The organism is Agarivorans sp. D1326, from assembly GCF_056958115.1.
Genome location: NZ_JBTWEN010000004.1, coordinates 65,172 through 179,022, shown reverse-complemented (window position 1 = coordinate 179,022; position 113,851 = coordinate 65,172). Strand labels below are relative to the sequence as shown.

The 113,851-nt window shown below is 45.0% G+C and carries 114 protein-coding genes (2 of these 114 only partly in view); 62 read left to right on the top strand and 52 right to left on the bottom strand.

Annotation, left to right across the window (positions count from 1 at the left end; genetic code table 11):
* Positions 1–631 carry the 5' portion of a hypothetical protein gene (locus ACYFDN_RS09570; RefSeq protein WP_483510875.1) on the bottom strand. 479 nt of this gene lie to the left of the window's left edge, so 631 of the gene's 1,110 nt are visible here — the first part of the coding sequence; its start codon is at positions 629–631; the stop codon falls past the left edge of the window.
* A gap of 190 nt (positions 632–821) precedes the next feature.
* On the opposite strand from ACYFDN_RS09570, the gene ACYFDN_RS09565 reads away from it, so the two are divergent.
* On the top strand, positions 822–2,594 hold the full coding sequence (locus ACYFDN_RS09565) for an IucA/IucC family protein (RefSeq protein ID WP_483510874.1): 1,773 nt from the start codon (positions 822–824) through the stop codon (positions 2,592–2,594).
* 158 nt (positions 2,595–2,752) lie between these two features.
* Here the strand turns inward: ACYFDN_RS09565 and ACYFDN_RS09560 are convergent, their stop codons facing one another.
* Together ACYFDN_RS09560 and ACYFDN_RS09555 are read right to left on the bottom strand one after the other, a co-directional pair.
* Positions 2,753–3,130, bottom strand: a complete 378-nt coding sequence (locus ACYFDN_RS09560) for a VOC family protein (RefSeq protein WP_483510873.1) — start codon at positions 3,128–3,130, stop codon at positions 2,753–2,755.
* 44 nt (positions 3,131–3,174) lie between these two features.
* Positions 3,175–3,855 carry a Crp/Fnr family transcriptional regulator gene (locus tag ACYFDN_RS09555; protein ID WP_483510872.1) on the bottom strand — a complete coding sequence of 227 codons (681 nt, stop codon included), beginning with the start codon at positions 3,853–3,855 and terminating at the stop codon, positions 3,175–3,177.
* A 392-nt stretch (positions 3,856–4,247) separates the two neighbouring features.
* Here ACYFDN_RS09555 and ACYFDN_RS09550 point away from each other — a divergent pair, with 392 nt between their 5' ends.
* The 8 genes from ACYFDN_RS09550 to rimI all read left to right on the top strand — a co-directional run bounded on the left by ACYFDN_RS09550 (position 4,248) and on the right by rimI (position 8,582).
* Positions 4,248–4,676, top strand: coding sequence for a hypothetical protein (locus tag ACYFDN_RS09550; RefSeq protein ID WP_215426388.1), 429 nt, complete (start codon positions 4,248–4,250; stop codon positions 4,674–4,676).
* A 22-nt stretch (positions 4,677–4,698) separates the two neighbouring features.
* The gene (locus ACYFDN_RS09545; protein WP_483510870.1) at positions 4,699–4,887 is read left to right on the top strand and encodes a hypothetical protein; all 189 of its coding nucleotides are present in this window, start codon (positions 4,699–4,701) and stop codon (positions 4,885–4,887) included.
* Positions 4,888–4,897: 10 nt separating this feature from the next.
* Positions 4,898–5,401, top strand: a complete 504-nt coding sequence (gene sodN / locus ACYFDN_RS09540; RefSeq protein ID WP_483510868.1) for a superoxide dismutase, Ni — start codon at positions 4,898–4,900, stop codon at positions 5,399–5,401.
* Complete coding sequence (locus ACYFDN_RS09535; RefSeq protein WP_483510866.1) at positions 5,350–5,703, top strand: S24 family peptidase; 354 nt, start codon at positions 5,350–5,352, stop codon at positions 5,701–5,703. The genes sodN and ACYFDN_RS09535 overlap by 52 nt, the downstream gene beginning before the upstream one ends.
* 255 nt (positions 5,704–5,958) lie before the next feature.
* A complete protein-coding gene (locus ACYFDN_RS09530) occupies positions 5,959–6,786 on the top strand; it encodes an HDOD domain-containing protein (RefSeq protein ID WP_221077405.1) in 828 nt (275 codons plus the stop codon).
* A 72-nt stretch (positions 6,787–6,858) separates the two neighbouring features.
* Positions 6,859–7,725 carry a 23S rRNA pseudouridine(2604) synthase RluF gene (gene rluF / locus ACYFDN_RS09525; protein ID WP_483510864.1) on the top strand — a complete coding sequence of 289 codons (867 nt, stop codon included), beginning with the start codon at positions 6,859–6,861 and terminating at the stop codon, positions 7,723–7,725.
* Between the two features lie 39 nt (positions 7,726–7,764).
* On the top strand, positions 7,765–8,151 hold the full coding sequence (locus ACYFDN_RS09520) for a DNA polymerase III subunit psi (RefSeq protein ID WP_221074676.1): 387 nt from the start codon (positions 7,765–7,767) through the stop codon (positions 8,149–8,151).
* Complete coding sequence (rimI, locus tag ACYFDN_RS09515) at positions 8,112–8,582, top strand: ribosomal protein S18-alanine N-acetyltransferase (protein WP_227981518.1); 471 nt, start codon at positions 8,112–8,114, stop codon at positions 8,580–8,582. The genes ACYFDN_RS09520 and rimI overlap by 40 nt, the downstream gene beginning before the upstream one ends.
* A gap of 37 nt (positions 8,583–8,619) precedes the next feature.
* On the opposite strand, the gene ACYFDN_RS09510 is transcribed toward rimI, so the two are convergent.
* From ACYFDN_RS09510 to ACYFDN_RS09480, 7 genes are all read right to left on the bottom strand, one after another.
* Positions 8,620–9,888, bottom strand: a complete 1,269-nt coding sequence (locus ACYFDN_RS09510) for a MipA/OmpV family protein (protein ID WP_483510862.1) — start codon at positions 9,886–9,888, stop codon at positions 8,620–8,622.
* Between the two features lie 31 nt (positions 9,889–9,919).
* Positions 9,920–10,492 carry a thioredoxin family protein gene (locus ACYFDN_RS09505; protein ID WP_152784344.1) on the bottom strand — a complete coding sequence of 191 codons (573 nt, stop codon included), beginning with the start codon at positions 10,490–10,492 and terminating at the stop codon, positions 9,920–9,922.
* Positions 10,493–10,662: 170 nt separating this feature from the next.
* Positions 10,663–12,900 carry an endo-1,4-beta-xylanase gene (locus ACYFDN_RS09500; RefSeq protein WP_483510860.1) on the bottom strand — a complete coding sequence of 746 codons (2,238 nt, stop codon included), beginning with the start codon at positions 12,898–12,900 and terminating at the stop codon, positions 10,663–10,665.
* A 224-nt stretch (positions 12,901–13,124) separates the two neighbouring features.
* Positions 13,125–13,310 (bottom strand): DUF2986 domain-containing protein, encoded by a 186-nt coding sequence (locus ACYFDN_RS09495; RefSeq protein WP_016401584.1) that lies wholly within the window; start codon positions 13,308–13,310, stop codon positions 13,125–13,127.
* A gap of 121 nt (positions 13,311–13,431) precedes the next feature.
* Positions 13,432–14,124 carry a tellurite resistance TerB family protein gene (locus ACYFDN_RS09490; protein ID WP_483510859.1) on the bottom strand — a complete coding sequence of 231 codons (693 nt, stop codon included), beginning with the start codon at positions 14,122–14,124 and terminating at the stop codon, positions 13,432–13,434.
* A 22-nt stretch (positions 14,125–14,146) separates the two neighbouring features.
* Positions 14,147–14,821, bottom strand: a complete 675-nt coding sequence (locus ACYFDN_RS09485) for a Bax inhibitor-1/YccA family protein (protein WP_483510858.1) — start codon at positions 14,819–14,821, stop codon at positions 14,147–14,149.
* Entirely contained in the window at positions 14,818–15,273 is a 456-nt protein-coding gene (locus ACYFDN_RS09480) for an HPF/RaiA family ribosome-associated protein (protein WP_338624223.1), read from the bottom strand. Before ACYFDN_RS09480 ends, ACYFDN_RS09485 begins: the two co-directional genes overlap by 4 nt.
* Before the next feature lie 119 nt (positions 15,274–15,392).
* On the opposite strand from ACYFDN_RS09480, the gene nhaR reads away from it, so the two are divergent.
* From nhaR to ACYFDN_RS09455, 5 genes are all read left to right on the top strand, one after another.
* Complete coding sequence (gene nhaR / locus ACYFDN_RS09475; protein ID WP_040307123.1) at positions 15,393–16,283, top strand: transcriptional activator NhaR; 891 nt, start codon at positions 15,393–15,395, stop codon at positions 16,281–16,283.
* Positions 16,284–16,429: 146 nt separating this feature from the next.
* Complete coding sequence (locus ACYFDN_RS09470) at positions 16,430–19,147, top strand: TIM-barrel domain-containing protein (protein WP_483510857.1); 2,718 nt, start codon at positions 16,430–16,432, stop codon at positions 19,145–19,147.
* A 267-nt stretch (positions 19,148–19,414) separates the two neighbouring features.
* Positions 19,415–20,488 (top strand): AI-2E family transporter, encoded by a 1,074-nt coding sequence (locus tag ACYFDN_RS09465; RefSeq protein ID WP_483510856.1) that lies wholly within the window; start codon positions 19,415–19,417, stop codon positions 20,486–20,488.
* A 56-nt stretch (positions 20,489–20,544) separates the two neighbouring features.
* Positions 20,545–21,639, top strand: coding sequence for an HlyD family secretion protein (locus ACYFDN_RS09460; RefSeq protein ID WP_483510855.1), 1,095 nt, complete (start codon positions 20,545–20,547; stop codon positions 21,637–21,639).
* Positions 21,629–22,663 carry a DUF2955 domain-containing protein gene (locus ACYFDN_RS09455; RefSeq protein WP_483510854.1) on the top strand — a complete coding sequence of 345 codons (1,035 nt, stop codon included), beginning with the start codon at positions 21,629–21,631 and terminating at the stop codon, positions 22,661–22,663. Before ACYFDN_RS09460 ends, ACYFDN_RS09455 begins: the two co-directional genes overlap by 11 nt.
* A gap of 44 nt (positions 22,664–22,707) precedes the next feature.
* Here ACYFDN_RS09455 and ACYFDN_RS09450 read toward each other — a convergent pair whose 3' ends face one another.
* The gene (locus ACYFDN_RS09450) at positions 22,708–23,409 is read right to left on the bottom strand and encodes a PEP-CTERM sorting domain-containing protein (RefSeq protein ID WP_483510853.1); all 702 of its coding nucleotides are present in this window, start codon (positions 23,407–23,409) and stop codon (positions 22,708–22,710) included.
* A 440-nt stretch (positions 23,410–23,849) separates the two neighbouring features.
* Between ACYFDN_RS09450 and prfC the strand changes: the two genes are divergently transcribed.
* Positions 23,850–25,439 (top strand): peptide chain release factor 3, encoded by a 1,590-nt coding sequence (prfC, locus tag ACYFDN_RS09445; protein WP_016401428.1) that lies wholly within the window; start codon positions 23,850–23,852, stop codon positions 25,437–25,439.
* Positions 25,440–25,515: 76 nt separating this feature from the next.
* On the opposite strand, the gene ACYFDN_RS09440 is transcribed toward prfC, so the two are convergent.
* From ACYFDN_RS09440 to ACYFDN_RS09425, 4 genes are all read right to left on the bottom strand, one after another.
* Complete coding sequence (locus tag ACYFDN_RS09440) at positions 25,516–26,481, bottom strand: ABC transporter permease (RefSeq protein WP_483510852.1); 966 nt, start codon at positions 26,479–26,481, stop codon at positions 25,516–25,518.
* A 1-nt stretch (position 26,482) separates the two neighbouring features.
* The gene (locus ACYFDN_RS09435) at positions 26,483–27,604 is read right to left on the bottom strand and encodes an ABC transporter permease (RefSeq protein WP_016401426.1); all 1,122 of its coding nucleotides are present in this window, start codon (positions 27,602–27,604) and stop codon (positions 26,483–26,485) included.
* On the bottom strand, positions 27,601–29,166 hold the full coding sequence (locus tag ACYFDN_RS09430) for an ABC transporter ATP-binding protein (protein ID WP_483510851.1): 1,566 nt from the start codon (positions 29,164–29,166) through the stop codon (positions 27,601–27,603). The genes ACYFDN_RS09435 and ACYFDN_RS09430 overlap by 4 nt, the downstream gene beginning before the upstream one ends.
* 64 nt (positions 29,167–29,230) lie before the next feature.
* The gene (locus ACYFDN_RS09425) at positions 29,231–30,226 is read right to left on the bottom strand and encodes a BMP family lipoprotein (RefSeq protein ID WP_016401424.1); all 996 of its coding nucleotides are present in this window, start codon (positions 30,224–30,226) and stop codon (positions 29,231–29,233) included.
* 564 nt (positions 30,227–30,790) lie between these two features.
* Here ACYFDN_RS09425 and ACYFDN_RS09420 point away from each other — a divergent pair.
* Positions 30,791–31,585, top strand: coding sequence for a TatD family hydrolase (locus ACYFDN_RS09420; protein ID WP_483510850.1), 795 nt, complete (start codon positions 30,791–30,793; stop codon positions 31,583–31,585).
* 58 nt (positions 31,586–31,643) lie between these two features.
* On the opposite strand, the gene ACYFDN_RS09415 is transcribed toward ACYFDN_RS09420, so the two are convergent.
* Complete coding sequence (locus ACYFDN_RS09415) at positions 31,644–33,065, bottom strand: hypothetical protein (protein WP_483510849.1); 1,422 nt, start codon at positions 33,063–33,065, stop codon at positions 31,644–31,646.
* Positions 33,066–33,252: 187 nt separating this feature from the next.
* Between ACYFDN_RS09415 and ACYFDN_RS09410 the strand changes: the two genes are divergently transcribed.
* The 6 genes from ACYFDN_RS09410 to deoD all read left to right on the top strand — a co-directional run bounded on the left by ACYFDN_RS09410 (position 33,253) and on the right by deoD (position 39,269).
* Positions 33,253–33,423, top strand: a complete 171-nt coding sequence (locus tag ACYFDN_RS09410) for a XapX domain-containing protein (RefSeq protein ID WP_016401421.1) — start codon at positions 33,253–33,255, stop codon at positions 33,421–33,423.
* Positions 33,424–33,799: 376 nt separating this feature from the next.
* Positions 33,800–35,038 carry a NupC/NupG family nucleoside CNT transporter gene (locus ACYFDN_RS09405; protein ID WP_016401420.1) on the top strand — a complete coding sequence of 413 codons (1,239 nt, stop codon included), beginning with the start codon at positions 33,800–33,802 and terminating at the stop codon, positions 35,036–35,038.
* A gap of 100 nt (positions 35,039–35,138) precedes the next feature.
* Positions 35,139–35,912, top strand: a complete 774-nt coding sequence (deoC, locus tag ACYFDN_RS09400; protein ID WP_483510848.1) for a deoxyribose-phosphate aldolase — start codon at positions 35,139–35,141, stop codon at positions 35,910–35,912.
* 31 nt (positions 35,913–35,943) lie between these two features.
* Positions 35,944–37,275, top strand: a complete 1,332-nt coding sequence (deoA, locus tag ACYFDN_RS09395; RefSeq protein WP_483510847.1) for a thymidine phosphorylase — start codon at positions 35,944–35,946, stop codon at positions 37,273–37,275.
* A gap of 10 nt (positions 37,276–37,285) precedes the next feature.
* Entirely contained in the window at positions 37,286–38,506 is a 1,221-nt protein-coding gene (locus ACYFDN_RS09390) for a phosphopentomutase (RefSeq protein ID WP_483510846.1), read from the top strand.
* 58 nt (positions 38,507–38,564) lie between these two features.
* The gene (gene deoD, locus ACYFDN_RS09385) at positions 38,565–39,269 is read left to right on the top strand and encodes a purine-nucleoside phosphorylase (RefSeq protein ID WP_016401416.1); all 705 of its coding nucleotides are present in this window, start codon (positions 38,565–38,567) and stop codon (positions 39,267–39,269) included.
* Here deoD and ACYFDN_RS09380 read toward each other — a convergent pair.
* The gene (locus tag ACYFDN_RS09380; protein WP_016401415.1) at positions 39,266–40,054 is read right to left on the bottom strand and encodes a YtjB family periplasmic protein; all 789 of its coding nucleotides are present in this window, start codon (positions 40,052–40,054) and stop codon (positions 39,266–39,268) included. The two genes, deoD and ACYFDN_RS09380, sit on opposite strands and share 4 nt — an antisense overlap.
* Positions 40,055–40,064: 10 nt before the next feature.
* Between ACYFDN_RS09380 and serB the strand changes: the two genes are divergently transcribed.
* Positions 40,065–41,063 (top strand): phosphoserine phosphatase SerB, encoded by a 999-nt coding sequence (serB, locus tag ACYFDN_RS09375; RefSeq protein ID WP_016401414.1) that lies wholly within the window; start codon positions 40,065–40,067, stop codon positions 41,061–41,063.
* Here the strand turns inward: serB and ACYFDN_RS09370 are convergent.
* A complete protein-coding gene (locus tag ACYFDN_RS09370; protein ID WP_483510845.1) occupies positions 41,052–43,451 on the bottom strand; it encodes a PilZ domain-containing protein in 2,400 nt (799 codons plus the stop codon). The genes serB and ACYFDN_RS09370 overlap by 12 nt on opposite strands.
* A 157-nt stretch (positions 43,452–43,608) precedes the next feature.
* Between ACYFDN_RS09370 and radA the strand changes: the two genes are divergently transcribed.
* Entirely contained in the window at positions 43,609–44,970 is a 1,362-nt protein-coding gene (radA, locus tag ACYFDN_RS09365) for a DNA repair protein RadA (RefSeq protein WP_483510843.1), read from the top strand.
* Here the strand turns inward: radA and ACYFDN_RS09360 are convergent.
* On the bottom strand, positions 44,967–45,347 hold the full coding sequence (locus tag ACYFDN_RS09360; RefSeq protein ID WP_016401411.1) for a PilZ domain-containing protein: 381 nt from the start codon (positions 45,345–45,347) through the stop codon (positions 44,967–44,969). The genes radA and ACYFDN_RS09360 overlap by 4 nt on opposite strands.
* Positions 45,348–45,412: 65 nt before the next feature.
* Entirely contained in the window at positions 45,413–46,150 is a 738-nt protein-coding gene (locus ACYFDN_RS09355) for a lysophospholipid acyltransferase family protein (RefSeq protein WP_483510841.1), read from the bottom strand.
* 72 nt (positions 46,151–46,222) lie between these two features.
* Here ACYFDN_RS09355 and ACYFDN_RS09350 point away from each other — a divergent pair, with 72 nt between their 5' ends.
* Positions 46,223–46,960 carry a type 1 glutamine amidotransferase gene (locus ACYFDN_RS09350; protein WP_483510840.1) on the top strand — a complete coding sequence of 246 codons (738 nt, stop codon included), beginning with the start codon at positions 46,223–46,225 and terminating at the stop codon, positions 46,958–46,960.
* A 146-nt stretch (positions 46,961–47,106) separates the two neighbouring features.
* Here the strand turns inward: ACYFDN_RS09350 and ACYFDN_RS09345 are convergent, their stop codons facing one another.
* Together ACYFDN_RS09345 and ACYFDN_RS09340 are read right to left on the bottom strand one after the other, a co-directional pair.
* On the bottom strand, positions 47,107–48,762 hold the full coding sequence (locus ACYFDN_RS09345) for a hypothetical protein (RefSeq protein WP_483510839.1): 1,656 nt from the start codon (positions 48,760–48,762) through the stop codon (positions 47,107–47,109).
* A gap of 56 nt (positions 48,763–48,818) precedes the next feature.
* A complete protein-coding gene (locus tag ACYFDN_RS09340; RefSeq protein WP_483510838.1) occupies positions 48,819–49,046 on the bottom strand; it encodes a hypothetical protein in 228 nt (75 codons plus the stop codon).
* A 235-nt stretch (positions 49,047–49,281) separates the two neighbouring features.
* On the opposite strand from ACYFDN_RS09340, the gene ACYFDN_RS09335 reads away from it, so the two are divergent.
* The 5 genes from ACYFDN_RS09335 (at position 49,282) to rarD (ending at position 53,668) form a co-directional block, all read left to right on the top strand.
* A complete protein-coding gene (locus ACYFDN_RS09335; protein ID WP_483510837.1) occupies positions 49,282–49,668 on the top strand; it encodes a hypothetical protein in 387 nt (128 codons plus the stop codon).
* A gap of 243 nt (positions 49,669–49,911) precedes the next feature.
* Complete coding sequence (locus tag ACYFDN_RS09330) at positions 49,912–51,273, top strand: YjiH family protein (protein WP_040307058.1); 1,362 nt, start codon at positions 49,912–49,914, stop codon at positions 51,271–51,273.
* A gap of 53 nt (positions 51,274–51,326) precedes the next feature.
* The gene (locus ACYFDN_RS09325; protein ID WP_406610552.1) at positions 51,327–51,974 is read left to right on the top strand and encodes an HAD family hydrolase; all 648 of its coding nucleotides are present in this window, start codon (positions 51,327–51,329) and stop codon (positions 51,972–51,974) included.
* Positions 51,975–52,064: 90 nt separating this feature from the next.
* The gene (locus ACYFDN_RS09320) at positions 52,065–52,643 is read left to right on the top strand and encodes a DUF6933 domain-containing protein (protein WP_152784385.1); all 579 of its coding nucleotides are present in this window, start codon (positions 52,065–52,067) and stop codon (positions 52,641–52,643) included.
* 71 nt (positions 52,644–52,714) lie between these two features.
* Positions 52,715–53,668: an EamA family transporter RarD gene (gene rarD, locus ACYFDN_RS09315; RefSeq protein ID WP_483510836.1), complete on the top strand. Its 954-nt coding sequence runs from the start codon at positions 52,715–52,717 to the stop codon at positions 53,666–53,668.
* On the opposite strand, the gene ACYFDN_RS09310 is transcribed toward rarD, so the two are convergent.
* Complete coding sequence (locus tag ACYFDN_RS09310; RefSeq protein ID WP_483510835.1) at positions 53,665–54,624, bottom strand: endonuclease/exonuclease/phosphatase family protein; 960 nt, start codon at positions 54,622–54,624, stop codon at positions 53,665–53,667. The two genes, rarD and ACYFDN_RS09310, sit on opposite strands and share 4 nt — an antisense overlap.
* Positions 54,625–54,827: 203 nt before the next feature.
* Between ACYFDN_RS09310 and ACYFDN_RS09305 the strand changes: the two genes are divergently transcribed.
* Positions 54,828–55,193 (top strand): hypothetical protein, encoded by a 366-nt coding sequence (locus ACYFDN_RS09305; protein WP_016401402.1) that lies wholly within the window; start codon positions 54,828–54,830, stop codon positions 55,191–55,193.
* A 15-nt stretch (positions 55,194–55,208) separates the two neighbouring features.
* Here the strand turns inward: ACYFDN_RS09305 and ACYFDN_RS09300 are convergent, their stop codons facing one another.
* Both ACYFDN_RS09300 and ACYFDN_RS09295 read right to left on the bottom strand, forming a co-directional pair.
* Positions 55,209–55,883: a hypothetical protein gene (locus tag ACYFDN_RS09300; RefSeq protein WP_483510834.1), complete on the bottom strand. Its 675-nt coding sequence runs from the start codon at positions 55,881–55,883 to the stop codon at positions 55,209–55,211.
* Entirely contained in the window at positions 55,880–56,149 is a 270-nt protein-coding gene (locus ACYFDN_RS09295) for a hypothetical protein (protein WP_483510833.1), read from the bottom strand. The genes ACYFDN_RS09300 and ACYFDN_RS09295 overlap by 4 nt, the downstream gene beginning before the upstream one ends.
* 174 nt (positions 56,150–56,323) lie before the next feature.
* Between ACYFDN_RS09295 and ACYFDN_RS09290 the strand changes: the two genes are divergently transcribed.
* Positions 56,324–57,097 carry a YMGG-like glycine zipper-containing protein gene (locus ACYFDN_RS09290; protein ID WP_483510832.1) on the top strand — a complete coding sequence of 258 codons (774 nt, stop codon included), beginning with the start codon at positions 56,324–56,326 and terminating at the stop codon, positions 57,095–57,097.
* Between the two features lie 56 nt (positions 57,098–57,153).
* Here the strand turns inward: ACYFDN_RS09290 and ACYFDN_RS09285 are convergent, their stop codons facing one another.
* Positions 57,154–58,140: a GGDEF domain-containing protein gene (locus tag ACYFDN_RS09285; RefSeq protein WP_483510831.1), complete on the bottom strand. Its 987-nt coding sequence runs from the start codon at positions 58,138–58,140 to the stop codon at positions 57,154–57,156.
* A gap of 143 nt (positions 58,141–58,283) precedes the next feature.
* Positions 58,284–59,207, bottom strand: coding sequence for a LysR substrate-binding domain-containing protein (locus ACYFDN_RS09280; protein ID WP_472589102.1), 924 nt, complete (start codon positions 59,205–59,207; stop codon positions 58,284–58,286).
* A 269-nt stretch (positions 59,208–59,476) separates the two neighbouring features.
* Here ACYFDN_RS09280 and metE point away from each other — a divergent pair, with 269 nt between their 5' ends.
* Both metE and ACYFDN_RS09270 read left to right on the top strand, forming a co-directional pair.
* Positions 59,477–61,744 carry a 5-methyltetrahydropteroyltriglutamate--homocysteine S-methyltransferase gene (gene metE, locus ACYFDN_RS09275; RefSeq protein WP_483510830.1) on the top strand — a complete coding sequence of 756 codons (2,268 nt, stop codon included), beginning with the start codon at positions 59,477–59,479 and terminating at the stop codon, positions 61,742–61,744.
* 103 nt (positions 61,745–61,847) lie between these two features.
* Entirely contained in the window at positions 61,848–63,317 is a 1,470-nt protein-coding gene (locus ACYFDN_RS09270; protein ID WP_016401396.1) for an MATE family efflux transporter, read from the top strand.
* Here ACYFDN_RS09270 and ACYFDN_RS09265 read toward each other — a convergent pair.
* Entirely contained in the window at positions 63,314–63,550 is a 237-nt protein-coding gene (locus ACYFDN_RS09265; protein ID WP_016401395.1) for a DUF2375 family protein, read from the bottom strand. The genes ACYFDN_RS09270 and ACYFDN_RS09265 overlap by 4 nt on opposite strands.
* Before the next feature lie 155 nt (positions 63,551–63,705).
* Here ACYFDN_RS09265 and ACYFDN_RS09260 point away from each other — a divergent pair, with 155 nt between their 5' ends.
* Both ACYFDN_RS09260 and ACYFDN_RS09255 read left to right on the top strand, forming a co-directional pair.
* Positions 63,706–64,419, top strand: coding sequence for an HAD family hydrolase (locus ACYFDN_RS09260; RefSeq protein WP_483510829.1), 714 nt, complete (start codon positions 63,706–63,708; stop codon positions 64,417–64,419).
* A gap of 40 nt (positions 64,420–64,459) precedes the next feature.
* Positions 64,460–65,134, top strand: coding sequence for a YciC family protein (locus ACYFDN_RS09255; protein ID WP_406610563.1), 675 nt, complete (start codon positions 64,460–64,462; stop codon positions 65,132–65,134).
* Positions 65,135–65,219: 85 nt separating this feature from the next.
* On the opposite strand, the gene ACYFDN_RS09250 is transcribed toward ACYFDN_RS09255, so the two are convergent.
* Entirely contained in the window at positions 65,220–65,417 is a 198-nt protein-coding gene (locus ACYFDN_RS09250) for a DUF4250 domain-containing protein (RefSeq protein ID WP_016401392.1), read from the bottom strand.
* Positions 65,411–65,614: a DUF2061 domain-containing protein gene (locus ACYFDN_RS09245; RefSeq protein ID WP_016401391.1), complete on the bottom strand. Its 204-nt coding sequence runs from the start codon at positions 65,612–65,614 to the stop codon at positions 65,411–65,413. Before ACYFDN_RS09245 ends, ACYFDN_RS09250 begins: the two co-directional genes overlap by 7 nt.
* A gap of 362 nt (positions 65,615–65,976) precedes the next feature.
* On the opposite strand from ACYFDN_RS09245, the gene ACYFDN_RS09240 reads away from it, so the two are divergent.
* The gene (locus ACYFDN_RS09240) at positions 65,977–68,346 is read left to right on the top strand and encodes a fatty acid cis/trans isomerase (RefSeq protein ID WP_483510828.1); all 2,370 of its coding nucleotides are present in this window, start codon (positions 65,977–65,979) and stop codon (positions 68,344–68,346) included.
* Positions 68,347–68,402: 56 nt separating this feature from the next.
* Here ACYFDN_RS09240 and ACYFDN_RS09235 read toward each other — a convergent pair whose 3' ends face one another.
* Together ACYFDN_RS09235 and ACYFDN_RS09230 are read right to left on the bottom strand one after the other, a co-directional pair.
* Positions 68,403–70,352, bottom strand: coding sequence for a methyl-accepting chemotaxis protein (locus ACYFDN_RS09235; protein ID WP_483510827.1), 1,950 nt, complete (start codon positions 70,350–70,352; stop codon positions 68,403–68,405).
* A gap of 120 nt (positions 70,353–70,472) precedes the next feature.
* A complete protein-coding gene (locus ACYFDN_RS09230; RefSeq protein ID WP_483510826.1) occupies positions 70,473–71,354 on the bottom strand; it encodes an AEC family transporter in 882 nt (293 codons plus the stop codon).
* 134 nt (positions 71,355–71,488) lie between these two features.
* Here ACYFDN_RS09230 and ACYFDN_RS09225 point away from each other — a divergent pair, with 134 nt between their 5' ends.
* Positions 71,489–72,070: a DUF4115 domain-containing protein gene (locus tag ACYFDN_RS09225; RefSeq protein ID WP_483510825.1), complete on the top strand. Its 582-nt coding sequence runs from the start codon at positions 71,489–71,491 to the stop codon at positions 72,068–72,070.
* 329 nt (positions 72,071–72,399) lie between these two features.
* Here ACYFDN_RS09225 and ACYFDN_RS09220 read toward each other — a convergent pair whose 3' ends face one another.
* The 6 genes from ACYFDN_RS09220 to ACYFDN_RS09195 form a co-directional block, all read right to left on the bottom strand.
* On the bottom strand, positions 72,400–72,672 hold the full coding sequence (locus tag ACYFDN_RS09220; RefSeq protein WP_016401386.1) for an oxidative damage protection protein: 273 nt from the start codon (positions 72,670–72,672) through the stop codon (positions 72,400–72,402).
* Between the two features lie 46 nt (positions 72,673–72,718).
* Positions 72,719–73,777: an A/G-specific adenine glycosylase gene (mutY, locus tag ACYFDN_RS09215; protein ID WP_483510824.1), complete on the bottom strand. Its 1,059-nt coding sequence runs from the start codon at positions 73,775–73,777 to the stop codon at positions 72,719–72,721.
* A gap of 9 nt (positions 73,778–73,786) precedes the next feature.
* Complete coding sequence (locus tag ACYFDN_RS09210) at positions 73,787–74,254, bottom strand: Lrp/AsnC family transcriptional regulator (RefSeq protein WP_016401384.1); 468 nt, start codon at positions 74,252–74,254, stop codon at positions 73,787–73,789.
* An 82-nt stretch (positions 74,255–74,336) separates the two neighbouring features.
* A complete protein-coding gene (locus ACYFDN_RS09205; protein WP_483510823.1) occupies positions 74,337–75,269 on the bottom strand; it encodes a Gfo/Idh/MocA family oxidoreductase in 933 nt (310 codons plus the stop codon).
* 11 nt (positions 75,270–75,280) lie between these two features.
* Positions 75,281–75,772: a cupin domain-containing protein gene (locus ACYFDN_RS09200; protein WP_483510822.1), complete on the bottom strand. Its 492-nt coding sequence runs from the start codon at positions 75,770–75,772 to the stop codon at positions 75,281–75,283.
* A gap of 50 nt (positions 75,773–75,822) precedes the next feature.
* Complete coding sequence (locus ACYFDN_RS09195) at positions 75,823–76,356, bottom strand: type II secretion system protein (protein WP_483510821.1); 534 nt, start codon at positions 76,354–76,356, stop codon at positions 75,823–75,825.
* A 78-nt stretch (positions 76,357–76,434) separates the two neighbouring features.
* Here ACYFDN_RS09195 and ACYFDN_RS09190 point away from each other — a divergent pair, with 78 nt between their 5' ends.
* Positions 76,435–76,743, top strand: a complete 309-nt coding sequence (locus ACYFDN_RS09190; protein WP_483510820.1) for a DUF1272 domain-containing protein — start codon at positions 76,435–76,437, stop codon at positions 76,741–76,743.
* 144 nt (positions 76,744–76,887) lie between these two features.
* Positions 76,888–77,622, top strand: coding sequence for a tRNA (guanosine(46)-N7)-methyltransferase TrmB (gene trmB / locus ACYFDN_RS09185; RefSeq protein ID WP_016401379.1), 735 nt, complete (start codon positions 76,888–76,890; stop codon positions 77,620–77,622).
* Between the two features lie 8 nt (positions 77,623–77,630).
* Here the strand turns inward: trmB and hemW are convergent, their stop codons facing one another.
* The 7 genes from hemW to ACYFDN_RS09150 all read right to left on the bottom strand — a co-directional run bounded on the left by hemW (position 77,631) and on the right by ACYFDN_RS09150 (position 82,794).
* On the bottom strand, positions 77,631–78,785 hold the full coding sequence (hemW, locus tag ACYFDN_RS09180) for a radical SAM family heme chaperone HemW (protein ID WP_483510819.1): 1,155 nt from the start codon (positions 78,783–78,785) through the stop codon (positions 77,631–77,633).
* Positions 78,779–79,378, bottom strand: coding sequence for an RdgB/HAM1 family non-canonical purine NTP pyrophosphatase (gene rdgB, locus ACYFDN_RS09175; RefSeq protein WP_472589085.1), 600 nt, complete (start codon positions 79,376–79,378; stop codon positions 78,779–78,781). The genes hemW and rdgB overlap by 7 nt, the downstream gene beginning before the upstream one ends.
* A gap of 361 nt (positions 79,379–79,739) precedes the next feature.
* A complete protein-coding gene (locus ACYFDN_RS09170; protein WP_483510818.1) occupies positions 79,740–80,174 on the bottom strand; it encodes a DUF4426 domain-containing protein in 435 nt (144 codons plus the stop codon).
* Positions 80,175–80,232: 58 nt separating this feature from the next.
* Positions 80,233–80,523, bottom strand: a complete 291-nt coding sequence (yggU, locus tag ACYFDN_RS09165; RefSeq protein WP_016401375.1) for a DUF167 family protein YggU — start codon at positions 80,521–80,523, stop codon at positions 80,233–80,235.
* On the bottom strand, positions 80,524–81,069 hold the full coding sequence (locus ACYFDN_RS09160; protein WP_016401374.1) for a YggT family protein: 546 nt from the start codon (positions 81,067–81,069) through the stop codon (positions 80,524–80,526).
* Positions 81,070–81,086: 17 nt separating this feature from the next.
* The gene (proC, locus tag ACYFDN_RS09155; protein WP_483510817.1) at positions 81,087–81,908 is read right to left on the bottom strand and encodes a pyrroline-5-carboxylate reductase; all 822 of its coding nucleotides are present in this window, start codon (positions 81,906–81,908) and stop codon (positions 81,087–81,089) included.
* 187 nt (positions 81,909–82,095) lie between these two features.
* Positions 82,096–82,794 carry a YggS family pyridoxal phosphate-dependent enzyme gene (locus ACYFDN_RS09150; protein WP_152784429.1) on the bottom strand — a complete coding sequence of 233 codons (699 nt, stop codon included), beginning with the start codon at positions 82,792–82,794 and terminating at the stop codon, positions 82,096–82,098.
* 25 nt (positions 82,795–82,819) lie between these two features.
* Between ACYFDN_RS09150 and ACYFDN_RS09145 the strand changes: the two genes are divergently transcribed.
* The 5 genes from ACYFDN_RS09145 (at position 82,820) to ACYFDN_RS09125 (ending at position 87,354) form a co-directional block, all read left to right on the top strand.
* Complete coding sequence (locus tag ACYFDN_RS09145) at positions 82,820–83,854, top strand: type IV pilus twitching motility protein PilT (protein ID WP_016401371.1); 1,035 nt, start codon at positions 82,820–82,822, stop codon at positions 83,852–83,854.
* Positions 83,855–83,862: 8 nt separating this feature from the next.
* A complete protein-coding gene (locus tag ACYFDN_RS09140) occupies positions 83,863–84,981 on the top strand; it encodes a PilT/PilU family type 4a pilus ATPase (protein WP_472589082.1) in 1,119 nt (372 codons plus the stop codon).
* Positions 84,982–84,998: 17 nt separating this feature from the next.
* On the top strand, positions 84,999–85,772 hold the full coding sequence (gene yaaA, locus ACYFDN_RS09135; protein ID WP_483510816.1) for a peroxide stress protein YaaA: 774 nt from the start codon (positions 84,999–85,001) through the stop codon (positions 85,770–85,772).
* A 162-nt stretch (positions 85,773–85,934) separates the two neighbouring features.
* Entirely contained in the window at positions 85,935–86,402 is a 468-nt protein-coding gene (locus ACYFDN_RS09130) for a hypothetical protein (protein WP_472589080.1), read from the top strand.
* 208 nt (positions 86,403–86,610) lie between these two features.
* On the top strand, positions 86,611–87,354 hold the full coding sequence (locus tag ACYFDN_RS09125; RefSeq protein ID WP_483510815.1) for an OmpA family protein: 744 nt from the start codon (positions 86,611–86,613) through the stop codon (positions 87,352–87,354).
* A gap of 62 nt (positions 87,355–87,416) precedes the next feature.
* Here ACYFDN_RS09125 and srmB read toward each other — a convergent pair whose 3' ends face one another.
* A complete protein-coding gene (gene srmB / locus ACYFDN_RS09120) occupies positions 87,417–88,673 on the bottom strand; it encodes an ATP-dependent RNA helicase SrmB (RefSeq protein WP_483510814.1) in 1,257 nt (418 codons plus the stop codon).
* A gap of 97 nt (positions 88,674–88,770) precedes the next feature.
* Between srmB and ACYFDN_RS09115 the strand changes: the two genes are divergently transcribed.
* From ACYFDN_RS09115 to ACYFDN_RS09105, 3 genes are all read left to right on the top strand, one after another.
* The gene (locus ACYFDN_RS09115; RefSeq protein WP_483510813.1) at positions 88,771–89,493 is read left to right on the top strand and encodes a tRNA1(Val) (adenine(37)-N6)-methyltransferase; all 723 of its coding nucleotides are present in this window, start codon (positions 88,771–88,773) and stop codon (positions 89,491–89,493) included.
* 131 nt (positions 89,494–89,624) lie between these two features.
* Positions 89,625–90,932: a branched-chain amino acid transport system II carrier protein gene (gene brnQ / locus ACYFDN_RS09110; RefSeq protein WP_215426377.1), complete on the top strand. Its 1,308-nt coding sequence runs from the start codon at positions 89,625–89,627 to the stop codon at positions 90,930–90,932.
* A gap of 186 nt (positions 90,933–91,118) precedes the next feature.
* Positions 91,119–92,480 carry a methyl-accepting chemotaxis protein gene (locus tag ACYFDN_RS09105; RefSeq protein ID WP_472589076.1) on the top strand — a complete coding sequence of 454 codons (1,362 nt, stop codon included), beginning with the start codon at positions 91,119–91,121 and terminating at the stop codon, positions 92,478–92,480.
* Positions 92,481–92,548: 68 nt separating this feature from the next.
* Here the strand turns inward: ACYFDN_RS09105 and fldB are convergent, their stop codons facing one another.
* Positions 92,549–93,073 (bottom strand): flavodoxin FldB, encoded by a 525-nt coding sequence (gene fldB, locus ACYFDN_RS09100; RefSeq protein WP_152784442.1) that lies wholly within the window; start codon positions 93,071–93,073, stop codon positions 92,549–92,551.
* A gap of 100 nt (positions 93,074–93,173) precedes the next feature.
* Between fldB and xerD the strand changes: the two genes are divergently transcribed.
* From xerD to ACYFDN_RS09075, 5 genes are all read left to right on the top strand, one after another.
* Positions 93,174–94,094, top strand: coding sequence for a site-specific tyrosine recombinase XerD (gene xerD, locus ACYFDN_RS09095; protein WP_472589075.1), 921 nt, complete (start codon positions 93,174–93,176; stop codon positions 94,092–94,094).
* 112 nt (positions 94,095–94,206) lie between these two features.
* Positions 94,207–95,022, top strand: a complete 816-nt coding sequence (dsbC, locus tag ACYFDN_RS09090) for a bifunctional protein-disulfide isomerase/oxidoreductase DsbC (protein ID WP_483510812.1) — start codon at positions 94,207–94,209, stop codon at positions 95,020–95,022.
* An 80-nt stretch (positions 95,023–95,102) separates the two neighbouring features.
* A complete protein-coding gene (gene recJ, locus ACYFDN_RS09085) occupies positions 95,103–96,824 on the top strand; it encodes a single-stranded-DNA-specific exonuclease RecJ (RefSeq protein ID WP_483510811.1) in 1,722 nt (573 codons plus the stop codon).
* A 19-nt stretch (positions 96,825–96,843) separates the two neighbouring features.
* Positions 96,844–97,275, top strand: coding sequence for a thioredoxin TrxC (gene trxC, locus ACYFDN_RS09080; protein WP_016401358.1), 432 nt, complete (start codon positions 96,844–96,846; stop codon positions 97,273–97,275).
* Positions 97,276–97,508: 233 nt separating this feature from the next.
* The gene (locus ACYFDN_RS09075) at positions 97,509–99,086 is read left to right on the top strand and encodes a methyl-accepting chemotaxis protein (protein ID WP_483510810.1); all 1,578 of its coding nucleotides are present in this window, start codon (positions 97,509–97,511) and stop codon (positions 99,084–99,086) included.
* Positions 99,087–99,119: 33 nt separating this feature from the next.
* Here the strand turns inward: ACYFDN_RS09075 and ACYFDN_RS09070 are convergent, their stop codons facing one another.
* The 3 genes from ACYFDN_RS09070 to ACYFDN_RS09060 all read right to left on the bottom strand — a co-directional run bounded on the left by ACYFDN_RS09070 (position 99,120) and on the right by ACYFDN_RS09060 (position 100,595).
* Positions 99,120–99,344 carry a hypothetical protein gene (locus tag ACYFDN_RS09070; protein WP_016401356.1) on the bottom strand — a complete coding sequence of 75 codons (225 nt, stop codon included), beginning with the start codon at positions 99,342–99,344 and terminating at the stop codon, positions 99,120–99,122.
* A gap of 74 nt (positions 99,345–99,418) precedes the next feature.
* Positions 99,419–99,802, bottom strand: coding sequence for a hypothetical protein (locus ACYFDN_RS09065; RefSeq protein ID WP_483510809.1), 384 nt, complete (start codon positions 99,800–99,802; stop codon positions 99,419–99,421).
* Between the two features lie 46 nt (positions 99,803–99,848).
* Positions 99,849–100,595 carry an SDR family oxidoreductase gene (locus tag ACYFDN_RS09060; protein ID WP_483510808.1) on the bottom strand — a complete coding sequence of 249 codons (747 nt, stop codon included), beginning with the start codon at positions 100,593–100,595 and terminating at the stop codon, positions 99,849–99,851.
* 187 nt (positions 100,596–100,782) lie between these two features.
* On the opposite strand from ACYFDN_RS09060, the gene ACYFDN_RS09055 reads away from it, so the two are divergent.
* Positions 100,783–101,178 (top strand): GlcG/HbpS family heme-binding protein, encoded by a 396-nt coding sequence (locus tag ACYFDN_RS09055; RefSeq protein WP_220718815.1) that lies wholly within the window; start codon positions 100,783–100,785, stop codon positions 101,176–101,178.
* 358 nt (positions 101,179–101,536) lie between these two features.
* Positions 101,537–104,092, top strand: a complete 2,556-nt coding sequence (locus tag ACYFDN_RS09050; RefSeq protein ID WP_483510807.1) for a hypothetical protein — start codon at positions 101,537–101,539, stop codon at positions 104,090–104,092.
* A 48-nt stretch (positions 104,093–104,140) separates the two neighbouring features.
* Here ACYFDN_RS09050 and ACYFDN_RS09045 read toward each other — a convergent pair whose 3' ends face one another.
* Both ACYFDN_RS09045 and ACYFDN_RS09040 read right to left on the bottom strand, forming a co-directional pair.
* Positions 104,141–104,500, bottom strand: coding sequence for a DUF4870 family protein (locus ACYFDN_RS09045; protein WP_016401351.1), 360 nt, complete (start codon positions 104,498–104,500; stop codon positions 104,141–104,143).
* A gap of 248 nt (positions 104,501–104,748) precedes the next feature.
* Positions 104,749–106,647, bottom strand: a complete 1,899-nt coding sequence (locus ACYFDN_RS09040; protein ID WP_483510806.1) for a sigma-54-dependent Fis family transcriptional regulator — start codon at positions 106,645–106,647, stop codon at positions 104,749–104,751.
* A gap of 294 nt (positions 106,648–106,941) precedes the next feature.
* On the opposite strand from ACYFDN_RS09040, the gene ACYFDN_RS09035 reads away from it, so the two are divergent.
* From ACYFDN_RS09035 to ACYFDN_RS09005, 7 genes are all read left to right on the top strand, one after another.
* Complete coding sequence (locus ACYFDN_RS09035; protein WP_152784455.1) at positions 106,942–108,042, top strand: ABC transporter ATP-binding protein; 1,101 nt, start codon at positions 106,942–106,944, stop codon at positions 108,040–108,042.
* On the top strand, positions 108,035–109,138 hold the full coding sequence (locus ACYFDN_RS09030; RefSeq protein WP_483510805.1) for an ABC transporter ATP-binding protein: 1,104 nt from the start codon (positions 108,035–108,037) through the stop codon (positions 109,136–109,138). Before ACYFDN_RS09035 ends, ACYFDN_RS09030 begins: the two co-directional genes overlap by 8 nt.
* Positions 109,131–109,994, top strand: coding sequence for a carbohydrate ABC transporter permease (locus tag ACYFDN_RS09025; RefSeq protein WP_016401347.1), 864 nt, complete (start codon positions 109,131–109,133; stop codon positions 109,992–109,994). The genes ACYFDN_RS09030 and ACYFDN_RS09025 overlap by 8 nt, the downstream gene beginning before the upstream one ends.
* A 21-nt stretch (positions 109,995–110,015) precedes the next feature.
* Positions 110,016–110,816 (top strand): carbohydrate ABC transporter permease, encoded by an 801-nt coding sequence (locus ACYFDN_RS09020; RefSeq protein WP_016401346.1) that lies wholly within the window; start codon positions 110,016–110,018, stop codon positions 110,814–110,816.
* A gap of 10 nt (positions 110,817–110,826) precedes the next feature.
* Positions 110,827–111,099, top strand: a complete 273-nt coding sequence (locus ACYFDN_RS09015) for a DUF2160 domain-containing protein (protein ID WP_016401345.1) — start codon at positions 110,827–110,829, stop codon at positions 111,097–111,099.
* Between the two features lie 97 nt (positions 111,100–111,196).
* Complete coding sequence (locus ACYFDN_RS09010) at positions 111,197–112,921, top strand: ABC transporter substrate-binding protein (RefSeq protein WP_016401344.1); 1,725 nt, start codon at positions 111,197–111,199, stop codon at positions 112,919–112,921.
* A gap of 523 nt (positions 112,922–113,444) precedes the next feature.
* Positions 113,445–113,851 carry the beginning of a hypothetical protein gene (locus tag ACYFDN_RS09005; protein WP_483510804.1) on the top strand. Its footprint extends 3,880 nt past the window's final position, so only the first 407 of its 4,287 coding nucleotides appear in the window; the start codon lies at positions 113,445–113,447; the stop codon falls past the right edge of the window.

Genomic DNA, 113,851 nt, shown 5'->3' with positions numbered 1-113,851 from the left:
AGTTAAATAGCTGAGGAAGAATATAATATTGAACAATGCTAACTAGTGAAGTGGTTAGCACTGCCAAGCTTAAAATGCATTTAAAATGCCAAAAATTTGATGAGGTTATAGCGTGATTTTGGGTTTGCTGTTGCTTAGCGCTAGACCATGGCGGGGTGGTGCTAAGGCAATACAACAAGGCAGGTAAAACCAGCAAAATAGGGCTAAACATAAGCCAATTTGTGGCCAGAGGAAGTAAGGCCAAACTTGGCCCTAATAACCTGCCAATGGTGATGGCCCCGCTGGTTTTGGCCAGTTGCCCAAGGTTAGTTTTGTTTACCACGCTAAGGTGGCAATGAGCCAAAATAACAAAAGCGCTGCTAAATGCACCCAATAACAAACGGCTTGCGCCAACCACCAGTAGCGAAGTTTGCTCGCAGGCAAAAAGGCTTAGCCAAAATAATACATTGGCTGCCAAGAAGCCGCCCACAGCAATGCGGGTGCTAGTCCAAAGGCCTAATTGGCTAAGTCTATTTCCCCAAAATTTCACGCCAAACCAATAAGTGATTAGGTTCAGGTTTAAGATCAGGGTGACTAATCCTAAGTCTTTTTCGCTTTGGCTAAACCCGAGTAAGTTCGATAGTTCTGGCAAAAAAGCCAGCACTAAAGTTTGGTTTAAGCCCAAAAGAATGAGTAAGCAGCGATACAACAAAACTACAACTTAAATACAAATGATAATAATTTGCATTATCATTGTTTATTTTTGTGGCTCATGTCAATATATTGCTAACAAAAATAGCAACAAAAAATAAACTTAGTTTTACAAGGGGTTAGGAGAAGTAATGTTCAATCAAGCTCAGTGGCAGTTGGCTAATACTCATTTGGTCGCAAAAATTTTGAGTGAATTACAGTTTGAAGAACGGCTTCAATTTAGCCTAGCGGACGTTAGTAAACTCCAAGCTAAATCCTCGGATACTTTGCAATATGTTCTGGCTACGGCAAGTCGTAACTGGCGCTTTAACGCCAAGCAGACTATCTGGGGCATGTTCATTATTGAGCCATCAAGTATTGAATTAAGTGATGCAAGTGTCCCGCTTGCTAGTGAATTACTGTTGGATATTCAAAGCCAAATTCAGATTAGTGATATTAATTTGGCCGGGCTGTTAGAGGAGATACAACAAACCTTATACAGTGATGTGCTACGTTGGGAGCAGCAACAAAACATCAATGCGACCGATTTAGTATTGCTTAACGAAACCCAGCGACAAGCATATTTAGACGCTCATCCTAAGGCCATTGCTAACAAAGGGCGTTTAGGCTGGGGTAGCCAAGAGCTTGCGAGCTATGCGCCAGAATCGGCAAGCGCAATTAAGCTGCATTACCTAGTCGTAGATAAAACACTCTGCCAGGTAGGTTTTAAACCCGGCTTAAGCCAAGCAGACCTACTTGAACAAACCTTGAGTGAGCAAGCATTTAGCTCTATGAAATCCAAACTGCCTAATGATTGGCAGAATACCCATTATGTTTTGGCGGTTCATCCATGGCAGTTTGAGCGCTTTATTCAGGTGCAATATGCGCAATACTTAGCCGAAGGCTCGATGATTTACTTGGGCGAAGTGGCCGATTGCTGGCTAGCACAGCAATCTATTCGCACCCTAAGCAGTGACAACCCAGCCTTGGCTTTTGATATGAAAACCGCCTTAACCATTCTTAATACTTCTTGTTATCGAGGGATCCCAGGGCAGTTTATTGCTCAGGGGCCACAGTTGTCTGAATGGTTAGCGAGCTTGAGCCAGCAAGACGCTTTGTTTGTAGAGCGCGGTTTGTATGTTCAACAAGAGGTGGCAGGCGTATTTTGCCCTCATCCTCAGCAGCAACGGCTGCAGGCGGGGGCTTATCGCTATAAAGAAATGCTGGGCTGTATATGGCGAGAGCGCGCAGAAGCGGTAATTCCACAGCAGACGCGGCCGATGTCTATGGCTACGCTAATGCAACAAGACAATGGCGGAGAAGCAGCGATTGTTGCGCTGATCAGCTTAGCTGAGATTAGTGCTGAAACGTGGCTGCGTAAGCTGTTTAAGCACGTGGTAGTGCCTTTATATCACTTAATGTGTCGCTATGGCGTAGCCTTGGTCGCCCACGGGCAAAACATTACCTTGGTACTTGATAAACACCAACCTGCTGGTTGCATTATTAAAGACTTTCATGGTGATTTGCGCTTAATCGATCAAGCATTTCCCGAGCTTGAAAGCTTAGATAGCGAAGTGAGAGCTAACTTAACTCGCTTGCCTGCTAACTATTTGATCCATGATTTGATTACTGGCCACTTTGTTACGGTGCTGCGCTTTGTTTCGCCTAAGTTGGTCAGTTTAGGTGTGAGTGAACAACAGTTTTATAGCTGGCTTGCCCAAGAGCTTGCTAGTTATCAAGCTAGTCACCCAGAGCTAAAACAACGCTTTGAGCTGTTTGATATATTTAAACCAGAAATAGAAAAGATTTGTGTAAATCGGGTGCGATTTAAGATTGGGTATGGCGATAGTGATCAGCGGCCATTACCGGAAATTGGCGAGCCGATAGCAAATCCTCTGTGTTGCTCTATTAGCCCTGAGAATTGATTCTCAAGCTTTACTGGCATAATGCTTAAGGGCGAAGCTCGCTCTTAAGTGTTTGTTGATCTGAGGCTGGCTAAGCTGCAGAGACGTAATAGCCGCAAACCTTCCAATGACTATTCTTCAAAACCTGGAATACTGTTTCTACTCTTGGCAACGCTAGCTTAATTCATGTTCTCTTGGTTTTCCCCAATACGCCACAGCACTCCACTGGGATCGGTGAGGCAAAAATCACGCATCCCCCATGGTTGCTCACTGATTGGCGTGATGCTAAATGCTAATCCCGAGCCAGAGAGTTTGTCGCTAATAGTTTGATGCCAATGATCTAGGTCTTTAACCAGCCAATGCAGCATCAAGTTGTCGCATAACTGTTTTTGGTAAAAGTTTTGCAGTAGAAAAGAACAATTTTGGTGGTGGAAATAGGCAACACCTTGCTCGTTTGAAGCCAAGGTAAAACCAATGGTTTGGTAAAACTGGATGGAGGTTTCAAAATCCTTACTAGGTATAAATGCTTTTATTTCAATGGACTGTAGCGGCTTCATGGTTTTCCTTACTGCTAAGTAGGTCTAGCAGTTGTGGTATTTAGTTAAGCTGCACTAAACATCTCTTGTGTTAAGTTTACCGAGCGACATAGTGATGGGATATCGGGCAGCAACAGGTTTGAGCCTACTTCTTCAATTAGGCCCTCGGTTTTAAGTTTTTTCATGGTTCTGGATAAGGTTTCTGGCGTCATGCCTAATTGAGATGCTAGCAGCTTTTTACTGCAAGGCAGGGCTATTCGGTTCTCTTTTACATACTGCTTCTTGTAGATCTCTGCCAGTTTCATCACTAGGCGCTGATTAGCGTTCACGTGGGTTAAAATGTCGATAGTATTCATCAAATCGCCTATGCGGTTGCCCATAAAACCCAATATTCGTAGCGACAGCTCTGGGCATTGGTGAAGCGTACTAAAGACATGCTCATAGGAGAAAGAGGAGAGAATGGAGTCTTGCTCTATACGAGCACTCATTGGGTATTTTCTTGGGCTTAAAAATAACGCTACTTCGGCAAAAATATCGCCGGCCATGAATACTTTAAACAGTTTTTCATCGCCATTGGGCATTAGCCGAAACAGTGACACTTTGCCTTTTTCTATGCGATACATGTGGTTGGCTGACTGTCCTTGGCTAAATAGCAGGTCGCCAGCTTTGCAATAAAGCTCAGTTCTTCCTTCAAGAAATAGCTGTTTTTCTTTGGTTTTTAATATGGATATCATCGACGCTGACATAACTAAACCTCACGCTTGATAATTATCAAGAAGATAAAACATTCACTTGAATTATATTGGGAATGATAATCAATATCATTTGAAAGGCAAGTGGTTTTGGAGGATATATGTTTGGTATTAGTCGAGAGTTTCAATGGATTGTCTTAGTTGCAATGGCTGTATTACTAAGTCTGTTGATGTTCTCAGTCGCTGCTGTTTAGCAGCAGTTTGTCTCTTCTGTATAGTGATGTTGCTAAGTAATAGCCATGTTTGGCGTTTGCCTATTCGATAAACATAGCCTGTGGCATTTCACCCTAAAAATAATCACTTTCTTATTAACAAAGTATTTGCAAAGCTAAAAGATCTTAATGATAATGATAATGATTTTCATTTGTATTTGTTGGCGGTGAAATGTGAATACTTGGCAAGGAATGATGAATATCGGCAATCAGTTTTTTAACCAACAAAATTGGCCTGAAGCTGAACGTTATTACGAAGACGCAATTTTTCTGCTTGAAGAGCGATTGGTTAAAAATCCACGTTGCGTTGAATCCATTCAAGGGTGGATTTGTGCTTATCACAACCTTGCCGAAATGTTTAACCGTGCCGGCAAGTTTGAAGATGCTCAACGCTGTTTGTTTATTCCGCATCAGTCGATGTTACGCATTTATCAAGATCAGCAAAGTGATGAGGACCTGCAGCTGATTGCGCTTAAGGCAATCAAACTTACGCTTAATCCTTTGCTTGAGTTTGCCAAAGAACATCCACCCTGTGAGGCCTGTTTAGCCGAGCTTGAATCTCAACTTGAGCTAGCTTATGGCGACCAAAGAACCTACCACTAACCCTAAATGTAAAAGGACTTTTATGAAAGATCTTGCCGTAAAAACACTGGCAATAAGTGCAGCCTTGTTGCCTTGTATGGTGTTTGCCCATGCTGGTCACGATCATCAATCTAGTTGGTCAAACTTAGTTCACTTTCTATGGTTAGCCCCGATTATTGTTGCGGCTGGCCTGTTGTTTATTACACGTAAAAAAGCAGCATCAAAAAAATAAGGAGATAAGCATGTTATACAATGCTTTCGCAAGATTGGATGAAGTGTTTAGCTTTAACAAGGTGTCTGCACATTGCGATATTCCGTGCAAAATCTACGATCCTATTTCGGCTCAGTTAGCGGTATTAACCATGATCCGTATGGTTGATTTGCTTGAAGAGCTACAAGATAAGTCTGAACTGAGTACTAACGAACAAGCTCAGTTTGGCAGACTAATCGCGCAAAAAGAGGAACACGGTTTAAAAGTAAAAGAAGAGATCAGGGTGATTTGGGGAGATTACATCAAGCCGCCTCAGCTTGATGCTTACCCGCAGCTACATGAGCTTAGCCACAGTATTATGCTGGCTGCATCTAAGGCTAAGCAAAATATCGATAAAAGTGCTTGCCTAGAGCTACTTGATAAAGTGAATCAATTTGCCGATATCTTTCGGCAAAGCAAAGGTGTAGCTACCTTTAAGGCAACTTGCCCTTATCCGCCAGCGCAGCAGATCGTATACCCGGATTTGAAGGCGTAATTGTCTTGTTTGGATTAAGCATTAACAAGATTAGAGGAGATAGCATGTCTCCTCTTTTGCCTAAAAACAGCTATGTAATGTTTCACCGCTATTACCTGAGTAAGCATTTTAAAGCGGGTGATGTAGTTAAAGTATTGCACCCCAAGTTTGGGTTAATTGTGAAACGAATAGGTTGTATCGACAAGTATGGCTTTATTTGGTTACGCGGCGAAAACCCTAGCAGTGTATCTACTGTTGATATGGGCCCTGTGCGTGCTTCGCGCATTAAGGGCAAAGTGTTATTCTGGATTAAACCGAGCTAAGTAAGTTAGCGGTTTATATTATCGATAAATACTGTAGTTTCTGTTTACTAACAAGGTTCTAAGGCAGGCACTATTTGGCGAGTTTGCTGACAATTCATTTCTTTACCCCTATAAATCATACTGATATTGTTGTTATTTATTTGTTTAGCTTGAACTATGTATTAAGCTTGGCTTAACTAAGCGTGTAAACAAGCAAAAGGCATTGCTTTGATGCGGTATGAGCGTAGTGACGGTATTTTCTAGCAGGAGGGTTGGATGACCGAACAAGAATTACTATCCCGTGTGAATGAATTACCCAAAGTCTCCAGTGTGGTTCAAGAGCTTGTTAGCATGCTTAACGACCCTGATTGTGATTTTGCCATGCTGGCAAAAAAGATATCCATGGACCAAGTGATTAGTGCGCGAGTATTGCGTTTATCCAACTCTGCTCATTTTGGTCGCAGCCGCACCATTGCCTCGATTAATGAGGCGGTGATTCGTTTAGGCATTGCGCCGCTTAAAACTATGGTGGTGGTATCTTGGCTTACTAGTGCGTTTCCCCGAGTACCTAAGCTGGATATGCAAACCTATTGGAGTGATACCTTCGAGATTGCTAGCATTGCCAGCAAAATAGCCGAAAAAGTGCGTATCGATGCCAATGAAATGTTCACCGCGGGGATCTTGCATAACATTGGCGATTTAATGGTGTTTACTTTAGCGCCCGATGTTGCCGAACAGGTGGCCGCTCGAGTGGCAGAAGGTGAAGACCGACAAGCTGTGCAGCAAGAGCTCCTTGGCACTACCACCGCAAAACTGGGCGCCGAACTAGCACGCGCTTGGAAATTTGCCCCGCGCTTGGTTGATACCATCGAGTTTCATGTAAATCCCGATGCCGCTAAAATTGAACCGCTGCGTGCCTTGGTGCTTAATTTTGCTTGTCGCTTGCATCAAGATTGGGATCATTTGGAAAGCAAAGCTGCAAAAATTGATTACTTTGCCAGCCATGCAAATTCTGGCGCGCTGGTATTGCCATCCTCTTTTTATGTGTCTATCGACAAAATCCGCGGCCAAGGCCGAGAAATGGCGCTGCAAATGGCTAGCTAGCACTAAAAGCGCTTATTGAGCTTGCTATTCTATGGTTTAATAGGCGCGTTAATTAGCTAGTGGATCCTTGTAGTGAGCGCATCAAACGAAAAACGTCTAAATAAATTTATCAGTGACTCGGGATTTTGTTCCCGTCGTGAAGCCGATAAATTGATTGAACAGCAGCGAGTAACCATTAATGGTCAAAAGCCTGAGTTAGGGACTAAAGTTCAACCGGGCGATAAAGTTGCAGTAGACGGTAAACTGATAAAAGCTATCGCTAGCAATAAATCTGATCGTGTTTACATTGCCTACAACAAGCCCATTGGTATCACCAGTACTACAGAGCGCCATGTTAAAGGCAACATTATTGATGCCATTGGCCACAAGCAGCGCATTTTCCCTATAGGCCGTTTAGATAAACCCTCTGAAGGGCTTATTTTTCTAACTAGTGACGGCGACATCGTGAATAAGATTTTACGTGCCGAGAATGCTCACGATAAAGAATACGTGGTGACGGTAGATAAACCCCTAAGCGAGCGCTTTGTTGAGCGGATGCAACGTGGCGTACCTATTTTAGATACCGTGACTAAGCCCTGTAAGGTGAAGGTAAACAGCAAGTTTGTCTTTACCATTGTGCTTACTCAAGGCTTAAACCGCCAAATTCGTCGTATGTGTGAGTACTTGGGTTATGAAGTTACCAAGCTTAAGCGCACCCGTATTATGAATGTGCACTTAGATAAACTTCGCCCTGGCCAATGGCGCAACTTAACAGGTGCAGAAATGGCCGAGATTAATCAAGCTGTAGCCCATTCAAGTAAAACCGCACCAGAAACCACAGCAGCCACCGAGAAAAAGGTGTTTGTGAATAAAGCGGTAAGCAACAAGGCGCGTGATAAGTTTAAAAAAGCGCGTAGCCAAGGGGCAAATAAAGCTACTTTAAGCCTAAAGAAAAAGTAATCTTAAGCGGATTAATATTCAGCAACTTAGAAGCTCATTATGATAGATAAACAAGCGCGGCAATACCTGCAAGAGATGGATATCGATGTATGGCTCAAGCGGGCCACTCCGGTAAGCAAAACTCTGCGAGCGTCGCCGTCTTGGCCGCTAGTGCTAATTATAGAGCCTGCAGTTTTAGAGCTGCATTTAGCGCTGTTTAAAGGCATTGTTGCAGCGATGAAGCTAGAGTGGGCCGATATTCATATTTGTAGTGCTGCGCATTTTCCTGAAGCTATCGATACTTGGGTGTTATGGGCCGACCCTTTGAGCACTGCGCCTAAGCATTCTAAAATCTTGTTTTGCGACCCACAGCAGTTAGCTAGCGATAAACAAGCTAAGCGTATTTTATGGCAGCAGATATGTGCTCAGATCTTAAAACAAGCTTAAGCCCTCTATCGGTGATGGATGTGCCGATGATGCTAAACATAGAGCAACAAGCACATTCGCACCCATGGAGCCGTGCTTTACTCACCAGTAACTTTGGTGGTTTGTATCGAAACCTTGGCCTTTGGCAAGACGACTGCTTATTGGCTTACATTATTTTGCGGGTGGTGGCCGGCGAGGCTGAATTAATCAATATTGCGGTAACGCCCGAACAGCAAGGCAAGGGCTTAGGCACCCAGCTTATGCGGGCAATGTTAGAAATGGCAGACGAGCAGCAATGGCAACAGATTTTGCTGGAAGTTAGAGAAAGCAATGTGAGTGCTCAAAAGCTCTATCTGCGTTTTGAGTTTGAGCAAATAGATCGCCGCAAGGGTTATTACCCCTGCGATAAAAAAGGACGTGAAGACGCCCTTATTATGCAACGTTTTTGTTAGGCTTTTTTAGCCGCAACCGATGTTGCGGCTCTCTTCATTACCAGTGCCACTGAAAGTGAATACCCTGATAATTACTACCACCTTTAATTCTGCCAAACAGTGATGAATTCTCGAAAATACCCGAGCGGTGATGAATGTTATAACCCAGCCACATTTTTTCCATTTCCGGCTTCTTAAACAAGTCACCTAAGTTTACATCTAAAGAAAAGTCCAAATAGTTGAGCAACTTGCTTGGATTATAACCTTTACCTTCTTCGGCTAAGTCTACTTCTTCGATATAAGTAATGTTGGTGACATAAGAGAGGCCCTCTGCTACACCAAAACGCCAACGAATTGGCCAAGTGAAGGTGTAATACGCTTTAAAGGCAATCACATACTCAAGGATCGGGTCTTGTACCTCAGAGCTATGGTGATAAGCCAGGCCTGGCGTTAGGTAAACGTCTATCGGGAAGCCGAGCAAGGTTTCACTGAGTAAGTGACCATAAAACACCGAGCTTAACTGGTTGTTATATTCATCTTTTTCGGCTTTAAAGTGGATGATATCGCCTAAGTTAGAAGGGGTTGCCCAAGCATGAGATACCCTCAAGTAACCTTTTGGCCAGTCGCCTTCAGTGGTTTGATACTGCTGGTTGAAAAAGCTAATGCCCAAAAAGCTTTCGAATTGAAAATCTTTGTCGATGATATCTACGTTTTGTACTTCTTTACCGTAATAAGTACCCCCTAAGCGACCCACTAGATAGAAGTCTCGCCATACGTGGTAGCGCATATCAATACCGGCTTTTAAATCCACATCAGCTTGGGTTTTAAAAAGCTCTAGGCCGTAGTAGCGGGTATTGTACTCGCTGCTTTTAAGGTGAGCGGTGGCATAGGGCGCTAGATACCAGCGATTGTAGTGCTTCTGCCAAGTAAGGCCTAAGTTGCCGTGAAAATTACCGGAATCATCACTTAATAACTCGGTGTTAAAAGAATAATTGGGTTTGAAGCGCCATTGGCTGCGAACACCGTAATCAATGCCGTCGCCGCGAATTTGGTTTTGATACTCTGAAGGAATGTCGAAGAAGCGATATCGGCCCATAACAGAGATATCAAAGTCGTCTTCTTTCCATATTTTGTAGCCGGCTTCTAAGCCGTCTAGATATACTCGGTCGCCTCGGTAATATAGCAGCGGCATAACATCAGCAACGGTATTGGTTTCTGAGCGAAAGGGGATAGTGGCATTTCTAAATCCAAAAGCGATGCCCCAATCGTCATCCATTAAACCGTCAACCATTTCACTGGCTTGGCTACTAAGGCTAAAACACCACATTGTTAAGACAAGAGAATATGAGAGTAGCGAGTTAAGGTGGCGTTTCACCGCTTGATTCTTCCATGTTGGCTGCTTTTCGAGCCAATATTGTCGCACGGGTCACAGATAAACTAAAGCTCGCTTCAGAAAGTGGCATGAAATTTCCTTTCTGCAAGGTATCTTGCGCCACCCAAATTTGATTCATTTCTAAAACCAAATAGCTAGAAACGTGGTGCTCAGGATCAAACATTACAAACAAAGATGGGTAGGTATTAAGGTTGAACTGGTCGGCAAAACGCTCGTGGGTGCGGTCGGTATCAATGTTCACCTGTACTTTCACATAGTCTTCAAGCATCCGTTTGATCTGAGGATTGTTTAAATAGTCATATTCAAAAGCGATACAGCGTTGGCAGGCTTGCCTGCGCAAATACAAAAACAGCGGTTTTTCAGTGAGTTTTGATTCTCTAATGCCTTGATGGTAGCCCTGAATATCAAATAGCCAGCCATCTTTGGCGCTCACTCCGCGGCCATGAACGTGGTAGATAAAAATGTAACTAAGAGCAGCGCCACCTAAGGCTATCAATATCAAAGTAAAGAAGACTTTTTTGAATAGCTCAAAGCTCATCGCTTGCCCCTTGGTGAATTAACTAAGCATTTGTTTATAAACGTACTTAGTTAGCTATCGGCCTAATAATAGTAAGCTTTAGTTTGTTGATAAATCAAGCTAGGGCTAGCTTGCAAGATTTGCTTAAAAAAAAGCCTCGCAAATGCGAGGCTTTTTGCAGGAGAGCGTAGCTATTTAACAAATTCTAGAATTGTTAGTTGCTCACCTAGGTATGCAGTATTGTTACCAGGAACTGGATACAGCTGCGAACTACGAGATTGTCCATCGTCGTTGTCTGCTAGGGCAATGTTCCAGTCAATGGTTTTACCCGCTAAGCTGTCTACCGGCAGTTCAATAGAGAATTGCATGATAGTGCCATCTTCATTCCATTTGGCAACACGCTTACCAGGGAAGGTGTTTTTCTGGAAGTCTTGACCCACGATGCTGCGCAGTTGCACAAATTCTTCACCAACTTTAATGAAAATTTCAATGTTGTCGGTTTGCCAATCATCGCCACTAGTCACCGTTTTGTTGTCATGGCGGTGAACAACACCATGCAAGGTGTTACCAGAGTAAGCTACGCGCCAGCTACCATGAATAATATCTTGGCTTGGCGGCGTTTGGTCTTGGGGATTTAACTGGTTAAAGGCAAACGGATAATGGTAAACATTTTCCCATTTTGATAGGTCAAAGGCGCTAGTGGCGTCAAAGCCTTCAATTGGCTCAGCTTTAAAGCTAACGACTTGGCCTTTTAGTTTATCGCTAATTTCAGTGTTTTGAGCAGTAAAGAATACTTCACCAAAATCATGACCTTGCCAGCCGTTGTTAGTACCAGGTACTGGGTAAAGTTGAGCATGACGACCAGCTTCTGGGCCTGCATCGTTATCGGCTAAGGCAATGTTAAAGCCTAAAGTTGTACCCGACAGTGTTTTGGTTTTCTTCGGCGTAATTGAGAACTCTAGAACAGTTCCATCTTCGCTCCAGTAGTTTTTGATATCTGCTTCGAAGGCGGTTGGAGCAAACTCTTCGCCAACTAACGCACGAATTTGCGCAAACTCTTCACCAAAACCTAGGAATACCTCTACAGAGTCATTTTCCCAAACCTGCGCTTTGTTACCGGTAACAGTTTTGTCGTCTCTACGCTCTACACGCCCATAAAGGGTGTTGTCATCATAAAGCAAAGCAAAGCGACCAGAGATGTTGCTCTCTGCTGGTAAGGTTAAGTCTTTTCCACCTAACTGGTTGTAGGCGAAGGGGTAGAATACCGCGTCATTCCACTTGGCAATGTCACCATCTAGAGGCATTGCTTGTTTCGCTTCGTTACTAATAAAGGCTTCGAAGCGGCGTCCTGTATCAGCTAGTGGTGCTGGTGGCTCCCAATCAAATTTACCGGCGGCTTTATCGGCAAATACTTTATTAACCGCCGTGTAAGCTGGTTTTTCTTTGTATTGCTTATCAAACATTAAGCCGTGGTCGTAACCTTTAAACCAATGCGGGATCCAGCTGTATTTATCGCTAATCCCCCAAGTAGTGAAGAAGTTAACTTCATCGTAGTAAGCTGTTAGCTTAGCTAAGTCTTCATACATGTTGGCTTGTTGTTGCAACATCCGGTCAGTAGCGGGATCTTGCATACGAATATCAATTTCGGTGAAGTGGAACTCCAAACCAAGTTCTTGAATTCGCTCAATGTTGGCAGCTATGTCGGCAACCCGAGGTTGTACGCCAACTACCAAGTGAGCTTGCGTACCGATGCCGTGAATTGGCACACCTTGCTCTTTCAGTTTTTTCACTAAGCGGTAAGCTGCGTTCGCTTTTGGTGTTTTACCTTCGGTAGAATAATCGTTGTAAACCAAAATCGCATCAGGGTCGGCTTTGTGGGCAAACTCAAAGGCTTTTGCAATATAGTCTTCACCTAGCGCTTTGTACCATATTGTTGGACGCCAGCCGCCGTTATCATCTAAGGCTTCGTTTACTACGTCCCAGTATTTCACTTTACCTTTGTAGTGACTCACTACAGCGGTAATGTGCTCTTCCATGATTTTTAGCATTTCTTCTTTAGAGAAGTCGCCATTGTCTAACCAATCAGGGTTTTGAATGTGCCATACCAAGGCGTGGCCACGAACCATCATGTTATTTTTTTGAGCGAAATCTACCAGCTTGTCAGCTTTATCGAAGGTGAACTTGCCACGCTCTGGCTGCAAGTAGCTCCACTTCATTTCGTTTTCTGGGGTAAGTTGATTGAATTCACGAGCCAGTGTCTCGGCGAATTGCTTATCTTGAAGGTGGCGTGTTTCTAAGGCCGCACCGATGAAGGTGTCTTGACCTTTTACTACATCTCTTAACGGAGCAGCATTTACTTGTAAGCTGCAAATTGCAGCAGCAAGCGCCGCCACTTTAAAAAATCCTGTCTTAATCGCATGCTGGCGCATGTTTCTCACTCCTTAAACCGTTCTTAGCTTAAGGCTACCTTAGCCCTCCTTTTATCTAGGGAGCACTGCGAAACTTGATAAATTCGTTGCGAAAAATCACTAATGTGAGCTCTCTCATGCTTGTATGATAATTAATGAATTTCTCAGTTGCAGATGAAACTTGCTAATGTTTGTTCCGCGCTGTCATCACTATTTGCTTGTTTAGTAACGATATTTAGATTGAACTAAGGCTTGGCGTTGTTTTCTTCTGAGAGGGGAGTTGCAGCCTGTTCATTGTTTGCTTGCTCAGCTTCTAAAGCGGCGCGCTCAGCTTTTGAAACATAGCGCGGTTTGTTGCTATTTTGCTTTTTAGCGTTGGCTTTTTTAGCTTTTTTCTTCAGCGTTTCGTTGATTTTCTTTTTGCGGTTCACGAGTTTGTGCCTGTACTAAATGAATGGCGCAAGTTTAACAAATTGTAGCAATAAGTTCTTTAGCTTATGCCTGAGGAATAAGTTAGCACCAGCATCCATGCCGGTTTGCTAAATTGAATGCTTAGGCTGCCTCATGTATGGCTTGATGGGCTTGTTTTTGAAGCTGCTCGGCTAAATCGAAGGGCAGGCGCAGTGCGTAGGCTAGGCCATCTAAGTGCGCTTGTTCAGCAGCGTTGTCTAAGTTGATAGCAAAGCAAGAGGCCAAATAGAGCTCAGATTTTTGCTCGATGGTCTCTACTTCACTGGCCAGCTCGCCAATGGAAATGGGCTGACGCATTAGTTGATACAAGGTTGATTTTACTTGCTCGCTCAGTTCTATTTGTTCTAGCGCTTCGAAAATCCGTTGCTGTTCTTGTTCGTCAATGTGCCCATCTGCCTTGGCAGATGCGATCATCGCTTTAAGTATCGTGAGCTGAAAATCGTTGTTATCAGCGGTACTGGTAAAGCTGGATTGATCAATTTGCTCCAATTTTTGGCTAGTATGGTGGTTTTGCGAAGAGCTAGATTGCTTTTTCCAGTTACTAAAAGCGCTATAAGCTAAGCCGCCCAGTACCGCTGCACCGCCATAGGTTGCCGCTTTGCCAGCAAATTTTCGTGCGGATTTGTTACTTACTAATAAGGCCATTATGCCACCTGCAGCAGCGCCTCCGGCTAATCCGCCTGGAATTGCCCCCAATACTCCACCACCTTGCTGTGCGGTTTTGGGAGCATCGCCAGAAGCACCTAAAAACTGGTTAAGTAAATTGTTAATCATGCTAGTTTCTCCTCTTGCTTAGCTAGTCTTCTCCGTTAAGGAAACCAAGAATATGCAGCAAGCTGGTGAACAAATTGAAGATAGCAACAAACAACGAGGTTGTAGCCATAATGTAGTTGGTTTCTCCGCCATGAATGATGTTGCTGGTTTCATACAAAATTAGCCCCGACATCAACAGAACGAACATGGCCGATACACCTAAGGATAACGCCGGAATGGCAAAGAAAATTGCGCCTAAACCGGCAAGAAAAGCCACAATAATGCCTACCATTAAAAAACCGCCCATAAAGCTAAAGTCTTTTTTGCTGGTAATGGCATAAGCAGATAGCGACAGGAAGATCACCGCGGTAGCTACCATGGCTTGGCTAACAATCAGGCCACCATTTGGCAGGCTTAAGTATGCGGTAAGGATTGGCCCAAGGGTTAAACCCATAAAGCCCGTTAGGGCAAAAATACAAACTATACCCCAAGCACTATTACGCAGTTTCATGGTGGCAAACAGCAAGCCGAAGTAGCCCACCAAGGTGATAATGATACCAGGGTGGGGCAGGTTCATTGCCATAGAAAATGCCGCGCTAGCACCACTAAACATAAGTGTCATAGAGAGCAAGGCATAAGTATTTCGAATAACTTTATTGGTGGCTAATACGCTCTCGTTAACTTGGCTAGGGGTATTGCTAATAGGGTGATTGTTCATCTTGTCACTCCTTCCTCAGCAGTGTTTGTTGGGTATTCGGTGAACTCTACAAATTCGCTATTTAGTGGATCGTTATCGTCTTCATCGCTCAAGTTGTAATAGTCGGCAACACTAATGTCGGGAGCCCGAAGTGCCTTATTGCGCACCCGTGCTATACGCCGAGTTACCGAGCGACTAGCCCGGCTAGCTGCGCGGTCTATAGCAACATATATTTGAGCTTGAATGTCTTCAATCACTACATCGGCTTGGCCAGCTAACTTAACCAAAATTTGGCAGCGCTTGCCGTTTGCCCCGCTGCTCTCTTTGCTATCTGACAGCTTGACCGCAATGCGCATAATGTTGTTGTACTGCGACCCAAGTGCAAAGTTAATCCGTCTTTTGATGTAGGCTTGCAGTGGTTCATTCAGTGGAAAGTGTTGTGAATGCATATCAATTTTCATACTACCTGGCATGGTCTGCTCCTAAGCTGAATCAATACTTTGAATCACGAGTCACTACCTTAATGGGCTTTTATACTTAGGTATACTCGAATATACTTTCCTTATAGCTCGAAAAATACGAAGTGTTTGCTGTGATAAATTATAAACATCTGCATTATTTTTGGGTGGCTGCCAAGCAAGGCGGTATTGCTCGAGCCAGTGAATTGCTGCATATCACGCCACAAACTATTAGCGGCCAGATAAGCTTGTTAGAGCAGCATTTTGGCAGCGCCTTATTTAGTAAAGTGGGTCGAAATTTAGAACTAACCGAAACCGGCCGTTTGGCTCTTAGTTACGCCGACGAAATATTCACTTTAGGTGATGAACTTGAAGATAGCCTAAGGCAAGGTTCGGCAGAACGCCCCCAATTGCTAAAAGTGGGCATCGCCGAAGTAGTTCCCAAAACCATTGCTTACCGCCTGTTGGAGCCGGCCTACAACATGGGGGAGCCTTTACGTATGTTGTGCAAAGAAAACACCCTAGAGAGTTTGTTGGCAGAGCTAGCCCTAAACCGTTTGGATTTAGTGTTGGCGGATGGACCAGTGCCTCCTGGTTTAGGCGTGCGTGGTTTTAATCATGCGTTAGGGGAAAGTGGCGTAAGTTTTGTCGCCAGCCCAAGCATTGCTAAGTCACTACAAGCTAACTTTCCGGCCTGCTTAGATGGTGCGCCATTGTTAATTCCAAGTGAAATAAACCTTATGCATGTACGACTGTTGCAATGGTTTGATAAACAAAACATTCACCCGCAAATTATGGGTGAGTTTGATGACAGCGCATTGATGAAAACCTTTGGCCAAGCTGGCGTGGGGGCGTTTATTGTGCCGACCGCCATTGCCGATGAAGTGGTGAATCAATATGGGGTTGAATTAATTGGCAGCATCCAAGATGTACGAGAGCAGTTCTTTGCGATTACTGCCGAGCGCAGAATCGCCAATCCAGCAGTAGTGGCCATTACTGAGTCGGCGCGCGAATGGTTAGCGTAGTATTTCCAGCTAAGCCAACTTAGAACGCTTTTGTGCTATGAGCTCCAAATTGATTAATTTGAGTTTGTTTGCTGCTTTACTAAACCGCTAAATGTTACCGGGTGATTTACACTTAAGCATATCTCTGTATGCCTTAGGTTTATTGTATGTCGCGCCAAGTATTTCCCTTCCCTATTCTTCAAGATGGCCAACCAAGTAACGGGCTTGCCGAACTGAGCTTGCTTAACTCAAATACGCTTAGAGTGAAGATTGCTCCTGATACCGAGAGTTTAAACAAGCAGCAAATGCTAAGTGAGTTGGTGGTGTTGCCGCAACCAACGGTTGACGCGCAATATAGTTCTGCCAAGCAAATGCGCAGCGAGCACTTGAGTATAGCGTTTAGCGAAAACGGCTTGAGCATTAGCACTGCCGAAGGCGAGCTGCTGCGCGTAGCGCAAACTGCTTTTAAGCAACAAGGTGATGATAGTGCGCTTAGTCAGCGCTTTGTTAGCTCTGGTGAACAAGCTTTTTATGGCTTAGGCCAATATCCTGATGGGATCTTTAATTACCAAGAGCAAAGTCGCGAGATTTGCCAATCTAATAAAGGTATAGCAGCCCCTTTGCTACTATCCACCAAAGGTTATGCAGTGCTATGGAACCAACTTGCTTTTACCCAGTTTACTAGCCAAGGAGAGGGCTTTAGTTTTAGCTCAGCCGCTGGAGAGTGCATAGAGTTTTACGTTATTTATGGCCCCGAATTTGACCAAATTATTCAGCATTATCGAAAGCTTACGGGCGCTGCACCGCTGTTTGGCCGTTGGGCTTATGGTTACTGGCAAAGCAAAGAACGTTACGTAAATGCCGCCGAGCTAGTTGCCACTGCTAAAACTTACCGCGATAAAAAAATTCCCATCGATAACATCGTACAAGATTGGAAATACTGGGGAGATTTGGGCTGGAGCGCAATGCAGTTCGACCAGCAAGTATTTGGCGATGCAGCCACTACCATTACGCAACTTCATGATATGCACTTCAAACTTATGGTGTCGATTTGGCCAATTGTTGGCAAGGGCAGCCCAGTGTTTAAGGCCTTGTTAGAAAATGGCTATTTATTTGAAACCGAACATTGGGCCGATGGTCATATTTACGATGCTTATAGCCAAGGCGCACGTGATATTTACTGGCAACACCTTAAAGCCGGATTAATGGATCTGGGAGTTGATGCGTTGTGGATGGATGGCACAGAGCCAGAGTTTATCTCGACCCAAAATCCAAAAGATGGCGTGGAGTTTTGCCATCAGCAACGTGATACCGAGTTAGGCTCTTGGAAGCAGGTGCTAAATGGTTATTCCTTAATGACCACGCGAGGAGTTTATGAAGCGCAACGTCAGCAAATTTTGCAAGGAGCAGAAGACAAACGTGTTTTCACTCTTAGTCGATCTAGTTATTTAGGCCAGCAACGTTACGCCGCAGCTTGTTGGTCGGGAGACATTAGCGCCACTTGGCAAGTATTGCGTCAGCAAATTCCAGCAGGCTTAAACTTGTGTGCCGCGGGTTTACCTTATTGGACTACCGACATCGGCGGATTTTTTACCAGTGGTTTTGGTGCGAATTTCCCAGAAGGTGTAGACGATGATGCCTACAAAGAGCTGTATGTTCGCTGGTTCCAATATGGGGCTTTTTGTCCGCTATTTCGCTCTCACGGCGCCAATACACCGCGCGAAATCTATCAGTTTGGAGAGCCGGGAGATTGGGCCTTTGACGCCTTGTTAAAGTTCGACAAATTACGTTATCGCCTATTGCCTTATATCTATTCACAAGCTTGGAATATTGCAGAGCATGGCGGCACCATGATGCGTTTGCTGGCCTTTGATTTCAGGCAACAAGCACAGCTGCATAACATTAGCGATCAGTTTATGTTTGGCGACAGTTTGATGGTGTGCCCAGTTACCCAAGCTATGTTCCATCAACAAAGTTTGCAGCAACAGTTGATTGCTCAAGAGCATTTGCACACGGCGGAAGGCTTGCAAGGCATTAGCGAGCAACACTTTTCTGATGATCAATTCAAACAGCTGGTTGCTACGCAAGTGGTTGAAAGCATCGATGGCAACTGGGCAGGTGGCCCGCCAGCGGGTTTGCCATTAAGTGGTTATAGCGTACGTTGGCAAGGGCTGCTAACGGCGCCGGTAGATGGCGAGTACAACTGGCTGATTCATGCTAACGATGGGGTGCGTTTCTATTTAGACGGTAAGCTGTTGATTGATAGTTGGCAAACCCAAGCGCAGCTTAACCATAAAGCCAGTTGTCATTTAAAGGCAAATCAACAATATCAACTGGTGGTTGAATATGCGCATTGGCAAGGTTCATCAAAATGTAGCCTAAGCTGGGCACATGCAGGCATCGCTCATCAGCAAACGCAGTTATACCCAGGTGAGCGAGAGGTGGTGCTGCCTGCTGGCCTTGCTTGGTATAACTATTGGAACAAACACTGTTATCAAGGTGGACAAACTATTGCGATGGGCACGCCTATCGACATTATGCCCTTATTAGTGAAAGCCGGAGCCATTATTCCACATGGCCCTGAGGTGCAGTATCACGATGAATTACCGAGCGACCCACTCACCATTGAAGTATACGTGGGTGAGGATGGGCGCTTTTGCTTGTATGAAGATGAGGGAGACAGTTATCGCTATGAGCAAGGGGCCTATAGCGAAATTGTGTTTGAATGGGATAACAGTAAACGCTGTTTACATATTGCTAAACGCAGCGGCAGTTTTGCGGGTATGTTGCAACAACGTACTTTTAATGTTCACTTAATTAGCGCTTTTGATATTCAGCGACAAACCCTAGTTTATGTGGGAGAGGAGCAAAACTTGCAGTTTTAAACAAAGGAGTTACTAGGGGCTGTTGAGCCTTATTGATGCTGCCCAGAGGAGGGCGAATAAGCAAACGAAACTTCAACATTAAAGGTCTCCAGACCCTAGCTTAGCGGCAAAACTGTGCAGCAAACAGGTGCTTAAATTAGCAACATTATCTATAGATTGTTTTTAATAAACTAAACAATTACTTGGCTTATTCTCTATACTATTTAGCATCACTGAAGTGGCAGGGTAGCAACTTCAGTTCACTTTAATAACCTAGAGAACATGGATATGTTGAATCAAAAAACCTTTGAGCGTGGTGCAATGGAAGCCGCCATAAAAATAGGTTTACTATTTTTGCTAGCAGCATGGTGTATCGACATTGTGCGGCCCTTTATTACCCCAGTTATTTGGGCGATGATCTTGGCTGTAGCGCTTAACCCATTGTATTTAAAACTCAAAAATGTGGTGGGTAAAGGTGGCGTAGCAGCCACCATTATTGTGCTGGTGTTTTTAGCCATAATTTTGGTACCTGGGGTTAAGGTGACTACTGCAGCAATCGACAGTTTAGCTGCTGTAGGTAAGCAAGTTCAGCAGGGCAGCTTTGAAATTCCCCCTCCTTCAAATTCAATCAAATCCTGGCCCTTAATTGGCGAAAAAATTCATGCGCAGTGGTCCTTGGCTGCCAGTGATTTACAGCGCTATTTAGGTACTTATGCAAGCCAAGTGGGTGATGTGGCCGGCAAGGTTATTGGTTTTGCTGGTGGGCTTATCGGCGGCCTGTTGATGTTTTGCTTCTCGGTAATTATTGCCGGAGTATTTATGGCAAACGGTGAGAAAGCTGTGCTGGGAGCGCAATCATTAGCAAATGCCTTGGCAGGTAAGCATGGTAGCTACTTAACCAATTTAGCCAGCAATACTATTCAAAGTGTGGCAAAAGGCGTGCTTGGTGTTGCGGTTATTCAAGCTACTTTACTATCAATCGGCTTTTTTGCCGTAGGCGTACCGGGGGCGGCTGTATGGTCGGTGTTGGTACTGATTTTGGCCATTGCCCAATTACCGCCGTTTTTAGTGGTATTGCCGGTGGTCATTTATGTCTTTAACCACGAGTCTACGGTGGTGGCAGGGATTTTTGCTGTATGGAGCATACTAGCGGGCTTTAGTGAAAATGTGCTCAAACCTTTATTGCTAGGGCGCGGCGTAGATGTGCCAATGCTGGTGATTTTGTTAGGTTCTTTAGGGGGAATGCTAATGTCTGGCTTTGTAGGCTTGTTCTTAGGAGCAGTAGTTCTAGCAGTTAGTTACCGCTTGTTAGTAGCATGGTTAGAGCTAAATTCTCAAGAGCAGGCAGATGCTAACGATTAAGTACCAAAACAAAAATTAGCCTTAAGTAAAATAAATACGGAAATAAGAGAAACACGATGTCTGAACAAAATGAAGCCTCAGAAGCTGCGCCAAGCAACCCTTTACGTAAAAGTTCGTTGTTGGTATTTGCCCTGTGTATTTTGGTTTTTATTATTTATGTCGTGGGCGATAGAGTGACGCCTAATACCGACAATGCTCGGGTATTTGGTTTTGTGGTGCCGATTGCCGCCTCGGTATCGGGCAAACTGGTTGAAGTGAATGTTACGAACAACCAGTTAGTTGAAAAAGGCCAACCTTTGGCCAAGGTAGCCGAAGAAGAATACGTGCTGGCGGTCACTCAAGCCGAAGCCGCATTAGAGTTAGCCGGGCAAGAAATTGGTGCAGGAACCGCTGGCGTTTCGGCTGCGCAAGCGCGCTTACTTGAAGCATCCACCTCTTATCAAGCGATTCTTACCGACGCCAATCGTTTGTTTGCCGTAGAAGACCAAAACGTTGTGCCGCAGCAAAATATTGATAGAGCGCGCAGCGATGTGGCCAAAGCTAAAGCTTCGGTAGCCAAGGCCAACGCAGAGTTGGAACAAGCTAAACAAAATCTTGGGGTGAGCGGCGAAGATAACCCAAAACTGCAATCAGCTTTAGCCAAGTTGGGTAAAGCCCGTTTAGATTTATCTAAAACCGTAATTGTTGCGCCTTCTGAGGGAGGGGTGACTAACTTACAGCTAGAAGCTGGTTATTACGCCAATAAAGGTCAACCGCTGATGACTTTTGTCACCACCAAAGAGGTGTGGATTGAGGCCTATATGCGAGAAAACAATATTGCCAATATTCAAGCGGGCGACCCAGTGGAAATTGCTCTAGATATTGCACCAGGCAAAATCTTCAAAGGCGAGGTGGTGTCAATTGGGTTTGCAGTTAATTATGGTCAATCTAACAACCTAGGTGCGCTACCTACTATTCCGCAAACGGCTGGTTGGTTGCGAGATCCGCAGCGCTTTCCGGTAATCATCAAATTCTCTGATGATACTGCCCATGGCTTACGACGAATTGGTGCACAAGCAGATGTAACGGTATATACCGAAGGCACCTTCATTATGAAAGCGTTGGCTAAGCTGGCCTTAAGGGTTAAAAGCTGGTTCTCTTATGTCTACTAAGGCCTTAAGCTCGCGGCTTGCTAATCCTCTAAAAGCGCACATGTTGCGCTTTAGCTTGGTGAGTGCATTGGTACTGGTGCTGGCGGTAAGTCTAGAGTGGAGTATGTCATTTGTTACTGCCATTTTTACCGCTCAGTTGTTGTTGCCTGGCAAGCCCCCGTTAAACTTGGCCTTAATTAAAACCTTAGCGCTAGCGGTATTAAGCTGTTTTCTGGTGGGGCTTGGGGTTGTGCTTATTGCCCAGCCTTATCCATTGCTGCTGTTTATTATTCTTGCTTGGTGTTTGTTTTTCGTATTTTACCGAGCCAGTACTGGTTTAAATGAGTTAGTGGTGCTATTTCTGTTGGTGGCGCTGATAGCATTGCCGATGTTGGCCAGTGCTAGCAGGGCAGCAGCGTCTAGTTTTGTTGTCGACTTTATGCTGGCCTTTGTCTTGGCCTTGTTGATAGTGGCCTTTGTGCATTGGCTGATACCAGTGAAAGACGACTTCCATCAAGGAGCAGAAAAGCAGCAAGCGCCGATTCTAAAACATCAAGATGCCTGCCGTCAGGCAGTGGTTAGCACCATCGTTATACTGCCACTTATTATCTACTTCTTTGCTTTCGATAAACTAAGCGATTTGCTGGTGGTTATTTTTGTGGCAATTTTGGCGCAAAACCCCGAGTTAACTAAAGGCGCAAAAGCCAGTATAGGAATTATTTTCACCAACATTGTAGGTGGGTTAATTGCTGTACTGGTATTTAATTTATTGGTTGCAGCGCCGCAGTTTAGTTTTATGGCGCTGCTAATTACCCTTACTTTTATGCTGATCGCCCAAGCTATTTACCTGCACCCTAAAGGCGCGATAGTAGCAGCTGGCCTATCGGCTTATATCATTATACTTGGTAGTACTATTGGCAGTGATGGCGGTTTAGCAACCACTAAGTTTTATGCGCGTATCTTCCAGTTAAGCATGGTGGGTTTGTATGTGGTGGGCAGTTTTTACTTAGTGCATAAGTTGGCTTGGCTTAAGCCGAATGAATGAGGTTTAACTAAAAACGCCGCTTAGAGTAAGCGGCGTTTTTGGTTTTATTTAAAGCGTCTTGCTACCAAACCAAAACAGGCTAGTGCAAATAGGGCAATGCTGCCAGGCTCGGGAACCGAGAAGCGAATGTTATCGATAGCGCCAGAGCCGTTTAAGTGAATACGCATTGAGGCTACCTGGGCTACTGCAAAATCCAAGCGATCCCAAGTATTATCACCGCCGGTATGCGGAGTGTAGAAATCAGTTGGGAAAATTTCGTTGTTTTGCGCATCAAACAAGTGAATGGCATTTTGTGCTGTGTAGCCATTCTCTGCCAGCTCAATGTCAAAAAAGTCGATACTCTCAAGGTATACCGAACTTGAGAAGTTAATGGTGAAGTAACCTGCAGGACGACGCCCTTCGTCATCTGGGTTGTTACAAATAAGGCCATTACACGAGTTTGGGTTCTCATGAATAATGAGTACATTGCCAGGGTTAGCAATACCTAAATTGGGTTGGTTAATATTGCTAAAAGGCGACTCTAAATCTGGGTCTTGAGTATTGATAAGGCTGGTATCAAAAGCGACGGCCAAATTGGTTTGGCCTAAACGTACATTGGTTCCATCTATGCTAACACCATGACTTAACTGGTATTGACCATTAACAATTTCACCGTTGGCCAGTTCATCAAAAGTAATCACACTGGCTTGGCTAACAAAAGTGCTAAGTAAGCCTACAACGGCGAAAAATACATGCTTGCGGTTCAAAACAATCTTCCTTGATATAAATGGTTCGACCAGTTCTAGGCAATTACTGTACCAAACTCGCAAGTCCATGGCCAGTATCACTTTCCTTACTGTTTTTATTAACAATAAATACTGGGTGTAAAGAATACTGACGAATTAATCGCTGCTTTTGAGGTAATAGGTGGAGTTAATACTAAAGTGCTTGCTGGCTTAACAAAGAGGGAGTTGTTGCATTGAGTAATTCACGCCTTTATATGAGTAGCTACACGTAAAACTCTTACCGATTCGCTATCGAAAACTAAGGTTTTCCAATAGCAACTAAAGCGCCGATTGTTTATCAAAGCTAGATCGGCGAAAATACCCGCCAATTACGATTAACTAAACGCTGGGTGATTGTGCTGTTTCGGCCAAATTGCCACTTTGCTGCATCCTCGCGTTACCAAATTAGAAGAATTGATTCGATGTCTAACGCTTCACTCTTGCAAGATATTGCTAGCCGAAGAACCTTTGCAATTATCTCTCACCCGGATGCGGGTAAAACCACCATTACTGAAAAAGTATTGTTATTCGGAAACGCGATTCAAAAAGCCGGTACAGTGAAAGGTCGCGGTAACGCTACCCACGCTAAATCTGACTGGATGGAAATGGAGAAAGAGCGTGGTATCTCGGTTACTACCTCGGTGATGCAGTTCCCGTTTAACGATTGTATTGTTAACCTGCTAGATACTCCTGGACACGAAGACTTCTCGGAAGATACTTACCGTACCCTAACTGCAGTTGACTCCTGTTTGATGGTGATTGACGCGGCGAAAGGTGTAGAAGATCGTACTCGTAAATTAATGGAAGTTACTCGCCTACGTGATACGCCTATTGTTACCTTTATGAACAAATTGGACCGAGATATTCGCGACCCAATGGAAGTAATGGATGAGGTAGAGAGCGAACTTAACATGATGTGCGCACCAATTACTTGGCCAATTGGCTGCGGTAAATTGTTTAAAGGTGTTTACCACATTCTTAAAGATGAAGTGATTCTTTACCAAACTGGTAAAGGCCATACCATTCAAGACCAACAAATCATCAAAGGTTTAGATAACCCCGAAATAGATGCCGCCGTAGGCGATGAGCTTGCCGAAACCTTGCGTGATGAGCTTGAGCTGGTACTAGGTGCGTCTAACGAGTTTGACCTTGAACTGTTTTTAAGCGGTGAATTAACACCTGTGTATTTTGGTACCGCACTGGGTAACTTTGGTGTAGACCATATGTTAGAAGGCCTAACTAATTGGGCACCAGCTCCTAAGCCACGTGCTACAGATATAGGTGAGGTTACCGCTTCTGATGATAGCTTCTCTGGCTTCGTTTTTAAGATCCAAGCGAATATGGATCCTAAACACCGCGACCGTATTGCTTTTATGCGCATTGTGTCTGGTGAATACAATAAAGGCATGAAAATGCGTCATGTACGCTTAGGTAAAGATGTAAGCATTTCTGATGCGGTAACCTTTATGGCAGGCGACCGCGCCGCTGCTGAAAAAGCGATTGCTGGCGACATTATCGGTTTACACAACCACGGCACCATTCAAATTGGCGATACCTTTACTCAAGGCCAAGCCATGAAGTTTACTGGTATTCCTAACTTCGCCCCTGAAATGTTCCGCCGTATTCGACTAAAAGATCCTTTGAAGCAAAAGCAATTGCTTAAGGGATTGATTCAATTATCTGAAGAAGGTGCTGTGCAGTTATTCCGCCCTATGCGTAACAATGACCTAATTGTTGGCGCAGTAGGTGTGCTGCAGTTTGATGTGGTGGTACATCGCTTACGCACTGAATATAAAGTAGAAGCTGTTTACGAGGGCATTAGCCTTGCCACTGCGCGTTGGTGCGCTAGCGACGATTCTAAGAAGTTTGAAGAGTTTAAGAAGAAAGCTCACGATAATTTAGCTTTAGATGGCGGCGACAACTTAACTTATTTAGCGCCTACAATGGTTAACTTAAACTTAGCCACCGAGCGCTACCCAGACGTTAAGTTTATGCAAACTCGCGAACACTAAGCCGCTTTTAAGCTAGTTTAATCGCCATAAAAAAAGGTCGCATAAAGCGACCTTTTTTGTGGCTAGTAGTAAGGTTCTATTCGCGCTCTTTAGTATATGGAACACCAATCGCTTTTGGCGCGATAGCTTTACCGATAAAGCCTGCCAGTAAGAACACGGTAAGTACGTAAGGTATCGCTTCAATGGCTTGCACTGGAATCGCGAAGTTACCAATGGAGACGCCTTGTAAACGTATTGCCATGGCATCCAAGAAACCAAACAGTAAACATGCAGCCAATGCGGTAAATGGTCGCCACTTACCAAAAATCAACGCGGCTAACGCCATATAACCTTTACCGGCACTCATGTTCGGAATGAACTGGGCGGTTTGCGCCACCGACAAGTACACACCACCAATACCGACCAGTAAGCCACAAATAATTACCGCGCTGTAACGCATTCTCACTACTGAGATACCCGCGGTATCAACCGCTGCTGGTGATTCACCCACCGCACGTAAACGTAAACCAAAGCGGGTTTTAAACATTACGTACCATGCTAAAGGCACGGTTATGATTAGCAAATACACCAAGGCTGAGTGGCCGCTAATTAGCTCTGAATACAACAAACCAATCACCGGTACATCGGCCATTGCCTCAGCACCCGGCAGTTGAATAGGCGCGAAGCGGGCATCGCCACTCAAAGCGGGGGTTTGACCGCCTTGGTGGAACCAGTGACGCCCTAAGGTCACCGTTAAACCAGCGGCTAAAATGTTAATCGCCATACCACTTACAACATGATCGCCACGGTGAGTAATGGTGGCAAAGCCGTGTAATAGGGCTAATAGTACCGAGATGCCAATACCCGCCAGTAAACCTAGCCAAGCTGAACCGGTTACATGCGCTGTTGCTGCACCAACAAATGCCGCAGCGAGTAACTTGCCTTCTAAGGCGATATTCACAATGCCCGAGCGCTCACAGAACATGCCGGCCAGTGAAGCGAAGATAAGCGGTGTCGCAACCCGTATGGTGGCGTCTAACATTAAGATAATTGTTTCAAACATCTTAAGCGACTCCTTCTGATGGGCTTGCTTTTTTAGCAAAAAGCTTGAGGTAAGTACGTTCAAGCGATGGCTTAAACATGTGCTCTAAAGCGCCTGAGAATAGAATCACCAAACCCTGAAGAACAACGACGATGTTACGGTCTACACCGTACTCAAAACTTAACTCTGCGCCACCTTGGTATAGGAAACCAAACAGTAAGCTGGCGAGTAATACACCAAGAGGGTGGTTGCGGCCCATCAGTGCTACAGCAATACCGGTAAAGCCAAAGCCTTCTACAAAGTTTAATTTGATTTGGTGTAGTTCACCTTGCAAAACGTTAAGGCCAAAGAAGCCAGCCAGCATGCCTGATATCAACATCGCAATAATCACGATTTTAACATAGCTAATACCTGCGTAAGTGGCGGCGCTAGGGTTAGAACCTACCGAGCGTATTTCGTAGCCCCAACGCGTATGCCAAATAAATAACCACAGCAACAAACAGCACAGTAAGGCGAAAATGAAGCTTAAATTGAGCGGGCTCGCAGACATGCTCACACCCACCCAGCTAAGCATTTCATGCATTTTGGGTAGCCAAGAAGACGCCGCAAAAACTCGGCTTTCGGTGGCCATTGTGGTCTCAGGTTTAAGAATATCAACCAGTAAATAGGCCATTAATGAGGCTGCAATAAAGTTGAACATGATGGTGGTGATTACGATGTGTGAACCACGCTTGGCTTGCAAGTAAGCAGGGATAAACGCCCAAGCTGCACCAAATAAACCACCCACAACAATGGCGACAGGGAATACCACATACCAAGGCGCAAACTCGCCTAAGGTTAAGCAGACTAAACCAACCCCTAAACCACCAATATAGGCTTGGCCTTCGCCACCAATATTAAATAAACCAGCGTGAAAGGCGATAGCCACGGCTAAACCGGTAAAGATGAATCCAGTGGTGTAATACAAGGTATAACCAATGCCTTCGGCATAGCCAAACGCGCCGGTCCACATCACTTTAATCGCATCGATGGGTGATATGTCGATATACATAAACAGCAAGGCCGACACTAAAAATGCGGCAAACACATTGATTGCAGGTAACAGGGCAACGCTGACCCATGCAGGTACTTGAGCTTGGCTCATATTTCACCTCCCTGCGCGGTGTTTTTTATATGCTCTGGCACAATGTTGGCCATCATTAATCCTAAGGTTTGTTCATCCGCTTGTTCTGCGCTTACTTCACCTACAATCGCGCCATCAAAGACCACGATGATTCGATCGGCTAAGTTGACAATTTCATCTAACTCAACCGAGACCAGCAATACTGCTTTACCTGCGTCACGCGAGTGAATGATTTGTTGGTGAATGTATTCAATGGCACCAATGTCTACGCCACGGGTAGGTTGGCCAACCAGAAGAATGTCTGGGTCTTGTTCCATCTCGCGAGCAATCACCAACTTTTGTTGGTTACCTCCCGAGAAGTTGGCGGTTTTTAAGTTGGTATCTGCAGGGCGAACGTCCCACTTTTCCATGCTTTGTTGACAGCCTTGTTCAATCGCTTGCTTGTCTTGCAGTACCCCTTTGTTGTATTGCGCAAGGTGGTGATAACCGAGTATATAAGCTTCTTTGGCGGCAAATTTATTGATAAGACCTTGCTTGTGTCGGTCTTCAGGAATGTGGCCTACGCCAATGGACCTAATACTGCGCGGGCTGTAATGGCTTTCGGCGTCAATGGTATGTCCGTTTAACGTCATACTGCCGCTGCTTGGGGTGATAATGCCGCTTAATAAGCTAAGAATTTCTGACTGACCATTGCCTGATACTCCAGCAATACCCACGATTTCTCCTGCGCGAACATTAAACGAGATATCTTTTACGCGTTTAACCCCGGCACTATCTATGTAACTAAGCTTGTTCACTTCAATTAAAGGCGCTTGTGGTTTTGCTTCACCGCGCTCTACTTGCAGCAATACCTTGCGGCCTACCATTAGCTCTGCAAGCTGCTCTTGATTGGTTTCAGCTGTTACTACATGTTCAACCATTGCTCCCTGTCGCATCACCGATACATTGTCGGTAATGGCTAATACTTCACGAAGCTTATGGGTAATAATCATGATGGTGGTGCCTTGCTCACGTAACTTACCTAAAATAGTAAATAAGTGATCGGCTTCTTGCGGCGTGAGTACCCCTGTGGGTTCATCCAAAATGAGAATTTTGGCGCCACGATATAAGGCTTTTAAGATCTCTACACGTTGCTGCAAACCTACCGCTAGCTCACCAACAACGGCATCTAGTGGCACATCTAAACCGTAGTCTTTGGCTAGTTGCTTAAGCTTCTTGCGCGCTGCGCTTAAACTGTCTTCAAGCTTCCAGCCGTCTTCTGCACCAAGAACGATGTTTTCTAGCACAGTAAAGGTATCCACTAACATGAAGTGCTGGTGCACCATGCCAATACCCGCCTTGATGGCTTCTTGAGAATTATGTGGTTGGTAATGCTGGCCATGTACCTGCATAGAGCCAGAGTCGGCATGATAGAAGCCGTAAATAATACTCATTAGGGTGGATTTACCGGCACCATTTTCGCCAATAATTCCATGAATTGTGCCTTTAGGAATGGCAAGGTCGATACTGCGATTGGCATGAACGCTGCCAAAGCGCTTATCGATTTTTTCCAGTTTAATGGCAAAATCAGCTGCGTGAATCAATTTCGATTTCCATTTCTAGCAAGTAAAAATACGCCAACTCGAGGTTGGCGCGTATTTTTAGCATTTAGTAGTTACAGGTGTTGTCCGACATGTAGTCATGAACAGTAATTTTGCCAGAAATAATATCGGCTTTAATTCCGTCTACGTATGCTTTCAATTCTGGAGTGATTAATGAAGCATTGTGCTCGTCTTGCGCCCAATCAACAGAATCTTCCTTAAGACCTAAGGCTTTAATACCTGGCTGCCAAGTGCCGTCCATGCCTTCTTCCCAAGTGCTGTAAGCAACGGCGCCCACTTTCTTAACCATTGAGGTCAACATAGTGCCTGGCTGTAAGTGGTTTTGGTTTGAATCAACACCAATGGCATATTTGCCTGCATCTTTAGCGGCTTGGTAAACACCTAAACCGGTTCCGCCTGCTGCAGCATAGATAACGTCAGCACCTTGAGAAAACTGAGATTTAGCTAGCTCTGAGCCTTTAGCTGGATCGGCAAAAGCAGCTGGCGTAGAGCCGGTCATGTTTTGCAGTACTTTGGTGTCGGCATTGGCATAAACCGCACCTTGCTCATAGCCACAAGCAAATTTACGAATAAGCGGGATATCCATACCGCCTACAAAACCAACGGTATTGGTTTTAGATACCTTGGCTGCTAATGCGCCAACTAAGAAAGAGCCTTCGTGTTCTTTAAATACCACCGATTGAACGTTGGGTTTATCAATCACCATGTCGATAATGGTGAACTGAGTATCAGGGTATTCGGCTGCTACTTTCTCAACGGCTGATGCCATGTTAAAGCCTACCGCAACAATTGGGCTGAATCCGCGACCTGCTAAACGGCGTAAACCTTGTTCGCGTTGCGCTTCATTCTGTGGTTCAAATTCGCGTACATCAACGCCTTTTTCTTTTTTAAATACTTCTACGCCATTGCGAAAAACAGCTTCATTGAATGATTTATCAAATTTGCCGGCAGTATCATAAACAACGGCTGGTTTAGCGGCTAACGCACTAAAAGAGGCAACTGCTAAAGCTGCAGCTGTAAGGTTGGTTGTGAATGTTTTCACGTCAAACTCCCTGTTTTTTATTGAAATATTTTATCTAGTTCGGTCAGCGTTACTGGAACAGGCCCAAGCAGTACACTTGCTTAAATGGCGAAGCTCACAGCCGATGTATTCATTGTTGATGAAGTGCATTTATCCAAGGATAGTAAACACCTACTTAAACTTACTAAGTGTAATCTACTATTGGGAATGTGTTGCACCATCGAGCATGACTTACTAGATATTGTCGGTGTCGCGTTTCGAATACTAACTATTTTCCCTGTAACCACTCTTTATATACAGTGATCCATTGGTAGAGTAGGATTAAGAATTACTGAATTCAATAAGCTATTCTCAGTATTTATCTTAATTTGTTGGGTATTTAAGAGATATTACCTATATATGTGGGTAAAATTACTATAAGTGACATGAAGCTCAGCAGAAGAGGTGGTCTATGGTAGCTCGAATAATCACGCTTTTTCGCCACTATATCGCTTGTTACGATAGTTGGCTCCTCAAAAATGGTTTGGACAAACCTTGTCGAAGTTGCATTCCTCAAGAGCACCCAAAACAGGACAAAGGCGAGTAATGGCCTGGTTTGATACCCATTGTCACTTGGACTTCGCGCCATTTAAGCAGGATTTACCCAGTTACTTAGCAGAGTTCAAACGCTGCAATATACAAGGCTGCTTAGTACCTGCTGTGGGCCCAGAAAACTGGCAAACCGTAGTCGACCTATCTTCCCTAAAAATGTTGAAAATAGCCCTGGGTTACCATCCATGCTTTTTAGATAAAAATGCCTTGCAGGGAGAACCTGAGTTATTGCTCGGCGAACTAGGGGCTTTAGACCAAATAGTCCAACAGCATCGAGAGCGGCTAAGTGCATGGGGGGAGTGTGGTTTAGACGGTCGTTTCCCCGAAACCAACGCCCATCAAGAGTTTGCCTTTAATTGGCAAATAAAGGCGGCCCAACAACAAGCTTTGCCCTTACTTATCCATTCGGTGCGACTGCATGATCGCGTTGCTCATCTACTCAAACAAGCTCAGTTTGACCAAGGCGGGATTATTCACGGTTTTAGTGGCAGCTATGTACAAGCTAGCCGCTTTGTTGATTTGGGTTTTAAAATTGGCGTAGGCGGAACCATTACTTGGCCGCGTTCGGAAAAAACGCGCAAGGCTCTAAAACGCCTACCGCTAGATGCTTTGGTGCTAGAAACCGACGCGCCAGATATGCCTTTGTTTGAGATGCAACAACAGCACAATACGCCACTTAATCTTTCAGTTATTTTTGAGCAATTAGCAGCGCTGCGCAGCGAATCACCTCAAGAGCTAGAGCAGCGCCTATGGGACAACAGCCTACAAGTTTTAAGAATAGAATCTTAAAGCTCTATGGCTTTGCCGGCGCATAGACACTTAAGCTAGTTAGCTAGCCTACTCAGGTTTATGCCTTAAATTTGTCGATATGGTCGGCATTAACAGCGGCGACGGCTGCACTTACTAACGTGGTTCCACTTAGTGGTTGTTCACTAGCGCCTAGTCGCATGGCTGGAGTCTCACCGTTTTGGTCGGTGATGACGTAGTTAAATAGGGCGCGATTAATTTCAAATAAGGCGTCAACCGAGCTGGCACTTTTCAGCTGCTTCGACATGTTTTGCTCAAGGTGCACAAAGAAGTTCTGGCAAGCTTGCGGACGAGGTAAGTCGATGGGAGCGGGGACTTGCTGGCCTGAACTAATGCCACAAAACGCACCAAAAGGCGCTGGATACCAGCGGTCATTCCACCAACCTACTTTGTTACCTGCAGCGCCCATATCAGATTGAGTGCGAGGATGCTGATAGATGTAATACACGTCGGCAGATTTTTCACGTATTTGTTCAACACAGCTCATAAGGGCTGCTCCGCGGATACTGCTTTCGTGCTCAATATAGTGGTGAAAATGCTTAACTTGGTGGGTAAATCCGGATAAAAGTTGAAAGTGTGCGTAAGCACAAATTGCCGGTTGAATAATTTGAGTACCGCGCAGATGCGAGGTGGGACCGTAGTGTAAATCTTCAAAGTGATAACGGTTCAGAGTGAGCTGATAACGGCGCTTTAAAGCCTCTACAATGGGGCTATCTTGCAGTGCTGGTAGCCTAGTAGACGCTTGTTGCTGGTAGTAAACCGAATCATTAAGCTGCAATTGCGTTTGGTTATGGGTATGCAGTAATACGTAACCCGATTGCGCCTCGCTAGAGCACAGTGCCCAAACGCGCTTTTGCTCGGAAAACTCATGCACATTGCTTTCGGTATGAATCGCTAAAAACTTGCGTTTGAGAGCCATTACCTCTTGCTGGCGCGAATAAAACCGTAAACAGTGAAATAGGCGCTGTAGCAATTGGTAATAGATTTTTGGCGCGATGCTCAGCTGCTGCATTATTTTCTGTGGGCTGTGGCCTAAGCTTAGAGAATTGAATAGACGGCACAGTTGCTCATTGCCTTTCACGTGTACTTGGGTAAAGACGCTTTGGCATTTTCGGCATTGGTAACGTTGGCTATTAGCGCCGGTTTTTCCGTAGCGTTTAACGCCGGTGGTTGGGCCTAGGAAAAAGCCAGGTTCACAATTGCTGCAACCACAGGGTGCCTTGCTTAAGTGTAGCTTGGTGCGCTCTTCGACAATCAAGTTTACGCTGTGGCTGTCAACGAGAGGTGGGTAACTACCACACGCTTTGCAATGCAAAGCGGGATAACCCAATTGATGACTTTCGGCCAAATAGTCTGAGCTTTCGGTTAATCCAAAATTGGGACAGCGGCAGTTCTTACAGCAGTTAAACCGTTGTCTGTAAGCGAATTTTTGTTCTTTTTCAGGTTCAAGTGCTGCTGTCACTTTGTATTCCTTTTCAACATATTTAGTAACTAACTCTAGTTTGACTAATCTTTGACTATTATCCCGTGATCAGTCTCACGATTTTTAACAACTTAGAAACTTAAACTGCCAGCCATGAACTGAGGGGCAAAACAGCAATGACGCTGTGCCTTTAGCAAGTTCCCACGTATTTAAAGGACGAAAGAAAATGTACGAAGTTATTATTGCCTTAATTACTGGCGCGGTGGTTGGCGTGGTTTTTAGTGCTATTAAACTGCCACTACCTGCTCCACCGGTGCTATCGGGCATCATTGGTATTTTGGGTATCTATTTGGGAGGCATGGCCTACCAAAATGTCTTGGAACGTTTTTTTTCGTAACAAATTCGTTAAGCAACTTGGCTAATCGCTTAGGTATAAGATTTGATATTTCCTATAGTTTGCTTAGTAAGGTTGTGAATCGATAGTCGCCTTAGGAAGAAGTATGGCATAAACACATTTGGTAAGTAAGGTCTCTGAAACGGCTAATAAGTCGATTAGATTTGATCTAGTTATCATTTAGGCCAAAAACCCTAGGTATGATCGCCGGCAGTAGAATCCATTGCAGCTCAACCGGCATTAAGGTAGTTACCTGATCAGATAGTTGAATGTAATGGAATACTAAACAGACACGTTTTAGAAGGCTTCTTGTGCTGGTGGCAAGAAGATAGAAACGATGTAAGTTTCACAAAAAAATAATTAAACATTAGGGACACGTATGAACAGTACAGTAATGAGCTTGGTCGGCGTACTCGCGCTACTGGGGATTGCATTCTTGCTTTCCGATAACAAAAAACGAATTAACAAACGTACCGTTTTGGGAGCTTTTGCTATCCAAGCTGGATTTGGTGCCTTTGTACTTTACCTTCCATTTGGTCAAGACGTGCTAGCTGCTGTTTCAGGTGGTGTTCAATCGGTGATTGACAGTGCCCAGGCGGGTATTAACTTTTTGTTTGGTGGCTTAGGCACTGATGCAATGTTTGGTAACGGTGTTGGCTTTGTATTTGCCATTCGTGTATTGCCTATTATTGTATTCTTCTCTTCACTCATCGCGGTACTTTACTACCTTGGCATTATGCAGAAGATCATCTTGGTAATTGGTGGTGCTCTACAAAAAGCATTAGGCACTAGCCGCCCAGAGTCTATGTCTGCTACTGCCAATATTTTTGTTGGCCAAACCGAAGCGCCAATTGTGGTTAAACCTTTCATTCCAAAAATGAGCGAGTCTGAGTTATTTGCCATTATGGTTGGTGGTTTGGCTTCGGTTGCAGGTTCTGTATTAGCGGGTTACGCGGGTTTAGGTGTAGAGCTTAAGTACTTGATTGCTGCTTCATTTATGGCAGCACCTGGTGGCCTATTGATGGCTAAAATCATCAAGCCTGAAACTAATGCTTCTGAGCAAGATATGGACGCTACTTTAGCCGAAGAAGATCGCCCAGCTAACGTTATCGACGCTGCTGCAAGTGGTGCTTCTACCGGTTTGCACTTAGCGCTTAACGTAGGTGCAATGCTACTTGCCTTCATTGGTTTGATTGCGTTGCTAAACGGCATGGTTGGTGGCATCGGTGGCTGGTTTGGTGTTGAAGGCCTAACCATTGAACTTATTTTAGGTTACATCTTCGCACCGGTTGCTTGGATTATTGGTGTGCCTTGGGCAGAAGCCATTCAAGCCGGTAGCTTTATTGGTCAAAAGCTTATCGTTAACGAATTTGTTGCTTACATTAACTTTGTTGATATTCGCGAAACACTGTCAGAGCACACTCAAGTAATTGTTACTTTTGCACTATGTGGTTTCGCTAACCTATCATCAATTGCAATTTTATTAGGTGGCTTAGGTAGCATGGCGCCATCACGCCGTGGTGACATTGCTCGCCTAGGTCTTAAAGCTGTAGCGGCTGCATCATTAGCTAACTTAATGAGTGCTGCACTTGCTGGTTTCTTCTTCAGCCTGCTATAAGCTATTAAGGCTTCTTGGCAATATGCCAAGAAGCCTCTATTTCAGTTCAATCTATTGCTGCTCTGGCATTAGGTTTAATCTTAAACTTTGAGGAATAGTTATGTCTCAGTCTCTTACTGCTGTGGCGCGTCAAGCCCTTTCTTTAATGGACCTCACTACTCTTAACGATGACGATACTCGCGAGAGTGTGGCGGCTTTATGTGCTCAAGCTAAATCGGCTCAAGGCCAAGTTGCGGCTATTTGTATTTATCCACGCTTCATTCCATTTGCTCGTAAGGTATTGGCCGAACACGATGCTAGTGATGTGAAAATTGCTACTGTGACTAACTTCCCTTTAGGTGAAGATGATGTGGACTTGGCTGTAGCTGAAACTAAGGCTGCTGTAGCCTATGGCGCAGACGAAGTAGACGTTGTATTCCCATGGCGCGCCTTAATGGCTGGCAATGAGCAAGTGGGTTTTGACCTAGTTAAAGCCTGTAAAGCTGCCTGTGGCGAGATAAAGCTAAAAGTGATTATTGAAAGTGGCGAATTAAACAGCCCTGAACTGATTGCTAAAGCCAGTGAGTTGTCGATTAAAGCGGGTGCAGATTTTATTAAAACTTCTACCGGTAAAGTGCCAGTAAATGCAACGCCAGAAGCGGCAGAAATCATGCTAAAAGCAATCGCAGAGTTTAACCCAGGTTGTGGCTTTAAAGCCGCAGGTGGAGTTAAAAGCGCCGAACAAGCGAAAATTTACCTAGATCTTGCAACTAAAACACTTGGCGACGATTGGTTAAGCCAAGCGCATTTCCGTTTTGGTGCATCAAGTTTATTGGCTGCATTGCAAGCCACTATATCAGGTGATGAGAACGCTCAAGCTGGCGCTGGTTATTAGTTAATTCTTCGATAAGAGTTAAGGAATGCTCATGTTGTTACCCCAAGAAATTATTCGACGTAAACGCGATGGCCAAGCGCTGTCGCTGGAAGAAATCCAGTTTATGGTTGACGGTATTACCAACGGCCAACTAAGTGATAGCCAAATTGGCGCATTTGCCATGGCGGTTTACTTCAACAGTATGAATGGTACCGAGGCTACCGCGCTTACCTGTGCAATGCGTGATTCAGGGCAAGTGCTCAACTGGGATCATCTTAATTTGCCTGGGCCTGTAGTGGATAAACATTCTACTGGTGGTGTGGGTGATTTAACGTCGTTACTCTTGGGGCCAATGGTAGCTGCATGTGGTGGCCATGTTCCAATGATTTCGGGGCGTGGATTAGGCCACACTGGCGGTACCTTAGACAAATTAGAAGCTATTCCTAATTACTCTATCAGCCCCACATCGCAGCAGTTTGAAAGCATTGTGAAGGATGTGGGTATTGCGATTATTGGCCAAACCGGTGAGTTGGCTCCGGCCGACAAACGCTTATATGGCATTCGTGATGTGACCGCCACGGTAGAGTCTATTCCCTTAATTACAGCTTCTATCTTGAGCAAAAAACTTGCCTCGGGCCTAGAAGCATTAGTGATGGATGTAAAAGCTGGCAGTGGCGCATTTATGCCTAACTTTGCTCAGTCGAAAGCCTTGGCCGAAAGCATTGTAGAAGTGGCTAATGCTGCCGGTGTTAAATGCTGTGCCTTGCTAACAGATATGAACCAGCCTCTAGCGCCCAGCGCAGGTAACGCGGTGGAAATTGCTGAGACCTTACGTTATTTAAAAGGCGATACTTCAGCACATCGCTTACATCAGGTGACCAAGGCTTTAGCTAGTGAAATGTTGCTATCTAGTGGTTTAGCCAGCTCTCAACAAGAGGCCGAGGATAAACTTGCCGCTAGCATTAGCTCTGGTGCAGCTTTAGAGCGTTTTGCCAAAATGGTGAGTGCTTTAGGTGGGCCTAGTGATTTTGTTGAGCGTAGCGAACATTACCTGCCTCAAGCTAAGGTTGTGAAGCCAGTAGCTGCAAAACAAAGTGGCATGGTTAAGCAACTAGATTGCCGAGAGTTGGGCATGGCGGTAGTAGGCTTAGGTGGCGGCAGAAGTGTGCCGGGAGCCGCCATTGATCACAGCGTAGGCATTAGTGAACTAGTAGAGTTAGGCGATGTGGTAGACAAGGGACAAAACTTGTTGATGCTGCATGCCAACGACGAAGACGCTTGGCAAGCGGCAGCAAAACAAATTCAACAGGCGATAAAACTCGACGAACCTAGCTCAGCGCAGGCCGATGTAGACCCTGTTTATCAGCGTATTGGTCCTTGTTAAGGAGACCCCTATGAAACGTGCAATTATATTAATGCTAGATTCCTTTGGTATTGGTGCCAGTGATGATGCCGAAAAGTTTGGCGATCAAGGTGCTAATACCATGCTGCACATTGCCGAGCAATGTGCTCAAGGAAATGCCGATAAAGGCCGTAGTGGCCCGTTAACAATTCCTAATCTAAATCGATTAGGTTTAGGCCATGCCTGCGGCGAAAGTGGTGGAGTATTTCCGCCAGGATTAGACGCTCAGGTTCAGCCTATTGGCAACTATGGTTATGCCGCCGAAATGTCTAGCGGTAAAGACACGCCAAGTGGTCACTGGGAAATTGCTGGCGTACCAGTATTGTTTGATTGGGGCTACTTTAGCGAGCCTGAAAATAGCTTCCCGCAAAGCTTGCTTGACGAGTTAGTTAAGCGTGCTGATTTACCGGGCTACCTTGGTAATTGCCATGCTTCAGGCACCGAAGTGCTGGAGCGTTTGGGTGAAGAACATATGGCTAGCGGTAAGCCGATTTTTTACACCTCTGCCGACAGCGTATTTCAAATCGCCGCCCATGAAGAAACATTTGGTTTAGAGCGTTTGCTCAAGCTGTGTGAAATTGCTCGTGAGCTAGTGGACCCTTACAACATTGGCCGGGTGATTGCGCGTCCATTTGTGGGCAGCAGCGCAAAAGAGTTTGCCCGCACTGGTAACCGCAGAGATTTATCGGTATTACCGCCTGCGCCCACCTTGTTAGACCGCATGGCAGAAGCTGGCGGTGAGGTAGTGAGCATTGGTAAAATTGCCGATATTTATGCCCAGCAAGGTATTACTCGCAAGGTAAAGGCTACCGGCCTAGAAGGCTTGTTTGATTTAACTTTGAGTGAAATGGATCGCCAAGTAGACAACAGCATCATCTTCACTAACTTTGTCGATTTTGACTCAGCATATGGGCATCGTCGTGATGTACCAGGTTATGCTGCTGCACTGGAATACTTCGATAAACGTTTACCTGAATTGCTGGATAAGCTTAGCGAGGACGATATCGTGATTCTTACCGCAGACCACGGTTGTGACCCAACCTGGCCGGGCAGTGATCATACTCGTGAACATATTCCTGTCATTTTCTACGGCAAAAATTTACCCGCTAAAAATGTTGGTAAACGCGATACCTTTGCCGACATTGGCCAAACCATCGCCGATTACATGAAACTGCCTGCTTTAGAGTACGGCACTAGCTTTTTACAAGAATAACAATGACGAGCAGCAGCAAGTAGCTAGCTGCTTGGAACAAACTTAATTAGGAGACTATATGGCAACCCCACATATCAATGCAGCACCAGGTGATTTTGCAGAAACCGTATTAATGCCGGGCGATCCCTTGCGTGCAAAACACATTGCAGAGACATTTTTAGAAGACGTAGTTGAAGTAACTGGTGTACGTAACATGCTAGGTTACACCGGTACTTATAAAGGTAAGCGTGTATCGGTAATGGGTTCAGGCATGGGTATTCCAAGCTGTTCTATTTATGCCCATGAGCTTTACACTCAATACGGTGTTGAGAACATTATCCGTGTAGGTAGTGCCGGTGCTGTAAGCAACGACATCAAATTACGCGATGTAGTGATTGCAATGGGCGCCTGTACCGACTCAAAAGTAAACCGTAGCCGTTTTAAAGGCCACGACTTTGCCGCTATTGCTAATTATGACTTGTTACGTGCAGCGGTAGATAGCGCTAAAGCACAAGGCATTGACGCTAAAGTAGGTAACATCTTCTCAGCCGATCTTTTCTATTCGCCAGAGCCCGATATGTTCGATGTAATGGAAAAACACAATGTTTATGCGGTAGAAATGGAAGCTGCAGGCTTATACGGCGTAGCCGCTGAGTGTGGTAAAGCGGCTTTGTGTGTTGTAACCATTTCTGACCATATTCGCAGTGGTGAGCAAACTACCGCAGAAGAGCGTCAAACTACCTTTAACGAGATGATCACTCTAACCCTAGAGTCGCTGCTTTAAGCTGGACTTTTATCTTTAGTGTTATCGCTTCTAGCAGCAATGTCTGCTAGAAGTTTCTTGGCCTTTTTCGCTTCTTTTCGCTCAGCCCGCTTATTGATATTAAACAGCGTGGCAAGGTGGCGTTTCCTCGATAATACCCGTGTTAACAAAAAACCAATGCTTATCGACATCAAAAACATAATCATGATTTTTGATTGGCCATTGGTGATGTAAGTATTCGCTTCGGCCAGCAGAGTTGTATGCTCTAGGGTAATACGTAAGTAGCCTAGGCTTTCACCTTGTTCACCTCTAATCTCTGCAATGTAAGGCCTACGACCTAAGCCCTCTAAGGGAGTATGGCTTTGACCTGCTAAAGGTAACAGCTGTGAAAGCGGTAAGGCTTGTTGCGATTCGGCTAAACGCAAACCTTGATGGTCATAGATGGTGGCATCCTTTACAAAATGTTCTTTGACTAAGGCATTAACCAATTCGCTCAGCTCAGCTTGGCTATTTTCACCAATATAACCCGCTGCATTTAAGGCTGCTAACGAGGTAAGAGAGCGAGCCAGTTTCTCGGTTTGATTTTCAATTAACTGCTCACCATTGTGCTTTAGGGTCACATAGTAATAAAGTACCCAAACACAACACGCAATGGCGAGAAGCAATTGGGTGAATTGAATAATTCGATAGCGTCTTACTGCAGATTTGGCCACACGAACCTCTTTTTTATGCTTAAAGCCATTGTAGGTGCTTGCCAAACCAAAAAGCAATACGCTATCTTGATGCGCCGCAATTTTTAGAAACAAGGATCTCGTTTTGCAATCTCCACATAGTCTTGAAAGCTTACCGCAATCTTTAAGCCAATGGTCTGTGGCTTTAAAGCAGTTTCCCTACCGGGTTTGTCCTGAACAAGGGCTGGTTGAAACTCGAGAAGCGTTAACCGGTGCCTATATCTTGGTTTGGGCCAAAGAACTACTGATTCCAGACTTTGCTGTATTGCGTCCCTTGGTTGATGAGTCAACTGCCTTGAACTTTTGCGGGCTAATGCCAGAAGCGGGCAACATTTGCGTATTGTTGCAAAGCCAAGCTGATAGCCAATGGTGCAAGGAGAAGCTGGCTGGGCTTGAGTTTAATTTTGATTTGGTGGTACTAGATCAGCTACCAGATTTAAGCCAACCAGGCGTAGTGTTGATGGATATGGATTCCACCACTATTCAAATTGAATGTATCGATGAGATTGCGGTATTGGCCGATATTGGCGAACAAGTGAGCGCTGTTACGGCAGCAGCAATGCGCGGGGAGCTAGACTTTGAACAAAGCCTACGTAGCCGAGTAGCGCTGTTAAAAGATGCGCCACAAAGCATCTTAAAGCAGGTAGCTGATAACATGCCGCTAATGCCTGGCTTGCAATGTTTAATTGACACCATCCACTCTGCTGGTTGGAAAGTAGCGATTGCCTCGGGCGGCTTTACTTATTTCGCTGAGCGTTTGCAGCAAGACTTAGGTTTTGACCACGTGCAAGCCAATGTTCTAGAAATTGAAAACGACACTTTAACTGGCCAAGTATTAGGTCCGGTGGTTGATGCTCAGGCAAAAGCCGATATTTTGATGCAGCTTAAACAGCAGTATGCTGCCAGCCAAACTATGGCGATTGGTGATGGAGCAAACGATCTAAAAATGCTAGCAGCGGCCGATTTTGGGGTAGCCATTCATGCTAAGCCTCTGGTGCAGCAACAAGCGCAGATGTCGATTAAACACAGTGATTTAGACGGCGCGGCGTGTATTCTTCGCGCCGCTAAAATGCTAGCTGCTTAGTTTTAAAGGCTGGGGTGCAGTGCTTAAGTTAAAGCGCTGCATCAACTCTTCGGTTACATCCGTCACTTCTATTACCCCTGCAACACTCCACAGCTCGTCTTCTAACTGCTTAGCGCGGTGAATCGCATAATGGCTAATGTAATCGAGTTCGCGTTGAATATATTCGGTATCTGGTCGGCCAACCCGTGATAACTGCAGGTTAAAGGCATGCACCTTGCCTCGACCCAAGCTTAAGCTAACAAACTCACGCAACTGCTGAACAGAATTAAAATTGCTGCTGCAACGTACCGATAATAACTTGTCGTTCTTTCTAGCCGTTACGGTGATCACTTCAATGTGTTCTGGGTTATCGCTAGGCGCATGACTACGCAATTGAGTGGCGAGAAATGACGCGAGGTTTTCGCTGGCTAGAAACTTACTTAAGTCGGCCGTATGGGCACTACTATCAATGTTTAACCAGTTATCGCTCGCTTGAGCGAAAGTACCGTAATTCACACACTTAACCTCTAAAGCGCCAGGCACTTTATGGATGAACATGGCACGGCAAAATAGTGGCGCACAGAATATTTGTCGTAGTGCATCGGATAAACCTGCAATGGCTTTGCCTTCGGGAAGCGTTGGTAACTTATCTAAGTTGTTGTCGATAAGTTGTTTGAAAAAGGCACTGCCTTGGTGTTGTTGGCCTTTTACTTCGATGACTTTTAAGTTGTAAATGGTGTGGCTGTTATTACAGTTGGTGACCTCATAGGCTAAATGAGACAGCTCGAAACTCTTCACCAGTTTTTGAAACTGAGGTAGCGCCAAGTAGACGATGTCTCCAACGCTATATTCTAGTGGCGTTTCTACTTCTATTTTCATTCCGCTAATGGAAAAATCGCTGGTCCAGCCGGTTTCGTTGCTACCCTGATGTTCCACTTCTATTAAGGAGCGATATTGGTAGCGATTTTCTTTACGCAGCTGCAAATACTTGTAATTTACCTGCTCAAACTTGCTGATTGGTTGCTTGCTCTGGTTAAACAGCGACAACTTGTTGGGGTTACCGTCTAAGGGGTAATTTTGCTGGTAGCTTTCATCGATATGCTGGTTGGTTACATCACTTAACAAGCCAACCATACTTAATCCATCTAAAGCTTTGGCGACACGCTCTCGTTCAATTGGCGAATCTTTTTTGGGTAAAGGAGAGCTTACCTCTGCATCGCTGGCTTGTGCTGGTTGGTACTGAAACTTGAATACCTTCCAGCTGGGTTTACGGCAGCCAAAGGCGAAATAAAGATCGCGCAACTCTGGATGCTCGGCAAGCTCTTCGCTGCTGGCTGAGTAGAAAAATAAGCGATTGTTCGCAGTATGAGTAAAGCAATAGATCAGGCTTTCACCGCTGCTTAAGGCTTGGTAGCGCATCATCCTTGGTGGATGAAACAGTTGAGATAAATGACTGTGGTTAGTTTCATCGCGCCAATAAGAGAGCAGGTCGAGATTATTCTGCGTGGCTAAGGCATAACGCAGGCTTGCTGGCGTTTGGCCGCTAAAATACAAAGGCACGCTGCTTAAACGCGGCATTAAGTATTGTTCATAACCTTTGGTGATAACTGCTGCTGTAATGTTGTCTACGTCTACTTTGTAACGCCCGCGATAGGAGCGTAAAAAGTTTTTGAAGAAGTTATTAAACTCTTCGCTTGGGTCAACCACGATCATTCTTACCCATTGCTGCTGACCCTTGCGGTCGATTCCGACCACTTTATATTCGGTGCCAGCGCTTAATACGCGGTTTACAAACTCTTTTTCTAAGCCGGTGAAATATACGAAGTAATGTTCATCTACAGAGAACTCTCGCTGGCTATCGACCTTAGCACGCAGGCCAGATACCGACATGTTGGAGGTTTTAGCATCAAATAGCGCACCGTCTACACCCGCCATTCGCAGTGGTGCAGTGAGGTGCATGCGCTCTTCACTTCTGCCGATATAGTGGCCTAAACGCACGGCGCGAGCGATGATATTTTTGGGGCGCCGCGCAGCGGCTTCTTGCGGGCTAATATTTTTCTTCTGCATTACCTTGAAGTTGTTCTCGGTGGTTTGCAGTTTCTCGTATATGCCTAGTGTGTATTGCTGGTTATAGAGTTTGAGCTGTTGCTTAAATACCTTAATGGCGATGTCATCGAGGTAGTGGGTTTTACCTTGGTAGTGGAACTCTTGGCATTCGCCGTCTACTTTTCCTCGAAGATCTACCAATCGTTGGCAAGGTGCGGATAGACGATTCATTTCCATTTTGAGCAAGAAACTTTCATTATTAGGAAGGTCTTGAGTTGCGCGCTTAAATACTTGGTTAAAGTCGCTGCTTCCCAATATTGGTAGTAATCGTTCTATTAAGGCGTAGTGCTTGCTTTCCGACATGTTGCTGGGTATTAATCCTTAATCATTGGTTTTACTGTCAAAACTCTGTCTCAATCTTTACAATCTTCTAGATCAAAGCAAAGATTGTGCCTTGAGAGAGATTCAAGGCAAGTACTTTTAACACTATTTTAGCATTATGTGACCGCTTGGAGGGTTAATGGCAAAAGCGAAAACGGCCTATGTATGTAACGACTGTGGTGCCGATTTCCCTCGTTGGCAGGGACAATGTGGTGAATGTAAAGCGTGGAATACCATTAGCGAAGTACGTTTGAGTGCCGCGCCCTCACGCAATGATCGTTTCACCGGTTATGCCGGCAGTACCGCAGGAAAACTCCAAACCTTAGAGAGCATAGACCTTGCTGAGTTACCGCGGTTTTCCACCGGCTTTAAAGAATTTGACCGGGTTCTAGGTGGCGGTGTCGTGCCTGGTAGCGCCATTTTAATTGGTGGTAGCCCCGGCGCAGGTAAAAGTACTTTGTTGTTGCAAACCATGTGTGGCTTAGCGCAAACCATGGATACCTTATACGTAACGGGTGAGGAATCACTACAGCAAATCGCTTTGCGCGCGCAGCGCTTAGGTTTGCCTAAAGACAAGCTAAAGTTACTGGCCGAAACCAGCGTTGAGCAAATTGGCCAGGTGGCTTTAGAAGTTAAACCAAAGATGATGGTGATTGACTCTATTCAGGTTATGCACATGGCTGATATTCAATCAGCACCAGGTGGTGTTAGCCAAGTGCGAGAAAGTGCGGCTTGGTTAACTCGTTTTGCCAAGCAACATAATATAGCCATGTTTATGGTGGGCCATGTAACCAAGGACGGCTCGTTAGCTGGGCCTAAAGTTCTGGAGCACTGTATTGATTGTTCGATCATGCTAGAAGGTGATGCCGATGGCCGCTTTCGTACCTTGCGTGGTAACAAAAACCGTTTTGGTGCGATTAACGAGCTGGGTGTATTTGCTATGACCGAACAGGGCATGCGAGAAGTGTCTAACCCTTCGGCTATTTTCCTTTCGCGTGGACAAGAAGCCGCGCCTGGCTCGGTCGTGATGGTAGTGTGGGAAGGTACTCGTCCACTATTGGTCGAGATCCAAGCATTGGTTGATTACAGCCAAATGGCGAATCCTAGGCGAGTAGCTGTAGGCCTCGAGCAAAACCGTTTGGCGATGCTGCTTGCGGTAATGCATCGCCATGCTGGTGTACAAATGTCTGATCAAGACGTATTTACCAACGTGGTGGGTGGTGTACGGGTTGCTGAAACTGGCGCCGATTTAGCTTTATTGGTGGCCATGGTCTCTAGTTTTAGAAATCAAATATTGCCGCAAGAGTTGGTGGTATTTGGTGAAGTGGGCTTGTCGGGAGAGATACGCCCCGTAAGCAATGGCCAAGAACGTTTGAACGAAGCCGCCAAACACGGCTTTAAGCGAGCTATAGTGCCTTTGGGCAATCGACCTAAGCAAGCAATAGCAGGGCTTGAGGTGATTGCCGTAAGTAAGTTGGCTGAAGCTTTAGAAGCGGTTTAATCCGCTTCTTGCTGTTGGTCAACTAAGTGCTCTAACTCGCGATGCAATAAGTCGTCATCACCTAGGTTTAACTCAATTAGTCGTTTTAAGTGGCTGGCGCTTTCGATATCAATGTGCAAACAACGTAAACCGATTTGCTGATTGCGTGTGTGTTTTACTTCTACATCCATGGTGATGCTCAGTTCTTCTACTGCAACATCACTCAGGCTAAAACTTAAGGTTAGCTGAGTGAGCTCTTCGTCCCAGTCATTTGGCAAGGTCACCAAGGCACCTTGTAACGATAAATCCAACAGTTGGCATGACCAAGATTGCTCCCCATGGTTTAGGTAGGCGGGGCGGTCAAAAAGAACTCGCAAAAATTGGCGACGCTCGTGCATGTCAGGGTTCCTGTTTATTCGGGGTACTTTAGCCTAAGCCTAGCGTAAATAAGCAAATTTTGCAGCTAAGTCGATGGTGTTTGCGTTAAGGCTTTAGCGATTATCTGCTGAGTATGTGACGCCAAAGATTGTTCATCCAATTGTGCCACTTGCTGAGCAGATATAGCGGGTAGCACCTGAATATAAATAGGGTGATGGCCTGTAAGCTGTAAGCTTTTTTTAGGTAAGGCTTCGGCAGTGCCGTGAATAGCAATGGGCAATATCGCTACTTCTGCGTGTTTTGCTAAAGAAAATGCACCGAGTTTAAAAGGTTTTAGCTTGCCGTCGGCAGAGCGGCTTCCTTCAGGAAATAAATATACCGAGCTACCTTGTTTAAGGTGTTTCTCAGCTTGCTGGAGCATGGCTTTGATACTGTGTTTATCACCGCGTTTAAGTCCAATGTATTGATTAAGCCACATATTCCAACCAACAAATGGCACTTTAAACATCTCGATTTTTGAGACCCATTTAAAGGGAATGAAAAGGGCAAAGGACAACAGAATATCTAATCCAGATTGATGATTGGATACGATGACATAAGCTTGTTTTTTATCGATATGTTGCAAACCCAAACGCCGTACTTGCCAATGAGGCACTATGATTAAATACAGGCTAGCCCATGCGCAGGTGAAGTAGTGTAACCATAGTCGGCGTTTATCAAAGGCTGCTGTGAGCGCATAAATAATGCAGGCGATAAAGAAAAACAGTATCGAGCTGAGGGCAATAAAACTAAGAATAAGTAACGATAAAAGCTTGAGTAACACCTAGGCTCCTTATAGTTCTGGGGCAAAGACTGAGTTTTTATAGCTTATTAATCAGTATATTAAGTGGTAATTATGCAACTGTCACGTGAGCAACTAACTATTCTGTTAATTCAGATCCGCGATGATACCGATACCCGCATCGAGGAATTAGCCAGTTTTAGCCACTTTTGTGGCGTAGCGGTAGAGCAGTTTAGAATTCTCAATGTTTTTGATACGCCTGATTGTAGCGATTACGCCTTGCAGGGCATAGATGCGGTGTTGGTTGGAGGCTCCAGCGAAGCCAGTGTGCTTGACCCAGAAGGCTACCCTTTTGTAACAGCCATTCAGCAGTTACTGTTGCGCTGTATTGAACAACAGCTACCCACATTTGCTTCTTGTTTTGGTTTTCAACTTGCGGTGCTGGCTCTGGGTGGCAAGATTGTTCATCAATCGCGTGACTTTGAAATGGGCACCTTAGCTATCTCACTCAGCGAATACGCTCAAGAGGATGTATTGTTTGGTAGTTTGCCCAATCCTTTTATGGCGGTATCTGTTCATCGAGATAGTGCCTTAAGTCTACCTGAAGGCTGTGTTTCCTTAGCATTTACAAAACACTGTGTGCACGCGTTAAAAGTATCATCAGCACCTTTTTGGGCGAGCCAGTTTCACCCTGAGGTAAATCGCAGTATCTTAGTTCAACGTTTAAGCCAGTTTCGTGAGCATTACACTCAAGGGGATAATCATTTGCAGCAAGTGTTATCAGCCGCGCAAGAGACGCCTGATAGCAATGGTTTGTTAAAGGCATTCATAGATAAGGTGGTACTAGCTTGAAGTTTGCTAAGCAGCTATAGCGGGTATTTATCTCGCGATAACTGTACTGCTCAGCCTGCTGTTGATTTACTCGTAACGGCAAATTTATGGGTGTCCTACTTCTTTCTACTTCTTTCACCCTGTTTCCTTTTTTCTCCGGAGGGATATTAATTAGATGGTGAGTTTTCAATAAATACTGAGCTGCAGATTTCGTTATTTTTGACTTGAACTTCAAACGAAGCTGTCCGAAACTCTCGACAATCGTTTTCTATTAAGCTAGAGCTGCTCTCTAAGAACCCTTCATTAACCCAAGATGGAATTCTGTTATCTAATACAACTCTTGTATACAGTGGTATATTAAACCTAAACCCCCCCTCTTTTTGATGTGAATCTGTTCTGTGAAAGTAAACTAATCCAGTTCCTGAGGATAAATAGCTATTAAAATAATCTTTAATGTTTTTACTTGATTTATCAATGTGACCACTTAGAGATAAGTTTACATAGGCAGTTGCATAGTCGTAGACAGAACTACTAAATCGACATTTTTCTAACGAAAAATCAGAGCTATTGCTAAGGCAATTAGAAAATCTAGAAAGCTCAATTTCACCCGCTATAAATCGAATAGTCATTTCTTGTAGTTCTTTATCAGCGATTCTACCTATTTCATTACTCCCGATAAGTGAAAGCGCATTTTCATTGAGTGTTAGAGTGTCGAGGAAAACGTGAGGATTATAAGAGAATGACATGCTATTCAATAATGAGCTTTTCATTCTGAAAGCAGTGGATAGAATTGCTTTCATTTCCTTGTCTTTTGGTGAGGTAAGATCTCCCCCTTTAGATAAAACATCAATAACCTTCTCAGTAAGATTTCTAGTTACCTCCATTGACAAAAGGTGTAAGCTTTCTTTGTCAATAGATAAGGAAGCCTTGTAGAGAGACATTAGGTTTGCGAACCCTTTGAAAGAGAGCTCATAATCTATTTCAGAAAAATAAATGACTAACCCCCTTTCAATTTTAGTTTCTAGTAGAGTGTTATTAATAAACGGGCCGTAAGATAGTAAATTATTTCCTTCATAGATTAGATTGCTAGGTGATATTTTATTTTTCTTTACTGCTTCTAATATATCTCTTGTTTCTGAGAAAGAATGACGCTCGATACATTTTGGTGATGGTTTTTTTTCGCAGGTTTTTAATGTTTCTTCAGCTTTATTAATAATCTGGTTGATTTTTAGGTTGGTTAACTGTTTTCCGTATTTAGTATCGAAGGTTGCTTCTTTATTACTACCTGGGTTTTTAACTGATAGCATAGAATTAGATAAAATTAGGTTCGTCACACTTGACGTAAAGCTATTGTCAAAGCTTTCGTATATCGAGTTTAGTTCACTTTCTCCACAAAAAATAACGATGGAATTGTTATAAAGATGCCATAACTGCTCAAAGCTCTCGGTTTTATCTATGAATTCATCTTTAGTAATGGCGATATTAAAACTATTGCCATATGAGCACCGCTCTGTATCGGATACAAATATCTTCTGGCGTGGCTCATTTTGGGTAAAAAAATCTCTACTACCCTGCGATGCTCCCTTTGTTGTGGTGACTAAAAAATAAACAGTTAAAGCTAGAAAAATAAAACGATTTATAATCATTGACTTTTCTTCCCTGATGATCATATAAAAAATATTAGGACATCCATATAATTTTATTTTGATTAATAATAACCCTAAAACCAAGGCTTTTGGCTGCCTGTTGGTTTTTTTGAGGCGTAAAGCACCTAAAGGAACATGCAATAAGGTGGTTGGGCTTAAAAAGGCAAAAGCAGCCACAACTAAGCGCCAAATCGAGGTTAAGAGATAGGTCGGTAGATTTTATGCTGGCTAAACTAAGTATTGCAGAGTTGTAGCTTACTATGCGTGGCACACCAGCGCCTACCGGTTTGGCTAGCGTGTTGTTGCAGAAGCTTGGTTGAGCCGGCTGCGCTAATGAAGTGGCGGTTAAAGTCTTTCACTACACTTAGCCAGTCTTTCTGGTTAACGTGAACATTGTTATTAAAGCTTTCGATTGCTTGCTCGAACTCGTTGTCGTTACTTGGGTCTTTATAAACAGTCACTTTGTGTTGTAGTAGATTACCTACTGCATCATATTATTGGTAATCTACCGCTGTTTTTTGGCTCCACTGCCTGTGAGGATATATTATTTGGTTGTATCTTGGTTCTGCGCTTAAGTCAGCTTAGCGAGCATTACACTCAAGGGGATAATCATTTGCAGCAAGTGTTAACAGCCGCGCAAGAGACGCCTGATAGCAATGGTTTATTAAAGGCATTCATAGATAAGGTGGTACTAGCTTGAAGAAGCCCTTTTTAGCCATGGTGTTGTGGCCCGTGTTTACTGGCTTTGTAATGGCTAAACCAAACTTGGGAGGCTTTAAGCCTGAGCAAGTTTGCCAAGCCGCGATAGCCAGTTTACAAGGCGTGAACGTAAGAAAGGTTGATAATTACCGTAGTGCTCAGTCGCTCATGCAAATGCGAGTGAGGCACAATGGCCAAAGCCACAGCTACTATTGCCAGCTGGAAGGTGACCAAGTGTTATGGCGCAGGGCGCAAGATAGCCGGTGGCAAACCAGCACCACGGTACGCTTTCACTACAATAGCAGTGCTAAGCAGTTATTTATTAAGCACTATTTGGCCGCTGCACAGTTAGCGGAGTACCGTTACCGTGGCGAAGATTTTTAAAAGTAAGCTAATAAGCTCCTCGTGATTTAATAATTGATTACTGACTGGCTAGTTGTAAGTTTTGATAATGATCAAGATAACTAGTTAATGATGTTTTAGTTTTGTCTTTTAGCAGATTAAAAATCTTGATTAGCTGGTTTTTTGCTTGTATTCTTGCGCGAAAATATATTCACGCTTAGTGAATATAACTACAGAATATACCAAATAGAGTGATTTTATATGCGAGACGCCAAGCCAGCATCTATGCCTAATGCCCCAACAAACCATCCTGCAGTAGGTTCTGCTTGGAAGTTTGTATTACCTTCATTATTGGGCATTTTCCTGTTTATGTTGCCGTTGCCTTACGATGGCTCGTTTACCATTCCGGTGGCGATTATGGCAAAAAGCTTGGTGGCGGCTTTAGGTGATAGCGCCTTGTGGCTGGTGGTTGGTTTAATCACCCTTAGTGCCCTAATGTCTACTTATACACTAATTGCTAAGCCAAATTGGCTTGGCAAAAATGCCTTGCTAACGTCATTGTTTCAGGTTTCTCTACCTTGGTATGTGGTAAGAATGTTGGGTTGGGTTCTGGTGCTGGTATGCGCTTTTGAATTGGGGCCTCAAGCTATTTGGTCGGGTGATACTGGTGGCCTCATTTTAGGTGACTTACTGCCTACCTTACTTAGCGTGTTCATTTTTGCTGGTTTGTTATTACCCCTATTGCTTAATTTTGGCTTGTTAGAGTTTGTAGGCACTTTGCTGAGTAAAATTATGCGTCCACTATTCGGTTTACCAGGCCGCAGTGCAGTAGATTCAATGGCGTCTTGGTTAGGTGATGGTAGCGTAGGGATTTTGCTAACCAACAAGCAGTATGAAGATAAACACTATACCCAGCGAGAAGGCGTAGTAATTGCCACCACCTTTTCTGCGGTGTCTATTACCTTTAGTTTGGTAGTATTAGCGCAAGTTAACCTTGAGCATATGTTTGCACCTTTCTATCTTACTGTGTGTATTGCGGGTCTTGCTGCAGCGGTTATTGTGCCGCGCTTGCCACCGCTTTCTGGTTTTAAAGATCAATTTATTGATGGTAGTGAGCGCAAGCAAGATGACGAAGTTATTCCTGCTGGTTACAACACCATCACATGGGCTTGGCAGCTGGCACTTGTTCAAGCTGGTCGAGCGAGTCACCCTAAACAACTAGCTAAGCAAGGTGTGCATAATGTACTGGACATGGTGCTGGGTGTATTGCCGGTAATTATGGCGGTGGGCTCGGTAGCCTTAGTGGTAGCGGAATACACTCCCATTTTTAGTTTTTTAGGTAAGCCATTCATTCCTTTGCTAGAGCTATTGCAGCTTCCTGAGGCCGCCAGAGCGTCGGAAACCTTAGTGGTAGGTTTTGCCGATATGTTTATTCCGTCAATTCTTGCTGCGTCTATTGAAGCCGATATAACCCGTTTTGTTATCGCAGCGGTATCGGTAACTCAGCTGATTTATTTGTCGGAAGTAGGCGCGATTATTATGGGTAGCCAGTTGCCAGTTAAGCTGTGGCAGTTGTTTGCTATCTTCTTGATTCGTACTTTAGTCACCTTGCCGATCATTGCGGTAATGGCCCATTTATTCTTTTAATATGTAAGCCGCTTAGTGCGAGTTAAGCGGCTTAGCTTTTACTGGAGAGTTGTATGCATTTTAGCGCTGCTGTGTTTGATATGGACGGCTTGCTGCTCGACAGTGAGCAAGTGTCTTACGATACCTTTTCTCAAGCGTGTAGTGAGCTAGGTTTAGCGTTTAAAGAACAGGTTTACCTTAGCTGTATTGGTACCAATGCCGAGCAAATAAAAAAGACCATTTGTGAAGGATACGGCGAGGGCTTGGATTATCCAAGGCTGCGTGATTGTTGGTTGGATAAGTACCATGCCTTGGCTGTTGATCAAGCATTACCAATTAAACAAGGTGTGGTGGATTTGTTGCAGTGGTTAACAAGCCAAGGCGTTCCATTAGCCGTTGCCACTTCTTCGGGTAAACCTACCGCTGAAGCTAAGCTGGGCAATGCAGACTTACTGCATTTTTTTGAGAGTGTTTCTACCGGGTGTCAGGTGAATAATAGTAAACCGCACCCAGAAATTTTCTTAAAAGCCGCCAAGTCGCTAAATATTGACGCCAGTAAGTGTTTAGCCTTTGAAGACTCAGAAAACGGAGTTAGAGCTGCAGTAGCAGCCGGTATGCAGGTCTATCAGATCCCGGATCTTATTCAACCTAGTGACGAGCTCAAGCGCTTGGGACACAAGGTTCGTGCCTCCTTAAGTGAGGTCTTACTGGAGCTAAAATAGTCGGGTTCATCTAGCCAGCAAATATTTGACGCTATTTGCTGGCATCGTTTTTGCCCATTGAAGATTATTAGAATCAGTAATGAGCAAATTATGATAGAAATTCAGATCAGTAACGATGTGCAAGCTTGGCTTCCTCGCGAGTTACCTTCCCTTGAAAACGCCTCTGTTCGTCATAGCTGGAGTGCTCACGCATTTGCTGTAGATTCACACGAATGCTTAGCAGTACTGGAGCGTAACAGTGGCTACGTAATGCTATTTTTTGATTTAAATAAGCGTGATTACCAAAACTTTTCTCGAGTTTGGCAGCTACGTTTATTGACCGAGGCCATTGCCGTAGCCGATTTACAGGATGAAGAAATTGAAGCCTTGAAAAAGAATATGTTGGCTGATTTTCAGAATGTATTGGTTACCGATGGGGTAAACCATCCCGTAGCGCCGCAGCTAGATAAGCTTAAAAATTTGGTTCAAGTAATGGCTAAACGCGAAGGAAAAGTACCTAGCCAGCAAATGGATGAGTTTCGTTGGGGAGTAATTCTAAACGATTACGCTCAGCGTCAAAATGGCCTAAGCCCCTATCAAAAAATGCAAAGCCAATGGCAAGCTATGGCTGCCACAGCACAATTTCATCAAGTATCAGCTCAATCATCTAGTACCAAGCTTTTACACTAGTTAAAAATTGCGCAAATAACTTGCAGCCATAGCATAATTGCTGCTTAATCAGGGTTTAACTCATTGATTAAGTGGCTGCTGTGGCGCTAGTTTCCTCTCATTCTTCCCGTCTTTATTTTGGTTTAGCTTGCTCGGTAATGGCATCGTGCATGTTTGCCTTTCTTCCTTGGTACATCCATCAGTTTCCTTTAAATGAAAACAGCGGCAATTGGCTAGCTGCTCAGCGTATTGTGTGGAGCTGTTTGCTGATGTTTGTGGGGTTAGCTTGCTTCAAGCAATTGCCTTTGCTCATTCAGCAGATGGCTAATTGGCGAGCTTGGCCACGCTTGATGCTGGCTGCTGTATTAGTTGGCTTGCAGTTTTGGTTGTTTATTTGGGCGCCAGCCAACGGCCAGACGCTGCCGGTTGCGCTGGGTTATTTTTCGTTGCCCTTAGTATTGGTATTAGTGGGAAGGTTTGTTTATAAAGAGCAGCTTAGTAGCCTGCAATGGGTGTCTGTAACAGTGGCAGCTGTAGGAGTTGCTTACGCTTACGTAATGGCTGATGGATTGTCGTGGATAGTGTTGTTGGTGGCCTTGGGTTATCCCTTGTATTTTATGTTGCGGCGTAAGTATCCCTTGCCCAGCCATATTGCTTTTACTATTGATAACTTAATGCTATTGCCGCTTGCGTGCGCTTATTTGTTAATGGGTGAAGGCGTGAGCGAAGCGCAAAGCCAGCTCTCGAATCTGTATAACTATGCCCCTTGGCTGTATTACTTCGGGCTGGGGGTAGCGGGTACCATTCCTATGTTACTGTTTTTGCTTGCTTCTAACTATTTGCCACTGAGTTTGTTCGGCTTAATGGGTTATTTAGAACCTGTATTGGTATTTAGCGTGGGTTGGTTACTTGGTGAACGTTTAAGCCCTGAGCAGTGGCCAACTTATATTCTGATCATTTTTGCCTTAGTATTATTGGCAATAGATGGTCTGCGGCGCGGTGTTCGTCAAACTGCAAGCCGCAAAAAGTTGCCTAAAGCTTGTTAAGGTAGCGCTAAACTTGCAGTTATTGGGCGGTGATCGCCGCCTACTGAATCAAGAACCCTGGCGCTGGCAAAACTAAGATCTTCTGAAGCTAATACGTGGTCTATTCTTGCGCCGTGCCATGACGTGTATTTGGTGTAGTTAACTCCGCTGCCTACTAGGTCAATGCCATTGTTTAGACCGGCTAAATGCCGTTGATAAAGATTTTCTTGGACCGTCATATTAAAGTCTCCAGCAGCTATGTAGCTGGTTTGCTGCTTAGCCCAAGACGCCACCAAAGAGGCTTGCATGTTGCGAGCAAAGTGCAAGTCATTGAATGCTTCAGGCTCAAAACTACGATGGATTAAGGCGTTAATGGTTGGCCTTGGGGTGTCCATATGGATATTGGCGATACTCAGTTCTTTGCCTTCAATCGTGGTGTGATAAAACACTGCAAATTTACCGAATCCACCAAAGGTTTCACGCGATAAACTGCCTTGATGTTCAATTGGCGTTCTGCTTACGGTGCAAAGGTGGTCGCAGTGGCTATACCAACTATCGTCAAAGACTTGCTGCACCCGCTCAGGCTTTGATTCCTGCATAAACACAATGTCGGGTTTTAGCTCCGCCACCAACTTGCGAATTTGCGGTGAGCTTGCGCCATTGCCGTTGTTTAAGGACAAAATAGTGATGGCGCTAGCTTGCTGCTGAGGCAACTTAAGCTGAAGATCTTGAAACTGTACAAACACCACCGCGCAGAGTGCCCAGCTTAGGTACTGCCATTTGCCTAGCTGGCGGATAAACAAAATCGGCGTAAGGGCCAGTAAAATAGCCCACCAGCGCGGAGAGAATAGGCTCAAATAGCTTATGGATATTCCTAGAGGGGTATCTGGCAGATGCGGCAAGCTCAATATTGCTCCTGCTGCTAGCAGGCAGCAAATAGAAAGAGTAATAGAGAAGAATTTTACTAGCTTATTCATTAGCTTATTGTTACCTTCTGCGCCCTGTAAAATCTGGGCATAAGTATATACGCGGTAAGTGGCAAATTACCATGTCACGTCGTTTTAGCGTAACAAAGTTCTTGTAGTATGCGCAGTTATGGAAACGTAAACAATATGTAACAGCTGTGCCGCAGGCATTTCGCTGTTAATGGTGGTTTTGTTAACAAGTAGGTTGATTTCAAATGTTTTCTAAGCAAGGATCTGTTGCAGAAATTGGGTTCGGTATTAAGAACTTAAGCTTAAAAAAAACCAAGGCAGGTGGTGTGTTTCAGCTGTTACTAATATTACTGGGTGCGGTAGTGCTGTTTTTTAATCGCCGCGATAGTAGTCAAAGAGTGTGGGCTCGTTTACCCACGCTAAACGACTATCAGACTCGTTACCCTGAAAAAACCGAAGATGCTAATACGATTCGTTGTATCCATTGCGATAGCGACCAAACGTGGGAGTATGGTTTGGAAAGCCTGATGGATCACCGCCGTGAGTGTGTTTGTCTAGCCTGTGGGCACCGTTTGTGGCGAAAAGAGCAAGAGAGCTTGGCTATTCAATAGCCTCTTCAGAACTCCTCAATTACTTCTTAAGATATTTAAAAATACCGGTGAATTAAATAGCGCTTGTCGTTCTATCCTACAGGTTACGTACTGATAGCGCTTACCTCTATGTTTGATACCAACATTACGGTTGTCACTTGGTGGGCCTATCGCTTCAATGGAGTGTGGTACGTTTTCTAACATCACAAAAGCAATGTCGCGGCGAATTCTAATGCCTATATAGCTTAACGACTTATTCATAATGAAGGCTTTAAACAAGTTTTCGTAAACTTGAGTGATGGCGTTTACTCGCCCTGTGTAAATGGAGTAAATATATAAGCTGGCTGGTTCATTGTTGCTGGCTAGCATTTCTTCGCATATATCGGTTTCATCTAAGCTTTTATCTAGTAGCTTCTCAAAATAGGGCTGTTTTATCTTGAGAGCAAAACAATGCCCAGCGAGTTGACCGAGGTAGAAATAGTAACTTACCTCTGCAGCGGGATGGTTTTGAAGCGTCTCGAGCCAAGCGCTGTCCCACTGCTCATAGCCAAAGGTGAGGTTATCAATGTAATTGCTTAAGTGTTGAGCACTATGATCCGCTAAAGGGTGGGGTGGGCTTATGCGCTCAAAGCTCAGCTCTCTTTGAGGGAGATAAGGATGAGCCCCCAAGTAGTGTTTAAACTTGGCTCGAGCTTCAAGAACTTTATTCATCGCTTGGTTGCTAGGAAGGTTTTCGAGCTAAAACTGCTGGAAGTGAAAATCTTATAAGCTTCATCACCAAAGTAGCGAATAATTTCTAGCTGCCGATTTAAACTTGGCTCTACTTTGCCCCGCTCCCAACGGCTCACCGCCAAGGCATCAAGCTCACTAAATTCTGGGCTAAAGGCCGCTAATACTTGGCAAAGCTGTTCTTGGGTTAGGTTTGCTTGGTTACGTTTTTGCTGCAAGTAGTCGGCAATGCTCTTGTAGTTAGCCATCTAGAGAGTTCAAGTAATTGTTATTATGTGGTTTATTTTAGCAGCACTTGTTGAATCGCCCAAAGTGGCTCGCTAGGCATTGATTATAAAAAAATATTTTTTGCATGCTCTGATGCTAGCTGGTGCTTTGATTTATCTTAGCGACCGATTATTTAGCAACCACGAGAATCTTGAATGAACAAAGTCGGAACCTCTATTAGTGTCGTTTTACTTGCAAGCAGCATGCTTGCTGGCTGTGCCTCAACGGATGGTGAGCCAGATCCTAACCAAGGAATGAAAACCGGTGCAGTAGGTGGAGCCGTTGTAGGTTTGGTTATGGGCGCGGTGACTGGAGATGCAGAGTTGGCAGTGAAAGGTGCTGCTGTTGGTGCTGCGGCTGGTGGTGCCAGTGGTGCAATGCGCGATTACGAGAATAGCCAAGAGAATCGTCGAACCGACGTAACTGCAGAAGCTATCTCCCAGCCAAACACAGTGATTATGAATGGTGATAATGCAACGGCCAATCAAGGTGAGCATTTGAACAAGTTGCTGGGTCAATGGCAGGTAAACGTTTGGGCGATTCAGCCTGATGGTAGCACCATCGAAGCTCAGGGGCTTGCTCGCGGTAAAATGATGGAAAGTGACGCTGCTACGGTAGAGCTAGAGCAGCTAGAAGTTGCAGGTGAACAACTTGAACTACAAGCCAGCACAACGATAAGTTATAACCTGCAACAGGGACATCAGTTAAGTGTGAGCGCTTCAAATCTTGAGAACGATGTTGTGTATGCTGGGGAATTTCAAGCGGCTATGAATCGTTTTAGCTACTATCCTTTGAGCCAAGTTAGTACAGCTAATATGCGCATGGAGTTACGAGTGGTGAGCCCGCAGCTATGGATTGTTGAAACCTACTCACAGCAAGGTAGTGAAGAGAAAATGATCCAGTCTTATCGCTTTAGCAAGATCAGTTAATAAAACTATATTTATAAACTAACGTTAGTAGTGATTAGCCTATTTAAACGAGTTGTTTAAATAGGCTGTTTTGGTGAGCTGGTTTCTACACGCTCAAATTGACTGGGCCAAGTTTGCTTTCTCCCCGCTTGCTTGGCTTGATATAAACCTTGGTCTGCCCGTTCAATCCAATCATCAATACTCTCACTTTCTTTGATGCTAGCTATACCTGCACTAAAGCTAATCGACAGTTGGTTAGGCGCCAATAAACTAGAAATTTTAGCTACGAGCTTCTCGCTAGTTTGGTAGGCAGTATCAAAGTCTGCATCATGCAACATGATAAGAAACTCTTCGCCTCCGTAGCGAAAAACGCGGTCGTTAACGCGGGTGTTTTGTTGCAAAAAGTGGGCAAACCACACCAGTATTTGATCGCCTACATTATGGCCATGTTGGTCATTAATGGCTTTAAAATGGTCTAAATCTAAAAGGATAATGCTAGCTTTTATGCCACTGCGTTTGTGTTGTTGGGTAGCTTTTAGCAGCTCATCAAACAAGGCTCTGCGGTTGTAGCAGCGCGTGAGGGAGTCTTTAAAAGCGAGTTCTTTTAGTTCGTTATTTTGTTTTACCAGTACCCGCGCCAGGCCCCAAGCAAAAATGTGTGAAGCCACCACGCCAATGCTAAATCGTATACCTTGATGAACACCTAAGTGATGAACACCAAGAATTATTGCCAGAATGCTTACAGCCAATACAAGGCGCTCTGCCATTTGCAGAGGTAAGTGAATAAAGCTGGCCAAAATTAATGCGGGAACAAAAAACTCGCCATGCATATTGGGTTGAGTTAGTGCTAATAATACCGGGGGAATGGCTAGCAATAAGAACCATACGTCGGCAGTTTTGTAATGGTTGGATTCCGGCTTGGTGAATAAGAAGAATAGCGAAACTAAAATGGCCAAGGCGCAGGGTAGTACCACTAAGCCGTACCAAAATACCCCATCAACTAAATGAGTAATTGAAAAATAAGCACTAGGAATGAAACCTGCCAAATGCATGACAAGGCTCATTTTTCTTTCTGTAAACTCTGCTGGAGACCAGTCAGACACCATCGCAAAAACCTATGCCAAAAGTTAAAATACGAGCTTGGAGCTTTCCTTATGTTATTAAAAGTAAACTCTTTTTGGCGGATCCGTCAAATCAAATTGACGCTTTATTTATGCTTAAAGCTTAGTGCTCTGCTGCCTTTTAGTTGGCTGAGGGCTTGTTGCAAAATGAGCTCAACAAAATCTTTTAGCACTGTACTTGATTGAGCGTTTTTACTAAAAGCTGCGTACATGGGGCGCCATAAAGCCTGTTCAAACGACAATAAGTGCACAAATTGTTGTTGCGCATAATGCTCTACTGCCCAATAAGGCATCGCTGCCACTCCCATTCCCGCTGCGACCATTTGCAGTAACATGGCTGGGTTATCGGCGTGTTTCCATTGTTTTACAGCTACTTGGCTGGGTTGAAGAATGTAACGATATAAGTCTAAGCGTTGTGGCGTTACCGGGTAACTAATGACGGTCTCTTGGCTCAGCTGGGAGGCTTTTACTGTTGCTTGGCTGCTTAAGCGGTGTTGAGGTGGACAAATAAGTACCATTTCATATTCAAACAAAGGCTCAAAGTGGATTTGCTCCTCTGGGCTTACTTCAGACGTTAGCAGAATGTCAGCTTCACCGCGTTGTAACAAAGGTAGGCCGTTATAGTCTTTATCTTGGCAAAAGTGGCTATTTACCTCTGGCCAAGTTTGCTGAAATCGCTGCAAAGCGGGTAGTAGCCATTGAAAACAAGCATGACAATCAACACTAATGTTTAAACGTGTTTGCTGTTGTTGGGCGGCGCTAAATTGTTGCTCGGTTTGTTCAATTAAAGGCAGCACTTGCTGGGCTAAACTAAGCAGTTGCTGGCCGTGTTGGGTGAGTTGCAAGGGCTGTTGCTTTCTTAACACTAGGTGACTATTGATGCGTTGCTCTAAGTCTTTTAGCTGGTGAGATAGCGCCGAATCTGTAATAAACAACTTAGCAGCCGCTGACTTTAAAGAAGAGCTAGCAGCAATAGCTTGAATGCAACGTAAATGCTTTATCTCTAACATTTATCTGGCTAGTTCCTTTAAGTGTTTGGGCGAATTTGCAGCTTAGGCAGTTCAGGTTTGTTTGTACATATAAGTGCCAAGTTAGATGGCTTAACATGAATATTTTTCAATATAGGTATGGGGATCGCTTTAATTCTGTATAACCAGTTTTCACTGGATTAAGCAGAGTTGAGAGAAATTCAATTTAACTTGATGGCTTTTCAATTGTGTTGAGGCCTCGCTCTGGTCAATATGGATTTATACATCTAGACGGCTAAAAGGATATTGATATGAGCACTACTCACATATTGGGTTACCCAAGAATTGGTAAGCAACGAGAACTAAAATTTGCTTTAGAAAGCTACTGGCGTGGCGAATCTTCGCAGCAAGAGTTATTACAAGTTGGCAAAAACATTCGCCAACAAAACTGGCAAGCGCAAAAAGACAGCGGTCAAGCTTGGGTGACCGTCGGCGATTTTGCTTGGTACGACCAAGTACTCAATACCTCATTATTGTTAGGCAACCTGCCTAAGCGTCACCAGTCTGAGCAAATTAACCTAGATAGCATGTTTGCAATTGCTCGTGGCCAACAGGGCTGTGGCTGTAATCATGCGGCATCAGACATGAGCAAATGGTTTAACACCAATTACCATTACATTGTGCCGGAGTTTTCTGAAGACAGTGTATTTAGCCTACAGTGGCAGCAACTGTTTGATGAAATTCGCGAAGCATTTGAGCAAGGCCATGCAGTTAAGCCAGTTATTTTGGGGCCTGTTTCTTACCTGTACCTAGGTAAAAATGACGACCAAGCAGCCAGTGATTTTGACCGTTTGTCGTTATTGCCACAGTTGTTAACGGTTTACCGCGAGATCTTCCAAGCTATTGCTGATTTAGGTGTAGAGTGGGTTCAAGTGGACGAACCTATCTTGGGCCTAGAGCTCGATTCGCAATGGCAAGACGCATTATTAGCTGCTTATAAAACAAAGCTCAGCCCCACTAAGTTACTTTTGACCAGCTACTTTGCAGATGTGTTAGACAATGCTGAGGTGATTAAGCAATTGGCGGTAGACGGGCTGCATTTAGATTTATCTGCCGCTCCACAACAGCTTGAGCAAGTACTAACTTGGTTACCTGAAGCGTGGGTACTGTCTGCCGGTGTAATTAATGGTCGCAATGTATGGCGAGCAAATTTGCCAGAGATTATCGAGAACTACAGCTCACTTAAAGTTCGTTTAGGTGAGCGCCTGTGGCTTGCCTCGTCTTGTTCTTTATTGCACAGCCCGCTTGATCTAGAGAGTGAAACGGACTTAGGTGATGCTAAGTATCGTTTGGCTTTTGCGGAGCAAAAATTGTCTGAGCTGCAAATACTTGATGAAGCGCTAAACGGTGAAGCCGACGCCTTGCGGCTATCTCGCCAATACAGTGCCGCTTTGCAAAACCTTAGCAAGAAAAACAACTCCAGCTTGCAGCAGCGAATTAGCGCCTTAACCTCGGCTGAGCGTGAGCGTACTTTAAACTTTGAACAGCGCCAAGAGATTCAGCAGCAAAGTTTGAAATTGCCACCCTTGCCAACCACTACTATTGGTTCATTTCCACAAACCAATGAAATTCGTCGTCAGCGTCGCGAATATAAGGCTGGGCAACTAAGCCAAGCTGATTATGATGCTGCGCTTGCGCAACACATTAAGGATGCGATTGAGTGTCAAGAGCGCTTAGATTTGGATGTGTTAGTGCATGGTGAAGCCGAACGTAACGACATGGTTGAGTATTTTGCCGAGCTATTAGATGGCTTTATTGCCAGCCGCTTTGGTTGGGTGCAAAGTTATGGTTCGCGTTGTGTAAAACCAGCAATTATTGTAGATGACATCGAGCGCGCTAAACCTCTTACCATTGAGTGGAGCTGTTATGCGCAATCCTTAACTAACAAGCCGGTTAAAGGCATGCTAACTGGTCCGGTGACTATTTTGACGTGGAGCTTCGCCCGAGAGGATATTAGCCGCGCCCAAATCGCTGAGCAAATCGCTATCGCCCTTAATGATGAAGTGGCCGAGCTACAACAAGCCGGTATTCAAGTTATTCAAATTGATGAACCTGCTATTCGCGAAGGTATGCCGCTTAAACGCAGCCAATGGGATGACTATTTAAACTGGGCGGTATCGGCCTTTAAGTTGTCAGCCGCTAGCGCCAAGCCAGAAACGCAGATCCATACTCACATGTGTTACAGCGAGTTTAATGACATTATGCCGGCGGTTGCCGCATTGGATGCCGACGTATTAACCATTGAGACTTCTCGTTCGGCGATGAGTTTGTTGCAGGCCTTTGAGCACTTTGAGTATCCAAATGAAATTGGCCCAGGTGTTTACGATATTCATTCGCCTAACATTCCTAGCATTGATGATATTAAGGCGTTGATAGATAAAGCAGCACAATGGATCCCATTGCAACGCTTGTGGGTAAACCCAGATTGTGGCTTAAAAACCCGTAATTGGCAGGAAACTGAGGCAGCCTTAAACAACATGGTATTAGCAACCAAAGAGCTACGTGCTAGCTTTAGCTAAATTTAACTAGCAATAGCCCCTTTAATTAAGGGGCTATTTCGCCAATGACTTCGTTTTAATTAGCGCCTACACTAGAAATTACCCAGTTGTTTTGAGAGTTTCTATGCCAAAGGCAAAGTTCGTCTCTGGTGATATTTTTCGCCACATTGTTGTTATGTCCTCCACCAATGCCATTGGCTTAACTGCTTTATTTTTGGTTGATTTAGCCGATCTGTTTTTTATTAGCTTACTGGGTGAGGCTGAGCTTGCAGCAGCGGTAGGCTACGCCGGTACTATCGCATTTTTTACCACTTCAATTTCTATTGGCTTATCGATTGCGATGACCGCCTTGGTGTCAAAAGCGATTGGCCAGCAAGATAAAGCGCGGGCTAAGCAGTTAGTCACCAATATCTTATTTACTGGTTTTTTGATTAGCGCTGCTTTTGCCGCTTTGGCTTGGTATTTTGCGCCAGAGCTATTGAGCTTGATTGGCGCTAAGGCCAGAACCCATGAACTTGCAGTACAGTATTTAAGAATCTTGCTGCCTTCGCTACCGATTCTTGGTTTGGCCATGAGTGGTGGCGCTGCACTGCGCTCGGTAGGTGATGCAAAACGGGCGATGTGGTCTACCTTGGCTGGCGGTGGGGTAAATGCGGTACTCGATCCGATATTTATATTTGCGCTTGGACTTGGATTACCTGGTGCCGCTATTGCCTCGGTTATTGCGCGCTTTGTGGTTGCGGGTGTTGCCTTGTCTGGAGTGGTCTACAAGCACCAGTTGTTTGCTGGCTTTAGTTTGCAAAAGTGGCTGGAAGATCTGCGCGCTATCTTAAAGGTGGCAGCTCCTGCCATGATGACCAATGTAGCCACCCCTTTGGGCAATGCCTATGTTACTGCTTCTATTGCTATTTTTGGCGATGCCTACGTAGCGGGTTGGGCTGTGGTTGGACGTATAATGCCGGTGGCATTTGGCATGATATTCTCGTTATCTGGCGCCATTGGCCCTATTGTTGGGCAAAACTTTGGTGCAAATAATTACGCTAGAGTACATGAGGCCTTAAGCAAAGCGCTTTGGTTTAACGGTGGGTTTGTTGTTGCCGTGTCGTTAATTTTGCTGTTAGGGCAAAACGTTATTGTGGATGTGTTTGGCGTGGGTGGCGAAGCGGCTACTGTTATTGGTTTCTTCTGTACCTGGATAAGCTTTAGCTTTGTATTTAATGGGGCGATGTTTGTGGCTAACGCTGCCTTTAATAATCTTGGTTACCCAAGCACCTCTACCATGCTTAATTTTGGTAAAGCAACTCTAGGCACAATCCCTTTTGTTTATTTAGGTGGACAGTGGTTTGGCCCGTTGGGCGTGTTGGGTGGTCAAGCAGTCGGAACGGTTGTATTTGGATTATTGGCACTGCGAATGGCTTTTTATATTGTGGCTAGAGTCACCAATAAGCATCAACGTCAATTGGCCGAGCAAGAACAGCCATTAGAGCCCAGTGTGCCGCTTACGCCATTTTGTTCTAGTCGCGCTTATATGTGTGCGGAAGCTGATTTGGAGGATACAGTGTCTTCTAAAGATACCGCAGCTGCTAAATCTTAAGCCACAGACAAGGGGCTTACATCAAATCGGTCGCCGAGTAAGTTTAGTAAGTCGGCTTGGCCGGCTATCACGGCAACAATAATTTTTCCCTGTTTGTGTTTGCTGGGGATCACCACTCTGCCTTGGCAATTCACAACTTGATCTTTTAACAGCATAGATTGCAGCTGATAAGGGTTGTCGCTTGGGTAAAAAAGCACGGTAACATCACTTAGGCCAACAGATTGAGTTTTCATGATGAGTCCTTCCAATTGTGTTTTGCCTCAATATAACGTTAGCACTGGCCGATTAGATCACTAGCTTTTTGGGGGAAGGCAGAAGGACTTGCTGTAAACAATCGTTGACTTCTTATTTCCTGTCGCTAATCTGACTGAAAATAAAAGGAATACCGATGATTAAACCAATCCAAGCCAAGATGCTAATGTTTGATTTAGACGACACCTTAGTGGATGACGGAGTTGCTACCGAAACCGCCGCTAAAGCTTTGTTTGGTAAATATAGGCCCTCGCAAGCTGATGATGCCCTAAGCCATTGGAAGCGTGCGCTAAAACTTCATTATCCAGCTTTTTTACAAGGTAAACTTAGCGCCGCTGAAATGCGCCAAGCCCGCGCGCGCGAGGCTTTGCAAGATAAGAGTTTAAGTGCTGATGCTGCTGAGCAGGCTTTCGAATATTTCATGCAGCAATATATTGATGCAACGGTGTTGTACGGTGATACCTTGGCTTGTTTAGATCAGCTTAAGCAACAAGGCTGGCGCCTGGCGTTAGTATCTAATGGGCCAGAAGATATGCAACAGCGAAAAGTACGTGCAGCTGGCTTGTTCGATTATTTTGAGTTTGTTCTAACCGCAGAAGCGGCTGGTGTTGCTAAGCCTAAAGCAGAGATTTTTCAGCAAGCCGCGCAATTGGCCAAGCTTGAGCTTAGCCAATGTTGTTATGTGGGAGACAACTTGGTGAATGATGCTCAAGGCTCTAATGCAGCGGGGATGAGCAGTGTGTGGTTACAAAGAAGCAAGAGCTGTGAACCTGAATATCAGCCATTGGAAAATGTAAACTGGACAATAGCCTCACTAAATCAATTACATCAGTGCATTGGTTTAGCATAAACGTGTTGGTTGGCGGTTTTAAAGGAGTAGTGAAAGCAGTATGGCAATAGTTGGTTTATGGGACTGGTTGGCCGATAGCTTACGTTTTTACCGTCAGCATTTTACTCAATTGGCATTAATGGTTTTGCCCTTTGCTGTTCCTTTTGCCGCACTGCAAAGCCAATATGTTCAAAACCCTAGCGAGCCTTCTACCGCAAATTACTGGATGTTTGTGATAATAGGTTTGTTAATGCAGCCTGTTTATCAAGGTGCAATCATTTTGTACATGCGCGCCCAGTTTAAACAGCAACCTTGGTCAATTGCTCGCTGCTTCCAAGCGTCGTTAAGTATTTGGCCTTTGTTGTTTACGGTAGTGGCAATTTGTTTTGCTTTGGTAATGCTTGGCCTGAGCTTTTTTGTGTTGCCTGGTATTGTCATCGCCAGTCGGTTGTTGGTGGCAGATTTACACTGTGTACTAAATAAAAGCAATCCCGTGGAAGCAATTAGCGCAAGTTGGCGGCAAACCGAAGCCTATAAGTGGCCTTTGCTAGCGGGTGTGATAGTGGTTGCAGGGGTTACCATGATACCGGTTTGGGCTGTGCATCATTGGTTATTAGACAATAACGCCAATGGCATATGGGTGTTTGCTAATCGAGTCTTTGGGCAAGTACTCGAAGCTTTCTTTTTAGTATTTGCCTACCGTGCTTATAGCGCGATGAATGCCAGTGCAGAGTAGTTTAACTATTTACCAAGCTGCTTATTCTTTTTAAGTGCTTATGTAAACTAGCCATCCGCTTTGTAGAGCAGAGCGGAGTATGTGATTAGGCCGCGGTAAACTGTTGTTGCTTAGCTTGCAATTGGTAGCCTGCTGACGCTAAGCGTTGGCTCAATTGGCTCTGATTTAGCTCGTAAAATCTGCATAGTTCAGTAAAGCTAGAGAACTCATTTCTAATTTGCATGTTTACAATGCTTACCAAAATATTGATATCCATTTGTTGAACGCGTTGTTGGTCTAACATGCATATTCCTTGGCTGGTTGAGGGCGGTTGAAGCCCCATTTGGTCCATGCTTTTTCGTGAAAGAAGTAAGCCACACTGTTTACTGCTGGCTCTACTATGGCGACCAAACCGCCAATCATCATGTCACCAGTTAACAACCAAGTGACCAAAAAAGCGATAGTGAAATGCATGCTGGCAAAAGTTAATGTTTTAATCATAGTGTTGTCCTCGTTTATTTCTATATCTAAATGATAATCATTATCATTTACTTTGCAAGTTATTTTTGTGCTTTTTTTATTCGACAGTTGATTGGAAGGTTGGAAGGCAAAAATTTAAAGCTGGCTAGGGAAGTAGCTAAATGCGCCAGTCACTTCTAAAAATGAACAGACACATGTTGTGCTTTATCTCACTGCAATTAGCGCTGTTGACTGCTTTTTTTACTAATAAAACCACAAACCTGTATCTCGTTTGCTTGTGTTAGCTGGCCAATCTAAAAGCGCGCTAAGCTGCTTAGTTGTTATATACTTAGGCTATTGTTAAGCGCCTAATAGTAAAGATAAGGCTGTATCAGGGATGAGCTATGTTTCGACGTTTTAGTATTTTTTGGGGGCTGCTGCTTGTAGTAGGTTGTTCAAGCGTAATTGTTAATCAGTTTGATCAACAATTTGGCGAAGCCTCGGTACAAACGCGAGTTTTTTCAGAGAGCCATCCTCCTGCTGCAGAGTTCCTTGCAGAGGTAAAGCCAATTTTAGACCAGCGTTGTGTGATGTGTCATGCCTGTTACGACGCGCCTTGCCAGTTAAAACTTACTTCTGCAGCCGGGATTGACCGCGGTGTAACTACTGAGCGCGTGTACAATGCCAGCAGAGTGACTGCCGCTCCAACCACCCGCCTATATACCGACGCTAAGTCTACGCAAATGTGGCGTCAGAAAGGTTTTAACCCGGTATTAAATGAGCGTATTCAAAGCGAACAAGCGAATTTAGAAGCGGGGGTAATGTACCAAGCCTTAAAACAAAAGCGCGATTACCTAGACCCCGGTAACGAGATCCTAGATCCCGAGGCCTTTGATTTTGCTTTAGATCGAGCCCAGCAGTGTGTTGGTATTGAAGGCTACGCTAAGGTGCAGGCTTCACATCCTGAATGGGGAATGCCCTATGGGCTGCCGGCAATTAGCGATGCCGAGTTTGATACGTTAGCTGCTTGGCTAGCTAGCGGCGCGCCGATGGCCGATGACTTAAGCGCACATAATCAGCTTGCTGAGCAGGTTGCTTATTGGGAGGCTTTTCTAAACGGTGACTCGCTCAAACAGCAGTTAATGGCGCGTTATATTTATGAACACCTGTTCATTACTCATTTGTATTTTGGTGATGACCCAAATACTCGCCCTGCATTTTTTAAACTGGTGCGCTCTCGAACCGCCCCAGGTACACCCATTGATGAAATAGCAACCCGTCGTCCTTACGATGACCCAGATGTAAGCCGCGTGTATTACCGCTTGGCTCCAGAGCGCGAAACCATTGTGGTGAAAACCCATATTCCTTATCGTTTAGACAAGGCTCGCCAGCAGCGCTGGACCGAGTGGTTTTTAGGTGACGATACCAAGGTAGACAGCTTGCCGAATTACGAGCCTAGAGTGGCGGGTAATCCTTTTGTGGCTTTTCAGGATCTTACTGTGAACGGTCGTTATCGCTTTATGTTGGATGATGCCGAAACCTTTATTATGGGCTTTATGAAAGGGCCTGTTTGTCGCGGGCAGGTGGCTTTAAATGTTATTCAAGACCACTTCTGGGTATATTTCGCCAACCCCGATAATCGCTATGAACAAGAGCAAGCAGAGTTCTTAGTTGAACAGAGCGACCACTTAAGAATGCCATCGGTTGAGCAAAGTAATGTGCTGCCAATTAGCGCATGGCTTAACTACTCTAAGCGTCACCGCAAATTTATGGATGCCAGTATCGACCATGTTAATCAATGGTTGAGTAAAGACAGCTCGATACTCAATTTAGATTTACTGTGGGATGGTGATGGGGTAAACCAAAATGCCGCACTTACTATCTTCCGCCACTTTGACAGTGCCAGCGTTGTAAAAGGCACCGTAGGCAGGCAGCCAAAAACCGCTTGGGTTATTGATTACTCCTTGTTTGAGCGAATTCATTACTTATTAGTGGCTGGGTTTGACCCATACGGCAACTTAGGTCATCAATTAGTAACCCGTTTATACATGGACTTTTTACGTATGGAAGGTGAAGGCAGCTTTGCCTCATTCTTACCTGCTGAAATGCGTTATGATGAACTGCGTAGCTGGTATGTCGGTGCAGACAAAAATATTATCGAGTTTGTTGAGTCTCGCCCACAAGAGGCTTTCTTCAAAAGTGCAGTGGAATATAGCGGAGACGGACCATACAAACAGCAGTTGTTTGACATGATTGGTGAGAAATTAGCACCAGTATTAAGCCAAAAGCATCAAATAACCTGGCCGCAATATTCACGAGAAGTGACTGATTTTGCCATTCAAGTAGGCGCTTGGCGCGGTGGCTCAATTAAGCTGTTGCCGCAAGTGGTGTTTATTCAAGTCGACGACGTAGAGAAAGAGGAGCCTGAGTACTACACGCTATTGAGGCATAACGCTCATACCAACATTTCTAGCTTGTTCTTAGAAGACAATAACCGTTTGCCAGATCAAGACACCATATCTGTTTTGCCTGGCTTAGTAGGGGCTTATCCTGGTGCATTTTGGCAAGTCGAAAAGTCTGAGCTGAAACAATTACAACAAACTTTGGTGCAAGTGCATAACGAACAAGGCTATCAAGCATTTATGAAACGTTATGGGATCCGCAGAACCAACAACGAGTTTTGGCCATTTAGTGATCGCTTACATCAAGTTTACCTCCAAGCTGAGCCTTTGGAATCGGGTGTGTTGGATTACAGTCGCCTAGAGAATCGCTAGATTTATCTAACAAAAAGCCCAAGCAAAGTGCTTGGGCTTTTTAATTTTTCGTTTTGTTAGTTTGTTTTAAATCGCGATACCATTTCTTGCAAGCTTCCCGCTAGAGAGTTAAGAGCAGTTGCGCTTTGCTCTAGTTGTTGAGAAACCTCGTTTGCTTGACTAGAACCGTCATGAATATCGGTGATGTTGCGATTGATTTCTTCTGCTACCAAGTGCTGCTCTTCTGCTGAAGCTGCAATTTGCGTGGCCATGTCTCGAATGGTAAGTACCGATTGCAATATAGCCTCAAACACTGTGCTGGTTTGGTTAGTGGCGGTTACCGAGGTGGTTGAGTGTTCAATACTGCTAGAGAGCTTAGTGGCTACATTGGAAGTTTGTTGGCGCAAGTTACTCAATAGCTTGTCGATTTCTTCGGTAGATTCTGCGGTGCGGCCAGCCAGGGTTCTCACTTCGTCTGCAACTACTGCAAATCCTCTGCCTTGCTCACCCGCTCGGGCGGCTTCAATGGCGGCATTTAAGGCCAACAAGTTGGTTTGTTCAGCAATGCCACGAATGGTATCTAAGATTACAGTGATGTTAGCTGATTCTTGCGACAGTTCATCCATGGCTTGATTTGACTCATTCAAGGTGGTTTCTAGTTGGCTAACGGCGCGCACCGTATCTTGAATAAGTTGATGACCTTCTTCTACCTGTTGCTGGCTATCGTCGGCGCTAGAAGCCGCTTGGCTACAGTTTGACGCCACTTCATTAGAAGTGGCTACCATTTCATGGAATGCCGTTGAAACTTGTTCTACAGCCGCTAACTGCCCCTCTGCAATTTGCTTCATGGTGCTGGACAATTCGCTGGCTTGCGCCGCGGAGTTATCTACTTGTTCACTATTACCTTTAATGCTGGCAACCAGTGAGTTAATCGATTCAACAAAGCGGTTGAAGGCATTGGCCATTTGCCCCGATTCATCGTTAGATTGGATATCTAAACGCTGGGTTAAGTCGCCTTCACCAGATGCGATACCCTCTAGGCCTTCGGTGATGGTAATCATCGGTTTGGTGATAACGTTCATCAAGGTAAAGCCTATCGCGATAAATACCACCATCATCAAAATGGCAACGCCTATTATCAGCGTTATTAGCGAGTTGGCTTGTTGATACACTTCGCTGGCAGGCATAAAGCCAATAAAGCGCCAGTTAAGATCAGGAGATAAATACACGTTGGCTAACCACGTTTCACCGTCTTTTTCTATGGTGTGTAAGCCTGGCGATGCGCTTTGAATAGCCTGATAGCTTGCCACGTCGCCAATCGCTTTAAACAGGTTTTCTTCACTTGATGGGTCAGCCAAAATCGTATTGCTGTCTTCAATCATGATGATGTAGCCCTGTTCACCAAACTTCACTTTTTTAATTAAGTCTGTCAGTTTACTTAGGGTGACATCTACGCCAATAGTACCAAATGCTCCTTTGGCGCCTTCAAAACGCACCATGTAGTCCACCAAGGGGGTTTTAGAGATTAAATCTTGGTAGGCGGGAATACGTACCGGGGTTGTCGAGTTTATAGATAAAGGGTACCAAGGCCGCACTCTTGGGTCGTAGTCGGCAGAGTTTTTACCTAAGGGCCATTGAATATAACCACCATGGTCCATCGCCAAGTAGACATAGGCTAAGTCGGGCCGCGCTTCGCCAAACTCGCGCATAAAGTGAAAGGCTTCTTGCTCTACACCGCCAATTTTATCAGGAGTCATCATGGTGCTGGGTTTGCCCATATAGGTGGTTACACTATGGTCCAGTTGTCGGATGACTTTAGAGGTAGCGAGAAATTTAGCATCTTCGGCTAGGCCGTTTAGGTAGATGGAAAAGGTGGTATCAATGTGCCCGAGCTCTGCAGTACTTCTTTGTTCAAAGTTGAGTTCAGCGCTATTGCGCACGCTCCAAACAGTGATGATGGAAATCACCAATACTGGGATAACCACTCCTGCGAGTAACAACAGCAAAAACTTTGTTCTTATTTTCATTTTTAAGTCCACTATGCGAGCGCGTATTAAGATAAATATAGTGGACTTAGACAGGAATTCTAATTTGCCTTGAATAACTTAGCGGTAAATGCGGGGTAAAGAACGCAGCTTAGCTTGTAGTTAACTAGCAGGTAATACCCACAATAAGGCTAACGGGATAAACACTAAACTGGCAATGTTGCCCAGCATTACAATGGAGGCTACCCGTTGCGGTTCAATTTGATACTGTTCGGCAATAATAAAGTTGAGTACGGCGGGCGGTAAAGCTGCAAACAAAATTAAGCAAGATTGCTGCAAGCTGTTGAGCGGCAAAATCGCAATGGCGATGAAAGCACACAATAGGCCGCTAAGAGGGCAAGCGATAGCGCCAATCATACCGATGCGCCAATCTTTTAAATCTACATCGATTAATCTTACTCCTAGGGTAAATAGCATTAGCGGAACCGATATTTGTCCGAGCATTTCTATTGGCGTGGCAATGACTTTGGGTAGCGAGAGATCTAAGGCACCCCAAACTATGCCGGCAATGGCAGCAACAATCACCGGAATGCGCAGTGTTGAAAGCAATTTTGCTTTGGTATCAATAAAATATAGGCCTACCGAAAAATGTAAGACCATTTCAACCACAAATAGAATCACTGCAATCGGCATGGCTACTTCGCCAAAGGCTAAAATAATCAGTGGTAGCCCCAAGTTACCGGCGTTGTTGAACATCATTGGTGGCAAAAAGGTACGCGCCTTTAACCCTAAAGGCTTAATCAGAGGAAGCAATACTAGGCCGGAACCTAACACTACCCAAATTGATGCTAGTAGCAGTTCGCTATAATCGGCTAGCTCTAACTGGGTATTTGCCAACACCGAGAAGATTAAGGCAGGGCAGAATATCTCCATATTCATGCGATTAGCGGCGCTAATGTCGGGTCGGTGTTTACGGCCATAAATTAGGCCCAACACCACAATAATTATTAGCGGTGCAACAATACTTAAGATTTGCCAAGCCACAGCATTAGTCCTTTATCGAGTGAGAATTAAGCTTATCAGAAAAGTGTGTTGGGGCTAGTTAGCAATAAGTGTTATGGCTTTAACTGACTTGAATGGCTAGGCTAATAAAGAGTTCACCAAAGTTTGAGTCGATTATGTTGAAACAGCTCTACCTCGCTATGATCTTGCTTGTTATAGCTGGCCAAATGCCAACGGCGGCCATTGCTGAAGATGAGTTTGACATGGACATGGGTATGGACTTTCCAGAGCCAGAACAACTGCCTGAGTTAGAGCCTGAGCCTCCAATCGCTGAAGTATTACCCGAAGTTGATCAGCCAGAGGTGGAACTACCGATTGCTCCGCCGCCAGAAGAGGTGATCCCACCGGAAGAAATATTGCCACCTATCATTGTGCTACCACCACCGATATATTGGTTAGATGATCCTTGGGACTATTGGTATCCACATGACTATCCGCGCCATTACTACCGCCCAGCGACTATTAGCGTGAGGGTGAATGGTGAGCTTAAGTTGCGGATTGTGGATAGCCAGCAGCGTACTTTAGTTAATCAAACCATAGAAGCTGGCACTTACCAGCAATGGCAGGGGCAAGCTCCATTTGCTGTCACTGTTAGTGAGCCGGCGCAAATATCGCTGAGCTACCAAGGTAAAGAAGTGGATTTAAGCGCTTACCAAGACGCTGAAAATGCCTATTTTCAAGTGCCGCCTAATCGTTAACCTTAGGGTCTGTTGATCTTTGCTGATGGTTTTTTCGGCAATTCATTAGCCATTTAGGCAAGGCAGCGAGTGTGCAGTTAAGTGGGCTTAATAAACACTCGCTAACGCTGAATAAATGGCTAAGAAATGCTGCCCGAAGGGTTCGGATATGCCAACTTTACTCTTTGTTAAGCACTTCTTGCTTAGCCCACTAGGCTTCTAAGTGCTCGCCGCGATTAAAACCCGCTTCTCTCGAACAACATTTCAACACCAAAGATCAACAGACCCTAATTACTAGAAATAAAAAAACAGAGCTAGTGCTCTGTTTTTTTTGGGTTTAGCCTCGGAGTTTATTGGCTTGGTGGTGTGTAACCTTCAATATCCACTTCACCGTCTTCAAACAGGTACTTAACCATTTCTGCTTGCAGTAGCTCGCGGTCATCTTGATTCATCAAGTTAAGCTTTTTCTCATTGATGAACATGGTTTGTTTTTTCTGCCACTCGGTCCAGGCTTCTTTGCTGATGTTGTCAAAAACGCGCTTGCCCACATCACCAGGAATCAGTTGAAAATCTAAGCCTTCGGCTTCTTTTTTTAAACGTTGGCAAAATACGGTTCTAGCCATAATAGGTCCTTTTTCCTTGCTTTGCCTAAGGGAGGCAAAGGCTAAATTAAAGTGCTTGTTGCGCTATTTTTAACAGCTTTTCTGTAACGGCAGCTAAGCCAACTTTGGGTGCTTGTTGCATGTTATACCAAAGTTGTTGATTGTCTGCCATGACTTGTAAGTTAGGCGCTTCGCTAAGCTCGATGAGCGAAGGTTGAATGTCTAAATGGTAGTGGCTAAAGGTGTGCCTTAGCGGCGAGAGCTCATAAATGGCATCGGCGCTCATTCGATGCTGATTTAGCCAATCATTAATGCTGTCTTCAATATTAATTTCAGGGAAGCAATATAGGCCTCCCCAAAGCCCTTGCATGGGGCGTTGATAGAGCAAAAACTGCTGCTGCCAATGCAAAATCAACATTTGAGTGGGTTTTTCTGGCAATACTTTTTTAGGCTTTTTACCAGGGAAGTCGCCTTGACGCTGATACTTAAGCGCTTGGCAATCTTCTGCTACAGGGCAAACCTCGCAACTAGGTTTGCTGCGAGTGCAGACCATGGCGCCTAAATCCATCATTGCTTGATTGTATTCGGTGGTTTGTTGCTCTGGCGTATTGGCTTCGGCCATTTCCCATAGTTGGTTTTCTACCGGCTTTTTACCTGGCCAACCTGCTATCGCTTGGTGACGAGCGAGTACTCGCTTTACGTTACCATCTAAAATGGCATGGCGTTGTCCTAAGGATAAAGACAATACCGCGCCAGCGGTTGAACGGCCAATGCCTGGTAGAGCAATAACTTGGTCGATATCTTCGGGAAATAGCCCATTATGTTGCTCGGCAATCTCTTTAGCGGCTTTGTGTAAATTACGCGCTCGTGCGTAATAACCGAGGCCGGTCCAAAGGTGCAACACTTCATCTGTGTCGGCTTTAGCTAAGTCACTCACCGTAGGGAAACGTTGCATAAAACGTTCAAAGTAGGGAATAACCGTAGCCACTTGAGTTTGCTGCAGCATGATTTCCGACAGCCAAACTTTGTAGGGTGTTTTGTCTTGCTGCCAAGGCAGGTGTTTACGCCCAGCTTGGTGATACCAAGTAACTACTCGGCTGGAAAAGTTTGCGAGATTGTTGGTCATTAAAAGTGCTTAGTTTAAATAGTGGGTTGGCAGCGAGGTGGTCGATTTCATGACTTCCATAGAAAAGGCAGAGCTTACATCGGTAAAAGCTAAGCGTTCGATCAGTTGCTTATATACTTTGTCGTAGTCGTCGATACTCGGTACTACAACCTGCAACAGGTAGTCGATACTGCCACTCATGCGGTGAGCTTCAATGATCTCTGGAATATCTTGAATGGCTTGCTTGAATTGATCCAACCATTGTTGGTCGTGCTGCGAGGTGCGCACACTTACAAACACGGTTACGCCTAGGTTGAGTTTAGCCCTATCGAGTAAGGCGACCTTGTGGCGAATAAAGCCTGCTTGCTCTAGTTTTTGCACTCTACGCCAGCAAGGGGTTGCCGATAAACCCACCCGTTCGGCGATGTCGTTGAGCGGGATGCTTACGTCTCGTTGCAGCAAATCGAGTATTAACTTGTCTTTACTATCGAGTTTCATTTTTCACACTCTGCTCAAATAATGAAAGTTGCTGCTATTTTCCCGCGCTTAAGCCTAAGAAACAACCGCTATCTTTGTGTGGCTACTCGCCCATTAGGCTTTGTTCTAACCAAAGCGCTTTATTGGGGCTAAATCCGCCAGCAGCGAGTAGTTCCTGTTTACTGGTGTGGCCACGTAAGTGCTCGATGATGGCGGATGTAGAGCGATGATTGGCTTGTAACCAACAATCTTGTGGATGATATTCCCCTTGATTTTGTGCTACTCCATTTAACAACACCGGCGCAAAACGCCAAGCATGACCAGGTACATATTCGCCCCGCAACTCAATGTTATTGTCGCATTGCGTTAAGCGTATTTGATGAAAGATGCCCGGAGATCCACCTAAACTAAAATCCACCTCAATCTGATGCTGCTTGCATGCAAGCTTTAAGCTTAAGTGCTGATTATCATACTGCCTCTGGCATTTCGTAGAAGAGAGCTGCTTTTGTTCGCCGAGTTTATGGAGTAACCAAGAAAGGGGATGGCTAGCTGTCTCTAAAAACCACTGTTCTAAAGTAAAGTTAAGCGGCAAGTTTACCTGTGAGCTTAAGTGCGCCTTAACTGGTTGTTCGGCCTCCAGCAAGCTATTGATAAGCTGAGCGCTTGCTAAGTAATTAAAGGCATAGTTCACCCATAGGTTTTGCGGCCAGCTCGATAAGGGCTGGGTTGTAGTTAAGCCCATTAGCGGCTTTTCACAAATGATCGCGGTGTGCTTAAAATGCTCGATAAGCGTTAAATGCGAGGCTGCAGGGCTGGCAATAATCACTAAATCTACTGGTGGCAATTGGTCGATGTTATTGCAAGCCGCAGCAATGCCATGTTGCTTTGCTAGGTGCTGGGCTTTGTTTATGTCTAAATCAAGTAAAGCTTTAACCTCTACTTGGCTTTGTTGAAGGGCGCTTAAGTGCACTAAGCCCCAGTTGCAGCCAATAATCGCTGCACTGTTAATGGCGGCGGGCGTGTTGTTGAAAAGCAATTTACGAAGTCCTAATTGTTAACTTTGGCGGCAACCACAATAAAGCGAGCGCCAGTAGAGCCAGCTTGCACAAAGTGACTTTGTCCAGGGTGAATACAGTGGGAGTCGCCAACTTTAAGGGTTTGGGTTTGCTGCTCCTCTCCTTCAACCACGGTAATAACAAGCTCACCACTGAGCAGATAATAAAGCTCTTCGGTATGAGTATGTTGATGCAAACCGATACTGCCATTGGCTTCTAGGCTTGAATCCATCACCAGCTCTATACCACTGGCTAAAATGCCTTCGGCTTTGTCTGGCTCTTCACTGTAAATCCAAGTGCCATCTAAACGTCCTTTGCCTTGCATGCCCGCGGGAGCTGAAGGATTTAGGTGGGCAGGTTGATAGACTACGGTAGACATATGCTGTGCTTGTTTAAAACTATAGCCTTGGCCCTCGTAGAGAGGAGCATCACCGCCATGAAACTCTTGGTCAATAAACTGCCGAGATTTTGGTTTGGAGGTCATTAAATTATCCTAAATGTTTTTGCTGAGTACATTCCATTAATGTTGCTTGATCAACAGTCTGATGTTTTGACAGTAACGCTAGGGCCGTTGCCATTCTCTTGATTGGTATATAAAACATGGCAATCAAAGAATACACTTTTATCGGCTAAATCATCAGAAAAGAAGATGTAAATTCGATTCAATGCAGTCGATTTGTCCACAAAAAAGGGAGCGGCATCATTATTGGCAATGATCGAAGGTAAGGCCACAGAATCTATATCCAACCATGCTTGCACTTGAGTATTCAGTTGCTGAAAACTATCGCTGCCATCTACCGCGGGATAGCCTTGGTAAACAGGAAGTTGAGTACCCAAATAGTCTATTTCGCTGTTGCCATTGGTTTTATTTTGCAAGGCTGCTTCACTATAGACCAAATGCAAGCCTTCTCTCATTGCTCCACCAATAGTTTCTAATGTGGCAGCTTTACTATCGAAGCGTAAGTTGAGGAACTTCGGTAATGTTATTACACCTAATATGGCTAAAATCACAATAACCATCACTAGCTCGATTAGGGTAAAACCGCTTTGTTTGGAAATAGCTAACATTGTGAATAATCAACCCTCTTTGCTTGGGCTTTAACATCATTACCTGTTTATTATAGGAAACCTAATAGTGGAGGCGCTATGTTAGAACTTAGACCTTGTTGCGAGCACTGCGAAACACCCTTAGCAGCCAATGCAACCAACGCGATGATTTGTTCCTTTGAGTGCACTTTTTGTAAAGAATGTGTGGAAACCGTTTTAGCCAATGTTTGCCCAAATTGCGGTGGCGGGTTTTGTCCTCGGCCTATTAGGCCAGAAACTGATTGGGTGAATGGTAATAATTTGAGCCATTACCCGGCGGGTAAGCGAGTGGTGACTAAAGCGGTAAACCCTAGTCAGCAACAAAGTCTGATTGAGCGAGTAGGGACGCTAGCGCCAAATAAACGCTAGGGGCTGTTTACCTTTCGAGCTAATTTTTGCTGCAAAACATTGCAAGCTTTAGCGAGCAAAGCTTGCACAACGGCGAGAACTTTGGATAATGCCAGCCCTGTTCTACATTTAGAATGTCCCTGCAAAATCTAGTCTGGAAATATCATGAGCGAGCAAGACCAAAACCAAGCACCTGAGGCTTCTCAAGAGCAAGTTGAAGATAAACGTCTTCGTAAAATTCGCAGCTTTGTTAAGCGCGAAGGCCGTTTAACTAAACGCCAAGAAAAGGCATTAACAGAGTTTTGGCCGCAAATGGGCTTAGACCACCAAGCCAGCAACTACTCACTGGCGGATGTATTTGGTCGCGAGGCAAAAACCGTATTAGAAATTGGTTTTGGCATGGGAGCTTCTTTAGTAGAAATGGCCAAGGCCGCCCCAGAAACCAACTTTATTGGTATTGAAGTACATCGCCCCGGAGTTGGCGCTTGCATGGCAGATGCTGTTGAAGCGGGCATTACTAATTTGCGCGTATTTGAACACGACGCTGTAGAAATATTGAATGACAGTATTCCAGACAATAGTTTAGATACTGTTCAATTATTTTTCCCAGACCCATGGCACAAAGCGCGTCACCACAAACGCCGTATCGTGCAACTTGAATTTGTTGAAGTGCTGCGCAAGAAGCTAAAGATTGGTGGTGTATTCCACATGGCGACAGACTGGGAAAACTACGCTGAGCACATGTTAGAAGTCATGCAAGCTGCACCGGGTTATAGCAATACTTCTGACACTAATGACTATGTGCCACGTCCAGAATGGCGCCCACTAACTAAATTTGAAAACCGCGGCCATCGCTTAGGCCACGGTGTGTGGGATTTGATATTCGCTCGCGAGTCTTAATTACCCGCTTAATCGGTAAAGCAATTGAGAAGGTCGTTTAGAAATAAACGGCCTTTTTTTGTTACCGCCCAATGCTGATCATGTTCATCTAATAGCTCTTGTTGCCTTGCCTCTTTAAGCGATGACTCAAGCTTGCTAAGCGGCAAACCACTTAAGTTAATAAACTCAGCCTTGGGAATATCTTCAAACAAACGTAGGCGGTTTAAGAAATACTCAAAGGCTAAATCATCTTGCTCAACTGCCCAGTGCTTAAACATAAATTCGCGCTCTGGTGCTAAATAACCCTTAGGGTGTTTAACTTTTTCTGTTCGTATGATGGCTTGTTGAGTTAGGTCACTTATTTTGCCGTGCGCGCCACAGCCAATGCCCAGGTAGTCGCCAAAACGCCAATAATTAAGATTGTGTTGTGAGCGGTCGCCATTTTTACAGTAGGCCGAGACTTCGTATTGCTCAAAGCCTGCTTGTTGCAGTTGCTGGTGGCCTTGCTCAAAAATATCCCATAACAGATCCTCGTTAGGCAATTTGGGAGGGCGAGAAGCAAAGGCGGTATTGGCTTCAATCGTTAGTTGATACCAAGATAAATGGCTTGGGCCAAGGGCAAAAGCTTGCTGCAAGTCGCTCATTGCTTGCTCGAGGCTTTGGTTTGGCAAGCCGTGCATTAAATCAAGGTTAATGCGCTTAAAACCGGCTTGCTGAGCAAACTCAAAGGCTTTGATGGCCTCGTCATCACTGTGAATGCGGCCAAGCTTGGTGAGGTGCTCAGCTTGAAAGCTTTGTACGCCAATGGATAAGCGGTTTACCCCTGCTTGAAAATAACCAGCGAAGCGCTCTGCCTCGGCGGTACCGGGGTTGGCTTCCATGGTAACTTCGGTCTCAGGGCCTAAAACCAAGCGCTGTTTGATGCCTTGCAATAAATCGCTGATAGCTTGGGCAGATAGCAGGCTAGGGGTGCCTCCGCCAATAAAAATACTGTGCAAGGCTCGGCCATGTAAGGCAGGGAAGCGGGCTAAGTCGGCATCTAAATCTGCCAGCAGGGCTTGTATGTAATCGGCTTCAGGTAAGTCTTGTTTGAGGCCATGGGAGTTAAAATCGCAATAGGGGCATTTTTGCACGCACCAAGGCACGTGCACATAAAGGCTAAGTGCAGGGCTAAGCCTTAGCATGTTTGAGCTTCCATTTGCGCTAACAACTGGCGTAAGGCAATACCGCGATGGCTAAGGGCGTTTTTTTCTGCCTTGCTTATTTGAGCAGACGTTGCTTGATGTTGTTCAACCCAAAATACCGGGTCATAGCCAAAGCCGCCAGCACCATGAATTTCTTCGGTAATGCTGCCGCGCCATTTACCGTGGCAAATTAGCGGCGCTGGGTCATCGGCATGGCGCAAGTAAACCAATACGCAGTGAAACTCTGCGCCTCGCTGGGTTGGCGGTACCTGTTTCATAGCATCTAATAGTTTTAGCACGTTGTCGTGATCATTTGCATCTTCGCCAGCGTAGCGAGACGAGTATAAACCGGGGGCTCCATTTAAGTAGTCTACGGCTAAACCCGAGTCGTCAGCAATGGCAGCGAGCCCAGTAATCTTAGCCGCGTGGCGGGCTTTAATAATGGCATTTTCTACAAAGGTGGTGCCAGTCTCGGCGGCATCTTCTATGGCAAACTCACTTTGGGCAATAATTTGCTTGTTTAGTGGTTTAAGTAATTCCGAAAGTTCGGCCACTTTGCCGGGGTTGCCGGTGGCAAGTACAACTTTTTGCATACTGAGTCCTAGAGTAACAAGAGGCTGGTGTAGTTTAATCGAAGGGGCTGTGCTGAAACAGCCTTAACTAACAGCTAAGACTGGGTATTTTAGATTGTTTAGGGGTTGTTGATCTTTGGTGTTGAAATTTTATTCGAGATAAGCGGGCTTTAATCGCGGCGAGCACTTAGAAGCCTAGTGGGCTAAGCGAGAAGTGTTCAACAAAGAGTAAAGTTCGCTTATCTGAACCCTTCGGGCAGCATTTCTTAGCCATTTATTCAGCGTTAGCGAGTGATTATTAAGCCCACTTAACTGCACACTCACTGCCTTGCTTAAATGGCTAATAAATTGCTGTAAAACCATCAGCAAAGATTAACAGCCCCTAATCTACGTAGAACTTTTGTTGAAACTCTAGCAGCTGTTGGCTTTTGCCATCATCAATAGTGAGCTTGAAACGAAAGGTCTCTTCGTTGCTGTGACGTAATTCGGCAATATAGTAAATCGACTCGCCTTCGCGAATTTCTTTAAACTCTAGGTTTTTTTGATTACCAATTAAGTTACGCGCTGTTCCTGATATGTTTACTGCAACTGGAGCCTTGTTAGCCGATTTGCTGTCGAGCACGGTAATGTTAATCAGGCCGTTATATCGGCTACGCTGCAAACCGTAAATTTTGGCGACTTCTGCTGGAATAAAGGCGGAGTTAAAGGCCACATAGTGCACTTCATAGTTACCCAGTTGAGCTTTTTGTTCTGCCTGACTGGGTAGAGAAAATAGCATTATGCTGGCGATCAAGTTGACCAAGAAAAACTTACTCATGAGGACGACCTTTTTTACATGCATGGTTTAAGTATAGAAAGATTCTGCGCGATAAAAGTTACAGCAAACCAGCGATTATCTCAGGGATTTGTTTTGGCTGAGCAATGCTAATGGTTTTGTGGCGACCAAGTTCTCCGCGAAGGATAGAGATTTGGGATTTGGCCACCTTACATTGTTTCGCTAAAAACTTGCTCAAGTGCTGATTGGCTTTTCCATCAACCGGTGGAGCAGTAATGGCGATTTTAAGTTCTTCACCGTGCAAGCCAATAATCGCGTCGCGGCTCGCCTTAGGTTGCACGTAAACCTGCAACAGCAGGTTTACGTCATCAAAGCTAACGGGCTTAGGCAATTACAAAGAGCTCCAGAATGGTACCCAGCCGGCGATTAACAAATTAAGAAAGTTAAGCGCAATAAATAGCACCAATACAGATAAATCCAATCCTCCCATGGAAGGAAGAATTCGGCGGATCGGTGAAAGTAGCGGTTCAGTTAATTGGCCTAATACATACTCTATTGGGCTGCGACCTTGGCTTACCCAGCTTAGGATAGCGCGCAGTAACAATACCCAGAACAACAACATTCCTGCTTCTTTTAGGGTGCTAAACAAGGCCAGAATCGCTACCGCAGTTAAATCAAAACCGCCACGTAGCTGCATTAAAATAGCCCATTTGGCAAAGGATATGACTAATGCCAAGAACACTGCTGCCCAATCTACTCCAGCGAATCCTGGGATAACCCGGCGTAGCGGAACGACAATGGGGTTGGTTGCTTTAACCACAAATTGGCTAAGCGGGTTGTAAAAATCGGCGCGCGCCATTTGTAACCACACACGCAGTAAAACCACCATCAAGTAGAGGTTGAATACAACTTCAATCAAGTAACTAAGCGCTTGCATAAGGTCCTCAGAATAATTTAAAACAAACTTTCCATTTCGCGTCCGCGTTCAACGGCGGCGTCCATGGCATTGGCGACTACTTTACGTAAGCCTTGTTCTTCAAAAACACGAATCGCCTCGGCAGTCGTTCCTCCCTTAGAAGTAACATTGGCCCGAAGTGTCGCTAAATCAAGGTCTGGATTAGCTGCAACCAGTTCGGCACTGCCTAAAGCTGATTGTTGAACCAAGCTTCGCGCTTGTTCAGGGCTAAAGCCTAGTTGCTCTGCATGCTGCTGCATAGCTTCCATGAATAGGAAAAAGTAAGCGGGGGCACTGCCTGCTGCTGCGATGATATGGTTGATATCATCTTCGTTTGCCACCCAGCAGGTTTCACCTACTGCTTGCATTAGCTGCTCGGCGCTAGCAATTTGCTCTTCGCTTACATCTGCTGGAGCAAATAAACCCGTCATACCGCGGCCAACCAATGCAGGAGTATTAGGCATGGTGCGCACAATGGCAACCTGCTCACCCAGTAAACCTTTCAAGCGTTTAACGCTGACACCTGCAGCAATAGAGACAAACAGTTTATTGCTTAAGTCATTGCCTGCATCGGCAATGGCTTGGCAAACCACTGCCATAAGTTGGGGTTTTACCGCCAATACAATCACATCGCTTTGGGCAATGGCTTGATTGTTATCGCCAGTTACATTTACTAAAAACTGCTGCTTAAGATTTTGCTGCTGCTCAGTATTAGGATCACTAGCGGTAATGTTGCTTGGGTTTGCGCCATTAGCAAGTAAGCCGCCAATCAAACTGCTGGCCATGTTACCACCGCCAATAAACGCAATTCGAGCTGTCATGTTCAATTTTCCTTATTATTGTTCTTATACCAATCGTACTAAGTCACTGTTCATTCTAGCTGGTTAAAATACTCGATAATTGCGTTAGCATTTTTGATTGTAGAATAACTACTTATCGAAAAATCCTGTCTTATTCTCGAGTATTTTTCCTGCGCTATTTCTGATCACTTACTTAGTGTGATTGGTATTAGTTTCGCTGGCCAAATATCGCGCTGCCCACCCTAACCATGGTACTGCCGTTATTGATTGCCATTTGCATGTCGCCACTCATCCCCATGGAAAGAGTATCAACACTAGAATATTGTTGCTGTAATTCGCTAAATTTTTGTTGCATGGCAGCAAATTGAGCTGCCAGTTCTTGGCCTTGCTCAAGCTTTTGCGGAATGGCCATTAAACCGCGCAAGGTTAAGGCTGGCTGTTTCGCAATGTGTGCAGCCAATGCATCTACATCTTCCAGTAACACTCCAGATTTAGCCGGTTCTTGGCTAATATTGACTTGAATACACACTTGCAAGGGCGCCATGTTGCTAGGGCGCTGCGCTGCTAAGCGATCGGCGATTTTGGCCCGCTCTAGGGTTTGCATCCAATCAAAGTGCTCCGCCACAAGGCGAGTTTTGTTGGACTGCAAGGGGCCAATAAAGTGCCATTCTATGGGCTCTTTTAACCAGCTTTGCTGTTGGCTTTCGATGATTTTATCTACGCCTTCTTGCACATAGTTTTCACCAAAGCTGCGCTGGCCTGCCTGATAGGCGCTGGCAATATCACTCAAGGGTTTGGTTTTACTAACGGCTAACAAATCAACAGCATCTGCGGGGCGATGTGCTTTAGCTAACGCTTGCTGAATTTCTTGGTTAACAAATTGAAGTGCTTGGGTAATACTGCTCATAGACTCACATTGAGGAAACAATTAAATGGATGTTACTGAATTACTGGCCTTTAGTGTAAAACATAACGCGTCGGATCTACACCTATCTGCAGAATTGCCACCGATGATTCGGGTAGACGGCGAAGTACGTAAAATTAACGTACCGGCATTAGAGCACAAACAAGTTCATAGTCTGATCTACGACATTATGAACGATAAGCAACGTAAAGAGTATGAAGAAAACCTCGAGATTGACTTCTCGTTTGAGGTACCCGGTGTAGCGCGCTTTCGTGTGAACGCCTTCCAACAAAGCCGCGGCGCGGCAGCGGTATTTCGTACCATTCCTTCAGAAGTATTGAGTTTAGAGCAACTAGGTGCACCTGCCATTTTTAGGCAAATCGCCGAACACCCACGTGGTTTAGTGCTAGTAACTGGCCCAACCGGTTCAGGTAAATCAACCACTTTGGCGGCGATGATCGACTACATTAATGAGCAGCGCCATGAGCACATCCTTACCATTGAAGACCCGATAGAATTTGTGCACAAAAACAAAAACTGTCTGATTAACCAACGTGAAGTGCACCGCGATACCCACAGCTTTAACAATGCGCTACGTTCAGCGCTTCGTGAAGACCCGGATATTATTCTGGTTGGTGAACTACGTGACTTAGAAACTATTCGTCTAGCACTCACCGCAGCCGAAACCGGTCACTTAGTATTTGGCACCTTGCACACCACCTCAGCAGCTAAAACCATTGACCGTGTGATTGACGTATTCCCAGCAGCAGAAAAAGACATGGTACGTTCCATGTTGTCAGAATCACTGCGTGCGGTAATTGCTCAAACTCTGCTTAAAAAACTGGGTGGCGGACGAGTGGCTGCTCACGAAATTATGACCGGTATTCCAGCTATTCGTAACTTGATTCGTGAAGACAAAGTGGCGCAAATGTACTCGGTTATCCAAACCGGTATGGCACACGGTATGCAGACCTTGGATCAAAACTTAAAAGAGTTGGTAAACCAAGGCATGGTGTCTTATGAAGACGCTAAACTTAAAGCTGCAGATCCGAATAACTTCTAGGAGGGTTTATGTTACTCGATGAGCTATTAAGCGACATGTCGGAGCGTAAAGCATCCGATTTATATCTATCGGTTGGTGTGCCGCCTAGTGCTAAAGTGAGTGGCCGTTTAATGCCACTAACTGAGCAAAAACTAATGCCAGAACATGTCATGGATATGCTAGCCGCCATTCGCACAGAGGCTCAGCTAGAAGCCTTTGTTACTGGTCGTGAGGCAAACTTTGCCATCGCTCGCCAAGGCTTGGGCCGTTACCGTGTGAGTGCTTTTTATCAACGCGAACAGCCAAGCATGGTAATTCGTCGTATTGAAACTGATATTCCAAGTTTTGAGCAGCTGCAGTTGCCGCAAATCCTCAAAGAAGTAGGTATGTCGAAACGTGGTTTGATTCTGTTTGTTGGTGCTACCGGTGCCGGTAAGTCGACCACTCAGGCCAGTATGATTGATTATCGTAATCACAATTCAAGTGGGCATATTCTTACCATTGAAGACCCGGTGGAATTTATGCACAAACATGCTGGTTGTATTGTTAACCAGCGTGAAGTGGGCATTGACACGCCATCGTTTGATGAAGCCTTGAAGAACTCATTGCGTCAAGCACCCGATGTGATTTTGATTGGTGAGATCCGTACCCGTGAGACCATGGAGTTTGCTTTGCAATTCTCTGAAACGGGTCACTTATGTATGGCTACCTTGCACGCCAACAACGCAAACCAAGCCCTAGACCGGATTATGCACTTGGTGCCAGAAGAGCGCCATCGCCAACTGTGTTTTGACTTATCATTCAACCTACGTGCGATTGTGGCTCAGCAGTTAGTGCCAACCAAAGATGGCAATGGCCGTCGCGGGGTATTTGAAATTTTACTTAATACACCTTTAGCTGCCGATTTAATTCGTAAAGGTGATATGCATAAGCTCAAAGAGTTAATGAGTAAATCCCGCGAACAAGGCATGTTAACCTTTGACCAAAGCTTGTTTGAATTGTTCGAAAGTGGCGTAATTGGCTATACCGAAGCCATTGCCCATGCTGATTCACCTAACGATCTTCGTTTGATGATTAAATTGCATGGCACCGAAAAATCGAATAATTTAGACAGCGGAATGTTAGACGGTGTTACCGTCGATTTTTAACTCTTGAAAGGAGCATTATGTTAGCGGTTATTTCACCAGCTAAAACCTTGGATTTTAGTTCTGAGTTAGCGAGTTACTCATCTTCTCGCCCTGAGCTGCTTGAGCATAGTGCCGAGCTAATCGATGTGGCTAGGCAGTTAAGCCCGGCCGACATCGCTAGCTTAATGAAAATTAGTGATAAGTTGGCAGGCTTAAACGCTGCCCGTTTTGCTGAATGGACCAAGGACTTACCAGAAGATTTGGCTCGTCCAGCAGTGTTTGCCTTTAAAGGCGATGTATACACGGGTTTAGATGCAGCCAGTTTAAGCGCTGAGCAATTAGACTATGCTCAGCAGCATTTGCGGATCTTGTCTGGTCTTTATGGTTTGTTGCGTCCCATGGATTTGATGATGGCTTATCGCTTAGAAATGGGCATTAAGCTTGTCAATGAAAGAGGGGCAAACTTGTATCAGTTTTGGGGTGAGATTATCACAGATAAGCTGAATCAAGCCTTAGCCGAGCAGGGCGACAACATTCTGGTTAACTTAGCCTCTAATGAGTACTTTAAAGCGGTTAAACCCAAGCTTTTAAATGGCACGGTTATTACCCCAGTGTTTAAAGATCAAAAGAACGGTCAGTATAAGATCATTAGCTTTTATGCCAAAAAAGCCCGTGGCTTAATGGCTCGCTATATGTTCGATAAGCAGGTCACCAGCATAGAGCAACTGAGCCAGTTTGATTATCAAGGTTACTATTTTGATGAAGCTAGCTCGGATGCTAGCACTTTGGTCTTTTTACGTGACGAAGCGTAAGGCCTAAGGTGGTTTACAGCCTGAGAAAGCCCCACTTAGTTGGGGCTTTTTTTATGCGCATAATTGTTTACGGCGCAACCGAGGGAGATTAAGGCTTTTAACCACTAAAACAAAACGTCTTTACTAGGCTTAGTTTTTCACTTATCAGTAAGGAAAGCTAATATGTTAGACGCAATCTTAGAACACTATTCACAGTATCTTTATCTAAGCGCTGAAGTGACCAAAACCAATGGGCAACACGTTAATGTGAGTGAGCTGTTCACGGTTAAATTTACCTTGCTCAATACCGCTCCAACCATTCGAAGTACCCGCCAAGCTAAAATAGTTTTTTTAAACCCGTACTTACAGATTATTAAGACTGACTATGCCGCACCTTGGGGGCCAGATAATGAAGCTTGGGATTCTATGGGTTTGAACTTTCGTCGAGATCTCAACCCTGGAGAAAGTGCTAACTTAGAAGTAGAATTTGTTGCCCTTCGCTCGATGGACCGCCGTAGATTCATTGTGGAAGAACCCTATACTTCGGTGTCGGTTAAAGCGCCATTGGACGTGAATGAACTCTTTTTTGCACATCAACAGTTTGAGTTTTCACATGACATTCGTCTTCGCTCACCTACAGATAGAGAGTAAGTGAAAAGTAAAACTATATGATGATTTTAGGCGAATTATAGTAAGGGCCTGTAAAGCTTTTAACTTTTTATTCACTTGAGTTTTTGCTCCAGCCTTGTCAATATCACAAAAAAGCCTACCTAGAATAGGTTTGATTGGTAAATAGGTGACTTATTTTTTACTCAAGGTAATCGACATGAATAGTCGAGTTAGGCCATATGGAGATAATATGAAAAATAAGATTGCAGTGGTATTAGCGCTAGTTGGCGCAGCTTCATTATCAGGGTGTTCAACTCCTCCTGAAGGAGATATTAGGGTTTTGTGTCCGATTATCGGCGGTGCCTTTGGCTCTGTTGCTGGCGGTGGTGGCATGGTTGCCGGTGTTATCGGTGGCGCGTTGGTTTGTTCTAATCCAGATTTAGACGGTGATGGTGTGGCTAATAGCGTTGATGAGTGCCCCGATACACCAGCAGGCGCAATAGTTGACGAACGCGGTTGCGAAATTGTCGAAGAAGTTGTTGTAGAAGAAGTGGTTGTTGTTGAGGAAGAGATTGTAGAAGAGGTGGTCGTGGTTGCTGCAGCAGCTGCAGTACTAATTCCTGAGTCTTGCGAACAATATGTCATGGTTGAAGATGACAATGTGGTTGGCTTTGAACATATCTTATTTGGCTTCAACAAAGACGAATACGATGCTGATGAACAAGCTAAAGTTGATTGTATCGCTAAAACCGTTATAGCAAATGACTTAAAAATTGATGTAGCGGGTCATACCGACAACATTGGTAGTGACGAATACAATTATGAGCTGAGCAAACGCCGTGCACATAATGTTGGAGTTGCTTTACTTGCTGCAGGTGTAACCAGAGATGCAGCGGTTGAAGAAGGCAAAGGCATTGCTGCGCCAATTGCTTCTAACGCTACCGAAGAAGGTCGCGCGCATAACCGCCGAGTAGAAGTGCGAGTTTATAACTAATACGACGTTATAACAGTCACAAAAAAGCCACGCATTGCGTGGCTTTCGTTTTTATTACTTGGCTATTTCTTTGCTTTTTTAGCTAGCTTCTTAGCGCGACCCTTAGCCTTTTTCTTGGCGGCTTTTTTAGCTTCCGCCGTTTTAGGTTTTTTCTTCTTAGCCGGTGGCGCTGCTATACGGTGAGTTGGACGTAAGCCATCAATTACTCTGCGTTTAATTGGCTCTTCGGTATAACGCTCTGCTTTGGCCAACGCTCCCATATCATGTGCTTCAACCAGGTTTACAGCCATGCCTTTGCGTCCAGCACGGGCGGTGCGGCCAATACGGTGTACATAAACATCTGGGGTGCGTGGCATGTCATAGTTAAATACATGACTAATTTCAGGTACATCTAAGCCACGAGCAGCCACATCGGTGGCGATGAGAATCTTAACTTCGCCCTCTCTAAAGGCTTGCATGGCTTGGTTGCGTTTGTCTTGAGCCATTTCACCACGCAGGTACGATGCTTTAATATCATCGCTTTGTAGCTGTTCTGCTAAGGCATATAAACGCTCACGGGTTTTTACAAATACCACACAACGTTCAATCTCTTCGTTAAGCAAGTAGTGGCGCAATAACTGGTATTTATGGGCAGCATCATCACAGAAGTGCAAAATTTGTAGAATCTTAGCCCGCTCACGACGAGGTGGTTCTACTTCAATTTGTACCGGGTCTTGCATCACCTTGTCGGCAAAACGCATTAAACCAGAGCCTTCTAAAGTGGCGGAAAACAAGGCGGTTTGACTACGCTCACTGGTAGCGTCGCTAATCGTTTCCATGTCTTTAATAAAGCCCATGTCTAACATTCGGTCGGCTTCGTCTAGAATCAATACCTCAATGGCTTGGGTATCAAACACCTTATAGGTGATGTACTCCATTAAGCGGCCAGGAGTGGCGATCACGATATCAATATTGCCTTTAAGCTGTTCAGCGTGAACATCGTATTTAACCCCACCTGTGATATCGATAGTTGTGAGTTTGGTGTGCGCTGTTGCTAAACGAGCCTGCTCGGCGACTTGCATGGCAAGCTCACGGGTAGGCGTAAGAATTAATACTCGACCGGGCCCGGCTTTACGGCGAGGGTAGTCCAACAAATGTTGAATCGCCGGCAGCAAAAAGCCTAGGGTTTTGCCTGTGCCAGTAGGCGCAGAAGCCAGTACATCTCGACCATCAAGCATGGCCGGAATGGTTTGCTGCTGAATAGTTGTGGCTTTTTGTAAGCTCATATCGCTTACTGCAGCTAGGATCTGCGGGTCTAGGTCGAGGTCTTCGAAGGTCATAAATCTACCAAGTTGTGAGGCGCCATCGACTTGAACCAAAAGCGCGGGTCATTTACATTCGCGGCATAGTATAGCGCCAAACAGAGGCAAGCAAGAAGTGATCGATCATAATCAGCGTCCTGGATTCACCTTTAAGCGGTTTCATGTGGCGCACGATCAATGCGCAATGAAGGTGGGTACCGACGGGATCTTATTAGCGGCGTGGCTTAATCTGGCAAATGCGAAGCGCATATTGGATGTAGGAACAGGCACCGGATTGATTAGCTTAATCATGGCTCAACGCTGTGAAGGCAAGCTGAGTATTGATGCCATTGATATTGACGCTGATGCTTGTGAGCAAGCTAAATCTAATGTGGCGAACTCTCCGTGGGCAAATACTATCAATGTAACTTTAAGCAGTATGCAAACTCACCAACCGCCTTATGCCTATGATCTTATTGTTTCTAACCCGCCGTATTTTCCTGCCGGACAGCAATTCGATGAAAAGCGCCAGCTAGCTAGGCACAGTGGCTCGCTCAATGCCGAGCAGTTTTTTGCTGCCTTGAAAAAGTTATGCCATGCAAACACTGAATTAGCGTTAGTGCTACCGTGTGATGTAGCAGAGTTGTGGCAACAGCAAGCCTTAAGCAACAATTGGTGTTTAATTCATCAAGCTGAGGTGCAATCACTTCCCAATAAACCAGCCATTCGTAGTTTGATGCGCTTCTCTCAACACGCTTCGTTGTCACTTAAGCAAGAGCAAATCCTTATCTATCAGGAGGATAGAACTTACTCTGAACAATATGTTGAGTTGTGTAGAGAATTGTACTTAAAAATGTAGATTTGTTTACTGTTGAGTTGGATCAATTATCCTTTATGTAGATTTATTCACTGGTTTTATGTTTTAAAGCCATGTTATATACTCCATCGCTTAAAAATATAATCAATTGCAATCTACAACGGGGACAACACGTGACCAAACCTCTTGGATCATGGAATACAATCAGCTTAGGGATGATGGTTTTTGCCTTTTTTTTAGGCGCAGGTAATTTAATTTTTCCACCTATGGCAGGCATGTTAGCTGGCGATAACTTAGCGATGTCGATGCTTGGCTTTCTGGCCACTGCGGTAGGTTTACCTTTACTGGGTTTATTAGCGATTGCTAAAGCCGGTGGGGGTATTGTTCACCTTGGGCGTTATTTACCCTCAAAGGTGGCTAACTTTATTGCGCTCGCCATTTATCTAGTATTGGTTCCGATGTTCGGTATTCCCCGTACATGTTTGGTAGCCTATGAGCTTGGCTTGGTACCGCTGGTTGAAAGCGCTAGCCAACTCACTTTAATTGCTTACTCGTTGTTCTATTTTGTGGCGGCTTTGTTTTTTATTCTGCGCCGTGGCGGTTTAATCGATACTGTAGGCAAAATAATCACTCCTTTGTTGGTAATTTGTATTGCGGTTATCGGTGTAAGTGTATTTAGTAATCCTTTTGCAGAGATTGCTGAAGCACAAAAAGGCTTTGCTGACATGCCTTTTGGCCAAGGTTTTATCGACGGCTATAACACTATGGACGCACTTGCAGCATTGATGTTTGGTGTGTTGATGATAGATGCGCTTAACGGTAAAGGTGTAAGCGGTAAAGGCGAGCAATTTGGCTACTTGGTTAAGGCCAGCATTATAGCGGCAATTGGCCTAACCCTATTTTATGTAGTGCTGTTTTACTTAGGTGCTACTGCAACCGGCGTAGCGCCAGAGGCGCAAAATGGTGGCGAAATTATTGTTGCCTACGTAGCAGTATTGTTCGGCGCTAAAGGCCAACTATTGTTATCTACCATTGTAAGTTTGGCCTGTTTCACAACGGCTATTGGTGGTATCTCGTCGTTCTCAACTTACGTGAGTGATAACAGCAAGTTCTCTTATAAACTTACCGCTATTGTTACAGCCGCCTGCTGTGCATTAGTGGCTAACATTGGTTTGAACCAGCTGTTGGTGGTTTCTATTCCAATTCTTATTGGTATTTACCCGGTAGCAGTGGCATTGATTGCCTTTAATTTGTTGGTGGATTGGTTTAATCGACCTCAAATGGCGGCTCGATTGATTATTGGTGTAGCGGCAATTTTTGGTGTGCTCGATGCAATCAAAGCAACTGGTGTGAACATGGAAGCCTTTAATGTATTACCGGGCTTCTCACAAGGTTTTGCTTGGTTGTTGCCTACTCTAGCCGCAGTATTGGTTAGTGTGTTTGCTCGCTCAAGTAAGCAAACAGTAGCCGAAACCGCATAAGTTTACTTAGCGCCAACAACAGGTTGGCGCTGTTTTTCTTTAGTAAAAACAACATAACAGGTTAATACCTGTTTTTTTTGATTTTCTCCTTGAGATCTTGACGCGCAATCCCTCGTATTCCCCCGCCACGCGCAATACCATAGCCCGCTATTTGTTCGATTGTTGCAATGCAAAATGGAGTTTGTCATGAAAGAAGTCCCATTTAGGTGGATTGACCGCTTTAATATTCACCTTACTTTGCAGGAAAAGTTTCTACTTATGTTCGCTTTTCCTATGTTGGCATTGCTTGCGATCTTATTGATTGTGTCTAGTAATGTAGAGCAACATTTGCAGCAGCTTGATCAGCAACAAGCCCAACTAGTAAATCAAATTATTCAAGCTGAGCCCGAGCAATTGCGTACTGTATTGTCAAAAGCTGGCTATGAATTACGTGGCAATAGAGTAAGCCCTCAGCATCAGCAAACGTCAATATTTGCGCTGTTTTCGGGGCTGCAATACGCCAGCGTTGCAGCGATATTGTTTGTTGCCGGTTTACTGTTTTACTACGTAATGACCTTTATTGGCGGGGCAATGTATCAAATTCACAATGCATTGGACTTGCTAGCCAAGGGCGATTTAACCAATCGACTTAACTACTTTCCGGTGCGAGATGAGTTCAGCTCTATCGCCATTATTATCGATAAAGTAGCGGAACGAGAACACCAGCTGGTGAGCGAAACCAATGCCAGCAATGCCCTAGTTAAAGATCTTTGCCATCAACTCAGCCAAACCAGCGAGCAATGTAACAGCCTAAGTGTACAACAGCAGGATCGGGTTGATTCCTTAGCTAGTGCCATTGAACAAATGGTAGTAACCATTCGTAACGTGGCTGCTAATGCTAACGACACTGCCGAGCAAACAGGCCAAGCCAATCAAGCCACCAGTGAAGGCCAGCAAAAAGTAGAGCTTACGGTAAATGCTATCGACAGTTTAATGGCTGACGTACAGCGCGCCGAACAAGCCGTTACTCAACTGGAAAAGCGCACTCAAGACATTGGTGCAGTGGTGACCACCATTAACTCTATTTCTGAACAAACTAATCTTTTGGCATTAAATGCCGCCATTGAAGCGGCTCGAGCTGGTGAGCAAGGTCGCGGTTTTGCCGTTGTGGCAGACGAGGTACGCAGCCTAGCTGGGCGAGCTCAGCAAGCCACTGTAGAGATTCAATCAATGATTGAAGAACTGCAAGCTACCAGCCTTGGTTTAAGCTCAACGGTTAAAGAAAGCGTACAACGCGGTGAAACCAGTAAAGAAATGATGGGCGGTGTGCATCAAACCATCGCGGATATTCATCAGCGTACCGATACGGTTTCGGCAAAAATTTCAGAAATTGCCACGGCCTCGGAACAGCAAGGGGTAGTCGCGACCGGCATCTCGGATGATACTCATCAGCTGCGCGACCAAACCGTGTTAGTGACTGAGTTAGTACAAGGCTCTGATCAGGCAATCAAGTCATTGTTAGAGCAGGTTGAGGTATTAGAGCTGCTTACTAAAGAGTTAAACGTATAAGGTAAATCAAAAGATGCTGATGCGATTTATCGTAATAAGTCGCATTAGCAGGCTCGGTTTAAAGCTTGTTAAGCCTGTTGCAGTTCGGCCAATTCCTGCTTTAACTGGCCACACCATTGTTGAATACGCTGGTCGCTTAATTCGTATTGATGTTCATCGTCTAGCGCTAAGCCATAAAAGAATTCGCCGTCTTCGGTGAGTGCTTTAGAGGCTTCAAACTCATAACCTTGATTTGGCCAAAAACCAATAAAGTTAGCGCCAGAGGGCGCCAGTTGCTCAAACAATAATCCCATAGCATCTAAAAACCATTCGCTATAACCCACTTGGTCACCTAGGCCAAACAGTGCGATGGTTTTATTCTTAAAATCAAGCCCTTCAAGGTTATCCCATACGGCTTCCCAATCTTCCTGTAATTCGCCATAATCCCAAGTAGAAATGCCAAGAATAAGCAGCGAATAGTCGTGCATTTGGCTTATGTCGCAATCTTTAATATTGAACATGTCGATATCATGGTCGGCAAATTCAGCGAGAATTTTCTCTGCTGCCATTTCGGTGTAACAGGTAGACGAGCCAAAGAACAGGCCAATGCGCATGTAAAACTTCCTTAAGCGTTGCAGTGTGCGCGGGCAGTTTATCAAAAGCGCTAACTAACACCAATAAGCCAAGTGTTAGCCCGATTAATTAGTGAGAAATATGCCAAGCAAGCAAAGCAAACCTAAAGCCAGCGAGATTGATAATCCACACATTAATCGCTTTATTGAACAGTTGTGGTTTGAGCACAGCCTTGCAGAGAATACCCTTAATTCTTATCGCAATGATTTAAACCAGTTGGCGAGTTTTTTGTTGCAGAAAGAAGTCCCACTAGAACAAGCTGAAGCCTTAGACTTGCAGGGCTTTATCGCTTACCGCTATGAGCAAGGGCAAAAGCCGGCTAGTGCGGCTAGACAACTTTCCACCCTGAAGCGTTTTTACCGCTTTTTAATTCAAGAAAAAAGCAGAGAAGATGACCCTTGCGCGCTGTTAGCACAACCTAAATTAGAGAAAAAACTACCGGGTACCTTAAGCGAAGCCGAGGTAGAAGCCTTGCTAAATGAGCCGCAGTTGGATGATCCCATTCAGCATCGTGACTTAGCCATGTTAGAAGTTTTATATGCCACTGGGCTGCGAGTGACCGAGTTAGTTAGCCTGCAAATAGAACAAGTGAGCTTGCGCCAAGGTTTGGTAAGGGTTGTGGGTAAAGGTGGTAAAGAGCGCTTAGTTCCTTTGGGGGAGCAAGCGGTAGATGTATTAGAACACTACTTAAAGCAAGCGAGACCATTGTTACTAAAACAAGAGAGCGATGTATTATTTCCAAGCTCACGTGGTAGCCAAATGACCCGGCAAACTTTTTGGCATCGCATTAAGCGCTATGCTAGCTTAGCGGGGATTAACAACCACTTATCACCGCATACCTTACGTCATGCTTTTGCCACTCATTTGCTTAACCACGGTGCTGATTTAAGGGTGGTGCAAATGTTATTGGGGCATAGTGATTTGTCTACAACTCAAATCTATACCCACGTAGCAAACGAGCGTTTACGCAGTGTTTACCAGCAACATCACCCGCGCGCTTAGGCGACCTACTAAGCAGTTTATAACTAAATTTTTTGCATTTACTCCCTATAGGCGGTAAGTTTTGCAAGCTTTGCACGGTCTGCTTGTATACCCCTAAATCGGAGAAAATTTAATGAAATTATCCAAGGCCTTATTGTTGTCGATGAGTTTATTCGGCCTAAGCTTAAACACTGCCTGGAGTGACGATGCCAGTGAGCAGCCTGAAACCAAGGTGGCTCAAGCAGACATTACCAACAAATTGGATACTACAAAAACCAAACAGGTGATTGAAGCGCGTTTGGGTGTAAAAGTAGATGCGGTAGCCGAAACGCCATTAGCTGGTATTTATGAAGTGGCTACCAGCCAGGGCATGTTTTATGTGAGCCAAGATGGTCGTTATTTAATTCAAGGCAGCTTGTTTGATTTAGTTAATCGAGTGAACCTAACGGATGCAAGCATGGCTAAGGTGCGAATTAAGCAGTTAGCAAGTTTTGAAAACGACATGATTGTATTCAAAGCAAAAGATGAAAAATACGTTGTGACAGTGTTTACCGATACCAGCTGTGGTTACTGTCGCAAGTTGCATAATGAAATGTACACTTACAAAGAAAAAAATCAGCAAACTCAAAAAGTTGAAACCTTAGCGGGTTATACCGATTTAGGCATCACTGTGCGTTACTTGGCTTTCCCACGTGGTGGAGTAGATTCTCCCGTTTATGGTGAAATGCAAAGCGTATGGTGTGCTGATGATAAAGCTGGTGCCATGAGCGCAGCTAAAAACGGCAGCTCTGTGGCTAAAGCCAGCTGCGACAACACGGTGCTTAAACAGTACCAGTTAGGCGAAGCGTTCGGTGTACGTGGTACGCCAGCTATGGTGCTAGAAGATGGCACTATGTTGCCGGGATATCGCCCACCGGCTGCCTTGTTAGAGTTTTTAGAGCGTAGCTAGCTTTCACTGCTGTAAATAGGCTCCTACTTTTGTTAAAAAGGGGAGCCTTTTTTATTTCACCATCCTAGAGAAACCAATACGTGTTATTACGCCGCCGCGAAAATCTCGATACCCAAGCGCTACCAGCCGAATGGCCAGAGCTGATAAAACAAGTGTATGTGCGACGCGGAGTAAAAACCGCGGCCGATGTTGAACGGCGCGCTCAAGCTCTTTTGCCATTTCAAGGTTTGCAAGGCATGGATGATGCGGTCAACTTACTTATAAGTAATCTGCAGCAACGAAAAAAGATCCTGATTGTGGGTGACTTTGATGCTGATGGTGCAACCAGCACTGCACTATTGATGGCTGGCTTACCGCAGTTTGGCTTTCGGTCTGTAGATTTTTTAGTGCCTAACCGTTTTGAGTATGGTTATGGCTTAAGTCCAGAGATTGTAGAGCTAGCCGCAGCCAAAGGTGCTGAGCTTATTATTACCGTGGATAATGGCATTTCCAGTATCAATGGCGTTGATAAGGCGCAGTCTCTTGGTATTCCGGTACTTATCACCGATCACCACTTGCCAGGTGAGCAATTACCCAAAGCGGCAGCTATTGTTAATCCAAATCTGTCGGCCTGCGCTTTTCCAAGTAAAAACCTGGCTGGCGTAGGTGTAGCCTTTTACTTGCTTATGGCGCTGCGCAGCAAAATGCGCGAACAAGATTTATTTGCCCAGCAAGGCTTGGTTGAGCCCAATATTGCCAGTTTATTGGATTTGGTAGCGCTAGGTACTGTGGCGGATGTAGTGCCGCTGGACAGTAACAACCGAATTTTAGTGCACCAGGGGCTGCAGCGTATTCGAGCAGGTGCTTGTAGGCCCGGCATTCAAGCGCTTATTGAAGTGTCTGGCCGCAATAAAGCCAGTATGGTGGCCAGTGACTTAGGTTTTGCAATTGGTCCGCGCCTCAACGCGGTTGGTCGCTTAGACGATATGAGCTTAGGTATTCATTGTTTGCTTAGTGACGATATTCATCACGCCCGTCAATTGGCCAGCGAAATGGACAGTTTGAATAGTGAGCGCAAAGATATTGAAGCCAGCATGCAACAAGAGGCCCAGCAAAGTGTGAGCAAGTTGAGTTTAGATGCTCAAAGCCTGCCCAAAGCACTGTGTTTGTATCAGGCCGATTGGCATCAAGGCGTAGTAGGGCTAGTGGCTTCACGCATTAAAGAAAAATACTACCGCCCAGTGTTTGCTTTTGCTGATGGCGATAATGGCGAAGTAAAAGGCTCGGGGCGCTCGGTGGCTGGAGTGCATCTTCGTGACTTACTGGAACGTATAGATACCCAAAACCCAGGTTTAATTGCTAAATTTGGTGGCCATGCAATGGCTGCGGGTTTGTCTTTATCGCAATCGCGATTTAGCGAATTTCAAGCTTGTTTAGAAAATACCGCCAAAGATTTTATTGATGAAGAGTGCCTCACTCACACCTTACTAAGTGACGGGGAATTAGCACCAGAGCAATTGGTGTTGGAATTTGCCGAAATGCTGCGAGAATCGGGACCTTGGGGCCAAGGTTTTCCTGAGCCTTTGTTTGACGGTGAGTTTGAGCTCTGTGCGCAGCGAGTTGTGGGTGAAAAGCATTTAAAGATGAGTGTGAAGCTACCGGGGATGAGCCAAGAAGTGGATGCCATTGCTTTTAATGTGGATCGTAGCATTTGGCCAAATGCCAGCCTCAAGCATGTGCAACTGGTTTATAAGCTGGACGTAAATGAATTTAGAGGGCGGCGCAGCGTACAACTTATGGTTGAACACTTAGCCCCTTTATAAACCTTATAGGAGTAGATAGATGTCTGAATCACTGATTGTGGTATGCCCTAGTTGCCAAGCAGGCAATCGCTTACCTGTGGCGCGAGTTGCTGAGCAAGCCAAATGTGGCAAATGTAAGCAAGCCTTATTTAGTGGTGAGCCGATAGATGTTACCGAAACAAGCTTTAGTAAGCACCTTGGTGGCCAGTTACCGGTGGTTGTCGATTTTTGGGCATCGTGGTGTGGCCCTTGTAAAAGCATGGCTCCGGCCTACCAGCAAGCTGCTCAGCAGTTTGCTCATCGCGCACAGTTTTTAAAAGTGAATACCGAGGAGCAACAAGCATTAGCGCAGCGTTATCAAATTCGCTCTATTCCTACTTTAATGGTGTTCAAAAATGGCAAATTGTTAAGCCAACAAGCGGGGGCTTTACCGGCTCAAGCTATGCAGCAGTGGCTTGAACAGCACATTTAACTAAATCCAATATCTTTAAAACTTTAGGGCTTATTCTTAGCTCTAAAGTTTTTGCTCTATCCTTCGCATTTTCTACAGCCTAATATTGTGTTGCTTGTCCAAATAGAGATAATCCAAAAAGTTATGTTTTTTAAGTGTTTGTTGTTGGCGAGTTATCTATTTGTTGTCAATAATTTATAAACACATCAACTAAAAATAAGCCAAACACACGGCTAGTGATTAAAGGATTGTTTATGCCTAGGGGAACCTCTCTTACTGGAAACGAGCGCAAGATGGTTGAGCATCAACACATCGTTTCAACTACCGATCCTCGAGGCGTAATTACCTACGCTAATCAAGACTTTGTAGACATTAGCGGTTATAGCAACGATGAGCTGGTGACTCATGGACACAACATTGTTCGCCATCCTGCGATGCCAAAAGTGGCCTTTAAAATGCTTTGGGATCGAATTGAAAGTGGCAAGCCGTGGATGGGGATTGTGAATAATCGCTGCAAAAACGGTGATAATTACTGGGTCGATGCATTTGTCACTCCCATGCTCTCTAGTAAAGGTGAGATAGAGGGTTACCAGTCGGTGAGAGTAAAACCTAATGCCGAGGCAGTAAAACGCGCTGATCGTTTGTATCAACGTATCAATCAAGGACAGGCACCTATTTCCCGCTTGGATCGCGGGATGAATATATTAAGCCGCTATAGCTTAAGTTTCGCCTTACCTGGATTATTGGTGTTGGCATTTTGCCTATTTAACTCGCTATTGTCTTTGGGTAGTGGGCTCATCGCAGCCTTGGTTATTATTGGGCTAAGCGTGTTGTTAGCCACTATGCTAAGTGCGTCGATCCGCAGTTTAGCCGCCAGCAGTAAACAAACTATTGATGATCCCGTGGCGCAATGGATTTACACCGGGCGCTGCGATGAACTAGGGCAATTGCAATTAGCCAATATTTTATTGGATCATCAACAACAAACCTTAATTTGGCGAGTCAGTGATTCTGCTCAGCAACTGGATAAGGTGGCGGCTCAGGCATCTAGCGCAACCGAAGGTGTATACACCGATATGGACTCGCAGCAAAATGAGGTTGAGCAAGTCGCTAGCGCCATTGGCCAAATGGCGAGTAGTGTTGAAGAGGTATCGTCGAGCGTCCAGCAAACCGTGGAGCAAACCAGCCAAGCCGATCAGCAGGTGCGCCAAGGCCACCAAGAAGTTAACGACACCATCGCCCAAATAAACCTGTTGGCTAAAGAAATTGATACTGCCAGTGAAGTGATTGCTTCGCTAGCTCAAGAAAGTGAGCAAATTGGCTCCTTTGTAACGGTTATTCAAGGCATTGCCGAACAAACCAATTTACTGGCTTTAAATGCTGCCATCGAAGCAGCTAGAGCAGGCGAACAGGGGCGAGGGTTTGCGGTGGTGGCTGATGAAGTGCGAACCTTAGCTAGCCGCACGCAAAGCTCTACCGAAGAAATTCAAAGCATAGTAGCAACGCTACAAACCGGGGCAGAAAGAGCGGTGAAAGTGATGCAACAAGGTAGCAAGGCCGCTCAGGGCAGTGTTGATCAAGCTGCCCATGCCGGTGATGCAATTATGCAGATTACTCAAACAGTGGAAGAAATTCGCAGCCGCATTAGTCAAATTGCCAATGCGACTGAGGAGCAGGCTTCGGTTGCCAGTGAAATTGGTGGAAATGTTTCTGCCATTAGCCAGCAAACTCAGCAAACCTTGCAGCGTTGCCAGCATACTAGCGAAGCTAATCATCTGTTGGCTGAACAAAGTGGCAAATTGCGGGCAATGGTCGAGCTGTTTGCTCGCTGATCTAGCCTATAAATCAATAATAGATAACTGGGCTTAGCTTTTTGATTTTGCTTTCATCAGTATTAGGGTGAGGATAATTTTGCTGGGCACCATTAACAGCAAACCCAAGCCAATAATACCTGCGATTATTTGTACCCCAGTTACGCCCATGGAAACGCTGATGTTAGAGAACATAGCTAAAGCTACTCCCACTAGCACCAATAATAAACCTATGCATATAACGGCATATAATAGGTACTTTCCTTGTTGCTGAGTCATCATATAGCCCTTTTTAATAACGACTTAAGCCATTATTAAGCACATGCTTATATACAACCTTGCGTTAGCGCAGTTTATTGTGAATCTGCTGATTGTTTAGTTGGGTTACTTGCTTGAGAAACTTTGAGTAAGGGGGCGTTTTCGGGCCAGCTGAGCATGCCTTTTACCTGCCAAAAACTACCAATAGTGGGTGTTGGTTGTTGATTGAAGTTGATAGTGAGCAATTTTCCTTCAGCGCTTTTAGCTAAGACCTCTTGCTGGTTATTAGTGGTGCCAATAACCAGAATATCGCCTTCAACCAAAGCTGATTGTTGATGCGCTAGGGCGTGTTCTAAAGACAGGCCTTCTATCTGTTTAAAAGGGCTATTAGGCGCCCAGGTGTAGTAACAAAAAAGGCCAATTAGTAAAGCCATTACAAAGGGAATACGTTTATCGATTATTCGAGGATCTTTGGCCATTTAATGGTCCTTGTTAGTGTTATTAAGCACTTGGCATTTCAGTGTTTTATCGCCCGCCAGCAACGTCGACAATGCTACCCGTGATATAAGAAGCTTGTTCTGAAAGCAGCCAAGCAATGGCTTCGGCAACTTCGCTGGGCTGACCGGCGCGCTGCATGGGAATGGCACTACGGACGCGTTCGATTCGGTTGGGTTCGCCGCCATCGGCATGCATGTCGGTATCAATAAAGCCTGGCCGCACCCCATTCACTCTAATCTTTTGCTCGGCTAATTCTAAGGAAAGCCCTTTAGTGAGAGTATCTATGGCACCTTTACTGGCTGCATAATCGATGTATTCGAAGGGAGAACCTATGCGAGCTGCGGCTGAAGATACATTAACAATGGCCCCTCCAGCCCCACCATAACTGCTGCCCATGCGCTTAATGGCGTATTTACAGCACAAAAAAGCACTGGTTACGTTAGTCGTGAGCAGCTGATTGATGCGGCTCTGGTCCATATTTACCAACGAGCTTTGTGGTAGCAACATGGCAGCATTGTTAACTAAGGCGGTAATGGGGCCCAGTTGCTGGTCAATGGCAGCGAACAGTTTATCAACTTGCTGCTCTTGGCTTACATCAGCAGCATAAGCCATTGCAGGAACACCTAAGGCATGGATTTGCTTCAGTAGCGTGTTAGCAGCTACTTGGTTTTGTTTGTAGTTAATACAAACGGCATAGCCTTGGTGTGCCAGCTGCAAAGCGGTAGCGGCGCCAATGCCACGACTAGAACCGGTGACGAGTGCAACCTTATCCATAGTTGTCCCTGCTAGGTGAAGAAAGACCATGCTAGCAATATCACCCGCCTACAGAAAGCCTTTATGTTACGAATTAAATGACTATATTCCATACTATAGTGCGACAAACTTGCGCCCTAAGCGTTGGCTTTAAGCGCTAATCTTTCTAGACTCTGGAATAACTTAACTATCACTTTTGAGATTATTTATGGATATTACCTTTGAATTCGCCAGTGCCTTAAATGTGCAAGCCTTACGTTTAGCCGATGAAAAACAAGTGAGCATTGCTGTTGCAGTGGTTGATGCTCACGGCGAGTTAGTGAGCTTTTCTCGAATGAACAATGTGGCTTTTCATGCCGCAGTACTAGCTCAGAACAAAGCGTATACCGCAGCGCGTGATCGCCAGCCTACAGCCAACTTAGCGGCTTGGGCAAAAGAAACTGGTAAAGACATGGGTTATTGGACGGATCCTCGTTTTACCGGTATCCAGGGTGGGGTGCCGATTTACCAAGATGGTAATGTGATTGGCGCCATTGGTATTAGCGGCATGAGTGAGCAAGACGATGCTGCTCTAGCGCAAGCTGCAATAGATGCTATGGTATAACCAAGATCAAATTTTCATCACTGGCGTAAACCTTTGGTTTGCGCTATTGACTTATCTCTCATATCATCCCTGTTCACCTTAACATTAGTTATTACGCGGTATTAAGCAATCACTAATGATTATCAGTTCATCTGAAAGTTTTTTAGTAAAAACTCCGTCAACTGTTCGGTACGTTTAGAGTGTTTTGTTAATAATTTGTTTTTAGCAAAGTTTGATGTTTGATTCGCTAAATGTTGCTATTGGAGCGGCAAGAGAGCTCTGGTCATATTATTCATGATGGCTTGGTTAGCAATTATTTAACATTGTTGAGTCATAGTTGGCGACAGCATTAGTTATAAAAGGTAAACAGGGAAGTTATATGATTTTTCAAGTCAGCAAGCCTTTGGCACATTGTATTAGAGTTGCTGCGTTAGCTTGCTCGCCACTGTTACTTTTGGCATGTGGAGGTGGTGGAGATGAGCCATCTGCTCAACAGCAAACTCCAGACACGGGGGCTGCTGCTGTGGCACAGGCTATTGTGCTGCGAGCAGGGGAAACAAACTTAGCCGAAGGCGCGACTAGCCAATTGGAATTGGACTTAGTTTACGACAATGGTGTTACTCGAAATCTCACCCCATTCAAGCTTAACTGGCAATGTAACTCTGAAGCAGTAAGCATTAGTGAATCTAGTTATGTGACAGCAAATTCAGAAGGTGAAGCAAACTGCAGCCTTGCTTGGTCGTCATTGAGTTTGGTAGTGGATTTTACGGTTCGCTCTGATGAGATTATTGCTGAAAGCCTTACTATTTCCCCAGTTAGTCCGGTTGCTCTAACGCTTAACGATCAACAAGCTTTAGAAGTTATCGCCAGTTTTAATGACGGCTCTCAACAAGCAGTGAGCAGTGATGCGCAGTGGCTTTGTGATAGCAATGTAGTAAGTATTAATGCCCAGCAACTTACCGCCGAACAAGCAGGACAAGCCACGTGCAGCGTTACTTGGCAAAACCTGAGTGCTGATCTTGAGGTTGTAGTGTCTGCTCCCGCTACCTTAAGCAGTATTAGCATTAACCCTGCAGGACCCATTGATATTCCTTTAGCATCGAAGCAAAGCTTACAAGTTAACGCTAGCTATAGTGATGGCTCTGTGAAAGCTTCACTAAGCGATGTGCAGTGGGCTTGCGATAGCAGTGTAGTATCAATAGATGCTCAGCAGCTTCTAGTCACTAATCAGGTTGGCCAAGCCATTTGCACTGCCAGCTGGCAGGGCCAACAAGCAGACATTCAAGTTGAAGTATTAGCGCCAGCTGCCACTAACCACAAACTGTCTCTGGCATCGATAGAACACTTACGCTTTGCCGGGCAAGATTATAGCCGCTTTGCAAGTTGGGTCGACCAAGCGGTTGATGGTAATCCGGGGTATGGATTTTCGCCTACCGATGCGGTTTACATGTATTACCTAACTCAAGATAAAAAATACATTGAGTTAGCAATTGAAGATGTAGAAGAGCAAGTCGTTGCGGCAGAAGCCCTGATTGCTGCAAACGACAAACCAAAAACTTCGTTTGATTCTTATCTTTACGTAGGCGATTTTATCTCTGAGCTGGCTTACGTTTACGACTATGGTTATGACTTGCTTAGCGATAGCCAAAAAACGCGTTGGAAAAACTACGCCGAGCAGGCTATTTGGAATGTGTGGAACCATGCAGATGCACAGTGGGGCGGTAATAGCTTCCCATGGAGCGGCTGGGCAACCACTAATCCAGGCAACAATTATCATTTCAGTTTCTTAAAGGCCACCATGACTTGGGGTTTAGTGGACGAAAACGAAACTTGGCTCAATCTACTCAGAGATGACAAACTGCCGAAGCTAGTGGAGTATTATGCGCAGTTTGCTGGTGGTGGTAGCCGTGAAGGGACTGGCTATGGAGTAGCTCAGGGTAAGCTATTTGAGCTGTACATCATTTGGCGAGACTCTACCGGCGAAGATCTATCACTTGAGTCTTTGCATACAAAACAAACCATCGATTACTGGATCCACGCTACTACTCCAGACTTAACGCATTTTGCTCCTATCGGCGACCAATCTCGGGTCTCATTCCCGGTACTGTTCGATTATCACGAAAGCTTAATGCAGCGTGCTGCCTCGTTAAATATTGGCAGTGACGCAGCGAAGCGTGGCAGTTGGTGGTTAGCTAATAATTCCGTTGACCCAATGCGTTTTGGCTTCAATCTGCATACTACTTTGTTGCAGCAAGAGCTCAATCAAATAGTGCCAAGTGATTTGCTGTATTACTCTTCTAGCGCTGGCCACCTGTTTGTTCGCTCCTCTTGGGATGCCGATGCAACATGGTTATCTGCCGTTGCAGGTATTTACGATGAATCGCATGCTCATCAAGACCAAGGCTCATTCACTTTGTTTAAAGATGAGTTTTTAGCAGTAACCCAAAATATTTGGTCACACAGCGGAATTCATCAACTTAGTGATCAGCACAACATCCTACGTTTTGAAGAGGCTGGAGAAATCATTCCGCAGAAGCGCGGTACCGAGGGCAGTATGACTCATCAGGTTGATGGTGATGTTACTACCATCAATATGGACCTAACCGGTGTGTATCCCGCCTACGATTCAATTACCTCGTGGCAGCGTGAGATTCGTTTTAGTGCTGACCAAGTTATGGTCACTGACCAATGTGTTGTAGCCGACACGGTTTCTACTATTTGGCAAATTAACCTGCCAGAAGAGCCGATTGTACAAGCCGACGGTTCTATTATTGCGGGTAACTTAAAAATCACCCCGATAGCGCCTGCAACACCAAGTATTAGTATCATAAACTGGAATGATATTGATGCGGTTGAATACAAAGAAGACCGTTATAGGTTAGATCTAGAGGGTGGCGCTTGTAACTATCAAGTGCAATTGGATGTTCTAAACTAGAGCTGTGAGCAGATTTAAAAGGGAGCCTTGTGCTCCCTTTTTTGTATGCTAGTAGTACGACTTGTTAGAGGTTATCTTCGCTAGGCCTTTAATGATTCGGTAGATTGACCAAATCCAAACTCCTAACAGTACAAAATACCCTATGATTACAAATGCTAATACAAAGCCAATAATCGACAGGCCAAAACCCCACCAAAAGGTTTTAATAATATTTGAGTAGTGATCCTCAAACAGGGTACCTGCTGCATCCGCTTTTTTCACCATGGCCCAAATAGCGCCCACGATCCAAAACAGACCGGTAAACAAACCTAGAATCATTAAACCATAGCCAATTAATGCGCTGGTTTTAGCGGCTTCATCGCTAGCAGATAGAGGTGCTTCGGTGACTGCATTTTGCATTTCTGACATTATTTACTCCTTAAATTGTCAGTGAGTTTAGAACTGGTTAAATTGCCAAAGGCTTAGCGGGTATTTGAAAGTACGAGATTGCTTGTTCCCGATTTACTGAATACCTCTAAAGAGGTGAATATGACATAGAGAAAAGTGGAAAGCTTTAGCAGACAAGCTAGTTTTGCGTTAAATAATATTAATATAATCTTTTATATATTAATGCTTTAGCTAAAAGACGGTGAGAGCGGCATATTCAGAGGTTTAGGCTATTTGTAACCTGATTCTCGTAAGCGCTTGTATACCGTATTGCGGCTGATACCAAGCTGCTGAGCTGTCTTGGATATATTGCAAGAAAGTGACTGATAAACCGCGACTATGTCATCACTATTTGGCTGCTTAACTTGTTCTGGCTCAGAGTTAGTTTGCGAAGAGCTTGGAGTAAACTGTTCTACGTTAGTGACTTGGCCATCAAGGTCGGCAAAAAAGTCGTCGGGTAGATGTTGTAAATCGATGGCTTGGTTATCCGACATCGCTTGGGCGATTTGAATAACACTTACTAGCTGGCGAATGTTGCCAGGCCAAGGGTGCTGGCAAAAGCTATGCATTGCACGCTCTGTAATTAAGGCGTCTTGCGGTGTTTCTGCATAGTAATTTAGCAAAAACTGGATCAGGTGTTGTCGGTCACTCCGGTGACGAAGCGCCGGTAGCTCAATGTTTAAACCGCTCACGCGGTAGTATAAATCTTGGCGAAAACTGCCTGCTTCTACATCATCTTTTAAGTTTCGGTTAGTCGCTGACACTAGCTTAAAATCTACCGGGTAAGACTCGGTACTGCCCAAGGGGTTTACTCTGCGCTCCTGCAATACTCTTAATAAGCGCGCCTGTACATTTAGGGGCATATCGCCAATTTCATCTAAAAAGAGGGTGCCTTTATCTGCTTTGCGGATCAGCCCTATATAACCTTTGTTGCTAGAGCCAGTAAACGCGCCTTTCTCATAACCAAACAGTTCCGATTCCACCAACTCTTGGGGAATCGCCGCACAGTTTACCGTTACCATATTTTGTTTGCTGCGCTGGCTTGAGTGGTGCAGCGCTTTTACAAACACCTCTTTTCCTACCCCTGTTTCTCCGCGGATCAAAATGGGGATCTCTTTATCTACAATGCGTTTGCTTTGTGCCACGGCCTTAGCCATTACCGGGTCACCTAAATTAAGGTCGTCGAGCAAGAATGCTTGTTTTTCTGAAATGTGTTGCGCCTTGTTCTGCTCGGGCTTAAGCAAGGTTCTAAAATCTAATACTCGTGGTTTTGCTTGCTTAGGTTTGTGTAAAACTCCATGTACCCTAAATTGCTGACGTGTAATCAACGGAACTTGAAAGCTCTCAGGCTGGTTAATCAGTTGGTTAACGCTTACTTCAAATAGCTCACTTATGTTCACCAGCTTTAAGTCGGTGGCTAGCACTAATTCTGCACGGCGATTGGCCGAAATCACTAAGCCGGTTTCATCAAATACAATCAGTGCCGACCATTGGCTATCGATGTTTTCCGGGCTGGTGTTAAAACGCAGCAAAAAGTGCTCGCTATTGAAGTGCGAAATAATTAGCTGATTTTCAACCGCTTGCGACATGATCTTAACCATGCCTAGGGTATGAGATTCCGGCAGGTAAGTATCGCTAGAGATATCAATCACCCCCACCATCTCTCTATCAACCCCATAAATGGGCGCTGCAGAACCGGTCATAAAACGGTTGGCCACTAAAAAGTGCTCGTCATGATGAATTTGCACTACGCTACCGGTTTTTAAGGCGGTGCCAATGGCGTTGGTGCCTAGCACCGGTTCTTGCCAGCCAGTGCCTGGTGAGAAGATTTCTTGATGCTGCTGTTTAAAGCGTTGCTCCCCCCAACTTTTTAATACATAGCCTTGATGGTCTGCCAGCATTACTTGGCTATTGCTGTTGCTTAGCAAGTTCTCGTAATACGGCAGTACTTGATGGTGGGTTGTCTCGAGTAATTGATGATGCTGTTCCAATAGGCACGACAAATCCCCCGCAGATTTATGCTCTACGTTTGGCTCACTATGATGGGTTAAGCCAGATTCTCGACAGCGCTGCCAAGAACTCTTAATTAGGGCTTCATGCTCTATATACCACTGTGATTTCTCGCTCATCTCAATCCTTAAATCAGCATCACATTGTTTAGCAGTGAACAGTGTTAGGCAGGCACTTTCGCATACGAACATTAATTGGTCAAAATCGATTAACAAAATGTTCACATTGATCACACTAAATGAACATGTTTTTATTAAAGTAAATGCTGATTTGTTGATTAAGTTTAATTAAAACAATAGGTTAATTTTTATTGGTGAGCTTGGCATAACTCTGGCAATAAGCTTCGTAGATTTGCGAATTTGAACAGAGTGCGAACATTGTTCAGCACAGAACAATAAGGAGAGCCCCCGCCCATGTCACTGACATTGGAAAACGTAACAAGGATGGTCGATGGCCAGTATTACATTAACCAAGCCAATCTCAATTTTGAGCCCGGCTCGTTTAACGTATTACTGGGCCGCACCTTATCAGGCAAAACCAGTTTAATGCGGCTAATGGCCGGATTAGACAAACCTAATACCGGCCGAGTGTTAATGAATGGCCTAGATGTTACCGGCGTATCGGTGCAAGAGCGCAATGTATCGATGGTCTATCAGCAGTTTATTAACTACCCCAACATGAGCGTTTACGACAACATTGCCTCGCCTTTGCGCTTAGCCAATGAGTCGGAAACCACCATTAAGAAGCGGGTAATGGAAACGGCCGAAATGCTGCGCATTACGCCATTTTTGTCTCGCTTGCCTTTGGAGCTCTCTGGTGGACAGCAGCAACGTACCGCCATGGCGCGGGCCTTAATTAAAGATGCAGACATCATTTTATTTGATGAGCCCTTGGTGAACTTAGATTACAAGTTACGCGAAGAGCTGCGCCAAGAAATGCGCGAGTTGTTTGCTCAGCGCAATACCATTGCGGTGTATGCCACCACCGAACCAAACGAAGCGCTCGCATTAGGCGGCACCACCACTATCTTGCATGAAGGCAGGGTGATTCAAAGTGGCCCAACCGCCGATACCTACCATTCTCCTTGCAATGTTACGGCAGCTGCTTTGTTTAACGAGCCGCCGATTAACCTTATTGCTGGCAAAATGAGCGCCACCGAAGTGACCTTTGATGACAAAGTGCACTTCCCGCTAAATGCTGACTTAAAAGCCTTGGGAGAGGGGAACTACCAGTTTGGCATTCGCCCTAGCCATTTAAGTTTACTGCCCAAAAATGATGACGATTTAGAGATTTCGGTTCAAGTTGAGCTAGCAGAAATCTCCGGCTCCGAAACCTTTTTGCACGTACGTAACGAGCACTTCCAATTAGTGCTGCATCTCTCTGGCGTTCATTCCTACCACGTAGACGAAAAAATAAAAATTTATGTGCCAACCCATAAGTTGCATGTATTCGACCATGCCGGTGAGCTTATTCAAGCGTCAAGCCGTCGTATAGAGGATCATTATCATGGCTGAGATCCAACTTAAGTCTTTAGCGCATTGTTACGACAAGCAGGCCGAACAACCCCAATATGCGATTCGCGAAATGAACCATGTGTGGCAAAAGGGTGGTGCATACGCCTTGCTGGGTCCATCTGGTTGCGGCAAATCCACCCTATTAAACATTATCTCAGGCTTGCTAGAACCCTCAGACGGTGAGGTCTTGTTTGATGGGGTAAGAGTAAACGACATTCCGCCGCAAGAGCGCAATATTGCCCAAGTATTCCAGTTTCCGGTGGTGTACGACACCATGACGGTGTTCGATAACTTGGCCTTTCCACTGCGCAACATGGGCGCTAGTAAAGCCAAGGTGCAGTCTAAAGTGGGCGAAATTGCCGAGATCCTCGATCTTACCGCGGTACTCAATAAAAAGGCCGCCAACTTAAGTGCCGACGAAAAACAAAAAGTCTCGATGGGCCGCGGCTTAGTGCGTGACGACGTATCGGCCATTTTGTTTGATGAGCCACTTACCGTTATCGACCCCCACCTTAAATGGAAGCTGCGCCGCAAGCTCAAGCAAATTCATGAGCAGTTTAATATCACCATGGTGTACGTCACCCACGATCAGCTAGAGGCTTCTACTTTTGCCGACAAAATTGCGGTGATGTACAACGGCCAAGTGGTGCAGTTTGGCACCCCTCGAGAGCTGTTTGAGCAGCCCAATCATACCTTTGTGGGCTATTTTATTGGCAGCCCAGGCATGAACTTAATGGAAGTAGAACGCTGTGAGCAGGGCGTATGTTTTGGTGAGCAAAGCATCGCTTTAAATGAACACGAGCTAAACGCGGTTAATGCTAGCCAATCTACCAACTTAAAAGTAGGTATTCGTCCCGAGTTTGTGCATGTATGGGATAAACCCAATGGCGATGCCTACCTAGCCGAGGTGCTGTTTGTGGAAGACCTAGGCACCTACAAAATCCTAAGTTTAAAACTGGGTGAGCAGGTGATTAAAGCCCGCTTGCAAGAAGACCAAAAAGTCCCTCATCAAACCGCCTATATCAGTTTTCCCGAGCAATGGTTGATGCTCTATATCGATGAATACTTGATCGCCAAGGAAGCACATCATGATTAAACCCTATACCAATAAAGCGTGGTACTTGGTACTGCCCGTGTTTGCGCTGGTGGCTTTTAGCGCCATTGTGCCCTTAATGACCGTGGTGAACTATTCAATACAGGATATTTTTGATGCCAATACCCGCTACTTTGTGGGCACCGAATGGTATCGCGAAATTCTTAACGATACCCGTTTGCACGACTCCTTAATTCGCCAATTTATCTTCTCTGGTTCGGTGTTATTAATCGAAATTCCCTTAGGTATTTTGGTGGCCTTAATGATGCCCTCGCGTGGCCCCGGCTCGGTAGTGTGTTTGCTGGTGTTAGCCTTACCACTGCTGGTACCACTAAATGTTGTGGGTACTATTTGGCAAATTTTTGGTCGCGCCGATATTGGCCTATTTGGTTGGGCACTTAATAGCTTGGGCATCGATTATAACTATGCCGCCAACCCCATGGATGCGTGGTTTACCGTATTGCTTATGGATGTATGGCATTGGACATCGCTGGTTGCCTTGCTGTGTTACTCCGGCTTAAGGGCTATTCCCGATGCTTACTATCAAGCAGCGCGAATAGACCGCGCTTCTAACTGGGCTGTATTTCGTTTTATTCAGCTTCCCAAGCTAAAAAACGTATTGCTGATTGGTGTGCTGCTGCGCTTTATGGACAGCTTCATGATTTATACCGAGCCCTTTGTGCTTACTGGTGGCGGGCCGGGTAACTCCACCACCTTCCTCAGCCAAACCCTCACCAAAATGGCCGTAGGCCAATTTGATATTGGGCCAGCAGGGGCGTTCTCGATCATTTATTTCTTAATCATTTTGTTAGTCAGCTGGCTGTTTTACACCGCTATGACTCATAACGACAGCAAGTAAGTACTGCGAAAGGATGCAATTATGAATATGAAAAAAACACTAGGGATGAGTGCCTATATCTTGTTCCTGCTGTTACCGATTTATTGGCTGGTGATTATGTCGTTTAAGAGTAATCAAGAAATACTCGGCGGACTTAGTTTTTGGCCAGAGCATTTTACCTTTGCCAACTATGCCACCATTTTTAGCGACGCCAGCTGGTACATGGGTTATGTGAACTCGATTTACTACGTGTCACTCAATATGGTGATTACCTTAGCGGTAGCGTTGCCGGCAGCTTATGCCTTTTCGCGCTTTCGTTTTATTGGCGACAAACACCTGTTCTTTTGGTTGCTCACTAACCGAATGGCGCCGCCAGCAGTATTTTTGCTGCCGTTTTTCCAACTTTACTCATCGGTCGGTTTGTTTGATACCCATATCGCTGTGGCCCTAGCGCATTGTTTGTTTAACGTGCCGCTAGCGGTGTGGATCCTCGAAGGTTTTATGTCGGGCGTGCCACGCGAGATAGACGAAACTGCCTACATCGACGGTTACAGCTTTCCTCGCTTCTTCGCCAAAATTTTTATTCCGCTTATTCGCTCGGGTATTGGGGTAACCGCCTTTTTCTGTTTCATGTTCAGTTGGGTAGAGCTGCTGTTAGCTAGAACCTTAACCTCGGTAGACGCTAAACCGATTGCCGCAGTAATGACCAGAACAGTGAGTGCCTCGGGCATTGATTGGGGCGTATTAGCGGCAGCAGGTGTGCTCACTATTTTGCCGGGCGTATTAGTAATTTGGTTTGTTAGAAACCACGTAGCCAAGGGCTTTGCCCTCGGACGGGTATAGGAGAAACAACATGAACTGGATGGCATGGACAACTCCATCAGCATTATTTTTTACCGGCATCGCCTGCATTTTGTTTGTGATGACCTGTTGGGAGCTAAAAAGCCCCTGCGTGGCGCGAAAAGGTTTTTTACCGATAGCTACTACCCGTGGCGATCGATTGTTTATTGGCTTGTTAAGCAGTGCGTTTATTCATCTTGGCTTTATCGGGATGACCGAACTCAGCATTTGGCTGCCCTTCGCGGTAGCTGTGGTGTGGCTGTTTATCGTAATGAGATGGGGGTAAGCAACACAAAACTCGAGAGCAAAAATGGATGTGCAAAGGCATCAAGAGGTGCCTCAAAAAACAACATGCACTTTAAAAAAACAAAAGGAATGAAGAAATGCCCTACAACAAAAAATCAGTGTTTAAGCTAGCTCGCCTTAGTGTAGCAATGGTCATTGCCGGATGTAGTAGCTTAGCCTTAGCAGATCAATACAGTGATGCCGCTAAACAATGGGTGGGAGAAGAGTTTACGCCTTCTACCTTGAGCCAGCAGCAGCAAATGGATGAGATGGCATGGTTTACAGAAGCGGCAAAACCATTTCGTGGTATGGAAATTAATGTAGCCTCAGAAACCATTACCACCCATGAATATGAAAGTAAGACCTTAGCCAAGGCATTTTTTGAGATAACCGGTATTAAGGTTAATCATGATTTGATCCAAGAAGGCGATGTAGTAGAGAAACTGCAAACGCAAATGCAGTCGGGTCGTAATATTTATGATGCCTACGTAAACGATTCAGACTTAATTGGTACTCACTTTCGCTACGGCAAAGTAGTACCCATTAGTGACTTTATAAAAGGCGAAGGTAAAGACGTAACCCTGCCAACCTTAGATCTAGAAGATTTTATTGGTTTAAGTTTTACCACTGGACCAGATGGAAAAATCTATCAGCTACCAGACCAACAGTTTGCTAACTTATATTGGTTCCGCGCCGACTGGTTTGAACGCGCCGATCTAAAAGAGAAATTTAAAGCCGAATACGGTTACGAGTTAGGAGTACCGCTAAACTGGTCTGCCTATGAAGATATCGCCGAATTCTTCTCAGAAAAAGTAAAAACCATTGATGGTGAGCGCGTTTACGGCCACATGGATTACGGCAAAAAAGATCCATCGCTAGGTTGGCGCTTTACCGATGCTTGGCTATCTATGGCGGGGGCGGGCGACAAAGGCATTCCTAATGGTGTGCCTGTAGACGAATGGGGCATTCGGGTAGAAGGCTGTAACCCTGTTGGCTCAAGCGTAGAACGTGGTGGTGCCACCAATGGCCCGGCGGCCGTTTATGCCACAGCTAAATACGTTGAATGGCTTAAAAAATACGCGCCACCCGAAGCCCCAGGCATGACCTTTGGCGAAGCTGGTCCAGTACCTGCGCAAGGCAGCGTAGCCCAACAAATCTTCTGGTATACCGCCTTTACTGCCGATATGACCAAACCGGGATTACCGGTAGTGAATGAAGATGGCACGCCAAAATGGCGCATGGCTCCTTCTCCACGCGGTCCATACTGGGAAGAGGGCATGAAGCTGGGTTATCAAGATACTGGTTCGTGGACGTTCCTAAATTCAACGCCGCTAGACAGACGCCAGGCCGCTTGGTTGTATGCGCAGTTTGTGGTGTCTAAATCAGTATCGCTTAAGAAAACATTGGTGGGTTTAACGCCTATTCGTGAGTCAGACATTAACTCACAAGCGATGACAGACGCCGCACCTAAACTAGGTGGTTTGGTGGAGTTTTACCGCAGCGATGCGCGGGTACAATGGACACCAACCGGTACCAACGTGCCAGACTATCCAAAACTGGCGCAGCTTTGGTGGCAATACGTGGCAGAAGCGGCCAGTGGTGAGAAAACCCCACAACAAGCCATGGATGGCCTAGCCGCCGCGCAAGACAAAGTGCTAACACGCTTAGAGCGCAGTGGCGCGCAAGGCGAGTGTGGGCCTAAGCTTAACCCTAAGCAAGATGCCTCTTACTGGCTAAACCAACCTGGTTCACCTAAAGCCAAGTTAGCCAACGAGAAGCCACAAGGTAAAACCATCGCTTATAAAGATTTAATCGCCCAATAAGCAAGTGAGTAAAGCAAAAGACCCAGCCTTGTCTGGGTCTTTTTGTAAGCTTTTAAAGTTGGGGTAAATAGCAGGTCTGGTTTGAACTAAGAGTCAACACTTTTGAGCTTGCTAGGGATATTTTTCAGCTTGTTTCATATGCCTTTGTATGTCTACTTCTGTTTGTTGGGCTCACGCAACTGTGGTCTTGCTATGTCTCTTTTTATTGCGTTTTTATTTTTGTCCTTCCTAACTTTTACACTCTCCGCCAACTTCCTTCTTAAAGCAATGAACTGTGTCAGTGCCTTTTCTTGAGAGGCTCTTTTCCAAGCTTGTGCACCATTTTTTACAGGCCTGCGGATAAACTCATTAATAAAAGCCTGCTTCTATTAGCCTATTCAGATTTTGTCAGCTATTAGTTTTTGTTTAGCTTGGGCTCAGTCTTCATCGGTATTCTCACGACATAGTCGTGTGGCGATTGGTAGCTCTCCTTAAAACTTTGAAGACAGCCCGTATTTAATGCGAGACAAGAGGAATATGTCTTATGCCAAGCTTTTCCAGCTTTACTCGAATGATGGATCCGTTGATTACACTGGAGTCACTACCTGGGATCGGCCATGGCGACATAGCAGCGCTGCGGCAAATTAATATCTTCTCGGTGAGCGATTTACTGCACTTTAAGCCGGTTCACTATGCCCAGATCCTAAAAGCATATAGCCAAGGTGTGATTAATCATCATATAGAACGGGCAGACTACTTGAAGGATGAATTTGCTGAGGTTGAAGCGTCTGCCATTGGTTATTTACCCCCAAACGCCTTGCGTGAACTCAGCGTTATGTCAGCGCAAATCTTGGAGAGCTTTTTCGGTATTGTTTCAATCAATGAACTGGCAGAATTTGGGCTCTATCGTGCCGCCCAGCATTACCTAAAACAACCAGAACAAGGCTTCTA

What these genes read in the sequence shown, in the direction of transcription:
- ACYFDN_RS09440 (WP_483510852.1), bottom strand. Translation starts at nt 26,481, where the DNA reads ATGTTTGAAACAATTATCTTAATGTTAGACGCCACCATACGGGTTGCG.
- ACYFDN_RS09360 (WP_016401411.1), bottom strand. Translation starts at nt 45,347, where the DNA reads ATGCACGAGCGTCGCCAATTTTTGCGAGTTCTTTTTGACCGCCCCGCC.
- deoA (WP_483510847.1), top strand. Translation starts at nt 35,944, where the DNA reads ATGTTGTTACCCCAAGAAATTATTCGACGTAAACGCGATGGCCAAGCG.
- ACYFDN_RS09505 (WP_152784344.1), bottom strand. Translation starts at nt 10,492, where the DNA reads ATGAGCTTTGAGCTATTCAAAAAAGTCTTCTTTACTTTGATATTGATA.
- ACYFDN_RS09250 (WP_016401392.1), bottom strand. Translation starts at nt 65,417, where the DNA reads ATGTTAGACCAACAACGCGTTCAACAAATGGATATCAATATTTTGGTA.
- ACYFDN_RS09300 (WP_483510834.1), bottom strand. Translation starts at nt 55,883, where the DNA reads ATGAATAAAGTTCTTGAAGCTCGAGCCAAGTTTAAACACTACTTGGGG.
- ACYFDN_RS09325 (WP_406610552.1), top strand. Translation starts at nt 51,327, where the DNA reads ATGCATTTTAGCGCTGCTGTGTTTGATATGGACGGCTTGCTGCTCGAC.
- ACYFDN_RS09075 (WP_483510810.1), top strand. Translation starts at nt 97,509, where the DNA reads ATGCCTAGGGGAACCTCTCTTACTGGAAACGAGCGCAAGATGGTTGAG.
- metE (WP_483510830.1), top strand. Translation starts at nt 59,477, where the DNA reads ATGAGCACTACTCACATATTGGGTTACCCAAGAATTGGTAAGCAACGA.
- mutY (WP_483510824.1), bottom strand. Translation starts at nt 73,777, where the DNA reads ATGACCAACAATCTCGCAAACTTTTCCAGCCGAGTAGTTACTTGGTAT.
- ACYFDN_RS09170 (WP_483510818.1), bottom strand. Translation starts at nt 80,174, where the DNA reads ATGAGTAAGTTTTTCTTGGTCAACTTGATCGCCAGCATAATGCTATTT.
- ACYFDN_RS09040 (WP_483510806.1), bottom strand. Translation starts at nt 106,647, where the DNA reads ATGAGCGAGAAATCACAGTGGTATATAGAGCATGAAGCCCTAATTAAG.
- yaaA (WP_483510816.1), top strand. Translation starts at nt 84,999, where the DNA reads ATGTTAGCGGTTATTTCACCAGCTAAAACCTTGGATTTTAGTTCTGAG.
- ACYFDN_RS09545 (WP_483510870.1), top strand. Translation starts at nt 4,699, where the DNA reads ATGAAAGATCTTGCCGTAAAAACACTGGCAATAAGTGCAGCCTTGTTG.
- ACYFDN_RS09305 (WP_016401402.1), top strand. Translation starts at nt 54,828, where the DNA reads ATGTTTTCTAAGCAAGGATCTGTTGCAGAAATTGGGTTCGGTATTAAG.
- ACYFDN_RS09200 (WP_483510822.1), bottom strand. Translation starts at nt 75,772, where the DNA reads ATGACCTCCAAACCAAAATCTCGGCAGTTTATTGACCAAGAGTTTCAT.
- ACYFDN_RS09245 (WP_016401391.1), bottom strand. Translation starts at nt 65,614, where the DNA reads ATGATTAAAACATTAACTTTTGCCAGCATGCATTTCACTATCGCTTTT.
- ACYFDN_RS09050 (WP_483510807.1), top strand. Translation starts at nt 101,537, where the DNA reads ATGATTTTTCAAGTCAGCAAGCCTTTGGCACATTGTATTAGAGTTGCT.
- radA (WP_483510843.1), top strand. Translation starts at nt 43,609, where the DNA reads ATGGCAAAAGCGAAAACGGCCTATGTATGTAACGACTGTGGTGCCGAT.
- ACYFDN_RS09030 (WP_483510805.1), top strand. Translation starts at nt 108,035, where the DNA reads ATGGCTGAGATCCAACTTAAGTCTTTAGCGCATTGTTACGACAAGCAG.
- ACYFDN_RS09485 (WP_483510858.1), bottom strand. Translation starts at nt 14,821, where the DNA reads ATGAACAATCACCCTATTAGCAATACCCCTAGCCAAGTTAACGAGAGC.
- sodN (WP_483510868.1), top strand. Translation starts at nt 4,898, where the DNA reads ATGTTATACAATGCTTTCGCAAGATTGGATGAAGTGTTTAGCTTTAAC.
- ACYFDN_RS09350 (WP_483510840.1), top strand. Translation starts at nt 46,223, where the DNA reads ATGCAACTGTCACGTGAGCAACTAACTATTCTGTTAATTCAGATCCGC.
- trxC (WP_016401358.1), top strand. Translation starts at nt 96,844, where the DNA reads ATGTCTGAATCACTGATTGTGGTATGCCCTAGTTGCCAAGCAGGCAAT.
- deoD (WP_016401416.1), top strand. Translation starts at nt 38,565, where the DNA reads ATGGCAACCCCACATATCAATGCAGCACCAGGTGATTTTGCAGAAACC.
- rimI (WP_227981518.1), top strand. Translation starts at nt 8,112, where the DNA reads ATGGCAGCAGATATGTGCTCAGATCTTAAAACAAGCTTAAGCCCTCTA.
- xerD (WP_472589075.1), top strand. Translation starts at nt 93,174, where the DNA reads ATGCCAAGCAAGCAAAGCAAACCTAAAGCCAGCGAGATTGATAATCCA.
- ACYFDN_RS09510 (WP_483510862.1), bottom strand. Translation starts at nt 9,888, where the DNA reads ATGTGGTGTTTTAGCCTTAGTAGCCAAGCCAGTGAAATGGTTGACGGT.
- ACYFDN_RS09065 (WP_483510809.1), bottom strand. Translation starts at nt 99,802, where the DNA reads ATGGCCAAAGATCCTCGAATAATCGATAAACGTATTCCCTTTGTAATG.
- ACYFDN_RS09055 (WP_220718815.1), top strand. Translation starts at nt 100,783, where the DNA reads ATGGATATTACCTTTGAATTCGCCAGTGCCTTAAATGTGCAAGCCTTA.
- ACYFDN_RS09020 (WP_016401346.1), top strand. Translation starts at nt 110,016, where the DNA reads ATGAATATGAAAAAAACACTAGGGATGAGTGCCTATATCTTGTTCCTG.
- ACYFDN_RS09390 (WP_483510846.1), top strand. Translation starts at nt 37,286, where the DNA reads ATGAAACGTGCAATTATATTAATGCTAGATTCCTTTGGTATTGGTGCC.
- ACYFDN_RS09565 (WP_483510874.1), top strand. Translation starts at nt 822, where the DNA reads ATGTTCAATCAAGCTCAGTGGCAGTTGGCTAATACTCATTTGGTCGCA.
- ACYFDN_RS09045 (WP_016401351.1), bottom strand. Translation starts at nt 104,500, where the DNA reads ATGTCAGAAATGCAAAATGCAGTCACCGAAGCACCTCTATCTGCTAGC.
- ACYFDN_RS09240 (WP_483510828.1), top strand. Translation starts at nt 65,977, where the DNA reads ATGTTTCGACGTTTTAGTATTTTTTGGGGGCTGCTGCTTGTAGTAGGT.
- ACYFDN_RS09255 (WP_406610563.1), top strand. Translation starts at nt 64,460, where the DNA reads ATGGCAATAGTTGGTTTATGGGACTGGTTGGCCGATAGCTTACGTTTT.
- ACYFDN_RS09125 (WP_483510815.1), top strand. Translation starts at nt 86,611, where the DNA reads ATGAAAAATAAGATTGCAGTGGTATTAGCGCTAGTTGGCGCAGCTTCA.
- ACYFDN_RS09130 (WP_472589080.1), top strand. Translation starts at nt 85,935, where the DNA reads ATGTTAGACGCAATCTTAGAACACTATTCACAGTATCTTTATCTAAGC.
- ACYFDN_RS09420 (WP_483510850.1), top strand. Translation starts at nt 30,791, where the DNA reads ATGGCCTGGTTTGATACCCATTGTCACTTGGACTTCGCGCCATTTAAG.
- fldB (WP_152784442.1), bottom strand. Translation starts at nt 93,073, where the DNA reads ATGCGCATTGGCCTGTTCTTTGGCTCGTCTACCTGTTACACCGAAATG.
- ACYFDN_RS09190 (WP_483510820.1), top strand. Translation starts at nt 76,435, where the DNA reads ATGTTAGAACTTAGACCTTGTTGCGAGCACTGCGAAACACCCTTAGCA.
- ACYFDN_RS09260 (WP_483510829.1), top strand. Translation starts at nt 63,706, where the DNA reads ATGATTAAACCAATCCAAGCCAAGATGCTAATGTTTGATTTAGACGAC.
- ACYFDN_RS09015 (WP_016401345.1), top strand. Translation starts at nt 110,827, where the DNA reads ATGAACTGGATGGCATGGACAACTCCATCAGCATTATTTTTTACCGGC.
- ACYFDN_RS09555 (WP_483510872.1), bottom strand. Translation starts at nt 3,855, where the DNA reads ATGTCAGCGTCGATGATATCCATATTAAAAACCAAAGAAAAACAGCTA.
- ACYFDN_RS09035 (WP_152784455.1), top strand. Translation starts at nt 106,942, where the DNA reads ATGTCACTGACATTGGAAAACGTAACAAGGATGGTCGATGGCCAGTAT.
- ACYFDN_RS09235 (WP_483510827.1), bottom strand. Translation starts at nt 70,352, where the DNA reads ATGAAAATAAGAACAAAGTTTTTGCTGTTGTTACTCGCAGGAGTGGTT.
- trmB (WP_016401379.1), top strand. Translation starts at nt 76,888, where the DNA reads ATGAGCGAGCAAGACCAAAACCAAGCACCTGAGGCTTCTCAAGAGCAA.
- deoC (WP_483510848.1), top strand. Translation starts at nt 35,139, where the DNA reads ATGTCTCAGTCTCTTACTGCTGTGGCGCGTCAAGCCCTTTCTTTAATG.
- ACYFDN_RS09465 (WP_483510856.1), top strand. Translation starts at nt 19,415, where the DNA reads ATGTTGAATCAAAAAACCTTTGAGCGTGGTGCAATGGAAGCCGCCATA.
- ACYFDN_RS09060 (WP_483510808.1), bottom strand. Translation starts at nt 100,595, where the DNA reads ATGGATAAGGTTGCACTCGTCACCGGTTCTAGTCGTGGCATTGGCGCC.
- ACYFDN_RS09220 (WP_016401386.1), bottom strand. Translation starts at nt 72,672, where the DNA reads ATGGCTAGAACCGTATTTTGCCAACGTTTAAAAAAAGAAGCCGAAGGC.
- ACYFDN_RS09320 (WP_152784385.1), top strand. Translation starts at nt 52,065, where the DNA reads ATGATAGAAATTCAGATCAGTAACGATGTGCAAGCTTGGCTTCCTCGC.
- ACYFDN_RS09150 (WP_152784429.1), bottom strand. Translation starts at nt 82,794, where the DNA reads ATGAGCAGTATTACCCAAGCACTTCAATTTGTTAACCAAGAAATTCAG.
- ACYFDN_RS09470 (WP_483510857.1), top strand. Translation starts at nt 16,430, where the DNA reads ATGTCGCGCCAAGTATTTCCCTTCCCTATTCTTCAAGATGGCCAACCA.
- ACYFDN_RS09530 (WP_221077405.1), top strand. Translation starts at nt 5,959, where the DNA reads ATGACCGAACAAGAATTACTATCCCGTGTGAATGAATTACCCAAAGTC.
- proC (WP_483510817.1), bottom strand. Translation starts at nt 81,908, where the DNA reads ATGACAGCTCGAATTGCGTTTATTGGCGGTGGTAACATGGCCAGCAGT.
- ACYFDN_RS09480 (WP_338624223.1), bottom strand. Translation starts at nt 15,273, where the DNA reads ATGCCAGGTAGTATGAAAATTGATATGCATTCACAACACTTTCCACTG.
- ACYFDN_RS09225 (WP_483510825.1), top strand. Translation starts at nt 71,489, where the DNA reads ATGTTGAAACAGCTCTACCTCGCTATGATCTTGCTTGTTATAGCTGGC.
- ACYFDN_RS09290 (WP_483510832.1), top strand. Translation starts at nt 56,324, where the DNA reads ATGAACAAAGTCGGAACCTCTATTAGTGTCGTTTTACTTGCAAGCAGC.
- ACYFDN_RS09295 (WP_483510833.1), bottom strand. Translation starts at nt 56,149, where the DNA reads ATGGCTAACTACAAGAGCATTGCCGACTACTTGCAGCAAAAACGTAAC.
- dsbC (WP_483510812.1), top strand. Translation starts at nt 94,207, where the DNA reads ATGAAATTATCCAAGGCCTTATTGTTGTCGATGAGTTTATTCGGCCTA.
- ACYFDN_RS09105 (WP_472589076.1), top strand. Translation starts at nt 91,119, where the DNA reads ATGAAAGAAGTCCCATTTAGGTGGATTGACCGCTTTAATATTCACCTT.
- ACYFDN_RS09520 (WP_221074676.1), top strand. Translation starts at nt 7,765, where the DNA reads ATGATAGATAAACAAGCGCGGCAATACCTGCAAGAGATGGATATCGAT.
- ACYFDN_RS09280 (WP_472589102.1), bottom strand. Translation starts at nt 59,207, where the DNA reads ATGTTAGAGATAAAGCATTTACGTTGCATTCAAGCTATTGCTGCTAGC.
- ACYFDN_RS09500 (WP_483510860.1), bottom strand. Translation starts at nt 12,900, where the DNA reads ATGCGCCAGCATGCGATTAAGACAGGATTTTTTAAAGTGGCGGCGCTT.
- prfC (WP_016401428.1), top strand. Translation starts at nt 23,850, where the DNA reads ATGTCTAACGCTTCACTCTTGCAAGATATTGCTAGCCGAAGAACCTTT.
- srmB (WP_483510814.1), bottom strand. Translation starts at nt 88,673, where the DNA reads ATGACCTTCGAAGACCTCGACCTAGACCCGCAGATCCTAGCTGCAGTA.
- ACYFDN_RS09025 (WP_016401347.1), top strand. Translation starts at nt 109,131, where the DNA reads ATGATTAAACCCTATACCAATAAAGCGTGGTACTTGGTACTGCCCGTG.
- ACYFDN_RS09330 (WP_040307058.1), top strand. Translation starts at nt 49,912, where the DNA reads ATGCCTAATGCCCCAACAAACCATCCTGCAGTAGGTTCTGCTTGGAAG.
- ACYFDN_RS09270 (WP_016401396.1), top strand. Translation starts at nt 61,848, where the DNA reads ATGCCAAAGGCAAAGTTCGTCTCTGGTGATATTTTTCGCCACATTGTT.
- ACYFDN_RS09010 (WP_016401344.1), top strand. Translation starts at nt 111,197, where the DNA reads ATGCCCTACAACAAAAAATCAGTGTTTAAGCTAGCTCGCCTTAGTGTA.
- ACYFDN_RS09265 (WP_016401395.1), bottom strand. Translation starts at nt 63,550, where the DNA reads ATGAAAACTCAATCTGTTGGCCTAAGTGATGTTACCGTGCTTTTTTAC.
- hemW (WP_483510819.1), bottom strand. Translation starts at nt 78,785, where the DNA reads ATGCTAAGGCTTAGCCCTGCACTTAGCCTTTATGTGCACGTGCCTTGG.
- ACYFDN_RS09195 (WP_483510821.1), bottom strand. Translation starts at nt 76,356, where the DNA reads ATGTTAGCTATTTCCAAACAAAGCGGTTTTACCCTAATCGAGCTAGTG.
- ACYFDN_RS09370 (WP_483510845.1), bottom strand. Translation starts at nt 43,451, where the DNA reads ATGTCGGAAAGCAAGCACTACGCCTTAATAGAACGATTACTACCAATA.
- ACYFDN_RS09435 (WP_016401426.1), bottom strand. Translation starts at nt 27,604, where the DNA reads ATGAGCCAAGCTCAAGTACCTGCATGGGTCAGCGTTGCCCTGTTACCT.
- ACYFDN_RS09070 (WP_016401356.1), bottom strand. Translation starts at nt 99,344, where the DNA reads ATGACTCAGCAACAAGGAAAGTACCTATTATATGCCGTTATATGCATA.
- ACYFDN_RS09210 (WP_016401384.1), bottom strand. Translation starts at nt 74,254, where the DNA reads ATGAAACTCGATAGTAAAGACAAGTTAATACTCGATTTGCTGCAACGA.
- rdgB (WP_472589085.1), bottom strand. Translation starts at nt 79,378, where the DNA reads ATGCAAAAAGTTGTACTTGCCACCGGCAACCCCGGCAAAGTGGCCGAA.
- ACYFDN_RS09560 (WP_483510873.1), bottom strand. Translation starts at nt 3,130, where the DNA reads ATGAAGCCGCTACAGTCCATTGAAATAAAAGCATTTATACCTAGTAAG.
- ACYFDN_RS09285 (WP_483510831.1), bottom strand. Translation starts at nt 58,140, where the DNA reads ATGAGCCTTGTCATGCATTTGGCAGGTTTCATTCCTAGTGCTTATTTT.
- ACYFDN_RS09145 (WP_016401371.1), top strand. Translation starts at nt 82,820, where the DNA reads ATGGATGTTACTGAATTACTGGCCTTTAGTGTAAAACATAACGCGTCG.
- ACYFDN_RS09455 (WP_483510854.1), top strand. Translation starts at nt 21,629, where the DNA reads ATGTCTACTAAGGCCTTAAGCTCGCGGCTTGCTAATCCTCTAAAAGCG.
- ACYFDN_RS09460 (WP_483510855.1), top strand. Translation starts at nt 20,545, where the DNA reads ATGTCTGAACAAAATGAAGCCTCAGAAGCTGCGCCAAGCAACCCTTTA.
- ACYFDN_RS09310 (WP_483510835.1), bottom strand. Translation starts at nt 54,624, where the DNA reads ATGAATAAGCTAGTAAAATTCTTCTCTATTACTCTTTCTATTTGCTGC.
- ACYFDN_RS09405 (WP_016401420.1), top strand. Translation starts at nt 33,800, where the DNA reads ATGAACAGTACAGTAATGAGCTTGGTCGGCGTACTCGCGCTACTGGGG.
- ACYFDN_RS09140 (WP_472589082.1), top strand. Translation starts at nt 83,863, where the DNA reads ATGTTACTCGATGAGCTATTAAGCGACATGTCGGAGCGTAAAGCATCC.
- ACYFDN_RS09490 (WP_483510859.1), bottom strand. Translation starts at nt 14,124, where the DNA reads ATGATTAACAATTTACTTAACCAGTTTTTAGGTGCTTCTGGCGATGCT.
- ACYFDN_RS09160 (WP_016401374.1), bottom strand. Translation starts at nt 81,069, where the DNA reads ATGCAAGCGCTTAGTTACTTGATTGAAGTTGTATTCAACCTCTACTTG.
- ACYFDN_RS09410 (WP_016401421.1), top strand. Translation starts at nt 33,253, where the DNA reads ATGTACGAAGTTATTATTGCCTTAATTACTGGCGCGGTGGTTGGCGTG.